The sequence below is a fragment of the Corynebacterium sp. HMSC06G04 genome, assembly GCF_001807365.1.
Classification (GTDB): Bacteria; Actinomycetota; Actinomycetes; order Mycobacteriales; family Mycobacteriaceae; genus Corynebacterium; species Corynebacterium simulans.
In genome coordinates this window covers 1-114,486 of the sequence record NZ_KV788616.1, presented here as the reverse complement: position 1 = coordinate 114,486, position 114,486 = coordinate 1, and the positions used below count along the sequence as shown (strand labels likewise).

General features: G+C 60.4%; 101 protein-coding genes, 4 tRNA genes, 3 pseudogenes and 1 riboswitch. Of the genes and pseudogenes, 38 read left to right on the top strand and 70 right to left on the bottom strand.

The features are described 5' to 3' along the window. Positions 1–404: 404 nt before the first annotated feature. The 6 genes from HMPREF3158_RS06530 to HMPREF3158_RS06505 are packed head-to-tail and all read left to right on the top strand — an operon-like array spanning position 405 to position 3,469. Entirely contained in the window at positions 405–932 is a 528-nt protein-coding gene (locus HMPREF3158_RS06530; RefSeq protein ID WP_061920488.1) for an Asp23/Gls24 family envelope stress response protein, read from the top strand. A 29-nt stretch (positions 933–961) separates the two neighbouring features. Then, positions 962–1,300, top strand: a complete 339-nt coding sequence (locus HMPREF3158_RS06525; RefSeq protein ID WP_235590995.1) for a hypothetical protein — start codon at positions 962–964, stop codon at positions 1,298–1,300. A gap of 11 nt (positions 1,301–1,311) precedes the next feature. After that, positions 1,312–1,506 (top strand): DUF2273 domain-containing protein, encoded by a 195-nt coding sequence (locus tag HMPREF3158_RS06520; RefSeq protein WP_061920486.1) that lies wholly within the window; start codon positions 1,312–1,314, stop codon positions 1,504–1,506. Beyond that, positions 1,506–2,342 carry an Asp23/Gls24 family envelope stress response protein gene (locus tag HMPREF3158_RS06515; RefSeq protein ID WP_070497788.1) on the top strand — a complete coding sequence of 279 codons (837 nt, stop codon included), beginning with the start codon at positions 1,506–1,508 and terminating at the stop codon, positions 2,340–2,342. The genes HMPREF3158_RS06520 and HMPREF3158_RS06515 overlap by 1 nt, the downstream gene beginning before the upstream one ends. Beyond that, positions 2,335–2,910 (top strand): DUF6286 domain-containing protein, encoded by a 576-nt coding sequence (locus tag HMPREF3158_RS06510; protein ID WP_070497786.1) that lies wholly within the window; start codon positions 2,335–2,337, stop codon positions 2,908–2,910. The genes HMPREF3158_RS06515 and HMPREF3158_RS06510 overlap by 8 nt, the downstream gene beginning before the upstream one ends. After that, on the top strand, positions 2,903–3,469 hold the full coding sequence (locus HMPREF3158_RS06505) for an Asp23/Gls24 family envelope stress response protein (RefSeq protein WP_070432547.1): 567 nt from the start codon (positions 2,903–2,905) through the stop codon (positions 3,467–3,469). Before HMPREF3158_RS06510 ends, HMPREF3158_RS06505 begins: the two co-directional genes overlap by 8 nt. Here the strand turns inward: HMPREF3158_RS06505 and HMPREF3158_RS06500 are convergent. The 5 genes from HMPREF3158_RS06500 to rpsL form a co-directional block, all read right to left on the bottom strand. Continuing rightward, the gene (locus HMPREF3158_RS06500) at positions 3,466–4,182 is read right to left on the bottom strand and encodes a hypothetical protein (RefSeq protein ID WP_070497784.1); all 717 of its coding nucleotides are present in this window, start codon (positions 4,180–4,182) and stop codon (positions 3,466–3,468) included. The genes HMPREF3158_RS06505 and HMPREF3158_RS06500 overlap by 4 nt on opposite strands. Positions 4,183–4,294: 112 nt before the next feature. Beyond that, entirely contained in the window at positions 4,295–5,485 is a 1,191-nt protein-coding gene (tuf, locus tag HMPREF3158_RS06495; RefSeq protein ID WP_061920476.1) for an elongation factor Tu, read from the bottom strand. Between the two features lie 418 nt (positions 5,486–5,903). Then, positions 5,904–8,033, bottom strand: coding sequence for an elongation factor G (gene fusA, locus HMPREF3158_RS06490; protein ID WP_062042304.1), 2,130 nt, complete (start codon positions 8,031–8,033; stop codon positions 5,904–5,906). Between the two features lie 348 nt (positions 8,034–8,381). After that, positions 8,382–8,849 carry a 30S ribosomal protein S7 gene (rpsG, locus tag HMPREF3158_RS06485; protein ID WP_042529270.1) on the bottom strand — a complete coding sequence of 156 codons (468 nt, stop codon included), beginning with the start codon at positions 8,847–8,849 and terminating at the stop codon, positions 8,382–8,384. A gap of 6 nt (positions 8,850–8,855) precedes the next feature. Beyond that, on the bottom strand, positions 8,856–9,227 hold the full coding sequence (rpsL, locus tag HMPREF3158_RS06480; RefSeq protein ID WP_046646811.1) for a 30S ribosomal protein S12: 372 nt from the start codon (positions 9,225–9,227) through the stop codon (positions 8,856–8,858). A gap of 672 nt (positions 9,228–9,899) precedes the next feature. On the opposite strand from rpsL, the gene HMPREF3158_RS06475 reads away from it, so the two are divergent. Together HMPREF3158_RS06475 and HMPREF3158_RS06470 are read left to right on the top strand one after the other, a co-directional pair. Further along, positions 9,900–11,693 (top strand): ribonucleoside triphosphate reductase, encoded by a 1,794-nt coding sequence (locus tag HMPREF3158_RS06475; protein WP_070497782.1) that lies wholly within the window; start codon positions 9,900–9,902, stop codon positions 11,691–11,693. Next, positions 11,650–12,390: an anaerobic ribonucleoside-triphosphate reductase activating protein gene (locus tag HMPREF3158_RS06470; protein WP_210386631.1), complete on the top strand. Its 741-nt coding sequence runs from the start codon at positions 11,650–11,652 to the stop codon at positions 12,388–12,390. The genes HMPREF3158_RS06475 and HMPREF3158_RS06470 overlap by 44 nt, the downstream gene beginning before the upstream one ends. Here HMPREF3158_RS06470 and HMPREF3158_RS06465 read toward each other — a convergent pair. From HMPREF3158_RS06465 to HMPREF3158_RS06405, 13 genes are all read right to left on the bottom strand, one after another. After that, a complete protein-coding gene (locus HMPREF3158_RS06465; protein WP_062035905.1) occupies positions 12,371–12,922 on the bottom strand; it encodes a nucleoside/nucleotide kinase family protein in 552 nt (183 codons plus the stop codon). The genes HMPREF3158_RS06470 and HMPREF3158_RS06465 overlap by 20 nt on opposite strands. 19 nt (positions 12,923–12,941) lie before the next feature. Continuing rightward, complete coding sequence (locus tag HMPREF3158_RS06460) at positions 12,942–13,712, bottom strand: energy-coupling factor transporter transmembrane component T family protein (protein WP_070456875.1); 771 nt, start codon at positions 13,710–13,712, stop codon at positions 12,942–12,944. After that, on the bottom strand, positions 13,705–15,117 hold the full coding sequence (locus HMPREF3158_RS06455; protein ID WP_070497778.1) for an ABC transporter ATP-binding protein: 1,413 nt from the start codon (positions 15,115–15,117) through the stop codon (positions 13,705–13,707). The genes HMPREF3158_RS06460 and HMPREF3158_RS06455 overlap by 8 nt, the downstream gene beginning before the upstream one ends. 15 nt (positions 15,118–15,132) lie before the next feature. Further along, positions 15,133–15,756 (bottom strand): ECF transporter S component, encoded by a 624-nt coding sequence (locus tag HMPREF3158_RS06450; RefSeq protein WP_070497776.1) that lies wholly within the window; start codon positions 15,754–15,756, stop codon positions 15,133–15,135. Further along, positions 15,745–15,840, bottom strand: a riboswitch (TPP riboswitch). (Overlaps the previous gene by 12 nt.) 190 nt (positions 15,841–16,030) lie before the next feature. Continuing rightward, positions 16,031–20,023: a DNA-directed RNA polymerase subunit beta' gene (locus HMPREF3158_RS06445; RefSeq protein WP_061920461.1), complete on the bottom strand. Its 3,993-nt coding sequence runs from the start codon at positions 20,021–20,023 to the stop codon at positions 16,031–16,033. A 136-nt stretch (positions 20,024–20,159) separates the two neighbouring features. Then, positions 20,160–23,654: a DNA-directed RNA polymerase subunit beta gene (locus HMPREF3158_RS06440; protein WP_062035917.1), complete on the bottom strand. Its 3,495-nt coding sequence runs from the start codon at positions 23,652–23,654 to the stop codon at positions 20,160–20,162. 228 nt (positions 23,655–23,882) lie between these two features. Then, positions 23,883–24,839, bottom strand: coding sequence for a cell envelope lipid trafficking protein PgfA (locus HMPREF3158_RS06435; RefSeq protein ID WP_070497774.1), 957 nt, complete (start codon positions 24,837–24,839; stop codon positions 23,883–23,885). A gap of 128 nt (positions 24,840–24,967) precedes the next feature. Continuing rightward, entirely contained in the window at positions 24,968–25,354 is a 387-nt protein-coding gene (gene rplL / locus HMPREF3158_RS06430) for a 50S ribosomal protein L7/L12 (RefSeq protein WP_062039172.1), read from the bottom strand. A 79-nt stretch (positions 25,355–25,433) separates the two neighbouring features. Next, positions 25,434–25,955, bottom strand: coding sequence for a 50S ribosomal protein L10 (gene rplJ / locus HMPREF3158_RS06425; RefSeq protein WP_062035921.1), 522 nt, complete (start codon positions 25,953–25,955; stop codon positions 25,434–25,436). A 318-nt stretch (positions 25,956–26,273) separates the two neighbouring features. Further along, positions 26,274–27,068 (bottom strand): ABC transporter ATP-binding protein, encoded by a 795-nt coding sequence (locus HMPREF3158_RS06420; RefSeq protein WP_070497773.1) that lies wholly within the window; start codon positions 27,066–27,068, stop codon positions 26,274–26,276. A gap of 6 nt (positions 27,069–27,074) precedes the next feature. Beyond that, on the bottom strand, positions 27,075–28,127 hold the full coding sequence (locus HMPREF3158_RS06415) for a FecCD family ABC transporter permease (protein ID WP_070497771.1): 1,053 nt from the start codon (positions 28,125–28,127) through the stop codon (positions 27,075–27,077). Next, positions 28,124–29,191, bottom strand: coding sequence for a FecCD family ABC transporter permease (locus HMPREF3158_RS06410; protein WP_083291050.1), 1,068 nt, complete (start codon positions 29,189–29,191; stop codon positions 28,124–28,126). Before HMPREF3158_RS06410 ends, HMPREF3158_RS06415 begins: the two co-directional genes overlap by 4 nt. Next, complete coding sequence (locus tag HMPREF3158_RS06405; protein ID WP_062035925.1) at positions 29,192–30,136, bottom strand: ABC transporter substrate-binding protein; 945 nt, start codon at positions 30,134–30,136, stop codon at positions 29,192–29,194. A gap of 123 nt (positions 30,137–30,259) precedes the next feature. On the opposite strand from HMPREF3158_RS06405, the gene HMPREF3158_RS06400 reads away from it, so the two are divergent. Together HMPREF3158_RS06400 and HMPREF3158_RS06395 are read left to right on the top strand one after the other, a co-directional pair. After that, complete coding sequence (locus HMPREF3158_RS06400) at positions 30,260–31,054, top strand: siderophore-interacting protein (protein ID WP_062035928.1); 795 nt, start codon at positions 30,260–30,262, stop codon at positions 31,052–31,054. A gap of 72 nt (positions 31,055–31,126) precedes the next feature. Then, on the top strand, positions 31,127–32,464 hold the full coding sequence (locus HMPREF3158_RS06395) for a cryptochrome/photolyase family protein (RefSeq protein ID WP_070497770.1): 1,338 nt from the start codon (positions 31,127–31,129) through the stop codon (positions 32,462–32,464). A 379-nt stretch (positions 32,465–32,843) separates the two neighbouring features. Here the strand turns inward: HMPREF3158_RS06395 and rplA are convergent, their stop codons facing one another. From rplA to HMPREF3158_RS06350, 9 genes are all read right to left on the bottom strand, one after another. Further along, complete coding sequence (rplA, locus tag HMPREF3158_RS06390; RefSeq protein WP_061920443.1) at positions 32,844–33,548, bottom strand: 50S ribosomal protein L1; 705 nt, start codon at positions 33,546–33,548, stop codon at positions 32,844–32,846. Between the two features lie 103 nt (positions 33,549–33,651). After that, complete coding sequence (gene rplK / locus HMPREF3158_RS06385) at positions 33,652–34,095, bottom strand: 50S ribosomal protein L11 (protein WP_061920442.1); 444 nt, start codon at positions 34,093–34,095, stop codon at positions 33,652–33,654. A 209-nt stretch (positions 34,096–34,304) separates the two neighbouring features. Beyond that, complete coding sequence (nusG, locus tag HMPREF3158_RS06380; protein ID WP_061920441.1) at positions 34,305–35,156, bottom strand: transcription termination/antitermination protein NusG; 852 nt, start codon at positions 35,154–35,156, stop codon at positions 34,305–34,307. A 195-nt stretch (positions 35,157–35,351) separates the two neighbouring features. Then, the gene (gene secE / locus HMPREF3158_RS06375) at positions 35,352–35,684 is read right to left on the bottom strand and encodes a preprotein translocase subunit SecE (protein WP_062035935.1); all 333 of its coding nucleotides are present in this window, start codon (positions 35,682–35,684) and stop codon (positions 35,352–35,354) included. 24 nt (positions 35,685–35,708) lie between these two features. Then, a tRNA-Trp gene (locus tag HMPREF3158_RS06370) sits at positions 35,709–35,784 on the bottom strand. Positions 35,785–35,913: 129 nt separating this feature from the next. Beyond that, positions 35,914–35,985, bottom strand: a tRNA-Met gene (locus HMPREF3158_RS06365). A gap of 30 nt (positions 35,986–36,015) precedes the next feature. After that, a tRNA-Thr gene (locus HMPREF3158_RS06360) sits at positions 36,016–36,091 on the bottom strand. A 251-nt stretch (positions 36,092–36,342) separates the two neighbouring features. After that, a tRNA-Tyr gene (locus HMPREF3158_RS06355) sits at positions 36,343–36,424 on the bottom strand. Between the two features lie 86 nt (positions 36,425–36,510). Further along, positions 36,511–37,515 carry a polyprenyl synthetase family protein gene (locus HMPREF3158_RS06350; protein ID WP_070497768.1) on the bottom strand — a complete coding sequence of 335 codons (1,005 nt, stop codon included), beginning with the start codon at positions 37,513–37,515 and terminating at the stop codon, positions 36,511–36,513. Between the two features lie 99 nt (positions 37,516–37,614). Between HMPREF3158_RS06350 and HMPREF3158_RS06345 the strand changes: the two genes are divergently transcribed. Further along, complete coding sequence (locus tag HMPREF3158_RS06345; protein WP_061920438.1) at positions 37,615–38,874, top strand: geranylgeranyl reductase family protein; 1,260 nt, start codon at positions 37,615–37,617, stop codon at positions 38,872–38,874. Between the two features lie 103 nt (positions 38,875–38,977). On the opposite strand, the gene HMPREF3158_RS06340 is transcribed toward HMPREF3158_RS06345, so the two are convergent. The 7 genes from HMPREF3158_RS06340 to HMPREF3158_RS06310 all read right to left on the bottom strand — a co-directional run bounded on the left by HMPREF3158_RS06340 (position 38,978) and on the right by HMPREF3158_RS06310 (position 47,422). Beyond that, the gene (locus HMPREF3158_RS06340) at positions 38,978–39,670 is read right to left on the bottom strand and encodes a demethylmenaquinone methyltransferase (protein WP_061920436.1); all 693 of its coding nucleotides are present in this window, start codon (positions 39,668–39,670) and stop codon (positions 38,978–38,980) included. An 11-nt stretch (positions 39,671–39,681) separates the two neighbouring features. Next, a complete protein-coding gene (locus HMPREF3158_RS06335) occupies positions 39,682–40,878 on the bottom strand; it encodes a glycosyltransferase family 4 protein (protein ID WP_061920433.1) in 1,197 nt (398 codons plus the stop codon). A 23-nt stretch (positions 40,879–40,901) separates the two neighbouring features. Then, positions 40,902–41,426, bottom strand: a complete 525-nt coding sequence (locus HMPREF3158_RS06330) for a DUF3592 domain-containing protein (RefSeq protein WP_246815643.1) — start codon at positions 41,424–41,426, stop codon at positions 40,902–40,904. A 15-nt stretch (positions 41,427–41,441) separates the two neighbouring features. Beyond that, entirely contained in the window at positions 41,442–43,067 is a 1,626-nt protein-coding gene (gene menD / locus HMPREF3158_RS06325) for a 2-succinyl-5-enolpyruvyl-6-hydroxy-3-cyclohexene-1-carboxylic-acid synthase (RefSeq protein WP_070456851.1), read from the bottom strand. Between the two features lie 33 nt (positions 43,068–43,100). Then, complete coding sequence (locus tag HMPREF3158_RS06320) at positions 43,101–43,766, bottom strand: hypothetical protein (protein ID WP_070456848.1); 666 nt, start codon at positions 43,764–43,766, stop codon at positions 43,101–43,103. Between the two features lie 60 nt (positions 43,767–43,826). Next, on the bottom strand, positions 43,827–46,247 hold the full coding sequence (locus HMPREF3158_RS06315) for an excinuclease ABC subunit UvrA (RefSeq protein WP_371326200.1): 2,421 nt from the start codon (positions 46,245–46,247) through the stop codon (positions 43,827–43,829). A 155-nt stretch (positions 46,248–46,402) separates the two neighbouring features. Further along, positions 46,403–47,422 (bottom strand): o-succinylbenzoate synthase, encoded by a 1,020-nt coding sequence (locus HMPREF3158_RS06310; protein ID WP_070497766.1) that lies wholly within the window; start codon positions 47,420–47,422, stop codon positions 46,403–46,405. Positions 47,423–47,498: 76 nt separating this feature from the next. Between HMPREF3158_RS06310 and HMPREF3158_RS06305 the strand changes: the two genes are divergently transcribed. From HMPREF3158_RS06305 to menE, 9 genes are all read left to right on the top strand, one after another. After that, the gene (locus HMPREF3158_RS06305) at positions 47,499–47,960 is read left to right on the top strand and encodes a DIP1984 family protein (protein WP_061920423.1); all 462 of its coding nucleotides are present in this window, start codon (positions 47,499–47,501) and stop codon (positions 47,958–47,960) included. A gap of 294 nt (positions 47,961–48,254) precedes the next feature. After that, complete coding sequence (locus HMPREF3158_RS06300) at positions 48,255–49,223, top strand: 1,4-dihydroxy-2-naphthoyl-CoA synthase (protein WP_070497825.1); 969 nt, start codon at positions 48,255–48,257, stop codon at positions 49,221–49,223. A gap of 15 nt (positions 49,224–49,238) precedes the next feature. Next, positions 49,239–49,388 (top strand): hypothetical protein, encoded by a 150-nt coding sequence (locus HMPREF3158_RS12945; protein ID WP_162839570.1) that lies wholly within the window; start codon positions 49,239–49,241, stop codon positions 49,386–49,388. Between the two features lie 106 nt (positions 49,389–49,494). Then, positions 49,495–49,743 (top strand): hypothetical protein, encoded by a 249-nt coding sequence (locus HMPREF3158_RS06295; protein WP_062035960.1) that lies wholly within the window; start codon positions 49,495–49,497, stop codon positions 49,741–49,743. A 169-nt stretch (positions 49,744–49,912) separates the two neighbouring features. Beyond that, positions 49,913–51,079 (top strand): metal ABC transporter substrate-binding protein, encoded by a 1,167-nt coding sequence (locus HMPREF3158_RS06290; protein WP_062035962.1) that lies wholly within the window; start codon positions 49,913–49,915, stop codon positions 51,077–51,079. A gap of 6 nt (positions 51,080–51,085) precedes the next feature. Then, positions 51,086–51,772 (top strand): metal ABC transporter ATP-binding protein, encoded by a 687-nt coding sequence (locus tag HMPREF3158_RS06285; RefSeq protein WP_070497764.1) that lies wholly within the window; start codon positions 51,086–51,088, stop codon positions 51,770–51,772. After that, positions 51,772–52,602: a metal ABC transporter permease gene (locus HMPREF3158_RS06280; RefSeq protein ID WP_062035966.1), complete on the top strand. Its 831-nt coding sequence runs from the start codon at positions 51,772–51,774 to the stop codon at positions 52,600–52,602. Before HMPREF3158_RS06285 ends, HMPREF3158_RS06280 begins: the two co-directional genes overlap by 1 nt. After that, entirely contained in the window at positions 52,602–53,429 is an 828-nt protein-coding gene (locus HMPREF3158_RS06275; protein ID WP_062035968.1) for a metal ABC transporter permease, read from the top strand. Before HMPREF3158_RS06280 ends, HMPREF3158_RS06275 begins: the two co-directional genes overlap by 1 nt. 56 nt (positions 53,430–53,485) lie before the next feature. Then, complete coding sequence (menE, locus tag HMPREF3158_RS06270) at positions 53,486–54,619, top strand: o-succinylbenzoate--CoA ligase (RefSeq protein ID WP_070497762.1); 1,134 nt, start codon at positions 53,486–53,488, stop codon at positions 54,617–54,619. Here menE and HMPREF3158_RS06265 read toward each other — a convergent pair whose 3' ends face one another. Continuing rightward, positions 54,620–55,291 carry a metal-dependent transcriptional regulator gene (locus HMPREF3158_RS06265; RefSeq protein ID WP_062039180.1) on the bottom strand — a complete coding sequence of 224 codons (672 nt, stop codon included), beginning with the start codon at positions 55,289–55,291 and terminating at the stop codon, positions 54,620–54,622. It abuts the gene before it with no gap. Between the two features lie 215 nt (positions 55,292–55,506). On the opposite strand from HMPREF3158_RS06265, the gene HMPREF3158_RS06260 reads away from it, so the two are divergent. Continuing rightward, entirely contained in the window at positions 55,507–56,415 is a 909-nt protein-coding gene (locus HMPREF3158_RS06260; protein WP_070497760.1) for a 1,4-dihydroxy-2-naphthoate polyprenyltransferase, read from the top strand. On the opposite strand, the gene HMPREF3158_RS06255 is transcribed toward HMPREF3158_RS06260, so the two are convergent. Further along, the gene (locus HMPREF3158_RS06255; RefSeq protein WP_061920409.1) at positions 56,401–56,730 is read right to left on the bottom strand and encodes a DUF4229 domain-containing protein; all 330 of its coding nucleotides are present in this window, start codon (positions 56,728–56,730) and stop codon (positions 56,401–56,403) included. The genes HMPREF3158_RS06260 and HMPREF3158_RS06255 overlap by 15 nt on opposite strands. Before the next feature lie 41 nt (positions 56,731–56,771). Here HMPREF3158_RS06255 and HMPREF3158_RS06250 point away from each other — a divergent pair, with 41 nt between their 5' ends. Continuing rightward, on the top strand, positions 56,772–57,056 hold the full coding sequence (locus HMPREF3158_RS06250) for a hypothetical protein (protein ID WP_062035976.1): 285 nt from the start codon (positions 56,772–56,774) through the stop codon (positions 57,054–57,056). Between the two features lie 164 nt (positions 57,057–57,220). On the opposite strand, the gene HMPREF3158_RS06245 is transcribed toward HMPREF3158_RS06250, so the two are convergent. The 8 genes from HMPREF3158_RS06245 to HMPREF3158_RS13155 all read right to left on the bottom strand — a co-directional run bounded on the left by HMPREF3158_RS06245 (position 57,221) and on the right by HMPREF3158_RS13155 (position 64,380). Continuing rightward, a complete protein-coding gene (locus tag HMPREF3158_RS06245; protein WP_061920405.1) occupies positions 57,221–57,478 on the bottom strand; it encodes a helix-turn-helix domain-containing protein in 258 nt (85 codons plus the stop codon). Beyond that, positions 57,478–58,509 carry a c-type cytochrome biogenesis protein CcsB gene (gene ccsB / locus HMPREF3158_RS06240; RefSeq protein ID WP_062035979.1) on the bottom strand — a complete coding sequence of 344 codons (1,032 nt, stop codon included), beginning with the start codon at positions 58,507–58,509 and terminating at the stop codon, positions 57,478–57,480. The genes HMPREF3158_RS06245 and ccsB overlap by 1 nt, the downstream gene beginning before the upstream one ends. An 82-nt stretch (positions 58,510–58,591) precedes the next feature. Beyond that, positions 58,592–60,235, bottom strand: coding sequence for a cytochrome c biogenesis protein ResB (locus HMPREF3158_RS06235; RefSeq protein ID WP_070497757.1), 1,644 nt, complete (start codon positions 60,233–60,235; stop codon positions 58,592–58,594). Positions 60,236–60,251: 16 nt separating this feature from the next. Further along, positions 60,252–61,052, bottom strand: a complete 801-nt coding sequence (locus tag HMPREF3158_RS06230; RefSeq protein WP_070497756.1) for a cytochrome c biogenesis CcdA family protein — start codon at positions 61,050–61,052, stop codon at positions 60,252–60,254. A gap of 42 nt (positions 61,053–61,094) precedes the next feature. Continuing rightward, on the bottom strand, positions 61,095–61,661 hold the full coding sequence (locus tag HMPREF3158_RS06225) for a TlpA disulfide reductase family protein (protein WP_070432564.1): 567 nt from the start codon (positions 61,659–61,661) through the stop codon (positions 61,095–61,097). Positions 61,662–61,707: 46 nt separating this feature from the next. Beyond that, a complete protein-coding gene (locus HMPREF3158_RS06220; RefSeq protein ID WP_061920396.1) occupies positions 61,708–62,316 on the bottom strand; it encodes a histidine phosphatase family protein in 609 nt (202 codons plus the stop codon). Positions 62,317–62,348: 32 nt separating this feature from the next. Further along, positions 62,349–63,671, bottom strand: coding sequence for a glutamate-1-semialdehyde 2,1-aminomutase (hemL, locus tag HMPREF3158_RS06215; RefSeq protein ID WP_061920394.1), 1,323 nt, complete (start codon positions 63,669–63,671; stop codon positions 62,349–62,351). 577 nt (positions 63,672–64,248) lie between these two features. Next, positions 64,249–64,380, bottom strand: coding sequence for a hypothetical protein (locus tag HMPREF3158_RS13155; RefSeq protein ID WP_268751111.1), 132 nt, complete (start codon positions 64,378–64,380; stop codon positions 64,249–64,251). A gap of 248 nt (positions 64,381–64,628) precedes the next feature. On the opposite strand from HMPREF3158_RS13155, the gene HMPREF3158_RS06210 reads away from it, so the two are divergent. Next, entirely contained in the window at positions 64,629–65,468 is an 840-nt protein-coding gene (locus HMPREF3158_RS06210; RefSeq protein WP_070497754.1) for an NAD(P)-dependent oxidoreductase, read from the top strand. A 6-nt stretch (positions 65,469–65,474) separates the two neighbouring features. On the opposite strand, the gene HMPREF3158_RS06205 is transcribed toward HMPREF3158_RS06210, so the two are convergent. Both HMPREF3158_RS06205 and HMPREF3158_RS06200 read right to left on the bottom strand, forming a co-directional pair. Further along, on the bottom strand, positions 65,475–66,092 hold the full coding sequence (locus HMPREF3158_RS06205; protein WP_049063784.1) for a Fic/DOC family protein: 618 nt from the start codon (positions 66,090–66,092) through the stop codon (positions 65,475–65,477). Positions 66,093–66,102: 10 nt separating this feature from the next. After that, the gene (locus tag HMPREF3158_RS06200) at positions 66,103–66,312 is read right to left on the bottom strand and encodes a hypothetical protein (protein WP_049063782.1); all 210 of its coding nucleotides are present in this window, start codon (positions 66,310–66,312) and stop codon (positions 66,103–66,105) included. Positions 66,313–66,419: 107 nt separating this feature from the next. Here HMPREF3158_RS06200 and HMPREF3158_RS06195 point away from each other — a divergent pair, with 107 nt between their 5' ends. From HMPREF3158_RS06195 to HMPREF3158_RS06175, 5 genes are all read left to right on the top strand, one after another. Next, a complete protein-coding gene (locus HMPREF3158_RS06195) occupies positions 66,420–66,995 on the top strand; it encodes an ABC transporter ATP-binding protein (protein WP_061920381.1) in 576 nt (191 codons plus the stop codon). Then, positions 66,992–68,041, top strand: a complete 1,050-nt coding sequence (locus tag HMPREF3158_RS06190) for an ABC transporter permease (RefSeq protein WP_083281226.1) — start codon at positions 66,992–66,994, stop codon at positions 68,039–68,041. Before HMPREF3158_RS06195 ends, HMPREF3158_RS06190 begins: the two co-directional genes overlap by 4 nt. 120 nt (positions 68,042–68,161) lie before the next feature. Further along, positions 68,162–69,667: an ABC-F family ATP-binding cassette domain-containing protein gene (locus tag HMPREF3158_RS06185; RefSeq protein ID WP_061920378.1), complete on the top strand. Its 1,506-nt coding sequence runs from the start codon at positions 68,162–68,164 to the stop codon at positions 69,665–69,667. A 90-nt stretch (positions 69,668–69,757) separates the two neighbouring features. Then, positions 69,758–70,126: a GntR family transcriptional regulator gene (locus tag HMPREF3158_RS06180; RefSeq protein WP_061920376.1), complete on the top strand. Its 369-nt coding sequence runs from the start codon at positions 69,758–69,760 to the stop codon at positions 70,124–70,126. Further along, positions 70,123–71,241, top strand: a complete 1,119-nt coding sequence (locus HMPREF3158_RS06175) for a DUF5808 domain-containing protein (protein ID WP_061920374.1) — start codon at positions 70,123–70,125, stop codon at positions 71,239–71,241. Before HMPREF3158_RS06180 ends, HMPREF3158_RS06175 begins: the two co-directional genes overlap by 4 nt. Positions 71,242–71,258: 17 nt before the next feature. On the opposite strand, the pseudogene HMPREF3158_RS06170 reads toward HMPREF3158_RS06175, so the two are convergent. From HMPREF3158_RS06170 to HMPREF3158_RS06125, 10 genes and pseudogenes are all read right to left on the bottom strand, one after another. Beyond that, positions 71,259–71,751 (bottom strand): annotated as a pseudogene (locus HMPREF3158_RS06170) (type 1 glutamine amidotransferase domain-containing protein). A 48-nt stretch (positions 71,752–71,799) separates the two neighbouring features. Continuing rightward, a complete protein-coding gene (locus HMPREF3158_RS06165) occupies positions 71,800–73,191 on the bottom strand; it encodes a protoporphyrinogen oxidase (RefSeq protein WP_061920370.1) in 1,392 nt (463 codons plus the stop codon). After that, positions 73,191–74,231, bottom strand: a complete 1,041-nt coding sequence (hemE, locus tag HMPREF3158_RS06160) for a uroporphyrinogen decarboxylase (RefSeq protein ID WP_070456830.1) — start codon at positions 74,229–74,231, stop codon at positions 73,191–73,193. The genes HMPREF3158_RS06165 and hemE overlap by 1 nt, the downstream gene beginning before the upstream one ends. Positions 74,232–74,297: 66 nt before the next feature. Then, on the bottom strand, positions 74,298–74,849 hold the full coding sequence (locus HMPREF3158_RS06155; RefSeq protein ID WP_070456810.1) for a tellurium resistance protein TerC: 552 nt from the start codon (positions 74,847–74,849) through the stop codon (positions 74,298–74,300). After that, complete coding sequence (locus HMPREF3158_RS06150; protein WP_246816191.1) at positions 74,846–75,661, bottom strand: MFS transporter; 816 nt, start codon at positions 75,659–75,661, stop codon at positions 74,846–74,848. Before HMPREF3158_RS06150 ends, HMPREF3158_RS06155 begins: the two co-directional genes overlap by 4 nt. Before the next feature lie 64 nt (positions 75,662–75,725). Beyond that, positions 75,726–76,703, bottom strand: a complete 978-nt coding sequence (gene hemB, locus HMPREF3158_RS06145; RefSeq protein WP_062036005.1) for a porphobilinogen synthase — start codon at positions 76,701–76,703, stop codon at positions 75,726–75,728. A gap of 99 nt (positions 76,704–76,802) precedes the next feature. Then, a complete protein-coding gene (locus HMPREF3158_RS06140) occupies positions 76,803–78,482 on the bottom strand; it encodes a bifunctional uroporphyrinogen-III C-methyltransferase/uroporphyrinogen-III synthase (RefSeq protein ID WP_070497751.1) in 1,680 nt (559 codons plus the stop codon). A gap of 215 nt (positions 78,483–78,697) precedes the next feature. Beyond that, positions 78,698–79,585 carry a hydroxymethylbilane synthase gene (hemC, locus tag HMPREF3158_RS06135; protein ID WP_070497749.1) on the bottom strand — a complete coding sequence of 296 codons (888 nt, stop codon included), beginning with the start codon at positions 79,583–79,585 and terminating at the stop codon, positions 78,698–78,700. Between the two features lie 17 nt (positions 79,586–79,602). Next, positions 79,603–80,970 carry a glutamyl-tRNA reductase gene (locus HMPREF3158_RS06130; protein WP_061920358.1) on the bottom strand — a complete coding sequence of 456 codons (1,368 nt, stop codon included), beginning with the start codon at positions 80,968–80,970 and terminating at the stop codon, positions 79,603–79,605. Positions 80,971–81,084: 114 nt separating this feature from the next. Next, a complete protein-coding gene (locus HMPREF3158_RS06125; RefSeq protein ID WP_061920356.1) occupies positions 81,085–81,336 on the bottom strand; it encodes a glutaredoxin family protein in 252 nt (83 codons plus the stop codon). Between the two features lie 138 nt (positions 81,337–81,474). On the opposite strand from HMPREF3158_RS06125, the gene HMPREF3158_RS06120 reads away from it, so the two are divergent. Further along, positions 81,475–82,491 (top strand): HAD-IB family hydrolase, encoded by a 1,017-nt coding sequence (locus HMPREF3158_RS06120; RefSeq protein ID WP_070497822.1) that lies wholly within the window; start codon positions 81,475–81,477, stop codon positions 82,489–82,491. Between the two features lie 55 nt (positions 82,492–82,546). On the opposite strand, the gene HMPREF3158_RS12520 is transcribed toward HMPREF3158_RS06120, so the two are convergent. The 5 genes from HMPREF3158_RS12520 to HMPREF3158_RS06100 form a co-directional block, all read right to left on the bottom strand. Beyond that, positions 82,547–82,648: a 30S ribosomal protein bS22 gene (locus HMPREF3158_RS12520; protein WP_003855542.1), complete on the bottom strand. Its 102-nt coding sequence runs from the start codon at positions 82,646–82,648 to the stop codon at positions 82,547–82,549. A gap of 244 nt (positions 82,649–82,892) precedes the next feature. Next, positions 82,893–83,081, bottom strand: coding sequence for a helix-turn-helix domain-containing protein (locus tag HMPREF3158_RS06115; protein WP_005527601.1), 189 nt, complete (start codon positions 83,079–83,081; stop codon positions 82,893–82,895). A 236-nt stretch (positions 83,082–83,317) separates the two neighbouring features. After that, positions 83,318–84,109, bottom strand: coding sequence for a pyrroline-5-carboxylate reductase (gene proC / locus HMPREF3158_RS06110; RefSeq protein WP_061920354.1), 792 nt, complete (start codon positions 84,107–84,109; stop codon positions 83,318–83,320). A 153-nt stretch (positions 84,110–84,262) separates the two neighbouring features. After that, complete coding sequence (locus HMPREF3158_RS06105) at positions 84,263–85,054, bottom strand: Yip1 family protein (RefSeq protein WP_061920352.1); 792 nt, start codon at positions 85,052–85,054, stop codon at positions 84,263–84,265. A 9-nt stretch (positions 85,055–85,063) separates the two neighbouring features. After that, positions 85,064–85,993, bottom strand: coding sequence for a Ppx/GppA family phosphatase (locus tag HMPREF3158_RS06100; protein ID WP_082778541.1), 930 nt, complete (start codon positions 85,991–85,993; stop codon positions 85,064–85,066). A gap of 33 nt (positions 85,994–86,026) precedes the next feature. On the opposite strand from HMPREF3158_RS06100, the gene HMPREF3158_RS06095 reads away from it, so the two are divergent. Then, positions 86,027–86,950: a DUF3109 family protein gene (locus HMPREF3158_RS06095; protein ID WP_070497747.1), complete on the top strand. Its 924-nt coding sequence runs from the start codon at positions 86,027–86,029 to the stop codon at positions 86,948–86,950. Positions 86,951–86,958: 8 nt separating this feature from the next. Here HMPREF3158_RS06095 and HMPREF3158_RS06090 read toward each other — a convergent pair whose 3' ends face one another. From HMPREF3158_RS06090 to HMPREF3158_RS06080, 3 genes are all read right to left on the bottom strand, one after another. Further along, positions 86,959–87,657: a response regulator transcription factor gene (locus HMPREF3158_RS06090; protein ID WP_061920346.1), complete on the bottom strand. Its 699-nt coding sequence runs from the start codon at positions 87,655–87,657 to the stop codon at positions 86,959–86,961. Next, on the bottom strand, positions 87,654–88,916 hold the full coding sequence (locus tag HMPREF3158_RS06085; RefSeq protein ID WP_070432520.1) for a sensor histidine kinase: 1,263 nt from the start codon (positions 88,914–88,916) through the stop codon (positions 87,654–87,656). The genes HMPREF3158_RS06090 and HMPREF3158_RS06085 overlap by 4 nt, the downstream gene beginning before the upstream one ends. 80 nt (positions 88,917–88,996) lie before the next feature. After that, positions 88,997–89,743, bottom strand: coding sequence for a phosphoglyceromutase (locus tag HMPREF3158_RS06080; RefSeq protein WP_061920385.1), 747 nt, complete (start codon positions 89,741–89,743; stop codon positions 88,997–88,999). A 146-nt stretch (positions 89,744–89,889) separates the two neighbouring features. On the opposite strand from HMPREF3158_RS06080, the gene HMPREF3158_RS06075 reads away from it, so the two are divergent. Next, positions 89,890–90,930, top strand: coding sequence for a hypothetical protein (locus tag HMPREF3158_RS06075; RefSeq protein ID WP_061920342.1), 1,041 nt, complete (start codon positions 89,890–89,892; stop codon positions 90,928–90,930). Here HMPREF3158_RS06075 and HMPREF3158_RS06070 read toward each other — a convergent pair. From HMPREF3158_RS06070 to mshA, 5 genes are all read right to left on the bottom strand, one after another. Continuing rightward, positions 90,927–92,117: an ABC-2 family transporter permease gene (locus HMPREF3158_RS06070; RefSeq protein ID WP_141741015.1), complete on the bottom strand. Its 1,191-nt coding sequence runs from the start codon at positions 92,115–92,117 to the stop codon at positions 90,927–90,929. The two genes, HMPREF3158_RS06075 and HMPREF3158_RS06070, sit on opposite strands and share 4 nt — an antisense overlap. Positions 92,118–92,403: 286 nt before the next feature. Next, positions 92,404–93,084, bottom strand: coding sequence for an ATP-binding cassette domain-containing protein (locus tag HMPREF3158_RS06065; RefSeq protein WP_061920338.1), 681 nt, complete (start codon positions 93,082–93,084; stop codon positions 92,404–92,406). Positions 93,085–93,153: 69 nt separating this feature from the next. Beyond that, a complete protein-coding gene (locus HMPREF3158_RS06060) occupies positions 93,154–93,810 on the bottom strand; it encodes a response regulator (RefSeq protein WP_061920336.1) in 657 nt (218 codons plus the stop codon). Positions 93,811–94,125: 315 nt separating this feature from the next. Further along, positions 94,126–94,944: a sensor histidine kinase gene (locus HMPREF3158_RS06055; RefSeq protein WP_246816190.1), complete on the bottom strand. Its 819-nt coding sequence runs from the start codon at positions 94,942–94,944 to the stop codon at positions 94,126–94,128. A 20-nt stretch (positions 94,945–94,964) separates the two neighbouring features. Continuing rightward, complete coding sequence (gene mshA, locus HMPREF3158_RS06050; RefSeq protein ID WP_070497820.1) at positions 94,965–96,230, bottom strand: D-inositol-3-phosphate glycosyltransferase; 1,266 nt, start codon at positions 96,228–96,230, stop codon at positions 94,965–94,967. Between the two features lie 82 nt (positions 96,231–96,312). On the opposite strand from mshA, the gene HMPREF3158_RS06045 reads away from it, so the two are divergent. From HMPREF3158_RS06045 to HMPREF3158_RS13145, 6 genes and pseudogenes are all read left to right on the top strand, one after another. Then, positions 96,313–98,031 carry a long-chain-fatty-acid--CoA ligase gene (locus tag HMPREF3158_RS06045; RefSeq protein ID WP_070497745.1) on the top strand — a complete coding sequence of 573 codons (1,719 nt, stop codon included), beginning with the start codon at positions 96,313–96,315 and terminating at the stop codon, positions 98,029–98,031. 135 nt (positions 98,032–98,166) lie between these two features. Beyond that, positions 98,167–99,897, top strand: coding sequence for a long-chain-fatty-acid--CoA ligase (locus tag HMPREF3158_RS06040; RefSeq protein WP_061920329.1), 1,731 nt, complete (start codon positions 98,167–98,169; stop codon positions 99,895–99,897). Positions 99,898–99,940: 43 nt separating this feature from the next. Further along, the gene (locus HMPREF3158_RS06035; protein ID WP_070497743.1) at positions 99,941–101,479 is read left to right on the top strand and encodes an AMP-binding protein; all 1,539 of its coding nucleotides are present in this window, start codon (positions 99,941–99,943) and stop codon (positions 101,477–101,479) included. Between the two features lie 187 nt (positions 101,480–101,666). Then, the gene (locus HMPREF3158_RS06030; protein ID WP_070497741.1) at positions 101,667–110,768 is read left to right on the top strand and encodes a type I polyketide synthase; all 9,102 of its coding nucleotides are present in this window, start codon (positions 101,667–101,669) and stop codon (positions 110,766–110,768) included. An 875-nt stretch (positions 110,769–111,643) separates the two neighbouring features. Continuing rightward, positions 111,644–111,715 (top strand): annotated as a pseudogene (locus HMPREF3158_RS13150) (fic family protein); the annotation flags it as partial. Positions 111,716–111,745: 30 nt separating this feature from the next. Next, a complete protein-coding gene (locus HMPREF3158_RS13145; protein ID WP_246816189.1) occupies positions 111,746–112,336 on the top strand; it encodes a Fic family protein in 591 nt (196 codons plus the stop codon). 136 nt (positions 112,337–112,472) lie between these two features. On the opposite strand, the gene HMPREF3158_RS06020 is transcribed toward HMPREF3158_RS13145, so the two are convergent. Then, the gene (locus HMPREF3158_RS06020) at positions 112,473–113,633 is read right to left on the bottom strand and encodes an RtcB family protein (protein WP_061920324.1); all 1,161 of its coding nucleotides are present in this window, start codon (positions 113,631–113,633) and stop codon (positions 112,473–112,475) included. A gap of 551 nt (positions 113,634–114,184) precedes the next feature. On the opposite strand from HMPREF3158_RS06020, the pseudogene HMPREF3158_RS12765 reads away from it, so the two are divergent. Then, positions 114,185–114,370: pseudogene (locus HMPREF3158_RS12765) on the top strand (hypothetical protein); the annotation flags it as partial. Positions 114,371–114,486 lie beyond the last annotated feature (116 nt).

Sequence of the window (114,486 nt, the reverse complement as noted above, 5' to 3'; positions counted from 1 at the left end):
TATACTGCCGCTGTTTATTTGCCATGCCCCTTCTCCGGTCCATTCGCTCGGGATGTCTCTACTAAACGCGGACCTAGCCCGATTGAATGACCTTCTCGGCACACACTTAAAAAGTGCCCACCTGCGAAGGTGTCATGTTCGCTTTACCAGCAACTTTGCTAAACATCGGAGCGGCAAGGCTCACGATCTTCAAACGCCGTTGTGTTAAAGCAACCCTTGTATTTAAGCATGTAATCGCGCGTTTTCCAAACTTTTTTCCAAACCGTGTGCAAAGTCACGTTTTCCAAAAGATTGCACCTCAGCACCCCACAATGTCCGCATTCAGATATAGGCTCGGAAAGGTAGCTTTCTTGTTAAGGCGAAACTTCCCGCAATCAAGTCCCTATAGATAAGGAATAAGCACAATGACCGCTAATACCCCAGCGAATACTGATCAGAACGCTGCCCAGAACACCGCACAGAACGCAGCAACTTCCACCGAGCAGGCAAACACCGCCGCTGCTGCCCCGGAGGTCAACAAGAACCTGGAAACCGAGTACGGCACCACCACTATCGACGACGCCGTGGTTTCCAAGATCGCTGGCATCGCCGCCCGCGAGGTTTCCGGCGTTGCCGCACTGGGCGGTGGCGGCGCACGCATGATGGGATCCATCCGTGAGTCCTTCGGCGCATCCGAGGATGTACGCCAGGGCGTAACGGTTCAGGTCAACAACGCTGTTGCCACCATCGAAGTTGCCATCATCGCCGAGTACGGTGTTGCTATCCACGAGCTGGCTGAGGCTATCCGCCGCAACATCATGAATGCTGTCGAGCGCATGACCGGCCTGGGCGTTGAGCGCGTTGACGTTGTGGTCCACGACGTCAAACTGCCAAAGGAAGACACTGCCAGCGAGCAGGCCTCCAACAACGCTTTGGCACAGGGCCAGGAATAGGCCTTTCAAAGACTAAGGCAGTTATTTAAATGATGGAGTCCACTCCGGAGCGCTTTGAACTAGATGCCGCTGCTGCACATCGCATCGTCGACTCAGTAGCAGGCATCCAGGGCGTCGCCAAGCTGCATCCCGGTTCTTTCGGCGAAGTTGCGTTGCTTTACCCCGGCAAGCGCATCGGCGGCATAAAGCGCCCGAGTCCGCGCGACGATAGCCATATCGAGGTACACCTTGTAATCGACGTCGCGAAGCGCATTCCGGTTGCCACAATCGCGGACGCCGCCCGCACCGCGGCGCTCGAGGCCTGCCCGGGACTGCAACGCGTTGATGTCGTCGTGGCTGATGCTTTAAGCAGCGCACTGGAAGATTAAGAAGGAAAACTATGAAGAACTACTCCACGCTGGGCATTGTTGCCGGTCTGGTTTTGGCCTTTTTCATCCACCTTGGCCTGTGGCCCACGGTGTTGGCCATCCTGCTTGCCGCCATCGGTGGTGTTGTAGGTGCGCACTTCGACGGCCGTATCGACCTCACCGCCGTGTGGTATGGAATTATCGGCAAGGATAAAGGGCAGGGATAATGCCATCTGCCACGCCACAACAGCGCACTGATGGCACCTTGCGGTTTACGCACAAGGCTCTCGAACACATTGTCACTAGCGCCATCGCTTCCGTCCCCGGGACCGAAGCCATCGACGCCAAGCTCGCCGGCTTAGCTGGGCGCGCATTTCCGCGCCTGCTTATCCAGAGCGATCCTGCTTCCGAGGTGCTAGCGGTGGATGCCTCGATCGCGGTGACCTGGCCGAGTCCTGTCACGGACGTAGCGAAGTCGACCCGCAAAGCCATCGAGGAATGGGTTGCGGCCTACACCGGCTACCGCACCACCCGCGTCAACGTCACCGTTGCCGCAGCAGTACCGGGCGAGCGCGTGTCAGGCCCTGCCGTCGACGCGCGACAAACGCCACGGGCAATCACTCCGCGGTCACTTCCGGAGCGCCAGCTTAAACCGATAACCACCAACCATACGGTGCCAATACGCAATATAGATGCGCCTGCCCCGCAACCGGTGCGCTCTATCGACGCTGACAGCGCTCCGCTTCAGGTCGCGTCCGTACGCGCCCCGGAGCCAACTAGGCTTTTGCAGGTAACGGCGCCCACGCCTAACCACGTCCGCCCTGTCACCGCTCCCAATCCCGTCGCCGTGCGCAGCGTGGCCGTTCCTCGGCCGCTGCAGCCGCGTCCGGTAAGTGCTCCCCGCCCGGTTGCGCTGCGCACAGTCCGCGTACCCGAGCCAGCACCTGTCCGCCAGGCCTCACTGCAAGGTACCGCGCCGGTTCGGCATGTTGTAGCGCCCCGTCCACAGCCACTGCGCGAAATCACAATCAACCCGATGTACAGAGGGGGCCAGGATGGATAAGAAAGATGCTCTCCCGCAGGGCTTTGGCCAAAGGCCGGCGGCATCCCCTGCAGCCCGTAAATGGGCCGTTGTCCTCGGAATGGTTTGCTTGGGCGCCGCAGCTTTTCTCGGAAGGGAAACGTGGGCTGTCAGCACTAAAGCCAATTCCTGGCTGCAGCCTTTCATCGACGTGATGTCACAGGACGCGGTCGAAACCTGGATGCTGATAGGCGGCGGCATCGCTATTGCCATTGGCCTTATCTTGCTCATTGCGGTGTTCAAACCACGCAAAAAGACACATACCAGGCTCTCCTCCGACACCGCCTCGATGTGGCTGCGCTCGGTAGACATCGCGCGCGTAGCCTCAGCCGCTGCGCGCCGCGTGCCCGGCGTCAGTGCTGCCCGTAGCCGCGCAGTAATCAGCAAGAAGAAGATCGGCGTCGATATCACCGTCAACGGCGACACTGAGGACAATCTGTTGGTCAGCCGCGTGGAAGAGGCTGTATCGCAAGCCCTTTCCTCGTTGGAGCGCGTCCCACAGCTAAAAGTAAAGGCAGAAAATCTCCCGGAGGTCGATAATCATGTCTAAGGGCTTGGCAGCATTCGACCGTTTCTTGTTATTCCTCATCGCCGTAGTCCTCATTGCGCTAGGGCTTTGGCCGATCCTCATCCATTTTGAGGTTCCCTTCGCCACTTCCCTGGCACGCTGGGTTGATCACGACGCTTGGGCAGCACTGCCTAGCGCTAATTGGTGGCCGGTAGCGCTGGGTGCAGCCACCATGCTCCTAGCGGTAGCCGGCATCTGGCTCATCGTGGCGAACTTGCGCCACCGGCGCTTCAACAACGTCGCATCCGATTCTTCGAATGATGAAGGCGCCATTTCCACCAATATGCAAGCTATTGCTGGTGCCGTGGCCAAAAGCTTTGATGCTCTCGACGGAGTCGAGAAGGTTCACCGGTTGGTGGCCTATGACCGTGCGCGGCCGACCTTGCAATACAAGATAGAAGCCAGCGCGGATATGCCACTAGATGAGCTAACCAAGGCTGTCGAAACCAGCGAGAAGGACTTCCGCTCAGCTTTTCCCGACGCCAATCTAGATACCGTGTACAAGCTGCACTTTAGCCAGGTTAAGGCACTGAAGGACTAGTCAATGTAGCCATCGGCGGCATCAGGGGCGGATTCAGCGAGGAGTACCTCGGTGACCGCCCCAAATTCATGCGTAACCCCACGTGACAGCGATACTTGCAAAGGCTTCCCGGGACTACACTGCAGAATCTGCTTCCAGGAATAGTCAGCACGTTGCAGGCAGCGCCGTGCAATTTTAAATGCATGTAAGCCGTGGTCCAAAAGGATGGTTTCCAGCTCGGTGCGGATAAGCCACGCCCGCTCCCCTACGTTGCGCCTTTTCAACCCGCTGAGCTGGCGTGAATCTTGCTTTAGGCGGGTAATTGACTCCACTACGCCAAAGCGATGTTCGATGGACTCCGAGTCCTTGATAACAAGAGGTCGACCAGGCCCCACTGGCCGAACAGCCGAGTACTGCCACGCCACCGGCTGCCGCGGACCATCATCGCTGGTACGGCGAATGACCACATTTGCCTCGTCAATAGTCACGCGCTCACGTTGGGTGACGAGTAGCCACAATCCTTCCTCCACGCGGCCGTCGCCAAGCGGCAGTGTCGGTGGATGCAACCGCGCCATTTGCTCCAACGCACGAACCATATCCGCGTCGTCAGCACCCCATCCGAGGCCTTGGTTGGCCAGCATTGCAAACAGCGTGCCCAAGGGCAGCTCCGGCTGACCTTCCCACGCAGCTTTCAGAGCCTGCAGGGTGTGGTCGATGCGTGTGGGATCAAGCATGGCTCATAGCTTAACTGGCGCGGGAGCAAGACACGCAAAAAGCCACCGCCTTCCCGGAAAGGGAAAGCGGTGGCTTTAAAGGGCGTTACTTTAAACGCTCAAGCAAATGCTCTTACTTGATGATCTTGGTAACGCGGCCAGCGCCGACGGTGCGGGAGCCCTCGCGGATAGCGAAGCGCAGGCCCTCGTCCATAGCGACCGGCTGGATCAGCTCGACGGACATCTCGACGTTGTCGCCAGGCATAACCATCTCGGTGCCCTCAGGCAGCTTGATGACGCCGGTAACGTCGGTGGTGCGGAAGTAGAACTGCGGACGGTAGTTGTCCATGAACGGGGTGTGGCGGCCGCCCTCTTCCTTCTTCAGGACGTAGACGGAACCCTCGAACTGGGTGTGAGGGGTGTAAGCGCCCGGCTTGATAACAACCTGGCCACGCTCAACCTCTTCACGCTTGGTACCACGCAGAAGCAGGCCACAGTTGTCGCCAGCCTCGGTGTAGTCCATCATCTTGCGGAACATTTCGATACCGGTAACGGTGGTGGAGATGGACTTCTCCTGGATACCGATGATCTCAACGTCCTCGTTGACGTTCAGGGAGCCACGCTCAACACGGCCGGTAACAACGGTACCGCGGCCGGTGATGGTGAAGATGTCCTCGATAGGCATCAGGAACGGCTTGTCCAGCTCGCGCTCCGGATCCGGGATGGAGTCATCGCAAGCCTGCATGAGGTCGACAACAGCCTGTACCCACTTCTCGTCGCCCTCAAGAGCCTTCAGAGCGGAGATGTGAACGATCGGAGCTTCCTCGTCGTAGTCCTGCTCAGCGAGCAGCTCGCGGATCTCCATCTCGACGAGCTCGATGATTTCCTCGTCGTCAACCATGTCGCACTTGTTCAGTGCAACGAGGATGTAAGGAACGCCAACCTGGCGAGCCAGAAGAACGTGCTCGCGGGTCTGCGGCATCGGGCCATCGGTTGCAGCAACAACCAGGATAGCGCCGTCCATCTGAGCAGCACCGGTAATCATGTTCTTGATGTAGTCGGCGTGGCCCGGAGCGTCAACGTGTGCGTAGTGGCGCTTCGGGGTGGAGTACTCAACGTGGGAGATGTTGATGGTAATACCGCGCTCCTTCTCCTCAGGAGCCTTATCGATCATGTCGAATGCGAAAGCGGTGTTCTCCTCAGGGTACTGGTCAGCCAGAACCTTGGTGATCGCTGCGGTGGTGGTGGTCTTGCCGTGGTCGACGTGTCCGATGGTGCCGATGTTAACATGCGGCTTCGTACGCTCGAACTTCTCCTTTGCCACTGTTTGTCCTCCTGGACTCTATGGCGGCTGCATAGGCAGCCACGTGGTTGGTTAATGTCATTGGCACTTGGAACGAAAACTCCGAAGCGCTAATGACGCTTTCTTTACGTGCCAGTTACACGATCCTAGATTTATGCCGCAGTTTTTTCAAACCGCCTAAATAGGAGGTAACCCCGCGCATGTTGTGCGGTCGTTGACCCTCGACAAGAATCTGATAACGGATCCTGGGAGGGTAACGGCCGGCTCAACCAACACTTTTTGCAAGTGCAAGTTCAGCCAACCGCTACCCAACCAGTTGCCTCACGCGGGAGAAAAGCTGCAAGCTCTTGCCCCGCCCCGCAACTGGAATCTACTGGCAAAGACTACCAGCCGTATGCGGGGCTGAAGCGTGAGGGGGTGGCGATTGCCTTAAGGCTAGTTAGGCCTTGTTGCCGGTGCGCTCTTCGATGATCTCGGTTGCAACGGAGGAAGGAACCTCAGCGTAGGAATCGAAGACCATGGTGAAGTTTGCGCGGCCAGCGGTGGAAGAACGCAGGTCGCCGATGTAACCGAACATCTCGGACAGCGGAACCTTTGCCTTGACAACCTTTGCGCCGGAGCGGTCTTCCATAGCGAAGACCTGGCCACGACGGGAGCTGATGTCACCGTTAACGGTGCCCATGTACTCCTCAGGGGTAACAACCTCAACGGCCATGACCGGCTCAAGAAGGACTGGCTTTGCCTTAGCAACAGCTTCCTTCAGAACCTGGGAGCCAGCGAGCTTGAAGGCCATCTCGGAGGAGTCGACGTCGTGGTAAGCGCCGTCCTCGAGGGTTGCCTTGATGTTAACCAGCGGGAAGCCAGCGAGGTAGCCGTACTGCATTGCGTCCTGGATACCAGCGTCGACGGAAGGGATGTACTCCTTCGGAACGCGGCCACCGGTGACGGCGTTCTCGAACTTGTAGGTTGCGGACTCGCCCTCCTCCAGCGTCTCTGGGTCCGGGTTGTAAGGCTCGATGGTGACGATGACCTTTGCGAACTGACCAGAACCACCGGTCTGCTTCTTGTGGGTGTAGTCCAGGGACTGAACCGTCTTGCGGATGGTCTCGCGGTAAGCAACCTGTGGGTTACCGATGTTTGCCTCGACCTTGAACTCGCGCTTCATACGGTCAACCAGAACGTCGAGGTGGAGCTCGCCCATGCCGCCGATAACGGTCTGGCCGGTCTCTTCGTCGAGCTCGACGGTGAAGGTTGGGTCCTCAGCAGCGAGCTTCTGGATAGCGGTACCCAGCTTCTCCTGGTCAGCCTTGGTCTTTGGCTCGATGGAAACCTTGATAACCGGCTCCGGGAAGTCCATGGACTCGAGGATGATTGGGTTGTCCTTGTCGCACAGGGTGTCGCCCGTGGTGGTTTCCTTCAGGCCGATAACTGCGTAGATGTTACCTGCGTCAGCCTGCTCAACAGGGTTTTCCTTGTTGGCGTGCATCTGGAACAGCTTACCGATGCGCTCCTTCTTACCCTTGGTGGAGTTGAGCACCTCGGTACCTGGGAAGACCTGGCCGGAGTAAACGCGAACGAAGTTCAGCTGGCCGAAGAACGGGTGTGCAGCAATCTTGAAGGACAGTGCGGAGAACGGGGAGGAAACAGCCGGCTTGCGGGTAACCTGCTCGTCCTCGTTACCAACAGCGTGGCCAATGACCTCACCGACGTCCAGCGGGCTCGGAAGGAAGTCAACGACTGCGTCGAGCAGCGGCTGAACGCCCTTGTTGCGGTAAGCGGTACCACACAGAACCGGGTAGATCTCGGAGTTGATGGTCATCTTGCGGATTGCTGCCTTGATCTCGTCAAGGGTCAGCTCCTCGCCGCCGAAGTACTTCTCCATGAGCTCTTCGTCAGACTCAGCAACAGCCTCGAGCAGCTTCTCGCGGTACTCTTCAGCCTTCTCCTGCAGGTCAGCAGGGATCTCCTCGATGGTCGGTTCAGCACCGGTCTCGACCTTGCCGCGCCAAGTGATGGCACGCATGTTCAGCAGGTCAACAACACCGTCGAAGTCGTCCTCAGCGCCGATTGGCAGCTGCAGAACCAGTGGCTTAGCGCCGAGGCGATCGATAATGGTCTGAACGGTGAAGTAGAAGTCAGCGCCCAGCTTGTCCATCTTGTTGACAAAGCAGATACGCGGAACGTCGTACTTAGCAGCCTGACGCCACACCTGTTCGGACTGCGGCTCAACGCCTTCCTTGCCGTCGAAGACAGCAACAGCGCCATCCAGGACACGCAGGGAACGCTCGACCTCAACGGTGAAGTCAACGTGACCCGGGGTGTCGATGATGTTGATCTGGTTGTTGTCCCAGAAACAGGTAACAGCAGCGGAGGTAATGGTGATACCGCGCTCCTTCTCCTGCTCCATCCAGTCAGTGGTGGATGCGCCATCGTGCGTCTCGCCGACCTTACGGTTAATACCGGTGTAGAAGAGAATACGCTCGGTGGTGGTGGTCTTACCAGCATCGATGTGAGCCATGATGCCGATGTTGCGGACCTTGTGAAGGTCCTTAAGCACTTCTTGTGCCACGGTTTTACCCCAACTTATTTATCGTGGACGCTTCGCGCCGGTTCCCCGCTTTCAAAGCGAGGTTCCAGCACCAATCCGTCCGCATGGATAGGTCTTTATTAATTTTGCCACGTCTCGGCCGTCTTAGCAGCCGCAGGGCTACTAAAACTTCCAGCGGTGCACCTTAATACACCTTTACGTAGCCCGCCTCCCCAAGCTAGCCGTCTGCCCACAAGGAGAAGACACCAGCTTAGAAAAATGGCCCGAGCAACGATATGAAGTTATGTTTGCAGTTTCAACCGCAGAAAGCGGGTGGAACTGTTCAGCAAAACTATTACGTTGCTCGGACCATAGGCATACGCTGGAAAATTACCAGCGGTAGTGTGCGAAGGCGCGGTTTGCCTCAGCCATCTTGTGGGTATCTTCACGACGCTTCACGGAAGCACCAAGACCGTTGGACGCATCCAGGATCTCGTTAGCGAGACGCTCGATCATGGTGTTCTCACGACGCTGGCGGGTGAAAGTCACCAACCAACGCAGAGCGAGGGTGTTAGCGCGAGCCGGCTTAACCTCAACTGGCACCTGGTAGGTAGCGCCACCGACACGGCGGGAGCGAACCTCGAGGTCCGGGCGGATGTTGCCCAGAGCCTTCTCCAGGGTGCCGACTGGGTCGGTACCGGTCTTCTCACGGCAAGCCTCGAGTGCACCGTAGACGATGCGCTCTGCGGTGGACTTCTTGCCATCGAGGAGGATCTTGTTCACGAGCATGGTGACCTGCTCGGAGTTGTATACCGGGTCCTTAACTACAGGACGCTTCGGAGCAGCATTCTTACGCATTGTTGATTACTGTCCCTTCTTTGCACCGTAGCGGGAACGAGCCTGCTTGCGGTCCTTAACGCCCTGGGTATCCAGTGCGCCACGGATAATCTTGTAACGAACACCCGGGAGGTCCTTAACACGACCGCCGCGGACGAGCACCATGGAGTGCTCCTGCAGGTTGTGGCCCTCGCCTGGGATGTACGCGGAAACCTCGATACCGGAGGTCAGGCGAACACGAGCGACCTTACGCAGTGCAGAGTTCGGCTTCTTCGGGGTGGTGGTGTAAACGCGGGTGCAAACGCCACGACGCTGAGGGGAGCCCTTCAGCGCTGCGGTTGCGACCTTGGAGCGCTTATCATGGCGGCCCTTACGGACCAGCTGCTGAATAGTTGGCATAAATCTAGTCTTTCTGTATGACTTCGGCTGAACTGACCGATGCTGCCCAAACACGCAAAAATAGGGGCTCTTTTCCGGGGCCCTTCCGCATGTCCAGAACATCAATCAGCCATTCAAGCCGATTAATCGATCAGACTTTTCGCCCCACATGAAGGCGAAACCTCTTCGAACAATAGCAGCGACACGCAAAACATCCAAATTCCACCTACCTGGCGATTTATCCAATCGTCGCAGGCAGGAATAACGCAAGGCTTTACGACGCCACACCCCACCCGAGCCCGCCTGTGACAAATTCCCCGGAACTTTGATCCCCACCCAAAATCGGGCATTAGGCGAGGCCTATAGGGACAACAATCACATCCACTAAATAGGCACACGCCCCGTCGGCGTTTCAACATTCGAACCACTATATATAGAAACGATAAACCCATTAGTGCGAATATCTTGTGTTTTAGTTGCTCGCCCCGGCAGAAATTACAGCTATGTTATTTCGTGTCGCCCGGCGCTGCGTGGTGGCTTTTTGGCATCCCGGCTTGCCGCAAGTCCTCCCACATGACTGCAGTTGCCACCTAATTCCCCCACATGCACGCCTGGGCGTGCCATCAGAGCTGGAAAGGCAGCGAGCTTTTCGCTGTACCAGCGCTCCATTTCCATAACGAAGGGAAGAACTACATGGGTTCACGGACCATTAACGTCGCAGATTCCATCGAAGAGTACTTGGGCCGGCGCGATTGGCGCATCAACGCCAATGCCAATCAGGATTTCTCGCTAGGAGGGTTGATTCTTAACAACGCTGGCAAAGTAACCGCTAATTACTGGCTAGATGAGGTCTTTACGCCAGCCGCGGGAAGTGCACACCGAGCCGGTGATATTCACATCCATGATCTAGACATGCTCAGCGGCTATTGCGCTGGCTGGTCACTGCGCCGAGTTCTAGAAGAGGGATTCGGTGGCGTTCCAGGCACTATCTCTTCAGCACCACCGAAGCACTTTTCCTCCGCGTGCGGACAGATCGTCAACTTCCTGGGCACTCTGCAAAACGAGTGGGCAGGCGCGCAGGCCTTCTCCAGCTTCGATACCTACATGGCGCCTTTCGTGCGGCTGGATAACCTCAGCTACGGCCAGGTGCTCCAGCACATGCAGGAGTTCATCTTCAACTTGAACGTGCCTTCCCGCTGGGGCACGCAGACGCCATTTACAAACCTCACTTTCGATTGGCACTGCCCTGCCGACTTACGCGACCAGGTACCGCTCATCGGTGGCGAGCCCGTCGACTTCTGTTACGGCGACTTGGAGGCGGAGATGGTCATCATCAACCGTGCCTTCATCGAGGTGATGTCCGCCGGCGACGCGGACGGTAGGCCTTTCACCTTTCCTATCCCCACCTACAACATCACCCCGGACTTCGATTGGGGCAGCGAGAACGCCGAGGCGTTGTTTAGTATGACCGCGAAGTACGGGCTGCCCTACTTCCAGAACTTCCTCAACTCTGATCTAGACCCAGGCATGATTCGTTCCATGTGCTGCCGGCTGCAGCTGGACCTGCGCGAGCTATTAAAGCGCGGCAATGGCTTGTTCGGCTCGGCCGAGTTGACCGGCTCCATCGGCGTGGTCACGCTCAACTGCGCACGCCTGGGCTACCTCTACCGCGGCGACGAGGAGGCGCTATTGGCGCGCGTCGCAGAGCTGGTAGATCTCGGCGTCGACACGCTCGAGCGCCGCCGCGCCTTTGTTAACGAGTGCTTGGACAAAGGTCTTTTCCCCTATACCAAGCGTTGGCTACCCAGCTTGGATAACCACTTCTCCACCATCGGGGTCAACGGCTGCAACGAGATGATCCGCAACTTCACTTCCAATGCCTACGATCTCACCGATACGCGCGGCCACGCACAGGTTCTGCGTCTGCTCGAGCGGGTTCGCGCACTGCTTGTCGACGCCCAGGAGAAGACCGGGCACCTTTATAACCTCGAGGCTTCACCCGCCGAGGGCGCTACGTACCGCTTCGCCCGCGAAGATCTGAAGCGTTATCCAGACATACTGCATGCCGGCACCGCAGAAGAACCGTATTACACCAATTCCTCGCAACTGCCCGTCGCGCACACTCCCGATCCTTTCACCGCACTTGCAGCCCAAGAGGACCTGCAGACCCAATACACCGGCGGAACGGTGCTGCATCTCTACATGGGTTCGGCGATGTCGACCGGCAAGGCTTGTGCGACCCTGGTGCGCCGCTCGCTGGAAAAATTCCGCCTGCCCTATGTCACCATAACGCCGACTTTCTCCATTTGTAGCTCCCACGGATACATATCCGGCGAGCATCCGCACTGCCCCGACTGCGGCTCCACCACCGAAATGTGGACGCGCGTGATGGGCTATTTCCGGCCAGTCTCTAGCTTCAACACGGGCAAGAAGGGAGAGTTCCATGAGCGCCAGTACTTCGACGAGAGGCTTGCGGCCAGCGTCTAAGACTGCACCTTCGTTGCAAGAGCCGAAGCTAAGTTCCAGAACGCAGCTGCCGATTGGCGGGCTTATCCCCTTCTCGGCTTCGGATTGGCCGGACCACCTGACCATGACGTTATTCCTCAACGGCTGCCCGCTGCGCTGCAGCTACTGCCATAACCCGCAGCTGCAGGCCTTTGGGCCGGGAAACTATAGCTGGCAGGACGCGTTTTCCTTGCTATCCAAGCGCCGTGGGCTTCTCGACGGCGTAGTCTTTTCCGGCGGCGAGCCACTTTCCGCGCCCGGGCTGCCGCAAGCGATAGCCGAAGCCCACGCGGCTGGCTTTAAGGTTGGTCTCCACACGAGCGGATACCTGCCGAGCAGGTTGGAAAAGCTCGTGGATAACCCCCTGACGCGGCCAGAATGGATAGGCATCGATGTCAAGGCCTTGCCAGATGATCTGCCACAGGTCACCGGCTGCAGCCGCGCCCAAGCGCAGCGGATGTGGGAGTCCTTTTATCTTTTGGCAGAAAGCGCCCGGGCAGGGCGGCTAAAACTACAGGCCCGCACCACTTTGTGGCCCGGCTCCTGTATAGAGGCACGGCTTCCCGAGCTGGAAGAACGCGTTGCGCAACAGGGACTTAAGCTGGTGCTCCAGTGGGCGCACGACGTCGACAAGCACGGCGTCTACTGCGGGGCGGAAGCTACTGCCATTCCCACGTAAATTCGGCGTCGGTGGCGCGCTCGGAGAAGTAAACCTTCTCTTGTGCCTCCCAGGTCTCGAACCACTCTGCGTAGTCCGGATCTCGCTCGATGGCTCGCTCATAGCGCTTTTCGCGCGGGCCGTCGAGGCGCACCGTAATTACGGTGCCACGCTCCTTAGCGGCGGCGATATTTTCTGGGGTAACCGCACCGACTCCCTCCACGATGAGGTCATCGCGCGCGTCCAAACTCGCCCATTCACCGGGCGCATTGGCTTCCCAATCCCAGCGCCAGTAGCCAGGATTGGCCCCGCGCAGCACCTGTTCGGCAACCATCTGGGAGCCCTGCTCAAGGCCGTGCCAACCGGGATAGAACTCGTCCAGGTGCACCACACGCCAGCCTGCTCTATCGGCGAGGGCGGCGCAGGCCCACGTCTTGCCAGCACCCGATGGCCCATCGATGAGCACCGTCACCGGCTTGAAGGGTTTCTTGCGCGTCGCGGCAGCCTTGATGACATCCTCGATGAGGCGGTCGAGCTGACTGTCGAAGTCCATGCTTCGTGGCCCTTTCGTCTTATAGACCGAAGAATCTCCAGGAATCTGTAACTACCGACGCTACCACCGGCACCGCTGCCAAAAGTGAACCGGCTAACATAATCAGCCAATCTATCCTGCTCACACGCGACTCGCGCGCCCACGTGCGCGCCGGCGAATACAACGGCGTGCGCCCGAAACCACGGGCCTCCATCGCCGTGGCGAGCTTGCCTCCGCGGCGCAGCGCCACTACCAAAAGGCCGAAGGACATCGTAAGCAAATGCTTAACCTTGCCGCGATCCCCCAATCCCCTAGCCCTCCGGGCACGAGCCATGGAATCCCAGTCGTCTCGAAACAGCGTCGCCATGCGCACACCGGCGACCGCGCCAATAACAAAACGCGAAGGCAGGCGAAGGTTTTGCGCCAGGGCGTCGCCTAAGCGTGTGGAATCAATGTCGCGCGCGAGGACAATCATTGGCAGCGCTACCGCGAGCACACGCAGCATCATCGCCACCGAAAGGCGCACCGAGTTCTCCGAAACCACGATGAGCCAAAGCCGGAAGTAAACCTCCCCGCCCTCGGCGCCATACAGCAACATCGAAACGCCAGACAGTGCGGCGAGGATAAACAGGAACCATCCGCTCCTTATGAGCTTTCCCCAACTAACCCCACACAGCGGCGCAAATACGAAGGTGATGACCAAAGAAACCGCGGCGGAGACCCAATCCACCGAGAGAAACAACGGCAAGGTCAGCGCCAGCATAAGGTAAACCCGCGTCAATGGGTTTACGCCGGACAAGATATTAGGCACGCGGCACCTCCACGCGGTGGTCACCGAGAGCCGCAATGAAGAGGGGATCGTGGGTTACCGAGGCAATGGTCACTCCCTCATCGCTTAACTCGCGCAGCATCCACACCAGTTCCGCGAAGGTCTGCGGATCCTGGCCGAACGTCGGCTCATCAAGCAACAGAACCGCCGGCGCGCTCACCAATGCTGTCGCCACCGAAAGGCGCCGTTTCTCTCCGCCCGAAAGGGTGAAGGGGTTGGCGCCAAGCAGCTGCCCCAAACGCAGGCGCTCCACTAATTCCGAGATGCGCTTTTCTGGGACCTCCTCGCCCATCACTCGGGGTCCCACGCGCAGCTCATCGGCAACGCTGCGCGCGACGAATTGATGTTCTGGGTTCTGAAACACGTACCCAATGCGATGCGCGAGCTCGCGCGACTTCCACATTGCCGGGTCTCCTTTGAGGCCGCGACGCACGTGCTCGGCGACGCCCACCTCACCCGACGTATACGGCAACAGCCCGGCCATGGTTTCCAGCCAGGTGGTCTTTCCCGCCCCGTTGGGACCTGTCACAACGGTCGAAGCTGTCGAGGGAAGCTCAAAGGTACGCGGCGGGCCAAAGCGGGTAGCCAAATCCTTCGACCACATCGCTGGCTCAAGGCTGGATACGTCTTGTGGAACGCGAGCCTGCGGCAGCGTGGGCATCGCTTGGGCGCGTGCTTCCAGCACCTCGCCCACGGAAGCGTCAAGCGCAACCTGCCCATCCTCGATGAGTAGTCCGCGTTGCAGCAAGTGACGCCATCTATCTGGCTGGTGCTCAACCACGATGAGCGTGGCGCCGGTGCGCTCCACTAGCTGGGTCACCGCACGAACCACCGAATCGGCGCCCTCTGGGTCGAGGTTCGCCGTGGGCTCATCCAACAAGATGAGCCCGGCGCCCATCGCCATGACGCCAGCCAAAGCGAGTCGTTGCTTCTGGCCGCCGGAAAGCCGAGCGGTGGGATAGTCACGTGGAAGGTCAAGCCCCACCAGCTCCAAGGCTTGGTTGACGCGGCGCCAAATCTCAGAGCGTTCGAGGCCAAGGTTCTCGCAGCCGAAAGCAACGTCGTCGCCCACTCGCGAGGAAATTACCTGGGAATCAGGATCCTGCAGGACCAGCCCCACTGGCATGCCTTCGCCAGGCCACTCACCATCGCTCGCGGTACCAGCTCCGAAGAGCTGGATCTCTCCTACCTGCTCGCCTTCCTCGTCGCCACCGAGCACGCCGGCAAGGGCCGCTAAGAGCGTGGACTTGCCAGAACCGGAGTCGCCGCACAGCAGAATTCGTTCGCCCGGCTCGACGTGGAAAGTAACATCGCGCAGCGCCGGCTCCGCGCGCCCGGCATGAGTCCAGCCAAAACCTTCTACGCGAATGCCCGTTCCAGAAACCATTCTTGAAAGTACTTCTTAAGCCTCGCGGCCTGCAGCAAAGCGGTCGAGCGCGCCAGTGGCCGCTAGCGCCTTTACCGTGAAGTAGCCCAGAACGCCGGCCAGAATCGCACCGGAGAGGCCGGTGCAGACCAAGTAGATGATGTTGTATTCAACGGAACGGGCTAGGTGGCCGGCTGTGAAGAGCTCCAAAGTCCATGCACCGACGCCGGCGGCAAGGCCAGCGATGGTTGCAACAAGCAGGTTAAAAGAACGGTAGGCAAAGATGGCGAAGACAATCTCCACGCCGATGCCCTGGGCGAAGCCAGAGAGCAAGGTTGCCGCGCCCCACTGGGAGCCAAGAGCGGCGGAGACGCAGGCAGCGAGCAGCTCCACGAAGAGCGCCGCTCCCGGCTTGCGGATGATGAGCCCACCGAGCACGCCTCCCAGCAACCAGATGCCAGAGGCCAAACCGCCCAGGCCAGGGGTAAAGGCATCGAGAGCCTCGTAGCCGGCATAACCCGCGGTGTTCCAGAACAAGAAAATCAGGCCACACGCCACGGACAAGACCGCAGCCACGACGATGTCGACGACCCGCCAGCGGCGGTTGGGCTTTCCAGCCGTGTGTGCAGTGCGTGCCGAAGATGCAGGTGAAGTAGACATTTTCCTCCCTCGCGCCGGTATTACCCGGATCAGGTGCAACGGTTCCCATATGTGGGGTCTCAGCCTTCTCCCGCGCAAACTGCTGCGATGGTTGTTCCTGAGTTTCGGTCTAAGGAGGGAGAAAGCACCCGTGTTCGCTGTGTAATTAGATGACTTCGTCAACTTGGACCCACTAATGCTAGCAAAAGTAAAAAGGCCCCATGCCTAAAAGCATGGAGCCTCTCAAAGCCGCAGCGTTATACCCAGAAAGCTGGGGCATCGCGCGGGGGTGGACTTAGAACGTGAAGTCCTCATCCAGCGGGACGGATGCGCCGGTGAACTCACCGAATCCATCGTCGCCGTAGATGGAATCGCCGTAAGTCGGGATCGAGTACGCAGCGTTGCGTGCGGCCTCGGTCGGCTTAACGGAGATGTTGCGGTAACGCGAGATACCGGTACCAGCCGGGATGAGCTTACCGATGATGACGTTCTCCTTCAGTCCAATGAGCTGATCGGAGCGCTTGTTAATAGCGGCGTCGGTAAGCACGCGCGTGGTCTCCTGGAAGGAGGCCGCGGACAGCCAGGACTCGGTAGCCAGCGATGCCTTGGTGATACCCATGATCTCGGAGCGCAGCTGAGCTGGCTCGCCGCCCTCGGCAACCTGTGCGGCGTTGACCTGCTTGGCCTCAGAGAGGTCAACCAGAACGCCCGGCAGGTAGTCGGTGGAGCCGGAGTCAATGACGGTACCGCGACGCAGCATCTGGCGGATGATGATCTCGATGTGCTTGTCGTGGATGGCAACACCCTGGGTACGGTAAACGGCCTGCACCTCGTCGATGAGGTGCTTCTCGACGCCGCGGCGACCGAGGACCTCGAGGACGTCGTGCGGATCAGCCGCACCACGCATCAGGCGCTCGCCGGTGGTGACGTGGTCACCGTCGCGCAGGGAACGCTCGATCATTGCGTCCGGGTTGGACTCCATCGGGCGGCGGACCTGTGCCAGGCCCTGGCGCTTCGACAGCTTCTCGTAGACGACGTTGTCGGAACCGTCATCCGGAGTGATGGTCAGGGTCCAGAAGTTGCCCTCATCGGACAGGGACACGGTGCCGTCAACGGATGCGATCGGCGCGCGGTTCTTCGGGTTACGAGCCTCGAACAGCTCCTGAACACGTGGCAGACCGCCGGTAATGTCGCCACCGACACCACCCTGGTGGAACGTACGCATGGTCAGCTGGGTACCCGGCTCACCAATGGACTGTGCAGCCACGATGCCGACCGCCTCGCCGATGTCGACGAGCTGGCCGGAGGCCATGGACTTGCCGTAGCACTTCGCACAAACGCCGGCTGGCGTCTGGCAGGTAAGGACGGAGCGAACCTTGATGTCGGCGATGCCGGCAGCCAAGATCTTCTCGGTCAGTTCCTCGGTCAGGTCAGAACCTGCTTCAGCAACGACAGTGCCATCTTCAGCCTTCACATCGGACGCGACGACGCGGCCGGATGCGGAAGTCTCCCACAGCTCGTGTGGAACCAGCTTGTCGCCAGCCCACTCGCCCAGCGGAACGCGGACGCCCTGGCGGGTGCCACAGTCTTCTTCGCGGACGATGACGTCCTGTGCCACGTCGACGAGACGACGGGTGAGGTAGCCGGAGTCCGCGGTACGCAGTGCGGTATCGGCCAGGCCCTTACGGGAACCGTGCGAGTTGTTGAAGTACTCCAAGACCGACAGACCCTCACGGAAGGAGGTCTTGATCGGACGGGTGATGTAGTCACCCTTGGAGTTCACGACCATGCCCTTCATGCCGGCCAGGGTCCAGATCTGACGCATGTTACCCGCTGCACCAGACTTAACGATCATCGGAATCGGGTTGTCATCCGGGTAGAGATCCTCGACTGCCTTACCAACGGTGTCGGTAGCGTCCTTCCAGAGCTCAACCAGGCGGTCGTAACGCTCACGCTCGGTCAGCGCACCCTGCTCCCAGTACTTGCGCTCAATGCGCTGTGCTTCCTTCTCGTAAGACTCGAGAACCTCGGTCTTGTTCGGAAGGACCAGAACGTCGTCCATGGTGATGGTCACGCCAGAACGGGTTGCCCAGTAGAAACCGGCATCCTTCATCTTGTCCAGAACCTGGGCAACGGTGATCATCGGGTACTTAGCAGCGAGGTCATTAATGACGTCACCGAGCAGTACGGAGTTCTTGGCGCCGCCCTTACGGACCATGACGCCCTCGAGGTACGGGTAGTTCCACGGCAGCAAGTCGTTGAACATGATGCGGCCAAGGGTGGTCTGCGCCATCCAAGCCTGGCCCTTCTGCCAACCATCAGGGAACTGCTCAGCCTCGATCTCAGCCGGCGGACGCAGGTGGGAGATGCGGACCTTGATTGGTGCCTGCAGGCCCAGAACGCCGCGGTCGCGAGCCATGATGGCCTCAGCGTAGGAGGAGTAAACGCCAGTTGCAGGGCCGTTTTCGGTCGCCTCGGTGTAGCGGCCCTCGCCGCCGATCTCGCCCTCCGCCTTGTCCATGGTCAGGTAGTAAAGACCGGTGACCATATCCAGACGCGGCATAGCCAGTGGCTTACCGGATGCCGGGGAGAGAATGTTGTTGGAAGCAAGCATGAGGACACGAGCCTCAGCCTGTGCCTCTGCGGACAGCGGCAGGTGAACTGCCATCTGGTCACCGTCGAAGTCAGCGTTGAACGCCTCACAAGCCAGCGGGTGCAGCTGAATTGCCTTACCCTCGACCAGCTTCGGCTCGAAGGCCTGGATACCCAGACGGTGCAGCGTAGGTGCACGGTTGAGCATAACCGGGTGCTCGGAAATAGCCTCTTCCAGAACGTCCCAAACCTCTGGACGCTGGCGCTCAACCATGCGCTTTGCAGACTTGATGTTCTGTGCATAGTCGTTTTCGACCAAGCGCTTCATGACGAATGGCTTGAACAGCTCGAGAGCCATCAGCTTCGGCAGACCACACTCATGCAGCTTGAGCTGCGGGCCGACGATAATAACGGAACGGCCGGAGTAGTCAACACGCTTACCCAGCAGGTTCTGACGGAAACGGCCCTGCTTGCCCTTGAGCAAGTCAGACAGAGACTTCAGCGGACGGTTGCCAGGTCCGGTGACCGGGCGGCCGCGACGGCCGTTGTCGAAGAGCGCGTCAACAGATTCCTGCAGCATGCGCTTCTCGTTGTTAACGATGATCTCAGGAGCGCCGAGATCGATCATGCGCTTCAGGCGGTTGTTGCGGTTGATAACGCGGCGGTACAGGTCGTTCAGGTCGGAGGTGGCAAAACGGCCACCGTCGAGCTGAACCATCGGGCGCAGCTCCGGCGGGATAACCGGGATCGCATCCAGGACCATGCCTGCCGGGTCGTTGCCGGAGCGCAGGAAGGCTGCTACGACCTTCAGACGCTTCAGCGCGCGCATCTTCTTCTGGCCCTTGCCATTGTTGATGACTTCGCGCAGCTCTTCGGCCTCAGCCTCGAGGTCGAAGTTGCGGATAAGGGTCTGGATAGCCTCAGCACCCATGCCGCCGGTGAAGTAATCCTCGTAGCGGTCAACGAGCTCTTCGTAGATGGTCTCATCGATGATCATCTGCTTCGGAGCCAGCTTCAGGAAGGTGTTCCAGATTTCATCCAGGCGTGCGACCTCGCGCTCGCCACGCTCACGGATGTGCTGCATCTCCTTGTCAGCAGCGTTCTGGACCTTGCGGCGTGCGTCAGCCTTCGCACCAGCAGCCTCCAGCTCGGCCAGATCCTGCTCGAGTTTGGCAGCGCGCTCTGCGATCTCAGACTCGGTGTCTTCCTCGACGTCCTTCTTCTCCAGAAGCATCTCTGCTTCCAGGGTGGACTGGTCGTTGTGGCGAGCCTCTTCATCAACAGAGGTGATGATGTTGGCTGCGAAGTAGATGATGCGCTCCAGGTCCTTCGGAGCAAGGTCCAGAAGGTAACCCAGGCGGGAAGGAACGCCCTTGAAGTACCAGATGTGTGTTACCGGAGCAGCCAGCTCGATGTGGCCCATGCGCTCACGGCGAACCTTGGACTTGGTGACCTCGACGCCGCAGCGCTCACAGATGATGCCCTTGTAGCGAACGCGCTTGTACTTACCGCAAGCGCACTCCCAGTCACGGGTTGGGCCGAAGATGCGCTCGCAGAACAGGCCGTCCTTTTCCGGCTTCAGGGTGCGGTAGTTGATGGTCTCAGGCTTTTTAACCTCGCCCTTGGACCAACGGCGAATGTCATCGGCAGTGGCCAGACCGATGCGGAGCTCGTCGAAGAGATTTACGTCAAACACGTAATGTCTCCCTTTCATCCCCACGCGAGTGTGGGGAACGTTGATGGCTTTAAAAAATTCTCAAATAGTGTGCCCTGCTGGTAGCTCGGGAGCTACCAGCTAGGACCGTAAGCTCTCACGCTTGAGCTCAAGCGTGCTATGCGATGTCGGCGTCAGCGCGCTCGTCGCGCGAAAGGTTAATACCCAGCGACGGGCTATCCATGTCGTCATCGTCAGAGCCAGACAGCTCCATCGGCGTGCCGTCGGTGGAGAGAACCTCCACGTTCAGACACAGCGACTGCAGCTCCTTGAGGAGGACCTTGAAGGACTCCGGGATACCTGGATCCGGGATGTTGTCGCCCTTCACGATTGCCTCGTAGACCTTCACACGGCCGACGACGTCGTCAGACTTGATGGTCAGCAGCTCCTGCAGGGTGTAGGCAGCGCCATAAGCCTGCATTGCCCACACCTCCATCTCGCCGAAGCGCTGGCCACCGAACTGCGCCTTACCACCCAGCGGCTGCTGGGTAATCATGGAGTAAGGGCCGGTGGAACGAGCGTGAATCTTTTCGTCGACCAGGTGGTGCAGCTTGAGCATGTACATGTAGCCGACGGAAACCGGGTACTTGTACGGCTCGCCAGAGCGGCCGTCGAAAAGCTGTGCCTTACCGTGCTCGTCAACCATGACGTCACCGTCGCGGTTCGGGCGGGAGGAAGCCAGCAGGCGGCCGATCTCCTCGTTGGAAGCACCGTCGAAGACCGGGGTTGCGGTCAGGGAACCAGCCGGGACGTCGTAAAGCTCTTCCGGCAGGGTCTTGAGCAGCTCAGCGTTAGCTGGGTCATCAACGTCGACCTTCCAGCCGGCGTGGGCCAGCCAGCCGAGGTGGACCTCGAGGACCTGGCCGATGTTCATACGACGCGGAACACCGTGGGTGTTCAAGATGACGTCGACAGGCGTGCCGTCAGCCATGAATGGCATGTCCTCTGGCGGCAGGATCTTGCCCACGACACCCTTGTTGCCGTGACGGCCAGCGAGCTTATCGCCGTCCTGGATCTTGCGCTTCTGAGCGACGTAAACGCGGATCATCTCGTTGACGCCCGGTGCCAGATCGTCGTCGTCCTCACGGGAGAAGCGCGCAACGCCGATAACCTTGCCGTTCTCACCGTGTGGAACCTTCATGGAGGTATCGCGAACCTCACGTGCCTTCTCACCGAAGATGGCGCGCAGCAAGCGCTCCTCCGGGGTCAGCTCGGTCTCGCCCTTCGGGGTGACCTTACCGACGAGGATGTCACCTGCGCGGACGTCCGCACCGATGCGGATGATGCCGCGCTCGTCGAGGTCGCGCAGAACATCGTCGGAGACGTTCGGGATCTCGCGGGTGATTTCCTCGGCACCCAGCTTGGTATCGCGAGCATCGATCTCGTGCTCCTCGATGTGGATGGAGGTCAGAACATCGTCCTCGACGATGCGCTGGTTCAGGATGATTGCATCCTCGTAGTTGTGGCCTTCCCAAGGCATGAAGGCAACCAACAGGTTGCGGCCCAGGGACATCTCGCCGTTGTGGGTACCCGGGCCGTCAGCCAGAACCTGGCCGGCCTCTACGCGCTGGCCCAGCTCGACGAGCGGGGTCTGGTTGTAGTTGGTGCCCTGGTTGGTGCGCTCGAACTTGCGCAGCATGTAGGTGTCACGCTGACCCTCGTCATCCATGATGGTGATGAGATCGGCGGTGACGTTTTCTACAATGCCAGCCTTCGGGGTGATGATGAGGTCGCCGGCGTCGTATGCAGCGCGCTGCTCCATACCGGTACCAACGAAAGGTGCCTCGGAGCGCACCAGCGGCACTGCCTGGCGCTGCATGTTAGCGCCCATCAGCGCACGGTTAGCGTCGTCGTGCTCCAAGAACGGAATCATGGCGGTTGCCACGGAAACCATCTGGCGCGGGGAAACGTCAACGTAGTCGACGCCGGAAGCGTCAGTAACTCCGATGTCGCCGTCCTTCAGGCGGACCTCGATACGGGTGCCGACGATGGTGCCGTCAGCTTCCTTCTCGATTTCCGCCTGCGCAATTGCGTACTTATCTTCCTCATCAGCGGTGAGGTACTCGACCTCGTCAGTGACCTTGCCGTCAACAACCTTGCGGTATGGGGTCTCAATGAAGCCGAAAGCATTGACGCGAGCGTAGGAGGCCAGGGAGCCAATCAGACCAATGTTCGGGCCCTCCGGAGTCTCAATCGGGCACATACGGCCGTAGTGAGAAGCGTGCACGTCTCGAACCTCAATGCCGGCGCGCTCGCGGGACAGACCGCCTGGGCCCAGCGCAGACAGACGGCGCTTGTGGGTCAGACCAGACAGGGAGTTGTTGTGGTCCATGAACTGGGACAGCTGCGAGGTACCGAAGAACTCGCGGATAGCAGCAGAAACCGGACGCACGTTGATAAGGGAGGTCGGAGTGATGGACTCCGCATCCTGAGTAGTCATGCGCTCGCGAACGACGCGCTCCATACGGGACAGGCCAACGCGGACCTGGTTCTGGATGAGCTCGCCGACGGTACGCAGACGACGGTTACCAAAGTGGTCGATGTCGTCAGTGTGGATGGCGATGGTCTCGCCGTTCGGAGCGGTCATCTCACGCTCACCTACGTGCAGGCGTACCAGATACTCGAGGGTGACAGCGATGTCTTCCTCGGTCAGGGTCATCAGACCATCGTGGTCACCGCCCAGACCCAGCTTGCGGTTGACCTTGTAACGGCCCACCTTTGCGAGGTCGTAGCGCTTTGCACGGAAGAAGGAGTTATCCAGCAGGGACTGCGCGAGCTCGCGGGTCGGCTGCTCGCCCGGACGCTGCTTGCGGTAGATCTCCAGCAAAGCCTCGTCAGTGTTTGCCACACCATCGGACTCGAGGGTGGACATCATCAACTCGGAGAAGCCGAAGCGCTCACGGATCTGTTCCTCGGACCAACCAAGGGCCTTGAGCAGTACGGTTACCGGCTGGCGACGCTTACGGTCGATGCGGACGCCGACGGTATCGCGCTTGTCGACGTCGAATTCCAGCCATGCACCGCGGGAAGGAATCACCTTCACGGAGTGCAGCGGACGCTCGGTGGACTTATCGATGGTCTGATCGAAGTAGACGCCCGGGGAGCGAACGAGCTGGGAAACGACGACACGCTCGGTACCGTTAACGATGAACGTACCCTTGTCCGTCATCATCGGGAAGTCGCCGATGAAGACGGTCTGAGACTTGATCTCCTGGGTGTCGTTGTTGATGAACTCTGCGGTCACGTACAGCGGCGCGGAGTAGTTGATGTCCTTTTCCTTGCACTCGTCGACGGTGTTTTTCACCGGCTCGAAGCGAGGCTCCGACAGGGACAAGGACATGTTGCCCGAGTAGTCCTGAATCGGAGACAGTTCCTCAAGGATGTCCTCGAGGCCGCTGGTGACGCGAGCCTCGGGACCGCGCTCAGCCTGCTCGCGCTCGCGCCACTCTGGCGAGCCGATCAGCCATGCGAAGGAATCGAGTTGTAGATCGAGGAGGCCCGGGACGGCGATAGGCTCGTTGATTTTCGCGAACGAGTATCGCTTCGGGGCTCCAGGGATATTGGCCACTGACTTGGTCTGGCGGGAGACTGCCAAGATGGGTCCTTCCAGCACCTCACGCGGATTGCCTCCCCGCCCTGGCCGACGAGGTGCAAAACCGCTGGTAAATTTAGCATTCGGTCTGCTGTGGATTGTCTGGGTTCAGAATGCACAAAATCACCTTGTCAAGTCGGTTTTGCCATCACCTACTTGAAAGGCTAAATGTGCACCGAAGATCCAGATTCCAGCGCAACGAAATAGCTTATAGGAAAATTTCCACCGTGTAAAGGCGAAATCAGCATGCTACTTGCGGCGGCGTTTCTGGAAAGCGCCCAATGCCCCAGCCAAACCGATGAGAGTCAGCACCGCGCCTAGGCCCAAGACGGCCCAGCGAACCATGGTGGCAAAGGCAGGCTTGGGGAATTCCGCGGCTTGTGCGAGGAAGGCGGCGCGATCCTCGTCAGAGGTCTTGCCCTCGAACATGAATTGGGTTTCGCGGCCGACACCACTGCGGTCGCCCCAATAGTCATCAATGGCCACGTCCATTCCTACCACCATGCCGGTTACCTGATCGACGTAGAAATCGCGTGTCGCCTTGTGGAATAGGTAACCCTGCTCGGTCGATTCATCTTCATTGTGCAAGGTGGTAGTGGTCTGTCCTGGGTACAAGGTCGCGAGGTTAGTCGGCTCAACTTCTTGATGGAAGCGATAGACGGTGCGCCCCTCGATTTCCATCTCCTCTTCGAAGACTGCATCGGCAGCCTTGCGCAGATAGGGATCAAATACTGGATACGTAGTCTGCTCGGTTGCTGCTGGGAACTTTAGCCACACACCATCGACGGTGACCTGCGCGGTAGGGCTGCCCAGGGTGTGGGTAAGGGAGGCGTCGCCAAGCGCGTCACCGCTCAGGCGGTCCATGGAGTAGCTCCACACGCGCGCCATGGAAAGATCCTCAACCTTGCCGCTATCTCCGCGCATGGCCGACTCACCGATGCGGAGCGTGGCCTGCTCTTTATCTGAAGGATCTTGAATGTCCATGTTGAGCTGATAAGTCATTGGCCCCTCGTAAGGACTCGTGCCCTCCCCTGTCACTACCTGCGACTTGGCGGAATCGTCGTGCAGCGTCCACGTGGTGTGCTGCAAATCCAAAGGAATGCGCGGTTCGAAGCTCAAGAACTTCGGCGCCGCGATACCTGCGGCCATTAGCGCAACGCCGAGGCCTAGAAGCAGCACAGAAAAGATTCGGGATTTGGGCAGCATGGTGGATTATTCTACAGGTCGCGGACGCGGAGGCTGGAATCTGCACGCGGGGCGGGGAAGGACAAACACCTCCAAAACGGGAACAACCCCGTCTCCCAGCGGGAAACGGGGTTGTAAGCCAAGTAAAATTACTTGAGCTCGACAGAAGCGCCAGCCTCTTCCAGCTTAGCCTTAGCAGCCTCAGCGTCGTCCTTGGAAGCACCCTCGAGGATAGCCTTCGGTGCGCCCTCGACGAGCTCCTTAGCTTCCTTCAGGCCCAGGCCGGAGACGATCTCGCGGACAACCTTGATGACGCCGATCTTCTTTGCGCCAGCGTCGGTCAGAACGACGTCGAACTCGTCCTTCTCTTCCTCAGCAGCGCCACCAGCAGCCGGTGCGCCTGCAGCTGCAACTGCAACCGGAGCAGCAGCCTCAACGTCGAAGACCTCTTCGAATTCCTTAACGAACTCGGAGAGCTCGATGAGGGTCATTTCCTTGAAAGCTTCAATGAGCTCGTCCTTGGTGAGCTTAGCCATGATGGCCATCCTTTCTTTTGGGCTGCGATGCAACCCAGATTGTGTTTGTGTTGATTTTTATGCGCCTTGATTGGCGACTTTAAGCCTCGGCAGACTTCTTGTCCTGCAGGGCCGCAGCGGTGCGGACCATCTTGGTAGCAGGAGCGTTGAATGCAGCCGCAGCCTTTGCCATAGAACCCTTCATAGCGCCGGCAAGCTTTGCGAGAGTGGTCTCGCGGTTGTCCAGCTCGGCGATGGCAGCAACCTGCTCTGCGGACAGAGCGTTGCCATCCATGTAGCCGCCCTTGACGACGAATGCCTTGTTGTCATCAGCGAACTTCTTGATGACCTTAGCGGCATCCACTGCCTCGCCCTTGATGAACGCAATTGCGGTCGGGCCAGTCAGCTTATCGTCAAGACCTTCGATGCCAGCCTCGTTAGCGGCGATCTTGAAGAGGGTGTTCTTGGCGACGGAGTACTCAACGTCAAAGCCGAGGTTGTTACGCAGCTCCTGGAGCTGAGAAACAGTCAGGCCGCGGTACTCGGTCAGCACGATGGACTCAGCGCCAGCGAGCTTCTCCTTGAGCTCCGCGAGATCTGCGGTGTTCTTCGGGTTTGCCATGTTCTACTTCGCCTCCTTTCGAAACATCTCTGTGATTTTCCGTCGAGACATCTTCAATAAAAAATGCCCCGTGCAAGAGCACAGGGCGCGCAGCATAAGAGAATGCCGCGATTAATCGCAAAGTGTCTCCTGCGTGGGCCGTCCCCTAGGATGAGGAACCTTCGATCCGGACTCCCGGATGACCGACGGTCTTCGGTGAACTTTGACTCGACCTTTCAGGCCGTTCAAACTTCGCTAGGAACTATACAAGCCACGCTAGCCAACTCCAAATCGCGGCTCTCGGGGCTTCCTTCTCCCTGTTTCACCCAACGAGAATTCTTAGTCCCTGAGCACCCCGCGCGGAACGATGACGGGGGCGTCGCTTCGCGGGTCATCCCAGATCTCGACGTCGATGCCATAGGCGGCTGCCAGCACTTCTTTCGTCAACGCCTGCTGGGGAGTTCCCTGCGCGATGACCTCGCCGTTGTTCATGACCACCATGGTGTCGGAGTACTGGCCGGCCAGCATGAGATCGTGCAGCACAACGACCACCGTTTTCCCGGCGTCGGCCTGTTTGCGCACGAGCTCCAAAACGCTCATGGCGTGGGCTGGGTCGAGGAAGGTTGTGGGTTCGTCGAGAAGCAGCACTGGCGTGTCCTGCGCCAGAGCAAGCGCCAGCCACACCCGTTGGCGTTGGCCACCCGAGAGCGCCGCGATATCACGGTCGATGAAGTCCGTAATGCCCGTCTCCACGCAGGCCTGCGCGATGATGTTGCGGTCCTTCGCAGACAGTCCCCGACCGCGGCCCAGGTGCGGGTAGCGCCCGCGCGCTACAAGCTCGCCCACCCGCAGCCCGTCCGGCGCCGTCGGCTGCTGTGGAAGAAGCGCCACGTGGGTAGCTGCTTCTTTCGGGCTCATGCCATGTACGTCTAGCTCGCCGATATGCACGCTCCCCTGCCGCGGGCGAAGAATTTTAGACAAGGTCTTCAGCAACGTGGACTTGCCGCAGCCATTAGGTCCAATGAGCGTGGTGATTTCACCCGGGTGGGCCACCAAGTCAACGCCGGACAGGATGTCGTCCCCGTCCTTATAGCCGGCATGGATACCGGTGGCCGTAATTTCTCTGTCTTTCACTAGCTTTTATCCTCTCCGCCGTGCGGCATTCCACACCAAGATGACCAGGGCACATCCTCCGATGATGGAGGAGACTGCACCCACTGGAGCGTCCATTGGCAACGCTCCAGCAATCACAGCGCACGCACTCAACAAGGCGGCGCCAGCAGCGCAAGAAACCAACGGCACAGGCGTGGGCGTCCGGGCAACAATGCGCCCCACATGCGGGGCGAGAAGCGCGATGAAACCAATGGGGCCGGCCACGGATACAGTCACCGCGCAGATTCCCGTAGCAGCGACCAGCAGGAACGCGCGTGTTCGCGTGATGTTAACTCCGAGGGAAAGGGCCGAGAGATCATCATGCGCAAGAAGTGGCAGCTCCCTGGCACACCACAGACCAAGCACCACGAAAGGAGTCAACCCCACGAGAAGAGGAGCAATGACCTCCATCCGCACGAAGCCCGTGGTTCCCGCCAGCCACAGCTGCGATTGCGCCGCGCGAAGGAGCTCGGCGGCGCGCAAAAGATACGCCACCAGCGCTTGAAACAGCAGCGAGAGCGCGATTCCGACGATAACGATGCGGTTGCTCGTGCCGATTCCCCCAAGCGCTACCAGCAGGATGGCTGCTAGCACGGCACCCAGCAACGCGAGCCCGACCCGCCACCAGAACATGGAGAGCCCTTCGGCAAGCACAGGCCGGGAGAGCACCGTTCCGAGGACCACCATGACGGACGCACCACCAGTCACGCCAAGGATATCGGGAGAGGCCAGCGGATTGCGCGACATCGACTGCGTCCACGACCCCGCCAGTCCGAGCGCGGCACCCACGATGAGCGTCGCTAGCGCTACCGGCATGCGCAGGTCCCACACAACGCGAATTTCGCTGCGGCTTCCCCCGCCGTTGAGAATCTCCAGGACCTGCCCCGGGCTCAAGGCCACAGGGCCCTGCCCTAGCATGAGGACATAGGAGCTTGCGGCGACCACAACAAAGAAGCAGGTCGCTGCCCATATCCATGTCCGGCGCTGCCGCTCTTGGGAACGCAGATGCTTGACGACGTCCCCCTTCTGCAACCCCCTCATAGCTCGTGCTCCCCACGGTGTACGGCCCAGATAAGAAATGGTGCGCCCACAAAGGCCAAGACGATGGACATCTCCAGCTCGGAGGGACCCACGATGAGGCGGCCCAGAATATCCGCAACGAGTACGGAGCAGCCACCGAGTAAGGCGGCTGGCGCAACCATCGCGGTAACTTCTGGCCCCGTGAACCGGCGCAGCAGATGGGGGATGGCAAAACCAACGAAGGCAATGGGCCCCGTCGCCGCGGTAGCGCATCCTGCTAGCACAACGATGCTCAAGGCAGCACCGCGCCGCGTCAGCGTGGGCGAGCCGCCTAGTGCCACCGAGGATTCCTCCCCCATGGCTAAAAGGTCGAGCGGGCGCGCCACTCGTGCGGCGATGATAAGCCCGATTAGCAACCCAACACCTGCAATGGCGACATCCTCTGGGCCGCGCCCAAACGTGGAGCCGATGGTCCACCGGCGCATGCTGTCGAGAACATCCGTGGAGTACAGGCCGATCAACATGGCGCTAGAGCTCAAGGCAGCAGCAACGCCTGTGCCGACCAAGACCAGCGTCAAAGGATCCTGAAACCTGCGGGACACACCCAGCACTAATGCCGTGGCCAAGCCGGCACCGAGGAGGGCGAGCGCTGTCCGCATCCCGGTTGAGGTGGCGATCCCTAGTGTTGTCCCGAGGGCAACAAGGAACGAGGCTCCCGCAGTAATACCAATGAAGCCCGGATCGGCCAAGGGGTTCCTAGTCCAAGACTGAGCGATAACACCCGATACCGCGATGGCAGCTCCCGCGAAGTAGGCCACGAACGTGCGGGGGATGCGTAAATCCCACACGATATTCTCGATATCTGCCTCGCCCCCGTGGAGGAGGGCAGCGAACAGATCCGGAAACGGGATAGTCCTTGACCCCACTACCAGCGAGCACAGCAAAAGGAGGAGGGTCGACACAACTAGGGCCGTGGTGAGCAGTGCGCGGCTTCTTCCCCGCGAATCCAATGCGGCTGCTTCACCGCCGTGGCGCGCACCCGCAGCACCGTGGATAGCATCAGCCTTCCTCGGTAGTGCGAGCATTTAGAGCTTCTCTTCGAACTTGTCGACGGCCCACGGGATCGTCAGCGGGTTCGGAATGCTCATCGCATTGCCGGTGTCCGTGTCCAGGTAGCGAACGCGGCCATCCTTGACCACGTCGAGGCCTTGGAACGTGGAATCCTTCTTGATTTCATCGACCGCGCCGTTGTAGTCCAAGACGAACAGGTAGTCCACGTTGTTGAGCTGGGAGTAGTTTTCCGGGGCATAGTCCACGAAGAAGCTGGAACCATCACCCTGCAATTCCTGCGGAATCTCAAAACCGAGGTTCTCAATGAACTGGCCGCGGCCGTCCTCTGCTGTGTAGAGGCCCAGCTTCCCCTCATAGGGCATGACGATGGCTGCTCGCTTGCCCTGCAGCTCCGGGTGGGAGTCCTTGAACTGCTCGAAGGCGTCCTCCGCCTGGTCAATAAGCTTCTCCCCCTCCTCTTCCTTGTCCACGGCAGAGGCGATGGTCTTGACTTGTTCCTCCCAGGGAATCTGCCAGTCTTCGAAACCTTCGGGCTTCACGGTCAGCGGGGCGATATCCTCGAGGGATTTCTTCGCTTCCTGGTCCACAGCTTGGTTCACGGCGATGATCTGTGTGGGATCCGAGGCAGTGACCTGCTCAAGTACCTCTGCCGTGAAACCGGAAGCGGTGTTATAGATCACCTCGGGCTGGGCATCTCCCAGAAGCTCCTTCGCCCATGGGCCAACGCCGGAGCCATCACCGTCGCCTTGCGCACCCCATGGTGCTACGGCAACCGGAGTGATTCCGAGTGCCAGCACGGTATCGGCATCACCCAGCCCTAGGCTGGCAACGCGCACCTCCTCAGCACTGTCCGCACCCGTGCTGTCCTCGCCACTTCCGCGCGAGCACCCTGTCAGAGCAATCGCTGCCGCTGAGACAATCGCGAGCACGCCTTTTGCGCGCCGGCTGATAGCAACCATGGAAAAACCTTTCTTTCAACGGGAACGAGCACGCAAGCATTCGCACCCCTAGCCTATTTGAGGCTAGCCTACCCTTCGCTTTATGATGGCTTCGAATTTCTCTTTTACCTAGGAACAATTCCCTTGACGAATCACCGCTTATTGCCCGTTACCCTCACCGGGAACACCCGCCTCAAGCCGCGGCTGCACCGTTTAACTTTTCACTCGCCGGCTTTTAGTGACTACCCCCTAGCCGGGCCTGACGAGTATTTTGGGCTCCTCATGCCCCAAGACGGGCAGAAGTTCTCCCCTTTCCCAGTCGAAGATGCCAATGTTCGTGCTGCCGTCAACGGATTGCCCGACAGCATACGCCCAGCATTACGCTGGTACACAATTCGCAAGCTCAACCAAGAAGCGTGCACCATCGATGTCGACGTTGTGGCCCATGGCGATAATGGCCCGGGCTCACGCTGGATCCTCAATGCCCACCCCGGGGATACCGCCGGAATATATACCGGGCAAGTGCGGTGGCAAGCGCCTAAGAAGTCACAACTATTGCTCGCAGATGCCTCTGCCCTTCCGGCGCTGTGGCACATCCTCGAGCACTACGAAGCCTTGTCACCGGAAACCTTGGGTGCAGTCGACGTCGTTGCCATGATCGCAGACGACGCTGAAGTTGAAGACGGCTTTGAGGAAACGTGGCGCGACAAGGTTCGCTCACTCGCCATGATCACCGCCCCGCACGAGGAACACAGCACGCGCGCTAGCCAGCTTCTTGGATCCCGATTCTCCGCGGATACAGCGCCGGATTCGGTGTGGGTGTCAGGCGAAGGAGACCTGGCCAAAGCAGTGCGCTCGATAGCCGTGCATGACTGGGGTGTACCGCGCGAAGACGTTATCTGGTCCGTGTACTGGATGAAAGGCAAGCCGCGGCCTTAATTCCTTCGCACGCATCTACGCTACATGGCAATCTCTCTGCCCGCTCACCGTGCATCCGTATGCTGGGATACCATGACCACCCTTGTTTGGTTTCGCGATGACCTGCGCCTTTGCGATAACCCCACACTCACCTGGGCTGCTTCCCGGGGCGAGGTTGTTGCCTGCGTCCTCGACGAGCCTGCCTATCCAGGCTCGCGCCCGCTCGGAAGTGCGGCGGCGTGGTGGCGCGAGCGCTCCCTGGCACAATTGCGCACCCGTCTCGCCGAGCATGACATTCCACTGTTGCGCCTAGACGCTGATGCCCGCACGGCCATTCCCCGCCTTGCCCACCAGATTGGCCCAGATGCGGTGCTCTGGAACCGCCACTATCACGTGCGGGATGTCGACGCAGCAGTAAAAGAGTCCCTCACCTCGTCCGGCATCGCTACTCACTCCTTTGCCGGCCACCTCCTCGTTGAGCCCACCGCCATCAGGCCTTATAAAGGCTACACTCCCTTCGCCCGCGCAGCACGCCAGCACCTTGATGACCATCCTCTCGGCGATCCCGTGCCCACCCCTGCGCTTAGTGGCCCAGGCGCGCAGGCCTTTGCCGAGCTTTCCGAGCCCTTCCCCGATGAAGCCCCGCTCCCTTGGCAACAGCGTCTCGCGGACTACTGGGACCCCGGCGAACTCGCCGCCCGGGAAACGGTGGCCGGCCTCGAGCTTGACCACTATGACCGCGACCGTGACTTCTTCGCCCGGCCGGCTACCTCCCGGCTCTCACCGCACCTGCGCTTCGGCGAAATCTCGGTCCGCGAAGTCTGGCAGGCCGCCAGCGAGCTGCCCTGTGATGCCTCCAGCTTCGGCTCCGAGCTGCTCTGGCGCGACTTCGCCTGGCATCGCCTGTACCACGTGCCAGACCTCGCAACAGAGCCTGTGCGAGACAAGTTCCGCGACTTCGATTGGTATTGGGACGGCGGCGGAATCGACACCTCCGGAAAGGACCCGCGCCCGCATCCCCTGCCGGAACTAGAAGCCTGGCGCACGGGCGAGACCGGCATTCCGCTTGTCGACGCCGGAATGCGCGAGCTCTGGCACACCGGCTACATGCATAACCGCGTGCGCATGGTGGTGGGCTCCTTTTTGACGAAGAACCTCGGCATCCACTGGCGCCACGGCGAAGAGTGGTTCTGGGACACGCTTGTCGACGCCGATCCTGCTTCCAATCCCTTCAATTGGCAATGGGTCGCTGGCTGCGGCGATGACGCCTCGCCGTTCTTCCGCATCTTCAACCCGCAGCTGCAAGCCAGCAAATTCGATCCCGACGGCACCTACGTGCGCCAGTGGGCACCACCGCTTAGCCCACCGCCCATCGTGGACCTCAAGCAGTCGCGGCAAGCCGCCTTGGACGCATACCAGGAAATCCGTTAGGCCCGCAGCGTGTTCTAACACGGTCATGCAAGACAGACCGGCGAGACAACAGGAAAACATCGAGGGCCCCGACCTTACGGCCGGGGCCCTCGATGTCTCTCTATGCGCTTTGGATATCGCTGCGGGGTCTCAAGCCGCTGCGCCCTGCAAAGCTCAGGGTGTTCTCTCTATCTCTCATGCGCCTCTCTCAAACGCACAACATAAGTATGGGGCATAGAACTTGCGAGACAATGAATTCAACCTGCAAGTCCCCTGTGCGTTCCTGCCAATTTCCTGAAATTTAGAAAAGGGCAAGAAGGCAAAAAGAATGCCCCAACCGCGACGCGGTCGGGGCGAACCATCAGCGGCGCTTAAAGCGAACCACTAACAGAAGCAGAAATTACTCTGCGTAGTTCTTCTGAACAGAAGCGTCAACCGGGATGCCAGGACCGGAGGTCGTGGAGATGGTTACCTTCTTGACGTACTGGCCCTTAGCAGAGGACGGCTTCAGACGCAGGATCTCATCGTAGAGAGCGCCGTAGTTCTCAGCCAGCTTCTCAGCGTCGAAGGAAGCCTTGCCCAGGATTGCGTGCAGGTTGGAAGCCTTGTCAACACGGAAGGAGATCTTACCGCCCTTGACGTCGGAGATAGCCTTCGCAACGTCAGCGGTGACGGTGCCGGTCTTCGGGTTCGGCATCAGACCACGTGGGCCGAGGACACGTGCAACGCGGCCGACCTTAGCCATCTGGTCCGGGGTAGCGATTGCAACGTCGAAGTCGATGTTGCCCTCGTTGATAGCGGAGATCAGCTCGTCGGTGCCGACGATGTCAGCGCCTGCAGCCTTAGCTGCCTCAGCCTTCTCGCCCTCTGCGAAGACGGCTACGCGAACGTCCTTACCGGTGCCGTTAGGCAGGGAAACGGTGCCGCGAACCAGCTGGTCAGCCTTGCGTGGGTCAACGCCCAGGCGGAAAACGACGTCGACAGTAGCGTCGAAGTTCTTGGAGGAGGTCTCCTTGGCGAGCTTTGCAGCCTCCAGCGGAGAGTACTGACGGGACTTGTCGACGAGCTCAGCAGCCGCCTTGTAAGCCTTAGAGTTGGTGCTCATTTAAGCAATTCCTTTTCTTGGATTGGTGTGGTCTTGGCGGGCCGTAGCTGGCCCTACCACGAGCGACCACACGAGATGGCCGCTCATTTTTTGATGAAGTTGTTTACTTGGCTGGGATGCCGTCGACGGTGATGCCCATGGAACGAGCAGTGCCGGCGATGATGCGAGCACCGTTCTCGATGTCGCGAGCGTTCAGATCCTCGAACTTGGTCTGTGCAATCTCCTTGCACTGATCCCAGGTCACGGAACCGACCTTGTCGGTGTGAGGAACGCCGGAGCCCTTCTTGATGCCAGCGGCCTTCAACAGCAGCTTCGCTGCCGGCGGGGTCTTCAGCTTGAAATCGAAGGAGCGATCCTCGTAAACGGTGATCTCAACAGGCACAACGTTGCCGCGCTGGGACTCAGTCGCAGCGTTGTAAGCCTTGCAGAACTCCATGATGTTGACGCCGTGGGCACCCAGTGCCGGACCAACCGGCGGAGCCGGGTTAGCAGCGCCAGCCTCGATCTGCAGCTTGATGAAGCCAGAAACCTTCTTCTTCGGAGCCATCGAATTACCTCTTTCCTGTGTTACCGGTGCGCTGCCACGATGAATAACAGCGCCCCGTCCGGATGCTCACCTCAAGTGGGCCACCGGGGGAGAAACGTTTAGTTGTCTGTGCACGCAAAAAGGCGCACGGCGTCTCATCTTAGAACACCGTGCGCCCTGCTACCAAATCGCATAGCCTGCCATTTTCCCAGGCTACGCGCCAAGTGGTTTTAGGAGACGCGCTCGATTTCGGTCGGGGAAAGCTCGACTGGAGTCTCGCGGCCGAAGATGGAAACCAAGCCCTGCATCTTACCGGTCTCTGGGTCAATCTCGGAGATGGTTGCAGAAACGGATGCCAGTGGGCCGGAGAGGATTGTAACTGCCTCGCCGACCTCGAAGTCGTGCGCGTAAGCCTTCGCAGCAGCCTTCTCCGGCATTGCGACGACCTGCTCGCCGTCTTGGTCGCCAGCGTTTTGCTTGGACTCCGATGCAGCCTCGTTCGGCATGAGGAACTTGGCGACGTCGCGGATCTTAACCGGGGTCGCATTGCCCTCGTTGCCCACGAAGGAGGTCACGCCAGGGGTTTCGCGAACGACGGACCAGGCGGCGTCGTTAAGCTCCATGCGGACCAGGACGTAGCCCGGCAGCAGCTTGCGCTTGACGATCTTCTTCTTGCCGTCCTTGTTTTCCAGAATCTGCTCGACTGGAACAACAACCTCGAAGATGGAATCCTCAACCTCAAGGGTCTGAGCGCGCATGTCGAGGTTGGTCTTCACCTTGTTCTCGTAGCCGGAATAGCACTGGATGATGTACCACTGGCCCGGCTGCTTCTTCAGCTCGCGGGTGAACTGACGCAGGCGACGGCGGTAGTCATCGTCCTCGGATCCCTCAGCTTCAGCGGCGCTTGCAGCCTCTGCGTCTGCAGCGTTAGATGTGCCTTCAGCGGCTTCTGCACCTTCTGCGGCAGGTGCGTCTGCGGACTCGGAATCAGCCACAGCTTCGGCTGCCTGGTCCTGTACGTTGCCGATGAGGGCCGCTTCGAGGGAGGTTTCTGGCGTTTCGACGTTGTTCTCGTCGCTCATGGTCTTTTACTCCATCCGTTCGCGCGCGAGCTTTAAAGAAGCAGGCGCTTCAAGAATTTTCTGCGCCCTAGCCTACCTGCGTTGCGGCCCCTAAACGAACGCCGCCCCGCCAAGCCACTAGGGCAAAAAGTATCCCGCCGTTTCCCTCGCCTCGCGAGTGAAATCAGCGGGATAAAAGCTTGTATTAAAAGACTACTAAGGAGTCAGAATCTTCTCAACTCCCAGACCGGACAGGGTGTCAACTCCCCAGACAAGGGCAGTCAGGACGATGAGGAAGGCGAAGGTAATAACGGTGTACTGAACCATTTCCTTTGCGGTTGGCCAGACGACCTTCTTCATTTCGGAAGCAACCTCGCTTGGGAAAGCGGCTACACCGCCGCCGACGGTTGCGTCATCTTTTTTGTCCTCTACGCGTACAACTCGCTTGTCGGTGTACGCCTGAGATGAGGTGGTAGCTGCACCGGAGAGCTGGCGCTTACCGGTGGGGCGTGAAGCGCCTGACTTAATCGGCTGCTGTTCATCGCTCACAGCTGGATCCTCCTTGGAAAGTTTTGGCAGGGGCGACAGGACTCGAACCTGCAACCTACGGTTTTGGAGACCGTTGCGCTACCAATTGCGCCACGCCCCTATGCATGTAACTGTCAAAGACAGCATGCACAACCCTACCAGAACTGCGATTTACTTCTAAACCGCCAGCCCTTGGGCCGGAGTCGGTAGTAAAAAAGCGCCCGCGTTGTGGGGCACTTTCCTTTCCCGGTAGCGATGGCGAGAATTGAACTCGCGACACAGCGATTATGAGTCGCTTGCTCTACCACTGAGCTACACCGCCATAATCATGTGCACTAGATGCAGACATGATTGGAGCCCCCTGACAGAATCGAACTGTCGACCTTTTCCTTACCATGGAAACGCTCTGCCGACTGAGCTAAGGGGGCACAGCCTCGTTGAGTAACGAACTTTTTGTTCGCTGTGCTCTCGTTGAAGCCTTGAAAAGATTAACCCGATTTAGTCTAATTACACAAATCGCCAGTTCACTCTGCGTTTTTGAGCTCTTTCAAACGCACGTTTTCGCACACCTTTAGCCCAAGGGGCAGAGTGAGGCGAGCTTGAAGAACACGACCGCTAGATTTCACCCACGACGCGAAAACGAAGAAACCCCGTGGTCGAAACCACGGGGTTTAGATTGTGCCAGGTAGAAGATTCGAACTTCTGAAGGCAATGCCGGCGGATTTACAGTCCGCTCCCTTTGGCCGCTCGGGCAACCTGGCTTGCACTCGAGGTGCGATTAGGTACTTTACTACGAAGTGCCCACCGGCATGCAAATCGGCAGGACACAAGTCCTTTTAGTGCCTGCTTAGCCAACCCGGCGAACCGTGTAATCCGCCAACTGGCGCAGCGCCTCGCTAGCTGCACACTCCGGAAGCACCGAAAGCTGCTCCTCCACAACACGCAGGTAGCCGTGCACATCGTTCATAGCCTTCTCGCGGCCGCCCGAGCGACGCAGAAGGTCGATGGCGTGGTCAACAGACGCGTCGTCGGCAAGCGGGCCTGTCAAAAGCGCACGCAGTTCGTCGCCCACTGGGCCTTCCTCCTCCAGGGCGTAGAGGACCGGCAGGGTAAATACACCCTCGCGGAGATCGGTGCCCGGGGTCTTACCGGATTCTTTCGGGTCGGAGAAAATGTCAATGATGTCGTCGACAATCTGGAAAATCATGCCGATTGCGCCGCCAATCTGACGCAACGCAGCGGCCTGTTCAGGGGTAGCGCTGGAATGATAAGCGCCCAGGTAACCAGCAGACGCGATGAGCACGGCCGTCTTCTCACGGATAACTGCCATGTAGTGATCCACCGCATTAGCCTCGCCCGCGCCGATGGTCTCACGCATCTGGCCGGTGACCAGCTCCTCGAAAGTCTCCGCGAAGTGGCCAACCGTGTGGGTATCAAGCTGGGACATCAGGCGGGAAGCATGCGCCAAGAGGGCGTCGCCAGCCAAAATTGCCACGGAGTTGGTCCAGCGGAAATTGGCGGACTCGACGCCGCGGCGACGCTCAGCCTCATCCATCACATCATCGTGATAGAGCGTTGCGACGTGCACCATTTCAACCACCGTGGCGGCTTTAATGACCTCAGCAGAAGCTGGGCGCTGGCCAAACTCGGAGGCGAGCAAAGCCATCATTGGACGAAAACGCTTTCCGCCTGCACTCGAAAGGTGGCTGACCTTCTCTTTTACGAAGTCCTGCCCACGATCAATTTCATGGTGCAGCAATTCCTCAACGGCAGCCATTCCAGCGCCAATGCGCTCGCTTAGCTGCGGGTCACCCAAGTCCACATGAGTGGCATGAGTCTGGCCGTGAGACATTAACAGCGTTCCTTTAACTCAAAAATGGCAGTGATAATCAGCTACTTACCGTAGTCCATACCACGGCCCTAAACACACTCAAGGTGGCCAACGCGTGCAATGATAGTGCCCATGTCGCAGCAGATCGATAACCCAGAACTTGTAGACGTAGCCATCATCGGCGCAGGGCCGGCAGGTTCCGCCGCCGCTATTCACGCAGTTAAGGCGGGCTACGAAACGCTGCTTATCGACGCCGCGTCTTTCCCCCGTGACAAAACCTGCGGCGACGGGCTCACCCCGCGCGCGATGCATCAGCTGAATCTATTGGGGCTGGACATTAATGCGCAGTATCGCAATAAGGGCTTGAAGCTACACGGTTATGGCGGCTCAGTAACCGCGCCGTGGCCCTCCAGCTACCCGACTTCGGTGGGTACGGCTTTGCCGCGCCACGAGTTCGACAATCTCGTCTTTGCGGCCGCACAGGCTGCAGGTGCAAAGACGTGGACCGGTACGCCTGCGACCGCCCCAGTGGTGGAAAACGGGTCTCTCACCAGTTTCCGCGTTGGTGAGCGCGAAGTGCGTTCCAAGTGGGTGATCGTGGCCGACGGCGTGCGCTCGACCTTTGGCAAGCAGCTAGGACGCGCTTGGCACCAAGACGAGGTCTATGGCATCGCTGCGCGCAGTTATGCGACTTCCACGCACGCAGCGGAGCCGTGGATGCACTCGCATGTGGAGCTGAAGTCGGAGACCGGCGAGGTGCAACCGGGCTATGGCTGGATTTTTCCGCTGGGTGCGGAAATCGGTGAGGTCAACATCGGACTTGGCGCGCTTTCAACGGCGCAGCGTCCGGCCCGTATCAACACCAAGAAGCTGCTTTCTCACTACGCGCAGCAGCAGCGCGCGGACTGGGGCTTAGGCGAAATCACCCGCGTAGCCTCAGCTCTGCTGCCTATGGGCGGTGCGGTCTCAAACGTGGCCGGTGCCAACTGGATGCTCATTGGTGACGCCGCGGCTTGCGTGAACCCGCTCAATGGCGAGGGCATCGACTATGGTTTGGAGACCGCAAAGCTTGCAGTCGAGTTGTTGGGCACCAAGGACTTCACACTGGCCTGGCCAGATCTGTTGCAGACGCAGTACGGCGAGGCTTTCGTCTTGGCGCGCACGGCCGCGCGCTTACTGACTTACCCACAGTTCCTGCCTTTCGCGGGCCCAGTTGCGCTGCGCGGGCCGGTCGGCCGGATGCTGATGCCGGCGGCAGCCCGGCTCATGGGCAACTTGGTCACAGAAGAAGACCGCGACCTCATCGCTCGCGCGTGGCGCCTGGCTGGCCGCGGCGTAGCGGCGGCGCGGCGCAATACGCCGCTGTGGAACTCGCTCTAAGCCCGCGTGCCTTTCCAGATGGTCCCTTTTGCGGGGAGCCTGGCCAAAGCTCGGCAGAGGGCTCGGTGAGTGCTCAGCAGGGCCGGAGCCAGCGTTGCTGGGCCTAGCGCAACGGCTTCGTCGCCGAGTGCAGCGCCACGATGCCGAGCGTCATGTTCTTCCAGCCCGCGCCTTCCCACCCATTGCGGTTGATGGCTGCGGCAAGTTCCTCTTGGTCGGGCCAGGCGCGAATCGAGTCAGCGAGATAGACATAAGCCTCCGGGTTCGACGAAACTAGCTTCGCAATCGGCGGCAGCAGGCGGGTTAAGTATTCCTTGTAGACCGTGCCGAAGACCGGGATGATGGGCTTGGAAAACTCCGCCACTGCAATACGGCCGCCCGGCTTAGTTACGCGAGCCATCTCACGCAGCCCCAGCTCGAAATCGTGGATATTGCGCAGGCCATAAGAGATTGTTACGGCGTCGAAGGTCTCGTCTGCGAAGGGCAACTGCATGCCGTCGCCGGCAACCTTCGGCACATCGCGCTGTGCACCGGCGGCCAGCATGCCGCGGGAGAAGTCGCAGGCCACGCACCACGCGCCGGACTTGGCGAGCTCCTCAGTCGACACAGCCGTGCCCGCCGCCAAGTCGAGGACTTTCTCCCCCGGCCGCAAGTCCAAGCGTTCACGGGTGCGCTTACGCCAGGTCTTATCCTGGCCAAAGGACAGCACCGTGTTAGTGATGTCATACTTGGCACCGACGGCGTCGAACATGCGCGCAACGTCGAAGGGCTTCTTATCGAGATCTGCCTTTGACATAAGTAGCTAGTTTAGGCCACGCGTGCACCGAGGGCACGCGCCGCCCACCGCGGCAGCTCAGGGCGCTGACCCAGGATGGTCAGCGGCACGCGGCGAGTATCTTCCAAGACCTCCTCGTAGTAGCCCAGAAGCTGCTCACACAGCGCCTTCCACGTCTTGGAAGAAATCGACTCGCGGGCATTCGCACGCAACTCCTCGTGGATTTCTGGGTTCAGCAGCGCATCGACGGCGTTGGGGAGATCCTCGACGAAGGTCGCGACTTCGAGAAGCAGCCCGTTGTAGCCCTCCTGAATGAGATCCACTGGGCCTCCGGCGCGCGGCCCAATCGTGGGGACGCCGGAAGCCTGCGCCTCCTGAATGGCCTGGCAGAAGGTTTCGAATTCGCCCGCGTGAACGAAGACGTCGAGAGAGGCATAAGCTTGGGCCAATTCGTCGCCGCCGAGCGCGCCCGTGAAGTAAGCGTTGGGCAGCTGTGCCTCCAGCAGTGGACGCTCTGGGCCATCGCCAACGATGACCAGCTGAATATCGGAGCGATCATTCAGCGCAGCCAGACGGTGCACGCCCTTTTCTGCAGCAAGACGGCCAACGAAACCCACGACCTTCTTGCCGTCTGCGCCCCACTGCTTGCGCAACTGCGCGGAGCGCTTAGACGGGTGGAAACGCTCCGCATCCACACCGCGGCCCCAGTGGCGCACATTTTTGATGTTGTGATCTTCCAAATCGCGGATGGTCAACGAGGAAGGCGCGAGCGTCATCTGGCAGGCGTTGTGGATGGTGCGCAGCCACTCCCAGGTGGCATAAGCCAGCGCGGAAGCGTGGTACTTGGTAGCGAAACCGGCGACGTCAGTTTGGTAGAGCGCCACCGACGGAATGCGTTGCTGACGGGCGGAGAAGGCCCCGGCAGCACCCAGAACAAAGGGGCTGGCCAGGTGGATGATGTCGGGCTTGAACTGCCGCAGTGCCTCGTCCACGGCGGTGGTTGGTACGCCGACAGGCAGCGAATCAATCAACGGGATGCGCACGGTGGGAACCCGCACGATGGGAAAGCCTAAGTAATCCGCGATTTCCTCCTGGCCCTCGCGCGCACCGGGGGCAATGACCAGGGCCTCGTGCCCGGTTTCTGCCAGGTGCTCAAGCACACGCAGCACGGAGTTGGTCACTCCATTGACGTTGGGAAGGAAGGACTCTGCCACAATCGCAACACGCATGGGTTCAATAATCCCCTATTTGCCTAGGATTCCGGTGAAGCCTGCGGAAAATTTTGGTTAACACTTTCATTTGCTTGGCGACGCCGCTCCGCCGCCCGCGTGCTCAATCCCACCGTCCACCATGCTGCCGCGGCAATCAGGCTGGCCACGACCATCGAGGAAAGCGCCGGGAGGATAGACAGCGTCCATTCGCGGCCCTCGACCTTTACTAGGTCAGGGTCACTTTGCGAGTAGAGCACCCAAACCTGTTGGCCCTCCCCCAGCCCGGTGGGATAAAGCAGGCCGGATTGCGGGGATTGGTAGATGCCTTCGGAGTCCTGGAAATCGACGTAGGTTCTTGTGATTCCTACGTCCGTGACCGTCGCCAGCGCGCGGCCCGGATTGGACTCGATGGAGCGATCGTTTAGGAAAGCCCCCACCATCATCCCCAGCATCGCGACAATCGACGCCGCGTACAACGCAATGATGAGCTGATGCAGGCGCCGGCGATACACGACAGGCGTGTAGCGCGGGGCCACTGCCGTCTTCGGCGCCTTGGGCGGCCGCACCGGAAATGCGCCCACCTACTGGCCGACCTTTGCAGTCAGCTCCGCCTGCAGCTGGCGGCGGGTCTCACGGGTGGTGTGTGCTTCGACGATGGTAACTCCGGTGGAGTATTCCTTCAGCTCGGCGAGCGTATCGAGAAGCTCCTGTGGTGTATTCGCCGCGCGGTACTCGGCACCGAAGGCTTCCGCCACCTGTTCCAGTTTCATTCCGTGCGGGGTGCCGAAGGCCTTTTCGAAGGAGGGGCGGAACGGCTCTGCGCCCTGTTCCAGGAGCTCGAAGATGCCGCAGCCGTCATCATTGGCCACCACGATAGTGAGATTTTCCGGGCGGGCCTCGCCTTCTGGAACAAGAAGTGAGGTGGCGTCGTGGAGGAAGGTGACATCGCCAAGCAATGCGATAACGCGCGGGGCGCGCCATGCATCAGCTTCGCGGGATTGGGTGGCCAGCGCGATGCCCATGGCCTGTGCGATGGTGCCGTCGATGCCGGCGGCGCCGCGGGGTGAGAAGGTATCCACGCCGTCGAAAGGCAGGCCTACCAGCGAGGCATCGCGGACCGGGTTCGAGGCGCCTAGGACCAAGGTGTCTTCGACGGAGAGGGTATCCCCCACCGCGGCGGCGACGTGCAGGCCGGTGAAACCAAGCTCCTCGTCCTCAAGGACCTCGCGCACCCCGGAGGAAGCCATCTCAGCGGCGCCCTCGCAGATCTTCAGCCACTCGCGGCTCGGCTCGCCGGTGGTCTTGACCGTGGTACCCAAGGTGGCTTGCTCGCCACGCGGATTGGTGAAATCGGCGCTGCGGGAAAGAACGAAGAGCTCGATATCTGGGTCGTTGATGAGCGCCATGACGCCGCGGTGCAGCGTAGGATGGCCCACCACGATGACCTGCTCGACCTTGGTGTTAACCACGTAATCGTTAGCCGAGACCTGCGCGCGGCGGAAGATATGAGCCGCCGCTGGGTGCACCGGGTGGAATGGTGCCGGCGCAGTGGGCTCGGCGATGGTCGGAACGTCCTCGAGGCCTTGGACCTCCCAAGCTTCGTCGCCGGCGATAACGAGCGTGTTCTTGCTCAAGTCAACCTCGACCTCGCCGTGGTTGACAGGCCGCGGCGTAGGCGCCTTGCGGGAGGTGTGATCAGACGGCTTTTCCGGCAGTGACTCGTGGAGAAGTGGAACGTCAAAGGCAACGTTGATGTGCACCTGCAGGTCACGAGTAAAACGCTGCGCAACCTGCGGAATGTCTGCTTCCTCAGCCACCTGGGTGGTCGCAGCGTAGACGCCGAAAATGCCCTGCTGCTGAATGGTCTGAGAAGCGCCCGTGCCCACCAAGCGTGCGGGACGATCGGCGCTGATGACAGCCAGCGGGGTATGCGAGTGGGCTGCCTCCACCATCGCTGGCAATGCGTTAGCCACGGCAGTGCCAGACGTCATCACAACGCCAACGTGGCGGCGCTGCACGCGCGCCATGCCCAGGGCAGTAAAGGCCGCGGAGCGCTCATCCAAACGAGTGTGAACGCGGATATCCTCGCGAGCCAACAGCGCCAAAGAAAGCGGCGCGTTGCGGGAGCCTGGGCAGATAATGACGTCAGACAGGTGGCGCGCCAATTGCGCAGCCACCGCCTCCGCCAGCTTCATGGAGTCAGTCATGGTGCTCCATAGTACTAGCTGGCGTTTAGGGGCTTAAGCTCCCTGGGAGTTGCCGTTACCGTTGCCATTCCCATTGCCGTTTCCGCCGCCCAGTAGGTCGTTCAGTAGACTCTCTAGGTCCTCGCCACCCTGATCCAGTTGATCCTGTACGTCTGGCGGAAGATCGGTTGGCAGCTGGTCGATCGGGTTTTCACTCTGTGGTGCTTCCTCGGTGACCGTTTCAGTAACGGTGGTGGGCTTTTCCTCAGTAACCGTTGCGGTGGAAGTTACCGTCTCCGGCTGGGAATCCGCCTCGGAGCTGGCGTTGCGCCACATGAAAAACAGTGCGCCGGCCGCGATAACTGCCAGGGCCGCAATAGCAGCGAAGACGCTGGTCAACCCAGAACCGCCGCTCTTACGCTTGCGTTCCGGCTCCACCTCATAGCTGGAGGGCACCGGCTCGTAGCCGGATTCATAGCCAGAGCCATAGCCGCTAGGCTGACCATATCCGCCGGGGCTTGCTTGAGGCGCCGGAGACTGTTGCGCGCCCTGCCCAGGAAATACCTGACGCGGCCGCTCCTCTGACGCGCCGAATTGACGGGTAGCGTCGTTGCTGCCGAAGCCCGAGTTGGAGCCCGGCCCATACCCAGTCACGCGACCAATCTGCCGGGTTTCATCGTCAGAGTAGCCGCCGGAATTATTTCCAAAGTTATTAGCCATGCTCCTAGAAATACCCTATTTTCCTGTAGAAACACAGGCAGAAACCCGCAAGCCGCCTTATTAACTTGCAGCTGCAGCCAGCGCGCCGCCAGTTGGACTGTCCTGCTTGGCAACCTCGCCTGGCGTGCCGGTAGCCACAATCTTTCCGCCCGCTGCACCGGCACCAGGGCCCAGCTCGATGACTGTATCTGCCTCCGCGATGACCGAGAGATTGTGCTCGACCACGACGACGGTCTGCCCGGCGTCGACAAGCTTGTGCAGCTCCGCATTCAGCAAGGCGATGTCCGCTGGGTGCAGACCAGTGGTTGGCTCATCGAGGAGGTAAACCGTGTGCCCGCGGTGGGAATTGCGCGAGCGCTGCAGCTCGGTGGCCAACTTGATGCGCTGGGCCTCACCGCCGGAAAGCTCGGGCGCGCCCTGGCCTAAGCGCAGGTAGCCCAGCCCCACGGCCTGGAGGGTCTCCAGCGCGCGCATGATTGCAGTGACCTGCGCGGAGCCTTCAGCGGCGGCGAATACCTCGTGGGCGTCGTCAACGCTTAACTCTAGGATCTGCGCAATCGTGCGCCCGCCCCACGTCACTTCGAGTGTTTCAGGGTTGTAGCGTTTGCCCTGGCAATCCGGGCATAGCGTGTAAGAACCGGGAAGGAAGACCAACTCAACCTCGATCTGCCCCGCACCGCCGCAGGTAGGGCACTGCCCTTGCTTGACGTTGTAGGAAAAGCGCGAGACCGTCCACTTGCGCTGCTTGGCTTCTAGTGTGTTGGCAAAAAGCTTGCGGACGTGGTCAAAGAGGCCGGTATAGGTCGCGAGCGTCGAGCGCGGCGTGCGGCCAATGGGCTTCTGAGTGATTTGCACCAGGCGGGTGACTTCACCGAGATTTTCTGTGTTTTCGACGCTCCACTGCCGAACCGCGCCGTCGGGTTGTTCCTCGGCGTCGGTCACGGCGGTCGCCTGCTCGCGCAACAGACCTGCAAGAACCGTCGAGACCAACGTGGACTTTCCCGAACCGGAGACACCCGTGACTGCAGTGAAGGCGCCTAATGCAAAGTCCACGTCGAGCCCGCGCAGGTTGCGCGCCTTAATGCCGCGTAAGTGCAGTTGTTTCTCGCTCTTTCGTGGGGTCTCATTCAATGCCAAACGACGCCGCGCCAGCGCCTTACTGGTCGGGGTATCGGCATCATAGTCGGCGACTGGGCCGGAGTACAGTACCTGGCCGCCGCCTTCGCCGGCGTGAGGGCCGACGTCGACAAGCCAGTCAGCTTGTGCGACCAAATCCATGTCGTGCTCAACCAGCAGGACGGTGTTGCCGGCGGCGACGAAGCGGCGGCAGATGTCCATAACGGCTGTGCGCTCCTCTGGGTGCAGGCCAGCGGAGGGCTCGTCCAACACGTAGGTGACGCCGAAGAGCCCCGAGCGCAGCTGCGCGGCGAGGCGGATTCTTTGTAATTCGCCAGCCGAAAGCGTCTCCGTGGGGCGGCCTAGGCTCAGGTGCGCCAGGCCGAGTTCCAGGGCGGAGGTCAAGGCAGGAATAACCTGTTTGAGTAAGAGATCCTCGGCGCTGTTTTCTTCCGGTTTCTGCTTGGCAAGCAACTCGTGGAGCGCATCCAAGGGCAGGTCGTTGAGGGTGTCGATTGGCAGGCCCGCGTAAGTGACCTGCAGCGCGCGCGGATTCAGCCGGCGGCCCTGGCAGGTAGGGCAGGTGTGTGACTCCATGTACTGGAGCGTGCGCTTGCGCAAGCTCTCAGACTGCGTTTCCGCGAGAGTCTTGTTGAGGTAGCTGGCCACCGAGCGCCACGTGCCTTCGTAGTTGCGCTGAATCTGGTCAGCGCCGCGCAGTGGCTTGACGGTGACCACGGGGCGTTCCTCGGTGAAGAGGATCCAGTCTCGGTCTGCGCGCGGGAGCTCGCGCCACGGGGAATCCATGTCATAGCCCAAAGTCATGAGGATGTCATGGAAGTTCTTGCCTGCCCATGCACCGGGCCAGGCGGCGATGGCGCCCTCCTCGATGCTCAAGGACTGGTCCGGAACCATCGACTCCTCGGTCGCCACATGCACCACGCCCGTGCCCTGACACTCCGGACACATCCCCTCGGGCGTATTCGGCGAAAAGGAATCGGAGTACAGGCCTTCTGGGTTATCCCCGGCGCGCGAATAGAGCAGACGCACGGAATTGGAGATGGCGGAAATCGTGCCGGCGGTCGAGCGCGCGCCGCCCGCTGAGGTGGACTGCTCGAGGGCCACTGTGGGTGGAAGGCCTTCAATCTGGCTGACCTGCGGATCCACGGCGGAGCCGATGAGGCGGCGTGCAAAAGGTGCGACGGATTCGAGGTAGCGGCGCTGGCCTTCTCCGTGGATGGTGCCGAAAGCAAGGGAAGACTTACCGGAGCCTGAAACGCCAGTCACGGCGACGACTTTGCCGCGCGGAATATCGACGTCGACGTTGCGCAGGTTATGAAGGTGGGCGTCACGGACGCTAATCATGCCAGTCATGGCCGCCAGCCTACCGCGCGCAAACTCAGACCAACGGTGTACATTTTGCCAATTAGTGGCGGAGATCCTGGCGTTTTCCGGGCGCTAATTGGCAAATTGTGCGGTTTTCCACGCCGCACAAACGCCGTTGCAGATAGAGATAAACCCTAAAGGAACTGCCAACACTCACGCACGCGCGCAAACCACCAATCCCGGCGCTCGGGCGCGGCCGCCAGGCCGGACAAGCGCGCCGGATCCGGTGGGAGCGGGGTGGCGGCAAGGGGCCCATCAATCAGTTGGCGCGGCTCCGTGACGTCTTCGAGGAACAGCGAGCCCGTGGCCAACCCGGCGGCGGCAGGAGTGACGTCGACGTCTTCGTCATCAAGAATCTTCGGCAGCGCCGCGACGGTGGCCAGCCCCATGCCGATTCCCACCGAGGTATCCAAGGCCGAAGCCACCGTAATATCCATGTGGCGGGAACGCAGATGCTTGGCGACGTCGAGCACCCTGCGTACTCCGCCCAAAGGCGCCGGCTTTACCACCGCGACGTCGGCTGCCTGCAGATCAGCCACGCGGTACGGGTCCTCGACCTTGCGGATAGACTCATCTGCCGCAACGCGCACGAAAAGCCCGTTGCGCATCAGCTGGCGACGCACCTCCGCGAGTTCTTCTGCGCTCGCGCAAGGCTGTTCCATATAGTCCAACGGCATCAAAGCCTTGGCTGCCTCGACTGCCTGCTCAACGCTCCAGCCGCCGTTGGCGTCGACGCGAAGGACGGGGACGCGTCCGCGCTCGGTGATGTAGTTGCGTACGGCGGTGACGCGCGCGATGTCGTCGGCAAGCGTCTGGCCCTTCTCTGCAACCTTGATCTTGAAGGTGCGGCAGCCTGGGTAGCACTCCATCACGGCAGGAACCTCGCTGGCAGGCACGGCGGGGATGGTGCCGTTGACCTCGATGAGATCGCGGACTGGTTCCGGGAAGCCTTCATAAGCCGCCTCCAAGCCGGCTGCCAACCAATGTGCCGACTCGGCTGGGCCGTATTCCAGGAAAGGTGAGAACTCGCCCCAGCCTGCAGGACCCTCGATAAGCAATGCTTCGCGGGTTGTTATCCCACGAAACTTCACGGCAAGCGGCAATGAGACAACATGGGCGCGGGATAGGACGTCATCGATATGCATGGCTTTCATGGTAGCGCCCTCAGACCATTGACCCCCTCCCCGCTCTGCGCTATTTTTGGGAACCTATACCAATAAAGGAGGAATTATGCTGCTAGCTGAGGCATTGGCGGAGCGCGCCCAGGCGCAAGAGCGTCTCAATAGCCTGCACGAGCGGCTACTCGCCGTGGTTCGCGTGCAGGAGGGCGATACCCCGGAGGAGGATCCGCAGGAGCTGCTGCGCGAGCTCGACGGCGTGACCGGGCGCATCGATGAGCTGGTGCAGGCCATTAATGCGACAAATATCGCCACCGCCTTCGATGAGAAGATGAACTTAATGGAGGCCCTCGCTCTGCGGGACGGCCTTGTGCGCAAGCGCCGCATCTACCACGACTTGGCGCAGCGGGCGGGCACACGCTCGGATCGTTATTCCCGCAACGAGATTAAGTTTGTCTCCACCATCCCGGTGGCGGATATGCGCAAGCATGTCGACGATCTATCTAAGCAGTACCGCGAATTAGATACCCGCATCCAGCAGCTGAACTGGAATACCGAACTGAAAAACGGATAGTCATGTCGCGCGCCGCATAAAGCGCGCGATGGTAGCCCACACGCCTGCAGCGAGCAGGCCCCCACCCTGGAGGGGAAAGTCGAGGGACACCAGGCCCCCTTTAGCGCTTTAAGGGGCGGGGAGTTCGAGTCTCCCCATGGCATGGAGTACCGCGCTGGTATGGCGTACACGGGTATTGTGCGGGGCAACAACCTCGCAGTATCACGTATTGATTATTACCAGCCTGCTGGGCAGCGTGTGTGGGTGAGGGTTGGGAATGGGGACTATTCTTCTTTTGCCACTAAGCTGGCCGTTATGAGCGAGCAGAAAAAATACAGCACCGATAATCCCTTTCGGCCGGAATTGTGGCATTCCGTAGAGGGTTTTGAAGACCTCACGGATATCACCTATCACCGGCTCAACGGCGAGGGCCGCAAGAACGGCATCGTGCGCATTGCCTTCGACCGCCCTGAGGTGCGCAATGCCTTTCGCCCGCATACCGTAGACGAGCTCTACCGCGCCCTTGACCACGCACGCCGCACCCCAGACGTAGGCACCGTGCTCCTCACCGGCAATGGGCCGAGTGAAAAGGACGGCGGCTGGGCGTTCTGCTCTGGCGGCGACCAGCGCATTCGCGGCCGCTCCGGGTACCGCTACGCCACCGAGCACGCCCACGATGATGCCACCGCTGATGAATCCACCGTGGACACCGCCCGCGAGAAGGTCGAAGGCGGCCGCCTGCACATCTTGGAGGTCCAGCGCCTTATCCGCACCATGCCCAAGGTGGTCATCGCCGTAGTCAATGGCTGGGCTGCCGGCGGCGGGCATTCCCTGCACGTGGTCTGCGACATGACCATCGCTTCCCGTCAAGAGGCCCGTTTCAAGCAGACCGACGCCGACGTCGGATCCTTCGACGCCGGTTATGGCTCGGCCTACTTGGCAAAGATGGTGGGCCAGAAGTACGCCCGCGAAATCTTCTTCTTGGGCCGCACTTACGACGCGCAGCGCATGTACGAGATGGGCGCCGTCAACGAGGTCGTCGATCACGCCGACTTGGAAGATGCCGCCATCCAGATGGGCCGCGAAATCAACGGCAAGTCCCCGACAGCCCAGCGCATGCTGAAGTTCGCCTTCAACCTGACCGATGACGGTCTCATGGGCCAGCAGGTCTTCGCCGGCGAGGCGACCCGCCTGGCATACATGACTGACGAGGCCGTCGAGGGCAAAGAGGCATTCCTCGAAAAGCGTGATCCACAGTGGGAGCAGTTCCCGTACTACTACTAGTCAGGAGTTGGCACGATGTGGATTTTCGCCATCGGCTTGGCCACACTTGCGCTGGCGGGCGTCATCGGCTCGCGCGTATGGATGCTTCGCCACATCAAAGACGCCGAAAGGCGTGGGGAGCGTCCCTTCGATCAGGAGGACACCCCGCGCAATCCGTACATGTAGGAAGGCATAGACGCTGCGGGGAATGTCGTGAGGCATCTCTGGGACCAAGGTGAGACATCATAAACTTTTGTGGATATGTCCATAGTTCATACGTAAAGTGTCGAGCATGAAACTCAGCAACTCATTCGCCATGCTCGCAGCACGCGTCGTCCTGGGCGTAATCCTCGTCGCCCTGCAGATGGTGGGCGCTGGCATCTTTGCCAACCACTTCTCCTCCGGCATCTTCGTTTCCGATGGCGGCTGGGAACTGGTTGGACTCATCGCCGTCGCCGGCCTCATGCTCGTTGCCGCCGGCCCGGGCATGCACTCCTTGGACCAGCTCCTCTTCAGCAAAAAGGCAAAAGTAGCCAACTAAGGCCACCACTTCCTAACCTCTCACTTCATCCATTGAAGTGAGAGGATTTTTTAAGTTTTAGCTGCTCAAGAAGGAGATAGGACTGCCTAAGTTCATAATATTGAACAATCTAGTTCAAGGGTGCTAGTGTTTGTTGAGTTCACTTCTCCCAATGCAAAGGAAGTTCATGATGAGCTCAAATCACAGCACCCCACGCCGGCCCCTACAGCGCATTCTCGCAGGCACCTGCGCCCTAGCACTCGGCGCCAGCCTCGCCGCTTGCAGCGCCTCGAAAGAATCCACCGACGCCGCAAAACCGAAGGACGGCGACACCGTCAAGGCCGTGGCCACGACTACCCAGATCTGCGACTACCTCACCCAGATAGCCGCCGGCGGCGTCAAGCTCCACAAGGTCGACTCCCAAGGTGCAGAGACCACCTCCGGCGAGGGCCCAGTGACCCTCGACCTCACCTGTTTGCTCGCCCCCAACGCCAGCGCCCACGAGCACGAGATGACCCCACAGCAGATGCAGGCGCTCTCCCAGGCCGACTACATGTTCGTCAACGGAGTCGACCTCGAGCACTTCCTCGACCAAGCCGTGGACTCCTCCGGCTTCCACGGCGTCATGGCCGTGACCTCGGGCGTCAAGAGCGAAGGCATGAGCGATGGCAACGGCAAGTACACCATCGACGAGGGCATCGAACACGTGAGCCCGCGCCCGTGGCCTTTCCCGGGGGAGGACGGCGAGGCCCCAGAATTCAAGTACGACCCGCACGTGTGGACCTCCCCGAAGCAGGCCAAGATTCAGGTCGACAACATCGTCAACACGTTGTCCCAGGCCTCCCCGCAAGCCAAGGACGCCTTCACCGCCGCCGGCAAGAAGTACACCGACCAGCTGGAGGACCTCGACAAGTGGGCCAGCGATTCCATGTCCGCAGTTCCTGAGCAAGACCGCGTGCTCTTCTCTTCCCACGACGCCTTCGGCTACTTCTCTAACGAGTATGGCGTGAAATTCATCGGCTCCGCACTGTCTGACTTCAACCACCAGCAGGACGCCACCTCGAGCCACATCGATGAGCAGGTAAAGAAGGTCCGCGAGTCCGGCGCCAAGGCCATCTTTGCGGAGAATTCCAACAACTCGAAGTCCATCGAGGCCATCGCCCGCGCCGCAGGCGTCAAGGCGGTTACATCCGACGACGCTTTGTACGGCGACTCGCTAGGTGTGCCAGGCAGTGAGGGCGAGACCTACATCGGATCCATCGTCCACAACATCAACACCCTGGTCAGCGCCTGGGACTCCAAGCAGCAACCGTTGCCAGAATCGCTGCAGGAATTCGACTTCGCCAAGCGCAAGTAGCTCTTTATGTCTTCCCCATTAGTCACTCTGCACAATGCCACCTGCGGCTATGGCGCCCGGGATATCCTCACCGACGTTGATCTTGAGATCCGCGCGGGCGAGGCCGTGGCGCTCCTAGGTTCCAACGGCGCGGGCAAATCTACCCTGCTCAAGGCAATCACTGGCCTGGCTGCCTTGCGCGGCATGGCCACCATCGACGCCTCGCTCGGCTACGTCCCGCAGTATCAAGACTCCGACCTGAGTTTTCCCGTCACGGCTTACAAGGTCGTGGAAATGGGCCTTTTGCCCTCAGTGAGCTGGTGGCACAGGTGCACGAGCATGCGTAGCTACCGCGGCCACGTACTCAATGCCCTGCGACAAGTGGGGATGGAGCACCTCGCCGAGACGCGGTTTGGCCAGCTCTCGGGTGGGCAGCGCCAGCGCGTGCTCATCGCGCGCGCGTTGGTTTCGGCCCCGGAGCTGGTGCTTCTCGACGAACCCTTCAACGGGCTTGATCAAGAAAGTCGCCGAATCCTGATTCAGATCATTGCGGATCTCAAGGAAGCAGGTATCGCCCTGCTCGTTTCCACTCACGACCCCATCTTGGCGCAGCACACCTGCGACTGGGCGGCGTTTGTGCTCGACGGCAAGGTCCGCACCATGGGAACCGAGGAAGCAGTGGAAACCTATATGGAGCAAGGCGCGCGACTGTGATGGAGCAGATTCTCTTCGCCCCGTACCTGCGCAATGCTTTCCTCTTCCTGCTGTGCCTATCGATTGCGGGAGCTGCCATTAGCGTCCTCGTTAATCTCCGCCGCATGGAATTTACGGTGGAAGCCCTCGTGCACTCGGTTTTTCCGGGCATCGTGGTAGGGCTCATCGTGGGCGGCATCCCGGGCATCGTGCCGGGTGCGGCCGCGGTGGCCACGGTGACGGTGCTGGTGCTGGCTTCTCTGGGTTCTGGGCGGCGCCAGTCAGCGCGGAAGCTGGATATGGAAGCCGGAACGGCCGTGGTACTGACCTTTATGTACGGCATCGGCGTGGTCATCAGTTTGGCCTATGGCGACAAGTCCGGGCAGCTGGAGGCACTCATGTTTGGCCGGCTTCTCGACGTCACGCAGTCCAGGCTGGCAACCTCCGTCACGCTCTGCGTGATTGCGGCACTGCTCATCCTGACAACCTGGCGCATGCAGATTCTCGTCGCTTTCGATACAGCAGCGGCCCGCGCCATGGGCGTCAACGTGGCGGCTTATGAGCTCATTGCGAATATCGCGGTTGGCCTAATCGTGGTGGCAGCTAGCTCGGCAGTGGGTGTGTTGCTGGTTATCGGTTTTATTGTCATTCCAGGCCTCTCAGCGCGCTTGATCGCAGGATCCCCGCGCAGCATGTGCTTTTGGGCTGCGGGTTTGTCCACGCTGGCAGTGGTGGTGGGATTTGCCATCATGTTGTCCCAAACCACGCATCAGATTTCGCCGCAGGCAATTGTCAGCTTGATGCTGGTTGCCACCGTGCCGCTAGCAGGCTTGAAGGGGGTATTTAGCTGATGGGACTGTCTCATCTTGATCCAGAGATCCTGCGGTTGCCCCTCCTTGAGGCCATCGCTGTGGGATGTTTATCTGGCTTAGTTGGAACCTTGATGGTCATGGGCAAGCGCGTCTTTTTCGCCGAGAGCCTGTCGCACGGAATCTTCCCCGGCGCGGTGCTCGGTGTAGTAGTGGCCAACCTTCTGAGCTTGAATCTCTCCACGGGTTTGATGGTGGGCGCGGCACTGTTTTGCCTGCCTTTGGCCTGGCTTATGCGGTGGTTGAGTACCGTCGAAGGCATTTCTTCGACCGCTGCCGCCGGCGTGACGCTCACCTTGGGATTTTCCCTGGGCATCTTGTTGCTGCGCTGGTTCCAACCGCTACCTATCCACGTGGATAGCTTTCTCGTGGGCTCGCTGACCACTGTCAATGCGCAGGATGTCTGGTTTGTCGGCGCCCTGGTGGTGGTCAGCCTTGGCGTGCTGGTGGCATTTCGCCGGACGTTGGTCTCCTTCTACTTCGACCAGACATCCTTCCGTGCACAAGGCGGAAAGCCCGGCCGCTATGACTTGCTTACCCTCACGCTTATCAGCGTGACCATGGTGGTGGTGATTCCCGCGGTGGGCACTATCTTGTCCCTGGCGCTGCTGGTAGCCCCGGCGGCGGCGTTACAGCCGTGGATCAAGCACCCGACCCAGCTCATGCTCGGTGCCGGTATCGCGGGCATTGCGCTGGCATGCGGCGGGCTCTGGCTGGCGGCCGCACTCAGTTTGTCGGCGGGCGGCTGCATCGCGGTGCTGGCGGGTGTGTTCTATTTGCTCAGCATGGGGCTGCGCGCCTTGCTCTAAACGCCCGGCGCGCCGCCTCCCGGGACGAGCGATATGCCCGGGTAACCTGATTATTCGTGACTCATATCCTCGCCCCACTCCCAGTCGATCCCCGCAATCCCGCAGCTATTTTGGATGAGCTCGAAAAAGCCATCGCTGGGCAGACCACACTCTTGCCCCTTCCCGCAGCGGACCGCACGCGGGCGGAATTGCTGCGCAACCACATGCGCGCGGGCGAATCGATTGCTGAGGACATTGCTTTGGTGGTGGCTACCTCGGGTTCCACGGGCACACCGAAGGGTGCGCAGCTAAGCCCGCTTAACCTGGTGGCGAGTGCGGATGCCACCCATTCTTTCCTGGGTGGACCCGGCCAATGGCTACTGGCCATGCCCGCCCACCACATCGCGGGCATCCAGGTGCTCGTGCGCTCGTTGGTGGCGGGGGTGGAGCCACTGTGCCTCGACCTGTCTCAAGGCTTTAACATCACCGAGTTCGCCCGCGCAGCAGAAGAGCTCGCTCACACCGAGGACCGCATGTACACCGCGCTCACGCCAATGCAGCTGCACAAGGCACTCGATTCGCTGGACGGCATCCAGGCACTGCGCCGTTTCAACTCCATCCTGGTGGGTGGAGCAGCGCCGCATCCCCAGCTGTTGGAATCTGCGCGCAAGCTCGACATCACCGTGGTAACCACCTATGGCTCCTCGGAGACTGCGGGCGGTTGCGTCTACAACGGCACTCCCCTGCCCGGCACCGAGGTGCGCATCGGGGACGATAACCGCATTTTCCTGGGCGGGCCGACCATTGCGCAGGGCTACCGCAATGTGGAATCGCGCGACTTCGTCGATGGCTGGTTCGCCACTTCCGACGCCGGAGAGCTCGACGCCCACGGTCAGCTCACCGTCACTGGACGTCTGGACAACATCATCAATTCGGGCGGCCTGAAGTTGCACCCAGAACAGCTGGAACAGCTCTTGTTGCAGGTTCCGGGCGTCGACAGTGCATGCGTGGTGGGCATCCCTGATCCGCGTCTTGGTCAGATGATCGCCGCAGCTTACACCGGCTGGGCTTCGCGCACCGACATCCTCGAAGCGCTCGATGACCTGCCTCGGTGGCAGATTCCGCGCGAGATTATCCGCATTGCTGAGATGCCGCTGACCGGCCCCGGCAAGGTGGACCGTCGTGGTGTCGCAGGGCTCTTTAAGAACTGATTAGGTTTCGTTAGCGCGCACTGTCACGTCGGCGGCCGCGACTTCCGCAAGGGAGAACTCCTTGTCCCCTGCGTGCAGGTTGAGCAGGCCCGCAACGCGGGAATCAACTACGACCTCGACGCCCAAGCCGACGCCGTGGCTGTCGAGGTAGCGCAACAGCTCGGTGTCCCCGTCGCATACCCGCTCGATGGTGACAGGGGTGTGAAGGGGGACGTCGTCAAGCGTGAGCGTGCCAAGGTCCTCGATGCTGCCCTGCGCATCGGGGATGGGATCGCCGTGGGGATCGCGCTGAGGATGGCCCAGGTGCTGATCGAGGCGATCGATGAAGCGATCGGAGCATGCATGCTCGAGGAGATCGGCGTCCTCGTGAACCTCGTCCCAGGTGTACCCCAGTTCTTTAACCAGGAAGGTCTCGAGGAGACGATGGCGGCGGACCATGCCCATGGACAGTGCCTGCCCCTCTGGGGTCAGCGAAACGCCAGCGTAGCGCTCGTGTTCCACCAGCCCTTGGGCAACGAGACGCTTTACGGCTTCGGACGCCGTGGGCACCTTTTGGTTCAATCGCCCCGCCAGTTCTTTGAGCGCGATGGGCGCGCCGCCAGAGTGCTCGGAGAGGTCCCACAGGGCTTTGAGGTAGTCCTGGGTACGTTCAGGGAGATCGCTTAAGTGCATGACATTCATCGTAGTAAAGGCCTTGCCCCGCGAGCGATTCACATGATAACTTTTAGGAAAGTTCAACGCGTTGAACTTTTGTCACGGGTGTGGCCCACAGCCGTCCTTTCTTGGGTATGTACGACGCGCTTTTGCCATACCCGTGGCTTTTATATGTCCGCCGTGTGCGTCCCTTGTGCACAGCATGTCCGCGGTGGCGTGGCACAATAACTGACATGTCACTTTCTGCCTATCCCGCAACTGCCAAAGACTGGTTCCAAGGCGCTCGCCCGCATACATGGGCAAATGCTTTCGCCCCAGTCATCGCTGGTACTGGCGCCGCCGCGGCTGCCGACGGCGCGCACTGGGGCCGCGCCTTTCTCGCACTCATTGTGGCGTGGGCGCTCATCATCGGCGTCAATTACGCCAATGACTACTCCGACGGCATCCGCGGCACCGACGACGACCGCACCGGCCCGCAGCGTCTAACCGGCGGTGGGCTGGCGAAGCCGCAGCACGTGAAGTACGCGGCCTTTGCTTCGTTCGCAGTTGCTGCCATGGCTGGCATTGCGTTGTCTTTGGTAGCGAACGCCGCGTGGTTCATCTTGGTAGGCGCGCTTTGTATTGCTGGCGCATGGTTTTATACCGGCGGCAAGAATCCGTACGGTTACCGTGGCCTCGGTGAGGTCGCTATCTTCATCTTCTTCGGATTGGTGGCGGTACTGGGTACCCAGTTCACACAGGCAGGCCACATCACGCTGACGGGTCTTGCGCTCGCAGTGGGTATTGGTGGAATGAGCTCTGCGGTGAACTTGGCGAACAATATTCGTGACATTCCTTCGGATAGTGAGTCCGGAAAAATCACGCTGGCAGTGCGCCTGGGTGACAAGAAATCACGCAACCTGTTCATGTGGCTGCTGCTCATCCCGGTTTTGCTGACCATTGTCATCGCATTCGATTCCTGGCTGGCGCTCGCGGCGTTGGTCTACTTCCCGTTCGCACTACAGGCGGTGCGCACCGTCAACCGCGGCGCCCGCGGCCCCCAGCTCATCCCGGTGCTCGGCATCACTGGCCGCGCAATGCTGGTGTGGGCGCTGGTCAGCGCGATTGCGCTTTTCTTGTTTAAGGGATTAACGGCCGGCTAGCTCAGCCTGGACCCAGGCCTTATGAGCCTTGCGCTGAGCGGAATACTCAGCCAAGGTCTCGGTGGCTTCTACGCGCCATTTCTTAAACACGAGCATCGACAGCGGCAGCGCCACGAATAGGGCAAGCAGCGCTGCGAGCAGTACTGGAATGGGGAAACCTGCCAGGATGGCGATGAGCTCAATGACCACCGTGAGCAGGATAAAAAGCACCAGGCGGGCCAAGCCGTACTTCCAAAGCGCGGCGCGGGAGCGGCGGCGCAGCTCGGGATCGGGTGCCGGCGGCTCCGGATTATGTGCAGAAGAAGTATCAGTCATGGGGCTAAAGTCTACGCTTTCGATTCCGTAGGATATAACGCATGGGTCGTTTGATTTTGCTTGTCTTAGTTGTTCTTGCCGCCGTACTGGTCTGGAAGGCTTTTGGCCCTTCCAGCTGGAAGAAGCCGCAAACAACGCAGCAGCGCCCAGCCATCAAGGGCCCAGACGACGATGAAGAGTTCCTGTGGAACCTCGAGAAGGAGCGCTTCAAGGAGCGCCGCGCCCGCGAGTTGCAGGCCGAGCGGGAAGCCGAGGAGCGCCGCCGTCAACAGCGCCGCGAGAGCCACCGCGACGAGCCCCCGCGCGACGAAACGGACGAGAAGTAGGGTGCATTCTCCGCGCCGGCACGGAATGGTCTCCCTCTAAAGGTCCCTCTCTACGGGTAGCTTTACGAGTATCAGCAACCCTGAAAACGCGCTTCATGGTCCCATTGCCCCACAAAGGGACCCAAGCAATGGGACCATGAAGAAAGTGATGGAAAGCTACGCCGCTAAGCGCGCGGCTGGAAGCTCATCTCAAGGCCAAGGGCCTCCGCGACCGCGGTGACCTTCTCCCAGCGCACACCGCTACCGCCATGCTCGATGGTGTGCAAAGTGGAGCGAGATACGCCCGCGGCATCAGCCAGTTGCTGCTGCAGGATACCGAGCTCGCGGCGGCGAGCTGCGAACTCCGCGCCGATAGCCAGCAGCTGCGGGTTATCGCCTGCTGGCTTTCCCTGCTTATTTCTTGGCTTATGCGTATCAGGCACTAGTTCAACCCCGCGTAAGAGTGCAAACCGGAAACAACCATGTTGATGAAGAACAGGTTGAAGACCATCAAGGAGGTCGCGGCAATGTTGATCCACGGCGAGAACTTGCGCCAGGACGGCGTCGCACGAGCGTGGAGGTAAGCCGCATAAAGAATCCAGGTAGCGAAGGAGACGGTCTCCTTCGGGTCCCAACCCCAGAAGCGTCCCCAGGCAGACTCCGCCCAGATGGCGCCGAGCACGATGCCTAGGCCCAGGGTCGGCAGTGCGATGATGCCGAGGCGGTAAGCAAGCTGATCCAGCTTCTTCGCCGAAGGCAGCGGCTTGCCCACGACACCAGCGAAACCACGCTCAGCACCCTTCGGCTGCCAGACACGCAACATAGTCAGCAAAGACGCGATACCGGAAACCACGCTGATGGAAGCACCCAGGGAAACCACAGTGACGTGGATTGGCAGCCAGTGCGACTGCAGCGCCGGGACAACCGGAGCGGATTCCGCATACAGCTTGGTGGAACCGTAGAACATCAGCGCCAAAATCGGAGTGAGGATCCACGGCCACATCGTGCGCCATTCCTTGCGCTGCATCGCGATGTTGGACACGATGAGCACGCCAGCGGTCACCATCAGCACGTACTCATACAGGTTGCCAAACGGGAAGCGGTGTGTGGCTAGGCCACGCAGCACAATTGCCACAACGTGGAGCACAATGCCCAGCCACAGCAGCATCTGCGTCATGCCGCCGAGCTTTTCAGCCTTTTCCTCGAGGACGCTGGGGTCTTTGACTGGGGTGGTGTCGGCGACGGCAGCGTCGGCAAGCGCAGCGTCATCAGCGGCTGGTGCGTAGGGGCTGCCGCCTGCCGCTACCTTCTGCTTGGACTGCGCGCGATCTGCTGCAGCTGCGCGGCGGGCATCGATGACCGACTGCATGCGGCCGTAGTACGCCAGCGAGAGAAACAGCGCGATGGCGTAGATAACGAAGGCCGTTTGGACGGCGATGTCGGAAAAATTCGACAGATTCTGATCAATCAGCATTGAAAACCTTGCGCTTTGCTCCAAATAGTACCTGCATACGATACTCCCGCATGCAGGCGACATCAAACTTTAGTCGGATGGATTAATCATCCACCCAGATCTCATCCTCTTCTACTTCGTCCGGGTCAGGCAGATCCAAAAGCTCGCGATAGAGCGCGTAGAACTCCTCGGACCAACCGGCGCGGTCGGTGCGGGCAAGACCCGCCATCTGGATGTCGGTTCCTCCATCCGCGGCCGGGCTGATGCGCACCCACACGCGGCGGCGCTTGATAACTAGCGAACCGACCAGGGAAACCAGCATCAGAAGTGCCGAGACCAAGACCCACTTTTGGAATGGGTCATAAGAAATCTGGTAATTCGCATACTGGGAGGCACCGTTGAAGGTGACCTTCGTGCCATCGTCCAGCGTCACGGATTCGTTCTGCGAGAGATTCACGCGGTCAATCTTCTGCAGCTGGCCCGAGTGCACCAGGGAGGAATCCAGATCGAAGATGGACTGCGCAGTGCCGGTATCGAGGCCGGCATCGCCGCGGTAGATATCGATTGCCAAGGCAGGATCCGTAAGCCCTGGGTACGCGGAGGTCAGCAGCTGACCGTTCTCCCCGGACCACTGTGCGGTCGGCGCGAAAAGGCCCTGGATGGCGAGCTGATTCTGGCGACGCTCAAAGAGATCCGGGTACATGCCAGCCGGCGGGTCGAAACGCATGACGCCGGAAGAAAGGAAGCGAACCATGTCATCGGGACGGAACTGGATGGTCTGGGTACGCTTCTCGCCGTTTGGCCACTCCACCGTCACGGTCGGCGCGTAGCCGTGCCCCTGCAGGTAGACGCGGTTATGGGAAAGGCGCAGCGGGTGATTCACGCTGAGCTCATAGTCCTTCCAGGAGGAATGATCCGTGTAGATGTCATCGCCCTCCGCGTAGGACACGTTGGAGGTAAACATCTCCGCCTGGCCGTTATCAAGATAATCCGCGGTGAAGTCGTGAGCTACGAAGCAGAACGGGTGCAGGCCTGTGCCGTCGAAAAGCGAGCCAGCGCGGAAGGAGTCATAGTTCGAGGTCGAGGTATTGCAGAACTCGGTGGACTGATCCAGTTTGGTCTCCCCGTCCTGGGAGCCAGACTCGGTGACCACGATGACTTGGCCCTCGTAGTTAGACAGGCGGCCGGCGGCAACGGTGACCAAGATGGCCACCAAGGCAATATGGAAAATCAGGTTGCACAGCTCGCGGGCATAGCCGCGCTCAGCGGAGAAAGACTGCAGCCCCTGACGGTCTTCTTCCGGGCCTGATTCAGCAACGCGCCACCTCTTCAGTAGCTTGGTTACTCGAGCTTTGATTTCCTCCGGCGAATGCTCCGAATGGCCTTCGGCGTGAAGCGGCATCTTTTCCAGGTACTTCGGAGCACGAGTAGGCGGGGTTTTCCAGGCTTTGTAGTGCTCCCAAGAACGCGGGATGATGCAGCCCACGAGGGAGACCATCAGCAGCATGAAGATGGCCTGGAACCAGATGGAAGAAAAGACGTCGAAAAGCTGCAGTTTGTCGTAGATTTCCGCAACCTTGCCGTGGGAGCTAATGAAGTCCTTGACGTTAGCCTCGTTGAGATCGCGCTGCGGCAGCAGCGAGCCCGGGATGGCCGCCAGAGCGAGCAGGAACAGCAATGCCAGTGCCGTGCGCATGCTGGTCAGCCAATGCCATGCCTTGCGCAGATAGCGAACGATAAGTTTCATATGCCTTCTTATCCTCTTAAATTAGGGTCGCGCCGTATTCAAACGTCCACTGGCGGATGAAGCTGATGAAGTTGCCCCACAAGCCGGTAGCCAGTGCGAGGCCCACCAGAATCATGGCGATACCACCGATGATCTGGATGGTGCGAGAGTGTTGCCGCATCCAAGAGATAGTGCGCATGGCACGGGCTGAGCCCAGCGCAACGAGCAGGAAAGGCAGCCCCAGCCCCAAGCAATAGCCGATGATAAGGAACGTTCCGCGCACTGCGGTCATGCCTTCGGTACCAACGGAGACAGAGATAATCGCCGCGAGCGTCGGGCCTAGGCACGGCGTCCAACCAAGCGCAAAGACGCCGCCGAGCAGCGGCGCACCCAACCACGTGGTCCAGCGCCGCGGCGCCATGCGGGTATCTTTCTGCAGCACCGGCACCACGCCCATGAACACAACGCCCATGAGGATGGTGATAATGCCGCCTATCCGCATGAGCACATCAGCGTTGAGCGTCAGCGCGGAAATCGCACCGAAAACAGAGACCGTCGCCAGCACGAATACCACGGTAAAGCCCAGCACAAACAGCGCCGCGGCAAGTACTACAGCCCATTGCTTGCGCTTGCCGACGCCGATGCCATACTCCGCGTCATAACTAACCTCACCGCCAACCACACTGGCCAGGTAAGAGATATAGCCGGGGACGAGCGGGACCACGCACGGGCTAGCAAAGCTGACCAAGCCAGCGGCCATGGCGAGGAGAAAACCTAGGGCGAAAGGACCACTAGTGATGACCGATTCGACGTTGAGCGCCGCATCCGTAAAGTCCATGAAACCTCGCGCAATTCTAAATAAGTTGTCTAGCAGTGGAAACTACTCTTTTTCCAGCGAATCTACGACTTCGAGAACATCCTTGTCGGTGATCTCGCGCAGAAATACGGCGGCTGGTCGATGCTGCTTATCGAGCACGATGGTGGTTGGCACGACAGAGGTCGGTACGCCGCCAAGAGCCGCAGCCGTCTTGAAAGGCGGATCGTAGATGGACGGATACTCCAGCCCGTTATCTCCCAAAAAATCACGGGAAATTTCCGGGTTGAAGTCGCGGACATTAATTCCCAGAACTGTACCCGTACCGCGTTTGGTCAGCTCGGCATGGATGTTTTGTAAGTCATCCGATTCGGAGCGACAAGGAGCACACCATTGTCCCCAAGAGTTCAGTACGACGATCTGGTCAGAGAAATCATCCAGAGAAATGGTCTGGCCGTCGTGGCGCAGATTCTCTCCTGTGAAGGACTTCAACGGTTTGCGCTCTTCGGGCGCATATTTGATTACTTTTTCTCCGCCTGGAGCAAAGAATTCAAAGGTGCCGCCACTCGCCACTGCATTTTGTGCTTTATCTGCGTCTTGACTGCACGCAGTGGTAGCCGAAGCGACAACCATCAACGAGGCGACTACAGGCAAAAGTTTGTGTTTCACGGGCTCTGCCTTAAATATCCTGCGCCGGGGAGGAGTAGAAGATGTCGATGAGCTGGTCATCTTGGAAGACGAGCGAGGTCACCGAGGCAAGGTCGCACTCGCGGTCCCATGGTGCGTGGGCAAGGCGCTTGCCTAGTGCGGTGCGCTGGACCATGACGATGGGCAGCTGGTGGGAGACGATGATGGCCTCGTGGCCTTCTGCCTTATCGCGTGCGCGCTCGACTGCATTGACCATGCGGGCAGCGATCTCCTCAAAAGGCTCGCCCCAGGAAGGCTGCATCGGGTTGCGCAGCAGCGGCCAACGCTGTGGGTTCCATAGCTGGGAATTCCAGCCCTTGGTGCGCAGGCCCTCAAAACGGTTACCGGATTCGATGACGGACTTGTCGATCTCAACGTCAAGGCCGGTGACCTTGGAGATAGGCTGCGCAGTTTCCTGTGTGCGCTGCAGCGGCGAAGCCACCAGGTAGGTCACGTCGTGGCCGCGGAAGGACTCCGCAGTGCGCGCCGCCATGGAGTGGCCGCGGGAGGAAAGGTGGTAGCCCGGGATGCGTCCGTAGAGGATCTTTTCCGGGTTGTACACCTCACCGTGGCGGACCAGGTGGACGATAGTCGTCGACATAGAAGTTCCTTTCGCTCTTCTTTAAATGAGCTTTAAGCGCGCTGGGTTGCTGCGGCAGCCTTTGCTGCGGGCGCGAGCGCCTTTTCGATTACCTCAAAATCATTGTCGGTCAGCGCATCGGAGACAAACCAGGTCTCAAAAGCTGATGGCGGAACGTAGACGCCGCCTTCCAGAAGAGCGTGGAAGAACGGAGCAAAGCGCCAGGTATCAGCAGCCTTCATGTCGTCGAAGTTGCGGCCGCGTCCCTCAGCGAAGCGGATGGAGAACATCGAGGAAGCGCGCTGAATGTTGTGCGCCACGCCTTCCTTATCCAATGCTGCAGAGATAAGACCGGTTAGGCGGTCAGCGTTTGCGCCAAGGCGCGGGTACAGCTCTTCGTCGGCAAGCTCCAGGGACTTCAGACCAGAAGCCATCGCAACTGGGTTACCGGACAAAGTACCTGCCTGGTAGACCGGACCAGCCGGTGCCAGGTAAGCCATGACGTCGGCGCGGCCACCAAAAGCGGCGGCAGGCAGACCACCGGAGACAACCTTGCCGAAGGTGACCAAGTCACCAGCGACGCCGTCGACGCCGAACCAGCCCTTGTGTGAGGTACGGAAGCCAGTCATGACCTCATCCAGGATGAGCAGCGCGCCGTCGGCATGCGCGATTTCCTTCAGCGCCGCATTGAACCCCTCATCGGGAGCCACTGTGCCCATGTTGCCCGCGGCTGCCTCAGCAATGATGCAGGCGATCTCACCTGGGTGTGCGGCGAAAGCCTCACGGACAGCATCCAGATCGTTATAAGGCACAACGATGGTATCGGCAGCGGTTGCGCCGGTAACGCCCGGGGAATCCGGAAGGGCGAAGGTAGCAACGCCGGAGCCTGCCGACGCCAACAGCGCGTCGACGTGGCCGTGGTAGCAGCCATCAAACTTCAACACCTTTGCGCGACCGGTGAAGCCACGGGCCAAGCGCACGGCGGACATGGTTGCCTCAGTGCCGGAGTTGACCAGACGCACCTGCTCTACTGCGGTGCGCTCCACAATTCGCTCTGCCAGCAGGGTTTCCGCCTCGGTCGGCGCGCCAAAGGAAAGGCCATCGACCGCTGCCTTCTGCACAGCCTCCACGATTGCCGGGTGGGCGTTGCCGTGGATCATCGGACCATAGGAGCTAACAAGGTCAACGTACTCGTTGCCGTCGACGTCCCACAGGCGGGAAGCTTCGCCGCGCGCGATAACGCGGGCTTGGCCGCCGACCGAACCGAAGGCACGGACCGGGGAGTTCACGCCACCTGGGGTGACCTTGGATGCGCGCTCGAACCACTGGGTGGACTGGGAAACTGGCTGCTGACTCGTATTAGGCATAGCCAACATTGTAACTGCTTTGTCCCTATACAAAAGTTGGAGTGGCCAAACGCGCCACCGCGCCCAGAGCACTTCGCCGAATTGTATCCACTCCATCTACTCCACGCGCTACTTACCCTGCACCGGTTTCTAATTGCCGTTAAGCTACTGCCATCGCCACGATCGCAGCGCCGGGGGAACAACAAAGCGCGCTGCACACCGGCTGCTCATGCAGCTTGCAACCAACACTCATGGCGGTGATTTTAAAAGGGGGAAATTTTCATCATGCGCTCACGCATTTTCTTCTGCGCTATCGGCCTTAGCGCTGTATTTTGTGCATCCTGTGCAAGCAAAGAAGTCACCATGGTTCCAGCTCAAGATATGAAACCGCTGGAAACGCAAACCTCAGAAAGCACCACGCCTTGGGCCCAGGGCTCCGCGCCACAACCGGCCACACGCTTAGCGCTAGATTCCGCGCAAGCGTCATCCAGCAAACACGAACCAAAGCCGAAAGAAACACCGAAGGCGCCCGCACCTGAGCAAGCTCCGCAAGAAAGCCAACTGGCCCCGCCACCAGAAGCACCGCCGCATTCACCCGATACGGTAACTATCCACGCACCTGCGCCGGCTCCGCCACCACGGCGTCCAGCACCCGCACCAGTTCCAGGCCTGCCAAAGCTGCCGGAATTTCATATGCCACCGCCACCGCCGCCACCAGCGCCGCCGCGGATTCCCACAAAGGTTCCGATTCCGCCGGAGGTACAACAGGGAATCGATCAAATCCCGAAGCCGCCACCACTTCCACGCCCGGAGGAAATCTACATCCCGCTGCCCTAGGCCACCGTTTTCAGGCCTACGATGCCGCCGATGATCATCGCCAGCCCACACGGTGTGGGCGGTACCGACGGGATACGAACCACGGCGCTCTTCCGGTGGCACACCGAAGTTGACTGCGCGCCCGCAAACAAAAATGGCACACTGGTTTCCATGAAAATCGCATTCCTTGGAACCGGCCGAATGGGCAGCGAGCTTGCCCGCCACCTGCTCAAATCTCACGAGGTTACGGTGTGGAACCGCACCGCTGAGCGCGCGCAGCCTCTCGTCGAAGAAGGCGCCAGCTTGGCAGATACCCCTGAAGAGGCGGTGAAAAACGCCGAGGTCATCATCACTTCCTTGTTTGGTCCTGATGACATTCGCGAGCGCATCATCGAGCCCGCGCTGATCCCCGCCGGCGTTACCTGGATTGACACCACCACCGTTTCCCCGGAGGCCGCACGCGAATTTGCCGCCGCGGTGGATTCCTATGTCCACGCACCAGTCGTGGGTTCCCTGGGCCCAGCCCGAAACGGCGAGTTGGGCGTCTATGTGGGCACGCCTGACGACGACCGTCGCGAGCTCGCCATGGACATCGTCGAGCCATGGGCCGGTGAGAACAAGCTGATCGGCGTCGAGTCCGCAGCTACCGCCGCCCTGGGCAAGCTGCTAGCCAACCTCGCATTGGCAGTAACCGCCGAGGGACTGCTGGAGGCACTGCAGCTTGGCGAATCCGAGGGCCTTGATTCCGAGGTCATCCTCGAAATGCTCGATATCACCGGCCTCGCGTTCATGAAGAACATGAAGGGCCCGTTCATCACGGGTGAGCGCAACACCACTCCGGGCGACTTCACTGTCGACGCCCTGTGCAAGGACGCCAAGCTCATAGAGGCTACTTCTTCTAAGCCGCTGCCAGCAGTGCACGCCGCCATCGAACGCTTTGAGGAACAGCAGTCCATGGGCCACGGCGACCAGGACTTCTCTTCTATCTTTGTATTCCGCAACAAGGGCTAGCACGAGCTAGCGGTTGCCGACGATTTCGCGCAGCACCCGCGCCAGCTGCGCGTTATCGCCTGTGTCCTGGCTATGAAAACGTGCAGCGATGAACCGCTCACGCAGTTCACTATCAACGGCTAGGCGCTCCACGTCCAAGGCAAACCCAGCATTATCCACAAGGAACGCGAAAAAGACGGTCTGCGTGCGGGTGTTTCCCTCGCGGAAGCTGTGCACAACGTTGAGTTCACCCCACACTTCCGCCAGCTTCGGGACGAACTCCTCAAGAGTCATATCGCACAACAGGTTATCGCGGGCAAGACCAGCAAAAATCTTGTTCGCGGCCTTGGTCAGCTCTGGACCCGCTGGGTAATAAGCATGACCGGCCTTCACCATGAACTGGTCAGTAGGAGCCGTACGCTCCTGCCCCGCCCATTCATAAACATCCTGGAAAAGGTGGCGATGGATGGCTTTGAAATGCTGATAATCAAAATTCCCCTCTAGGGGCTCATGCTGTAATTCCGAGATTCGCAGGAATACCAGTTTTTCCTCGAGTAATCGGAGCTCCTCAGCATCAGTTGCCCCCAATAGATTCTTCAGAACCGTTGTTCCTGGAATGAAGTAATCTTTCCAACCCCCGCTCATTTTCCCCTGCTTACTTAAATGCCGTCCGGCGAACTTGGGCTATTGCGTCCTCAGCAGACACCGTGCCAGCGGCTACGCGGCGGGCCAAGTCACGAACTTTCGGGTCACTAACGTCATGGCCGGCCAAACGCATTGCTGCGTCTCCCAAGGCCAACTTGTTATCCCTCGGTTTATCAATTTCGGTGTCTATGAACTCATTAGCGGGCTGTGGAGTAACCATTCTTTTTCTCCCCCAAAATAGCTGTTTGACGCTAAATTTTAGCAGCTCAAGGTACCAAAACCAAGGTCTTGAAAGCCTGCAAGCAGCAGAATTGATAGCCTTGCCGCATGCTGAACATCGATGCCACTTACGGACATACCACAGCCCTCGGCCATCTTGCCCGCGAGTTTGCCCCGGGCCGCATGTACGGCCTCAAGGGAGCTAACGGCTCAGGCAAGTCGACGCTGCTCGCCACTCTCGGTGGCGAGCTCGCGGCTCTCGAGGGCACCGTCCGTGTTGATGGGAAGGAGGTGGGAACGAGGGCGTCGGCAAGCGCGGTGCTCACCGTGGCCGACCCAATCTTCCTACCGGACCTCACCGTGGGCGAGCACATCGATCTCATCGCCCGGACCACTGGCGTTGACTTCGCTGAAATCATCGAATTGTGGGCGCTTGAGGAGCTCCTACCTCACCCCGCCACGCGTTTGTCCGCGGGCCAGCGCCAGCGCGTTTTCCTGGCCATCCAGCTCTACCAGCCCGCGCAAGTGCTGCTTATCGACGAACCCGAGCGCCACCTCGACGCCGAGTGGACGCAATTCCTCAGCAGCGAACTGCGCCACCTGGCGAAAGAAGGTCGCTGCATCATCGTGGCGTCCCACTCGCCTACCGTCACCGATGCGTGCGATGAGTTGGTGGAGCTATGATGCCTGACACCAACTCTCGTACTGGCATGACACGGGCCCTGTCGAAGTTCGGTGACGTCGTTGGAGCGATCACCATGTTTGGATGTCTCCTAGGCGTACTTTTTGGCGTATGGCAATACGCCGCCGACTATTTGCCTTTCGTCGTAATTCGCACCGACGTTGCTCCTCTACAGACAACGGGCGGCATCCTGGGATTGCTGGCGCTGATTGCGCTTCTGGAGGCGCTGTTCCCGCTGCGTGGGATGTCAGGCCCTCGGTGGGTTTACCACCTCCGCCCACAAGGACGCCTGCGGGGCATGGATTCAATTTCAGTTCTGCAGCTGCTCGGGGCCACTGCACTCGCGTTGCTGCTTTGCGTGTCCCTCGGCGCATCTCCTCTATTCGCACTGGCAGCGCCAGCATTACGCATGGCCGTGGGCTGGCGTTCCTTCACCGTTGCGTCACTGCTCGCTGCTGGCCGTTCCCGCCAGGTGAGCAGTTCAGGTGTGAACCTGCTCGACTCTGAGGTCAGCTCCGACGCCCTAGCCAGCCAAAGCATGTGGTTGAAACCGCAGATCGGTTCGTCCGCTTCTTTAGCTGGTCTTTTCGCGCGCCGTCTAGGCAGGCGTTGGTACATCGGCGTCGGCGCACTGGCAGTTGCTGGTTTGAGCCTCGGGTTCGCACCGCACCTGGGTTCGCTGGGCATTCTTGCATTTGCCACCGCTTGGTCCATGGTGGGTGCGGCCGTAAGCCGCGCAGGTTCCTTTGGGCGAATCGTGGAAGGGCCTTGGGCAGAGTGGGGTCTTCCTATGAGCGCTGCGATAGGCACAGCGATTATAGGAACGGTCTTTGTTGCCATCGTGTGGCAGCTTTCACTTGCTGCACTTGCAGTCATCGCGGTAGGCCTGGCGTGGGCCGGCTACACCAGGTCCCGCCCTGCCCGCGTGACGCAAATGAGCATGGTCGATACGGGCGGTTTCGGTGCTTCCTTTTCCCCTGAAGTGGTGGGCTACTTAAGCCGCGGTTGGAAAGGCCTCGCAGTAGTGGCAGTGGCACTTTTCTTGTAATTCCATTTCCTCACAAACTATGGACACCACGCACGCACGCTGCTAACCTTCCTTGCCATGAAGATCCGCTCTTAATTCGAAGCTCACATCAACACCTCTGACTCGAAGGCGGATCGATCCATGCCTATTTCTTTCGCTGACCTCACCATGGTGTGGCCTGACGGTAAACCCTGTTTCGCGAATCTCAATGGGACTTTTAGCGCTCAGTTCACCGGACTCGTTGGCACCAACGGCTCGGGCAAATCAACGCTGGCCAAGGTGCTGGCCGGGATACTCGAACCAACCTCAGGTACCGTCAGTGCCCCTAGCGTCGGGTACCTCGACCAAGACTTAGGCCTGAAAGTCTCCGATACTGTTGCCGACGTATTCCACGCCCGTGAAGTATTGGAGGCCATCGAGCAAATCGAAGCGGGACACTACACCGACGAGCTCGTCGAGGTCGTGGGCGAGCGTTGGGACCTCAAGGAAAAAATCAGTGCTGCGCTCGCGGCGTCGGAATTGCCCATTTCCTTGGATCGCACAATCGGTAGCCTATCGGGCGGCGAGGCCGTTACTGTCGCGCTTACTGCGCTCTTTTTCTCCGAACCTGACGTGATCATTTTGGATGAGCCTACAAACAACCTTGATGCGCAGTCCAAGGAACTTCTCCTTAGTTTGATCGCTGACTCGCCGGCCCAGGTTTTGGTCATTTCACACGACCGCGATCTACTTAATCACGCAGATTGCATCGCCGAGCTCTACCACGGCTCATTACGCATGTTTACTGGGAACTACGCCTCCTATGAGGAGGCTATTGACCACGAACAGGACACCGCGCTTGCCGACGTCCACCAGGCCAAGGCCGCCTTACGCAAAGAAGTCCGCCAGCGGTCAGCAATGCAAACGCGGCTAGCCCGGGATGAGCGTCGCGGAAAGAAGTACGCGGCTTCCAAACGCAAGCCTCCTATCGCATTGGGCCTGGACAAGAATCGCTCTCAAAACACAGCTGCCAAGCGCTCGCACGAAGCAGCCCAATCAGTGGCAAGCGCACAGCAGGAGTACAACAAAGCTCAGCTGCGGCTACGCGACGATTCTGCCGTCCATATCGAGCTTCCGAACACTCAACTGCCTAACGCAACCCAAGTTCTCCGCAGTGAGCTACTCAGCATCGTAGGCCCTGAGCGCGTCCGACTCGCAGGTCCCAACGGTTCCGGAAAGACAACGTTCCTCAACCGCGTGGCAAACGGCGACGTCGACTACGCACTAGCCTGTGGCTACTTGCGTCAGCGCATCACGCTTCCAGAACACTTGAGTATGTGGGAATTGGTAACCGCAGCCAATCCAAACGAAGATCCGCAGTTCCTCCGCAATCAGCTAGCTAAGTTGTTGTTCCAAAACGATAGCGTTCATGCCCCGCTCGGGCAGCTTTCAGGAGGCGAGCGCTTTCGTGCCGAATGTGCGAGAGTCTTGCTTTCTTCTCCAGCACCTAAATTCCTCCTTCTAGACGAACCTACGAATAACCTCGACATCCCCACTGTTGACTGGCTGGTAGATGTGCTCTCTGCCTATCGAGGTGCATTCATCTTAGTGAGCCACGACGAAGATTTTTGTTCGCGTCTTTCGATTAACCGCACTGTAGAACTCTAATCGCTTTGTATCGCTACAAGTAACACAATCTGTGCTATAGTCACTAATACAACGTTGTATTAGTTGAACCAACACAGAAAGGGGGTCGGCATGTTCCTCACCCTCAATCCAGAATCAGGTGTCCCGCTTTTTACGCAGCTTCACGACGCCATCGTTTCTGCCATCGCACATGGCGAACTACGAGACGGCGACAAGCTCGATCCAGTACGACGCGTCGCCGCAGACTTCGGCATTAATCCCGCCACCGTCAAGAAGGCTTATGACAAGCTCGTCGCCGAAGGCCTAGCCGAAACCGCTGGGCGCTCCGGCACGGTGGTTCGCCCTGGAGCCCGCACCGACGCACAAAACCAACAACTCGTTGAGGGCCTTCAGCGCGCAGCCTTGCTAGCCCGCGCACAGGGCTTCAACGATTCCGAAATCCGTTCCCACCTCGACGCAATTTTGAAGGATTTGCCATGATTTTCGCCCTCCTCATGGCGGCCATGACCCTCGCCGTCACTTGGACCATCGCCACCATCCCCGCCATCGCTTCCCTGCCGCTTGGTGTGAGCGTGCCGCAGGACAAGCGCCAAGACCCACAAGTTCAAGCCGCACTGCGTTCCTACCGCACCAAGGTCTGGATCTGCGGCATCCTCACTACTCTGCTCACCCTTGCCGCATGGAAGTGGCCTATCGTCGCCGCTTTCTCCTCGCTCATCGTGGTAGTCGGCGCCATGTTTAGCTACGTCACGGCACGTCGCCGCATCATCGATGCAAAGGCCGCTGGCAAGTGGTACGACGAGGTAGAAACAGCGATTTCCGCACGCATCACTCGCACCAGCTTTACGGAATCGCAACTCGCAGGTCTCAAGACCACTGTGCGCTTTCCATGGATTAGCGTGCTCGGCTCCTTACTCGTCACCGCTGTCGGCGCAATCGTTGTTGCGATGCGCTGGGACAACATCCCAGAAACCATCCCAACGCACTGGGGTGCCGGCTTGCAGCCCGACGCCTGGAGCGACAAGTCCGTCCCGAGCGTCTTTATAGGAACTTTTGTATCCCTCGGATTAATCGCACTCTTTGCCGTAATTTTCTGGGCAATGGCCGCCTTCCCGTCGCACTCCCGCAACGACCGCTCCATCAAAGGTCAGCTGCGCAACGATGCAATCCTGGCAGCTTCTAACGAAGGCATCGGCCTGCTGTTGCTGGCTATGTGCGTCCCCCTCACTATTGACCAAATCGCCGGTCCGCTCCCCGAATTCAGTGACTGGCTGCCCGTAGGATTCTACGGCCTGCTCCTCTGCAGCATCCTCGGAGTCATCGCGCTCTTGGTCCTCATCGCTCTCCGGGCGAGCCAGCTTGACGACGCCCTGCGTGGTGTCAGCTTCCCTGACGAGGGCAAGGAATCGCCAGATAACGACGAGCACTACAAGTGGGGAATGTTCTACTACAACCCCGACGACCCAGCAGTCCTCGTGGACAAGCGCTTCGGCGTGGGCGTTACCTTCAACTTCGCCACTTGGCAGGCGAAGGCATTCATGGCCTTCATCCTGCTAGTGACAGTTGTCCTCTGCGCCCTACCGGCACTGGCCTAATTCGCGGGAACGATGGCCTAATCCGCGAGCGCGTCGACCAAGGTCTTCGCAAGCTTCTTGGAAGATTGCGGGTTCTGACCGGTGTAGAGATTGCCATCTACCACGACGTGCGAGGGAAATGGCAGCAGGCCCTTGTCGTAGTCCAAGCCTCGCGCCACCAGCTCATCCTCCATCGGGCCATGGCCGCCGGGATAGAACACGAGGTCATAATCTTCCTCGTTCTGGTCATGGAGGTCAGCCGGGTTCTCCAGGACATCGGAGAGCTCCGCAAGGCGAGACTTCAGCTTCTTGGCCGAAAGCGGATCGGTTCCGCCGGAGATGCTCAAAGAGATTTCATCAACTACTGGCTTGACCCCGCGCGGGGTCGCCACGGTGATGTCATATCCGGCCTCAGTAAAGATGTCATAAGGAGCGATGAACTCCTCTGCCCAGAAGCCGGTGGGGGTGCTCCGTGCCGTCTTTAAGAGTCCAGACACGGGCACCACTTAGAACCATAAGTACGTGAGTCATGCCGCCGCATCGTACCGATTGTGTGCGTGTGAGAGCTTGGCTGCTCTACTACGCGAGCAGCCGCTCAACGGCACCGCGTGCATCTGCCACAACGGCTGGCACGCCCACACCGCCGGACCAGGCGCCGGTGGCCTCGATGCCGGGGACGTCGGCAAGCGCGGCGTGCGCTGCAGCGACTGTGTCCAGGTGGGTCTCGTCGTAGCGCGGGATGCCGCCGAACCAGCGTTGGGTGAAGATCTCGGAAACGCCGGCGGCGCGGCCATCGAAGCCGGTGATGTGCTGAAGATCGTCCAAGGCGTAATCAACCAGATCGTCTTCCTCCGCGCGGACGAGGGCGTCGTCGCCGAAACGGCCGAAGGAAGCACGCACCAGCGCGCCGCCGCGTTCAGCCAGGTGCGGCCACTTGCGCGAAGACAGCGTAAACGCTTTAGCGTGTACGTCCTCTTGATCCGTGCCCACCAAAATGCCGGTGTTATCCGGCAGGCGGTTGCCGTTCGGATCGGTATCGGAATCGAACTTGAAGCCGACGACCACAGAACCGGCCAGTTTGACCTTCTTCAGCGCGGCAGAAGCCGCAGGAGAAAGAGCCGGCAGAAGACGCGCGGTAGTGGGCGCCGGGGTGGCAAAAAGCACGCGGTCATAAAGGCCGGCCTCGTTCGGTGCGCCCTTGACGCGGAAGCCCTCGGACTCACGGGTCACTCCGGAGATAAAGGAATCGAGGTGAATATCGGCGCCGGACTTTTCCGCGAGCGCCTCGTAAACCTCAGCGTAGCCGCCGCGGAAAGTCTGGAAAGGCGCCCCCTTGCCCGGGGTGCGTGGGCGTGCCTGCTCCATTGCGCGGACGGCGTCGGAAAGCTTGACCGGGCCATCAGCTGCGAGCTTATCCAAGCTAGCGGCCAGCGCCGGGATCGTGGCGCGCAGGCCCAAGTCATCCGCAGTGCAGGAATAGACGCCACCCAGAAGGGCGGAGACCACGTGGTCCACCACGTCGTCACCAAACTGCTGACGGACCAGCTTGCCCACCGAAACATCGCCACCGATTTTCCACTCGAAAGGCTCTTCGTTGTCGATACGGCGCGCGGTCTCCGCAGAGACCAGCGGAGCGATGGACTCAGACGAGGACGGGATGCCCATCATGCCGCCGGAAGGCAGGGACTGCAGCTTGGAATCGACGTAGACCAGCGGGGATAGACCCGAAGGAGAAACAAAGGAATCCGCCAAGCCCAGCTTGGTGAAAAACTCCACTACCTCTTCGTTGCGGGCTAAGAAAGCCTCAGCGCCCATGTCTGTTGGGCCGTCATTAAACGGAACCGTGTAAAGCTTGCCGCCGATGCGGCCCTCAGCCTCATACACGTCCACCTTGTGCCCAGAGTCATGGGAAGCAATCTCCCACGCTGCTGTAAGGCCTGCCAAGCCAGCACCAATAATCGCGATCTTCATTAGCCCTCCTCGTGAATGATAGAGACGGCGCGGGTAACAGCCTCCGCCTCTGTGGTTGGCAAAACTCCGTGGCCAAGATTCCAGATATGCGTATCGATGTCGCCGGCTGCTTGGGCTGCCGCGACCTCGCCCTTGATGGTGCGCACCGCGCTGCGAATGGCGTCATCGCCAGCAAAAAGCAGCGCCGGATCTAGGTTGCCCTGCAAAGTGCGCGCGCTCACGCGCTTGGCTGCGGCATCCATGGAGACGCGATAGTCCACACCCATGACTTCAGAGCCGGCCTCCGACATCGCGCCGAGCAGCTCGCCGGTTCCCACGCCAAAGTGGATACGCGGGATGCGGCCTTCCGCGGCCTTCAAAATCTCCGTGGAATAAGGAAGCACGAACTCACGGTAGTCGCGCTCGTTGAGGTAGCCCGCCCAGGAATCAAAAAGCTGCATCGCATCGATGCCCGCTTCCATCTGCAGTTGCAGGAAGTTGATGATGGTCGGCGTCAGGCGCTCCATCAGTGCGTGCCAGGTCTGCGGCTCCGCATGCATAAGGGCCTTGGTCTTCTCGTGGTTCTTGGAAGGACCACCCTCCACCAGGTAGCTGGCCAAGGTAAATGGGGCGCCGACGAAACCGATAAGCGCCTGGGTCTCGGTCAGCTCATCCAAGATGATGGCGATGCCATCGCGAACCTGCGGAACATCAGTGTCCAGGATGGGCAGCTTGGCGACGTCCTCTTTGGTGCGCACTGGCTGTTCCATCACTGGCCCGCGGCCAGGCACGATGTCCACGCCGACGCCAGCGGCCTTGAGCGGCACGACGATATCGCTGAACAAAATCGCGGCATCAACGTCGTGGCGGCGCACCGGCTGCAGGGTGATCTCAGCGAGCAGCTCCGGCATGAAGCACGAGTCGAGCATGTCGATGCCCTCCCGAACCTTGCGGTATTCCGGCAGGGAACGCCCTGCTTGACGCATGAACCACACGGGCGGACGGGACGGCGTGCGGCCAGCGGCGGCATCGATGAGAGGGGCGTTTTTAGTTCGTGACATGGTCTTCATTATGAATCAAAAGTTGGATTTAAATCTAGTTAGCTCTGCCTTGGACAGGCCCGCGAGCTAGAAGCGCGGATTACGCTCGCGCATAAACTGGTTCGAATCCGGGCGATAGAGCAACAACAACGCCACGGCCAGCACAACCGGGATGGCCACTAGGCCGAGCCCGCCCACGCCCAAGGCCATGGCGGCAATGTTGACAAACAAGCTAAAGGCAATCGCGATGGTGATGATCCGACGCGACCACTTGGAGCCATGCGGCAGTTGCGGCGCGCACAGCGCCATCACGAGCGCACACACGATGTTAGAAATAGCCACGAAGTTGCGGTTGCGGGACAAATAATCAGCAACCTGCTTTGAGGCAGCGACTTCTTCCGCGCCAGAGTCACCGAACATGCCAATCATGCCGGAAACCAGCATGATGATCGCCGCAATCACGAGCACCCAGTAGGCAAAGCGCAGCGACTTCGGCGCGCCGCCGGCACCCGCGGTGTCTACTTCGGACTGCTTGTTTCCAGCCTGCTTGCGGCCAGCGCGGTTGTAGTCCACCGGACCTGGGCGCGATGGGTCGCCCTTAGGCTGGCCACTTCCCTGGCCAGGGAACATGCTTGTCATCGGCGCGGCTCCTGCTCATCCTTGCCAGCCTTCGCATCCTGCTTTTGCTGTTGCTGCTTTTCCATCAGCTCTTTGCGCTCCTGTTCGCGGCGCTCGCGCTCCTTCTCGCGGCGTTCCTGCGCCAGCTCTTGCTCCAGCTTGCGCATCTGTTCCAGCTCGCCGGTGTAATCCAGTGTCTCTTCCTTAAGCGAGAAGATAAGGCCCATGACTGCTCCGACACCAACCAGGATTTGGATGATGCCATCGCCGGCAATCAGCCAGTCCGGCGCCTCATTGCCCGCGGGCGTGGCGAGGAAGACTAGGAGCGTGCGGAAGGCAAAGAAGAGGGAGAACGCGAACCACAGGCGGCGTCCGGTTGCCGCGGCTTTGCCGCCCTTGTTGAGTAAGTGCAGCATCACTGCGAGAACGACGATGATAACCAGCGAGAGCACGGAGGAAAATGCCACCGAGCCATATCCGATTACCTCAATCAAGGAATCAGAGACCTTCTGACCAGAGTCCTGCGCGGCTTCCTCCGCCGTCTGGCGTGCCTGGGCAAAAAGCACCGAGCGATTCAGCAACGTCATCACCAGGTTCAAAATCTGGTGAATGACCTCCAAAGCCAACGCGCCCGCCCACAGCTTCAGCATGAGGCTTACGGCCTCCGTACGCTCCTTCGGAGCCTGCGGTGGCTTGGCATTACCTGTCTGCAGCGCCCCACGGTGCTGCGGCGCATGCTGCGGGTTTTGAGTCTCCGTTCGCTCCTTCGGAGCCTGCTGCGGCTGTGAAGGCTGCTGATTCTGAGGGGGCTGAGGGGAAGCCGGAAGTGTCACAAAATTCCTTATGTACTGTATATTCGCGAAAAATTGGCCAGTGGCCGCGGAAAGAAAGAAGCGGCTACTTCAGCAAACGAGCGGCGTCGGTGGCGAAGTAAGTAAGGATCTGATCCGCACCGGCGCGCTTGAATGCGGTCAAGGACTCCAGCATAACGGCCTCTCCATCAATCCAGCCATTTTGCGCAGCGGCCTTAATCATCGCGTACTCACCAGAAACCTGGTAAACCGCAACCGGCACGCTAGAGCGCTCAGCCGCAGCGGCCAGCACGTCGAGGTATGGCAGGCCCGGCTTGACCATGACGAAGTCAGCGCCTTCCTCAATGTCCAAGTCGATCTCCAAAAGGGACTCACGGAAGTTGCGCGGATCCTGCTGGTAAGTGCGGCGATCTCCTTCCAGGGAGGAGCCCACGGCATCGCGGAACGGGCCAAAGAAGGCAGACGCGTATTTTGCGGAATAAGCCATGATAGCGACGTCTTCATGGCCGGCTTCGTCAAGCGCCTCACGGATGGCGGCAATCTGGCCGTCCATCATGCCGGAAGGGCTAACCATGTGAGCACCCGCGCGGGCCTGCGAGCGAGCCATGTCTTGGTACAGGCTGACGGTCTCATCGTTGAGCACGCGTCCGGATTCATCGAGCATGCCGCAGTGGCCGTGCGAGGTGAACTCATCCAGGCAGGTATCTGCCATGACGATGAGGTCATCGCCGAACTCCTGGCGTAGCTCCGCAATGCCGCGGTTCAAGATGCCCTCCGGATCCCAGGCAACAGAGCCGGTGGCATCCTTGTCTTCCTCCCGCGGAACGCCAAAGAGGTCAACGCACTTAACGCCCGCATCGAGCGCTTCATGGGCAGCGCGCTTGAGGGAATCGAGCGTGTGCTGATAGACGCCCGGCATGGAAGTAATTTCCTGCGGCTTATCGATGCCGTCCATGATGAACATCGGCAGAATCAGATCCGCAGGCTGCAGGGTAGTTTCCGCGACCAATTCGCGGAAAGCAGCAGACTGGCGCAGGCGGCGGGGACGGCGAACAAGGCTCATGAGTATTTCTCCCTAGAGGTCTTTTTCTTTGCCTCGCCAGTCTACTCATACTTTAGTTGCAGACTAACCTTGCCCCGCTGCCAGACGGATGCGGCAGACTTAAGCAGACTTGGTCGCCTTCTTACGCGAGCGGCGCTTCTTCCGCGGTGCCGGCAGGTTGCCCGCAGCGCGCAGGGCGGCAACGTGTTCAGCCAGGGCGTCGATAAGCGCTGGCACCTCAGCAACCTCCGGGACCACGTCGACGCGCAGGCCCAGCTCTTCGGCGGCGGCCTTCGTGGAAGGGCCGATGCAGGCGATGATGGTGCGCGCGTGCGGCTTGCCGGCGATGCCGACTAGGTTGCGCACGGTAGAGCCCGAGGTAAAGGCCACGGCGTCGAAGCCGCCGGACTTGATCATGTCGCGGATCTCCGCCGAAGGAGGGGCGGCGCGCACGGTGCGATAAGCCACGACGTCATCAACGTCCCAGCCCAGCTCCTCCAGGCCGGTAACCAGGGCATCGCCCGCAATGTCCGCCCGCGGCAAAAGCACACGACCCACAGCGTCGATGTCTTCGACATAGTTCGGGAAGACCTCGACCAAGCCCTCAGCGTTTTGCTTGCGCTTATCCGGCAGCAGCTCCGGGACCATGCCCTTGGCGCGGATGGCATCGGCGGTCTTGGTGCCAACGGCGGCCAAGTGAACGCCGGCGAAGTCGCGGGCATCCAGGCCCAGCTCCGCAATCTTGTTCCACACTGCAGAAACCGCATTCACGGAGGTAAACACGATCCATTTGTAGCGGCCTTCCACGATGCCCTTGATAGCGCGATCCATCTGCGCCGGGTTGCGAGGCGGCTCCACCGAGATAGTCGGCACAGACTGCGGGATGGCGCCATAGCCGGCCAAGCGCGCGGACATGGCAGCTGCCTGCTCCTTGGTGCGTGGCACCAGCACGCGCCAGCCATAGAGCGGACGATTCTCCCACCAGGAGTACTTGGAACGATCGTCAAAGCTGCGCCCCAAGGTCACCACGAGGTCGCCGGGCAACTCGGCGTCGAGCTTGCCCAAAGTTCCCAAGGTGGTCTCATGCGTGCGCTGCAGACGGGTGGTGCCGTGAACAGTCACGTAAGCCTCAATGTCCGCAGACATGCCGCGCTCGATGAGCTCCCGGGAAATCACCGAAAGGTCGGCGGCGGTTGCCTGCAGTACCAGCGGCTGGGTAGCGCTTGCCAGCGCATCCCAATCAGCGCCTTCAGTAATATCCGCCTCGGTATAAGTAGCGCCCAAAGCCAGACCAGCGAAGGAAGGAACGGTAGAAGGCAGGGACATGCCGGGTACTACCTGGAACTCCAGGCCTTCGGCGGCCACGGCCGAGATTTCTTCCTTGATGGACTCGCGATTGAGCGGATTACCGCTAACCAAGCGGATGACGTCAAGTCCATCGGCTACTACCAAGCCTTCGCGCAGTTGCGCCACGATGTCTTCAGATTGCGGCGCATAAAATACCGCTGCCGTTGGCGGAGCAGGACGCGGCGGCTTGCGGCGCGCGCCAGCCTCCTTGGCCTCCGCACAGATGCGCGCGTACTCTTCTTCCGCGGCGTCGAGAAGCTCCTGCGGTACGGGAACTGCGCGCGCGACGACGTCGCGGATTCCGGAGGAAACCTCTTCATCGACGATTGCGATTGCGTTCGCCTCGAGAACCTCGCGGGCGCGGACGGTCAACAGGTCAGGATTGCCTGGGCCGGCGCCTACAAAAACGACTTTTCCCAGTTCAGACTGAGTGTCCGGCACAGCGTTGCTCATAAGGTTCTTTTCTACGTTTGGGCCTCAGGCACCACGCACGGACATGATCGTGCGCGGCGAAAACCCTGCGACCAGCGGGCGGTGTTCTTCACAGCGTATTAACGGCCAAAATCCCAGGCCAGAAGTCCTGGGATCAAATTAAGGGGGGCCGAATCATTGGAGGCCAATGATTGTGTGCTAGATACACCTTAAATTATCAAGGCCTAAACAAAAAATTAGTTACCCAGCAGCTCGGCTGCGCCACGGGAGAAAAGCTCCTCAGATACAGCGCTGCCCAGTGCCGCAGCATCGTTCAGGGAACCGGAAGCGGTGGCCAGAAGTTGGCGAGAGCCGTCAAGCGCGAATACGCCGCCACGAACGGTGAGCTTATCGCCGTCCACCTCGGAGGTAGCTGCTACCGGAGCGGTGCAGCCGGCCTCTAAGCGGGAGAGCACGGTGCGCTCGCCCAGTGCGGCCGCAGTTGCTTCCTCATCAATGAGGGTTTCGATGGCACGGGCAGCCGCAGAATCCTTGACAGCCTCGATGGCCAGCGCGCCCTGCGCCGGGGCCGGCATGAAGTCTGCAGGCGAGAAAACCTCGGTGGCACGGTCCTGATAATCGGCGCGCACCAACCCGGCATAGGCCAGCACCACGGCATCAAGCTCGCCGGAGGTTACCTTGCCCATGCGGGTGTCGATGTTGCCGCGCAACGGCTGGATGTCCAGGTCCGGGCGCACCGCCTTGAGCTGGCTGATGCGCCGCGGCGCCGAGGTACCCACGCGCGCGCCCTCCGGCAGCTGCGCCAAGGTAAGTCCATCGCGCGCCACGAGCGCCTCGCGCACGTCTTGCCGTTCCGGGACGACGAGGAGGAAGCGTTCGTCCGCTGCCGTGGGCAGATCCTTGAAGGAGTGCACCGCGATATCGCATTCGCCGGCATACAGCGCCTCGCGCAGCGCCTGGGTAAATACGCCCACACCGATGCGCTCGACCGGCGCCATGTTGACGTCACCGTGAGTGGTGACGATGTGGAGCTCAGACGCAAAGCCCTTGGCCGCCAGCCAATCGCGCACGTGGCCGGACTGCGTCGTAGCGAGCTTGGAACCGCGGGTACCGATCTTGAACATATTTTTAAAAGTTTCCTCTAATTAGTGCTTTGTTCTTGGCTCTTTTTGACTTCGCTCAAGGCTGGCAGATCCTCGACGTCTACGGAGACGCCGCTGCCTTCTAACTGCAGACCGAACAGCTCCTGCAGCGCCCTTTCATGGCTGACCGATCCGGAGTTAGCAGCCAACTGCTTAGCTCGCACCGTCGGCTCGTGCAGTAGCTTGTCCACCACGCGTTTGAGGGCACGGGAGACATCATCCATCTGCTTTTCATCCAGTTCCGGGTGCTTTTGGTTCAGGCGGGCGACTTCGCATTCGACGAGGTCGGCAGCGCGGCGTCGCAAAGCGGATACTGCGGGAACGACGTCGCGCACGCGCTGTGCGGAAGCATAGGATTCAAGCTCCTCGTTGACGATGCGGCGAGCCTGCGCGTGCGGGCTCGTTCCTGCAGCGATGTCGGTGTCAGCGGCGTTGAGCGAGCGGCTCAGGCGCTCGATGTTAACCAGATCAACGTTATCGATGTCCGCCGCGGCATCATCGATGTCACGCGGCAGGGAAAGGTCGACGAGCATCAGGGCCTTGCCTTGTGCGCCGTGCTTGGCGACGTCGCTTTCAGTAATGGTGAAGTTCTGCGCGCCGGTGGCAGAAATCGCCATGTCTACCTGTCCTAAAGCCTGGGCACGCTCGCCAAAGTCAATGACCTCAGCGCGCACGCCCGCCTCATGCGCATGGGAGGCAAGGCGCTCGGCGCGCTCGCGGGTGCGGTTAGCGATGACCAGCTGGGCGCCTAATCGTCCCGCGTGGGTGGCGGCCAAAGAAGCCATGGCGCCCGCGCCCAGGATAAGCACGCGCTGGCCCTGCAGGTTCTCCTGCCCCATGCGCTGTAGCGCCTGGTCAAAGGCAAAGGAAACCATCGAGGAACCGGCCTCGTCGATGTTGGTCTCAGTGTGCACGCGCTTACCGGTGTGCAGTGCGGACTGCGCCAAAGCGTGCAGTCGTGCGCCGACCGTGCCCTGGTCCGAGGCCGATTGATAAGCCGCACGCACCTGGCCGATGATTTGTTGCTCGCCCATGACCATGGAATCAAGACCGGAGGTCACCGTCATCAGGTGCTCGGCCGCGGCATCGGCGTAGCGCACGTACAGGTAGCGGCGCAGGTCCTCCTCCGGAACCCCGGAAACCTCAGCCAGCACGTGCACCACGTCCTGGACACCGGTGTGGAAGGAATTGGTGACCGTGTAGACCTCCATTCGGTTACACGTGGAGATGATCATGGCCTCGGAAAGAGATTGTGCAGAAACCAGCTCCCCGCAAGCGGTGTTTTGCACCGCGTCATCCATGCTTAGTTTCTCCAGCAGCGCTACTGGTGCCGACTGGTGGGACATGCCCACGACGAGCACACTCATGCACAATCCTCCACTTTCAGATCAACCCTTTGATTGACATAAATCAACCAAAAGCCTAATAGTTTATCCGGCTTTTGCCGAACTAAGGCTGTGCTAATTAGGGGCTAATTAGGACTAATTAGGGCTAGCCGCAAGCTCGGCTGCGAGCTCTTCGTTGTCTACTTCCCAGCAGGAGAACTCTTCTCCGTCAATGACTACAACGGGCACACGGTCGCCGTATTCCATTGCCAATTCTTGGTCTTCATCAACGTTGCGGATATAAAAATCCGCTCCGGCGGCTTCTACTACTGGGGCAATTTGCTCCCGTACCCTAGCGCAAGAACCGCAGGTAGTACGAACCATCAACTCTACGACACGGCGCGACATATCCCTATTTGCTCCTGACTTTGGCGCTTTATAAAAAGACGCCATTGGTCGAAAGGTTTACTATGGACACGATAGTCCGCCTCCCCGTCGAAAGCTGCATGCGTACCCGTGTCCTCTGCGTCCCCCACCCCACCCGGAATGCCCGATTCTCCCCGCGACTTCCTCGCGAATTGGACCGCCAGCCGGGGAAATCTACGCAATTTTCTTGAGAACCAAGCATTAGCGCCGCTTGACGACGACGCACAAAAGACCGCTGGTGAGGCTGCTGCACGCGCTGCGGTGGATAGCATTTTCGGCCTCGACCTAGAGTCCTATCACTCGGGCGTGGATTCCGTGCAGGGTTCTTTTGAGTCCGCCGGCGCGAAGAAGATCACCCAGCCGGATCCGGATGTCCCACAAGACGCCGGGGCCGCGGCCTTCTTCGACGTGGACAACACGCTGATTCAGGGCTCTTCCCTGGTTGCTTTCGCCTTTGGGCTCTACCGCAAGCGCTACTTCAAGCTCCGGGAAATCCTGCCCATTGCGTGGAAGCAGTTGAAGTACCGCGTCTCGGGCAGTGAAAATGCCGACGATGTCGCCGCTGGCCGCGTGCAGGCCTTGGACTTTGTCAAAGGCCGCTCGGTAGAAGACATGGTGGCACTGTGCGAGGAAATCGTCGATGCTTCCCTGACCCGCCGTGCATATCCGGGAACCAATCAGCTGGCGCAGCTGCACGTGGCCGCGGGCCAGCAGGTCTGGCTAGTAACCGCGACCCCGGTACAGCTGGCCCAGGTGCTGGCAAAGCGTTTTGGCTTCACTGGTGCGCTCGGCACCGTGCCTGAGGTAAAAGACGGCAAGTTCACCGGCCGCCTGCTGGGTGATATCCTGCACGGCCCTGGCAAGACCCATGCCGTCGCGGCACTGGCCACCATTGAAGGCCTCGACCTAGAGCGCTGCACCGCCTACTCGGACTCCGTCAACGACGTACCAATGTTGTCGATGGTTGGCACCGCCGTAGCGATTAACCCCGACTCCAAGCTACGCGACGTCGCCGAAGACAACGGCTGGCTCATCCGCGACTACCGGTCTGTGCGCAAAGCCGTGCGCGCCTACGGCCTTCCTGCCCTGGCCACCGCAGCCTTCTCTTATGGCGGCTGGCGCTGGATAAGAAAGTAGCGCCTTTGCGACAAAAAGGCCCCGGCTCCCTTTCGGGAAACCGAGGCCTAAATGTTTACTTGCCAAGCTTACGACGCTGAACGCGGGTGCGGCGCAGCATCTTGCGGTGCTTCTTCTTGGACATGCGCTTACGGCGCTTCTTGATGACAGAACCCATAGTAGGTTTCCTCACTTTCGAGATCAGTACGTACTAAACCTGCCAGCCACAGCCTGGAAATGGCCGCTAAGGTGCACTTCTCAGCAACCCCACGCTTTGCGAACAAGGCGTGGAAGACGCAGGACCGCTGGCACGAATGGTGACTATCTTACCCAGTCGGGGCCTACGTACCAAAAAAGACAGTGCCCACCACCGCAGACCAAGCTGGTCAGCAGAGGTGGACACTGTCGAAGGCGCGAGTATTTTAAGCTCCGTAAACGGAAGCCTCGAGGTACTCGTTAACCGCAGACTCGTGAACGCGGAAAGAGCGTCCAACGCGAACTGCCGGCATTTCGCCTGCGTGAACCAAACGGTAGACAGTCATCTTGGAGACTCGCATGATTTCTGCGACCTCGGCGATGGTCAAAAAGGTTCCCTTATCTTCATTAGCCATAGTTTATCTAACCCTTCAGCCCGTGACGCGCTGTAGGCTTCCCCTCCCACAGGACATTCACGCACGTGCTCGTACCAGCCTATCGTGAAACCTGTGACTAATGCGACCCAAGAGCCAAATTTTTTCCCAGGTGTCCCCCAGCTCTCGCCAAACTCCCCGCGCAACTGGTGTCACACGAGGATCGGCCGCTCTGATTTTTGGTCCACATTGGGGACACCCGTGCTGCTAGGAAGCCTTTAGCCAAGCTCCTTGGCACGCTGTGCGCATGCTTCTGCCGCGCGGTAGAACGCGCCACGCAAGCCGGACTCCTCCAACTCGCGCACTGCTGCCGCAGTCGTGCCGCCTGGGGAGGTAACGCCAGCACGCAACGCGAGCGGCTCACGGCCGGACTCGACGAGCATGGCACCGGCACCAGAAGCCGTCTGGGTGGCCAGCTTCGTCGCAACGTCACGGGTAAGACCCAGCTGCACGCCGGCGTCGACAAGCGCCTCAACAACAAGGAAGAAATAAGCCGGCGCGGAACCCGCCAACGCTGCGGCTGCATCGATGTCCTTTTCAGCAACGACTGCTACTTCACCGACGGCACCCAGAAGCTCCACAACGCCGTCGAATTGCTCCTCACTGACGTGGGTGCCCGCGGTAGCCGTGCTCATGCCCTTGCCCACCAACATCGGCGTATTCGGCATAACGCGCACAACCGGCACTCCGTCACCGGCAGCGGCCTCCAGCTTTTCTAACTGGATGCCAGCAGCCAGGGACACTGCGACAGCGCTTGTAGGAATCTCTGCTTCTGCGAAGACCTCTTCAATGGCATAAGGCTTCACGCAGCCAAAGACGAAGTCTGCATCCTTCACAGCCGCCCTGTTATCGCTCAAGGTCTTAACGCCGTAGGTCTTTTCCATATGCGCGCGACGATCCTCGCTGCGGTTAGTCACGACGATGTCCGCACCGTCATAGCCAGCGTTCACGAGGCCCGAAACGAGGGCCTCACCGATTTGTCCTCCACCAAGTACTGCAATTTTTGCCATGCCAACCACAGTGCCAGAAAGCCTGCGGCCAGGCCACCTTGTTACCCGCTCCTTTACACCTTGGGCTTAGTCTCCTCGCTGTCGATATACAAAAGCGCACCGCCTGCTTTAAGAGCTAAGCGGTGCGCTTTATAAGGTGCGATGAATTTTCGCCTACATAACGATGAGCAGCGGGCCGAAGGTCAGTACGAGACCAACGAAGGCAGCCAGCGCCATCGAGGCGCCATCACGATTGGTACGCAGCACGTGCACCAGAGCAACCATGAGAGCGGTTACAGCAACGGCCAAGATGGCAACGATGGAGCGGGAGAAGCTATCCCAGAGAATCTCGAAGCCCTTGAAGACGATTGCGCCGAGCACGATTCCTACGAGAGCAAGCAGCAAAACAGAGAACGGATTGAGCTTCTCATCATCTTCCTCGTAATCCGCATCAGACTCAGTCTCAAGCAAGTCCTTCTCCTGCGCCTTTACCGGAACGCTGTTGCCCATTTCCGCGCCAGCGCCCGCCGCAGTGGTACCAGCAGCCGCAGTGGTTGCCGCAGCAGCCTTAGGAGCCTTGCTGTCGTCCTTGGAATCAGCCTGCGCAGGCTTAGCATCTTCAGCGTCCTGCTTTGCCTCAGGCTTGTCCGTTACGCGCTTGATAACGCGGGTGTCATCGGTAGAAGGCTGGGAAGCCTTGTCCGCGGCCTGCTTTTCATCCTGCTCCTGCTTTGGGGCAGGGATGACTGGAGCGGTTTCGTCGATGGAGACATTCGAGTGCTTCGACTCGGCCGGAGTTGCCTTTACTTTTTCCAGGTTGCCGGTGAGCTCGGCAACCGAGACGCCACCGTCTTCCAAACTACGGCGGCGGCGACGGCGTGAACCGCCCTCAGAATCAGCACCAGCGCGCTCCTTCGAGTTACGGGCGAGGAGCTCCGCTACTGTCAACTGTTTTTCGTCAGCCACGTTTATTTCCTATTCCAGTCCCTTATCGGTTCGTCGCAGAATTACGCCTTCGCGGAGTGCCCAAGGGCAGATCTCCAGCTTCTCAATACCCAAGGCACGCATGCTTGCCTCAGCCACCAATGCGCCAGCGACGATTTGATGCGATCGGTTAGAACTTACCCCTTCGAGGTCTGCTCTGTCTGCTGCGGTCATGCGGGAGATGAATGAGATGAGCTGACGAAGGCCCGGTGCGGTCAGCGTACGCTTTACATAAGGGCCCGCAGAAGACGGTGCGGCACCGGTAAGTCGCGCCAGCGTACGGAAGGTTTTTGAGGTACCCACAGCAAGCCCCGCGGTACCCATTGCACGCATCTGATCGGTCACTGGTACCAATTCCGCATCAATGTAGTCGCGGAGCATATTGACCTTGGCCTTCTCAGGCGGATCGGTGTCGAACCAATTGTGGGTCAAGCGGCCCGCGCCCAGGTCCAGAGAAAATGCCAAGTCGGGATGCTCATCAGTACCGGTGGAAAGCTCCAACGAGCCACCGCCGATGTCCAAGTTGGTGATGCGACCTGCAGACCAGCCGTACCAGCGGCGCACGGCCAGGAACGTCAGACGTGCTTCTTCCTCGCCAGAGAGGATCTCCAGACGTACACCCGTCTGCTTTTCCACCTGATCAAGCACGTACTCAGAGTTCGGGGCAGAACGCACTGCCGAGGTAGCAAAAGCAATGAACTCATGACAGCCCAACTTTTGCCCCAGCTCGTTTGCTTCAGCAACCGCCGAAATCAGCTTCTTCAAGCCTTTTTCGTGGATGTTGCCGTCCTTATCCAACTGCTCCACAAGACGCAGCGGAGTCTTCCAATCGCTCATCGGAGTCGGGCGTCCACCCGTAGCGGCGTCAACCGCAACGAGGTGAACAGTGTTGCTTCCGACGTCTAATACACCTAATCGCACACTCCTAGAGTAGTAGGTCTACCGTGGTTAGGTGTGAATCGCCCGAAATCTAGCTCAAAAAGTAACCCAGATTCTCACACGGTTTATCTCGGTTTTCCCAGCTCTTCCCCCGCTGCCTCCTCGATCCTTGCAGGCCGCGAGGAGGCACCCGATTTCCCACGGGAATGGTTCGAATTCACCAATCCGGCGGACCCCCACCATGTCTTTTCAATCGATCTCACGTGGGTCGAATCGCACTACACGTGTCAGTTCGGCACCGCGGCTTGCCACGGCATCGATGCCAGCCAACCCGACGTCGGATGTTGCGTCCATGGCGCGTACATGGCTGATGAAACGGATCGGGAGCAGCTTTACGACGCCGTCGAGCGCATGCCAGACAAGTACTGGCAGCTACGCCCAGCTGGGGTAGATAAATACCTTTCCGCCGAAGACCCCACCGAGCTAGAACCCTGGCTCGTATGGGACGAGCTCGACGGGGACGACGGGGAACCAGAGCCAGCACTTAAAACGCCTATCGTCGATGGCGCCTGCATCTTTGCCAACCGCGCGGGTTGGGCCACCGGCGCGGGCTGCGCACTGCATCAGTGGGCAATGGCAGAAGGCGAAGAGCTGACCGTGGTCAAGCCGGAAGTGTGCTGGCAGCTGCCGCTGCGCCGCCATGAGGAATATGAAGAGCGCCCAGACGGCCAGGAAATTCTGCGCACCACCATCGGCGAATACGATCGCCGCGGTTGGGGCGACGGCGGAGAAGACTTCGATTGGTATTGCTCCGCTGATGCGTCCTGCCATACCTCGCCGGACCCCATGTGGCTCTCTCAGAAAACCGAGCTCATTGCCCTTATGGGCGAGGAATGCTACGAAATCCTGGCTGCTCACTGCTCCGCACGAGCCGAAGCAGCCAAGGCTGGCGTTAACCTCACGCGGCACCCGGCCAGCGTGAAGGCCAACGCTTACTAAGGCGCCTATTAAAGATCGAACTTGTAGCCCAGACCGCGCACCGTCACCAGGTGCTGCGGGCGGGAAGGCTCCGCCTCGATCTTCGAGCGCAGGCGCTTGACGTGCACGTCTAGTGTCTTGGTATCGCCCACATAGTCAGCGCCCCAAATACGATCAATCAGCTGGCCGCGGGTAAGAACGCGTCCTGCATTACGCAGCAGGTACTCCAGCAGGTCGAATTCCTTCAGCGGCATCGAGACTGCCTCGCCGTCGACAGTGACGGTGTGACGCTCAACGTCCATGCGTACGCGACCGCCCTCAAGAATCTGCTCGTCGAACTCCTCCTGCGGAGCCTCAGAAGCAGAGTCTTGGCCGCGGCGCAGAACCGCGCGAATACGCGCAATCAGCTCACGGGAAGAATAAGGCTTGGTCACATAATCGTCCGCACCCAGCTCGAGGCCGACGACCTTATCAATCTCCGAGTCACGCGCCGTGACCATGATGACTGGAACCGAGGACGTCGAACGCAGCTGCTTGCACACATCGGTGCCGGACATTCCCGGCAGCATGAGATCCAGAAGAACGATGTCGACGGAGTTCTTCGCAAACTCCTCGAGGGCGGTCGGACCATCCGGTGCGAGGATGACGTCAAAGCCCTCCTTGCGCAGAAGGAACGCTAGTGGATCGGCCAGCGACTCTTCATCTTCAACGATGAGGATGTTGGTCATTGTGCTTTGTCCTTTCGACGTGCGGCTACGCGAGCGACGGCACGAGGAAGCCCAGGCGCAGCTGAGCTGACGGCACCATCTACTTCATTATCCTGATTCTCTACGTTATCCGCTGCAGTTTCGTCTTTGTAAATAGGTAGCTCGATCGTGAAGGTCGAGCCCGTGCCCGGCCGCGACCACAGCTTGATGTTGCCACCGTGGTTGGCCACAACGTGCTTAACGATAGCCAGTCCCAGACCCGTGCCACCGGTCTGGCGCGAGCGAGCTTTATCCACGCGGAAGAAGCGCTCGAAGACTCGCTTTTGGTCCTCCGGGGCGATACCGATTCCGCGGTCAGTCACGCGCACGAGCACGATATCGGTACCGACGATCTTGAGGGTCACCGACACCGGCATCTCATCCGGCGAGTAATGGATTGCATTGGAGATGAGGTTGGAAATAGCGGTGATAAGCAGCGCCTTATCGCCCTTGACCTGCACTCCCACCGGCTTGCCGCGGGTAAGTTCATTCTGATGTGAATCGGCTGCCAGCTGATTGCGGGAGATTGCTTCATCCACCAATTCATCAAGATTTAGCGGCTCCATCTCCGGCAGCGCCTCCGCACCTTGAAGCTTGGAAAGCGCGATCAGCTCGTTGACCATATCCGCCATGCGGTTGGCTTCTTTTTGTAGTTTGCCACCGAAGTATTCCACGGTTTCAACGTCAGCCGGGTCATTGAGCAGAGCCTCCGCCAGCAATGCGATGCCGCCGACAGGGGTCTTAAGCTCGTGGGAGACATTCGCCACAAAGTCGCGGCGAGCGGCTTCCATGCGCACAGACTCCGATTCGTCGGTGCCGTAGACGATGACGAAGCGGTCGTCGTTAAGCGTCAGCGGCTTAACCACCGCCAGCACCTGAGTCACTCGGTTACCGGTACGGCGCTTCGGAATGGAAAGGTCAAGCGAGCGCGTTTCCTTGTCCGCGAAGACCTCCTCCGCGACCTTCCAGATATCCGGATTAACAGTGCGATCATGGACCAAAGACATCTCATGGGCTGAAGGATTAGAAAGGATGACCTCCTTCGAGCGCGAGAGAACCGTGATGCCTGTCGGCGCGCCTTGGATAGCCAAGTGCAAAACCTGGCTCACGGTAGTGACTCTGTTGGAATCAGCATCATTAGATTTGCGGAAACGCTCGATGCGCCCGCGCACCCAAGAGATCACCGGTAGAGCGAAGGCGCAAACCACCACGCCGGCTAGAAAAGCTAAAAGTAATTCCACGTATCTATTACCAGTTAAAACAAAACAATCCCCAGGGAGTATAGACCCCCGGGGAATTGTACGCAGTACTTCAAAAGCTCTTACTTGCCGCCCTGCGCCGCAACCGCTGCGGCGCCGGCAGCAGCAGCTTCCGGATCCAGGTAGGTGCCGCCTGGGTTCTGGACGCTGCCGTCTTCCGCAATCTCGTAGACCAGCGGAATGCCCGTAGGAATATTCAGGCCAGCGATGTCTTCGTCAGAGATGTTGTCCAGGTGCTTGACCAGCGCACGCAGGGAGTTGCCGTGTGCGGCGATGAGAACGACCTCGCCCTTCTTGGCGCGTGGGAGGATCTCCTCCTCGAAGTACGGAACGAGGCGCTCGACGACGTCCTTCAGGCATTCGGTGCGCGGGACCTGCTCCAGGTCCCCGTAGCGCGGGTCGGCGCTCTGGGAGTACTCGGAGGAATCTTCCAGCTCTGGCGGCGGGGTGCCGTAGGAACGGCGCCATGCCATGAACTGCTCTTCGCCGTACTTGTCCTTAGTCTCTGCCTTGTTCAGGCCCTGCAGAGCGCCGTAGTGGCGCTCGTTGAGGCGCCAATCGCGCACGACCGGGATCCAGTGACGGTCTGCCGCGTTAAGCGCAATGTTTGCGGTGCGGATAGCACGGCGCAGCAGTGAGGTGTAGAGAACCTCCGGCAGCAGGCCCTTTTCCTTCAGCAGCTCGCCGCCGCGCTTTGCTTCTGCCTCGCCCTTTGCGGTGAGGTCCACGTCGACCCAACCGGTGAACTGGTTGGATTCGTTCCACTGGGATTGTCCGTGTCGAAGAAGAATAAGCTTTCCTTGAGTCATGCCTTCAAGCATGCCAGTTTTTAATAGTCCGCGCTGCAACTTTTAGCCCTCAGAGGTAACCGAAAATTTCCTACAATGGGCTTTTACTGCTCAAGAAATCTAAATCACAATTAAATGGAAAACACTCGCCGAAAGCAGAAGCTGCCATGCACGTCATTCAGATAGCCCCACCCCACTTGGAAACCAACGATTCCCCTTCCCTAGCGCTGCGCGTATGCCACGAGGCGGACAGCGCATTGCTTAAATACCTCGCAGGCAACGATGATTTCTGCGAGTCCATGGACAGCTTGCTCAATAGTTTGCGTCCAAGTTCCCAGCGCCTTTCCTTCCTGCTCGCCGCCTGCGAGCAGGAAGGCCAGCTGCGCGCCCAGGAGGATGAGACCGACCTCGGTGCGCGCGGGTTCCTGCGAGTAAACATGCCGCTGACGGGTGAGACCACGCTGGCCTATTTGGCCCCCATCTTCGTCGATGACTACAGCGAAGAAGTTCTCGATGCGCTCTTGGATGCGGCCGCGGAGCTCATGGCACAGCACGGCCGCACCACCATTACATTGGATGTTGACTTTGCTATAGGCGGGCTTGACGACGACCCCCGCGCCGCCGCTTTCACAGGCCACGGCTTTGTACTCGGCATCGTGGAGCAGGCTTGCCAGCTTGAACTCGCCAAAGCCGAGCCAGCGCAGCTGCCTGCAGGCCTGCGCGCCGAGTACTTCGAGGGCCACCTCCTGCCCGAGCACCTCTCGGACCACACCGACTCTTTCCTTGAGATCCTCTCAATTGCTGACCTCGACGTCCCCACCGCCGAAGGCCCCATCGAGCGCGAGTGGACCGAAGAAATGCTGCAGGAAGCCGCAAAGCACCATGCTCGCTCCAAGACGGTCACGGCCAATGCGGTTCTCATCGATGAAGAAGGCATCGCCGCCCTCTCCGTGCTGCTCCTCGATCCCTCACACCCCGAAGTAGCCAAGCAAGAGCTGACCATCACCCACCGCCGCGCCCGTGGCCGTGGCTGGGGCATGCTGGTCAAGCAGGCGCTCTGGGGCGAAGCCGCTGCCCGCTACCCACGCTTAAAGCGTGTCACCACCTACAACGCGCTGAGCAACGAGCGCATGCTCGCCATCAACGCGAAGCTGGGCATTGAGCCGAAGTTCTGGTGGACTTCCTGGACGAAGTCACTCGCGAGTTAAGAATCCGAGCTCCCGACCATGGGAGCCTTCTTCTGCCAGCAGAAACAAAGGGATGCGAGCGCTACCACAATCACGGGTATCGCTACTGTCATTCGGCCGATATTCGTGACCGTCTCCGGCCAAGCGCTAAAGGCTACAGTCCACAATGGAGTATTCGCTAGGACATCTCCGCCCAACGTAAGCGAAATGATCGCAAACACGATGCTCAGAGCAAGCGTGAACGTGCTCCCGAATCGGGCATTTAATAGCAAGCTTGCCAAAGCGATAATGGTGCCCACTGCGATGCTGAGCACGAGGCGGCGAAGCTCATCGCCAAGCGCACCGCCAGCAATGAGCCCAGCAAGCAAGCTGCATGCTGACATTACAGCGACCACGCTGATTAACCAGTAGATCAAGGTGCTTCGGCACCCTCGATATTCGAGCAACATCAACGGCCAACTATCGCGCAGTGCAGCCCATCCCAGCACGGGTGCAAGCCCCGATCCGATGGGCAAAATGCCGAACACGAACAGGCCATGGACATAAGAGGCCGGGTACAGCAAAGCGGTAAATACCAGCAGCGTTGCGCTAAGGACCATGCAGGCCACTAGCGCTGGTGCCGTAGCCGCAAAGCAAAGCGCTAAAAATGGCCGTGGCCGTTGTGCACAATCCCTTGTAACCACAGCGGGCTTCCACCCCACCCCAGGTTCGTTTGCTGTCGCTTTCGAGCGTCGGACTAGCCGTGGGTGCCAGCTATCTGGTGCCCAGAGCGCTGCTGCAATTCCCACCAGAGCAAGAAGAACGCACAAAGCTAATGCGTTCCATGGTTTCTCAGCTGCCAAAGACGCACCCGGCTCAAGTGGAACGGAGTTTCGGTGAATGCCCATAATCGGCAATACAGCTCGCACCGGCCATGCTGGCGGGCACATCCACCAATTGTCGGCTTCCACGACGGGATTTAGAGCAAAGAATAGTTGCCAGATAACAAACACTACGAGTGTCACTACCAAGTTGGTCAGGCGTGCTACTGCTGCTGCCAATCCAGCAATACCAATCGAGCCGACAAAGCACAGCACACCGACAGCGAGAATGCGTGAGCTATTCTCGCGCGAATAGACGGCCAACCAACTTCCGCCGAAATTAATTACATGAAATACAGCGATGCTGAGGAGGACAACGAGGAGGCGGGCCAACCTTTCGGCATTCAAGAATCGCGTCCTTTGCACCTTCGGAAGCCCCGCCAAACGCATATGCGTCCCGCCAAACCGAGCACGCTTCTCCCGTGCCTCCGCAGCTGCAGCAAACATTGCAACAAGTGGAGCCGCCATCCCGGTGACATACATTGATTGCCACATGAGTACGCCCGTCGCATCGGTGGCAGGAGATGCAAGGCGAGAAAGGTTATATGTCAGAAGGACCAAAGGCACGGCTATCAAAGGCAACCACACCAACGAAGTACCGCGAGCGCGCAACAGCTCGGTATGAAGCTGACGCCTAAACATTGCGTCCCCCTGCGGTGAGGCGGAAGAACTCTTCTTCCAAGTTTCCTTCCGGAGCCAAATCACGCAGAGGCCCCGAATAAACGATTTCACCTTGTGCAAGCACAGAAATGTCATCTGCGAGATGAAGTACTTCCCCAAGTTGGTGAGAACTAACTAGAACCGTGCCGCCTCGCGCAGCCCAGTCACGCAGCAGCTCACGCAGCTCACTAATTCCTTGCGGGTCAAGGCCATTTTGCGGCTCATCAAGTACGAGCACTTCGGGGTCGCCGAGAATCGCTTGTCCTAGGGCCAACCTAGCTTTCATTCCGGTGGAAAAACTCTTGGCTTTCTTGCCACCGACGTCCACCAGCCCAACCACAGCAAGAGCCCGATCGGCCTCCTCCGCGGGCAGACCAAGCAATCTTGTGTGCACAAGGAGGTTATTCCGTGCGCTGAGGTGGCCGTAGAAAGCTGGCCCATTCAAGGACGCACCGACCGTGGGCAGCTTACCGATTGTTCCCGAATCTGCAGATGAAAGTCCCAACAAAATCGACATCAGGGTGGACTTTCCCGCGCCGTTTCGCCCAAGCAAAGCATGTACTCGTCCAGGAGTTACTGAAAGCGAGACGTCGTTGAGGACTCGCTGGTTCCCGAACGACTTGGTGACACGTGACAAGCTAAGTGATGAGGACATGAAAGAAGTATGTCGCCGTAGCTTCTTTCCTGTATCCCCCAGCAGAACCAACCTTGGCCGGAAGCTCTCCTACTGCAGTAGGACTTTTTGGCCTAGCAACACCAAAGCCACACGGTCCCTAGCTTGCAGCTTCGACATGAGCGAGGAAACGTGCGTCTTTACGGTGGTCTCAGCGAGGACGAGTTCTTGGGCAATTTCCCGGTTAGTCGCGCCACTAGTGATCAGCCGCAGCACTTCCAACTCGCGTCGAGTCACCAATGCAAGCCCTTGCCTTTGCGCTGCTGATAGTTCGGCTCGTCCAGCAATCGCTGCGCGATAGCCCTCCAAAACCGTTCCGGTCACTCCGCTTGCTAGGACGGCTTCTCCTGCATGAACCGCACGAACAGCGCCTAAAAGCACCTCCGGGTCTGAATCTTTGAGAAGAAAACCATGGACTCCCGCGAGCAACGCAGAACGAACCAGCTCCTCTTCATTAAACGTCGTTAGCATGATCACCCTAAGTGACGGGTTCCTTGCCAAGAGGGCACTTGCAGCAGCTATTCCATCCATCCCTGGCATCCGAATATCAAGAATCGCAATATCGAGCGAATGCGCAGCTGCAGCCTCGACGGCTGCTTGCCCATCACCGACCGCGGCAACGACCTTAATGTCCCCTGCGGCATTAAGAATGGTTTCCAACGCACTGCGCAGCAGCGGCTGGTCATCAGCAAGAAGTACTCGAATCATTATGTTGTCCTCTGCGGAAATTGTGCTTCCACTAGGAAGTGCCGAGCGTCTCCGGAGGTACGCACCCAGCCACCCAATGCTGTAGCCCTTTCGGCGATTCCCACCAAACCTACACCGGCTCCTGATGTCTCTCCTTGTGGTCTACCCCATGACTCAACACTCAGCGCAGCAGAATCAGAAAGTTTCAGGCGAACTGTCGCCCCTGTCCCTTGGTGGCGAAGCACATTAGTCAGTGCCTCCGTGATAATCCGGACCAAAGCCAATTGGGTTAGCGCAGGAAGAGTCACCGGGGTATTCGGTAAATCTGCGCTGATATCAAGGCCTGCAGCGCGAAAACCCTTCCACGACCTTGGGAATATCGGATAGTTGGCGAGATGGCTCGCGCGTTGTCGGCGCCCGTAGCGAGGACACAATTGAACGCACCTCCGCGAGCGCTCCGTCCGCTTCAGTTCGGATAGTTCGCAATGCTTCCTCCGATGTCCCCGAAGCAACAAGACCAGCATTTGCTTGAACTTTGATGAGGGTCAACGAATGAGCTAGTACGTCATGTAGTTCACGCGCGATAAGAAGCCGCTCTTCTTCCTGAGCTTCACGCTGTCGCGCCTGCCGTTCCACCTCCTTGTCACGCAAACGCACCGCAACTACATAAACGAGTAACAAAAGTAGCCAGTGGAAAAGGAAAGTAAATAGAAAATCCGTTCCGCTTCGGTATCGCTCGGTCAGGTCTGGTTGCAGCTTCCACATGAACGGCGAAGCGAAAGTGCCAGCGAACGTTGCGCCGAGAATAGCCTTTGGAATCCACCGTTCTTCACATAAACGCGCAGAAGAATAAACAGCTAAAGGAGCAGCAACCAACCACGGAGAGAATCCAGAATTCGTCGGGAGCGCCAGCATCCAGGTAATTGCCCATGCCCCTAGACAGAAAATCATCCCTACCGGAGCAATGACAGGCCGCGACCGCCAAATGAGAAAGAACGGGACAAAGGCCCACGAAACCACAGCTTGCACGATGTGGATCTCCATAGGCAGCGGCCCCGGTACCAGGGTGTACAAGAGCGCCAGTAACACGGCCAAGCCCGCAAGCAGCACATCGCCTAAGCGGAGAGTGCGCAGAAAAGTCATGCCTTTAGACATCAAGTCTTTTCTCCCGCTACTTAGTAACCAATTGCCCGGCGCGCATGGCAATCCGGGACCTCGATGTGCAGGGCTTCCTCGTAGATCCGGGCAAGAACGTTGGCGGATTCAGCCCAGCTGAACTTCGCGGCGTGGCTGACGGCGGCTTCGCCCATGCTGATGCGCAGCGGGTCGTCGTCAAGCAAGTGCTCCAAGGCATCCGCCCAAGCCTCGGGGAAGTGGCCGTCGACGAGCTCGCCGGTCTTTCCATCTGCCACAGCGATGGACAGGCCACCCACGCGCGCAGCGATGACGGGGGTACCGGAGGCCTGTGCCTCCAAAGCCACCAACCCGAAGGACTCGTTGTAGCTGGGCACCGCCACCAGATCGGCCGCGCGGTAAATGGAGACCAGTTCCTCCGGCGGACGCGGGCTTAGAAAGCGCACGTGCTTGGAAAGCCCCAGCTTGTGCACCAGGTTCTGGTAGTATTCCGGCGTCGAGTTCACCCCCGATGGGCCACCGCAGAACAGCACGCGGATATTGCGATAAGGATCGCGCTCAATGAGCTCAGCGGTTGCACGAATGAGAACCTCCGGGCCCTTGAACTTCTGCAGGCGGCCCACGAAGGCCACGACCTTGGTGTGAATCGGAATGCCCAGCTCGCGGCGCGAACGCTCTGTGTTGCGGTTGGTGCCCGGAGTAAACAGCTCAACGTCAGCGCCGGGCGAGACCACCTTGATGTGGGAAGGGTCGGCGTCGTAATGCTCGACCAAATCCTGCGCCTCCTGCTTCGTGTTCACAACGAGCAGGTCAGCGTTATCGACCAACTGCTGCTCGCAGATGCGGCGCGCTTCCGATTCACGCGTATCGTCCGCGGTGCGGTGGGCATTCTTTACCGCCGCCAAAGTGTGAGCAGTGTGCACCAGCGGCACGCCCCACAGATCGCGCAGCAGCCAGCCCACCTGGCCGGAGAGCCAGTAGTGCGTATGAATAAGGTCATATTCCAGCCCAAAGCATTTCACGAACTGCACCAGGCCACCGGCAAAGGCGATCATCTGCGTGGGAAGGTCTTCCTTATCAAGGCCCTCATACGGGCCGGCCACGATATTGATAACCCGGAGGCGCTCTTCAACCTCGACGACTTCCCCCTGGCTAGGCCGGGTAGCACGGGTAAAGACATCGACCTCTACTCCCTGCTTAGCCAGCTGCCGCGCGATATTAAGAACGTAGACATTCATGCCGCCGGCATCGCCGGAACCGGGCTGCTCGATAGGGGAAGTATGCAGAGAAATCATCGCGATGCGCATATCCACACAGTCTAGCGTTCCCTATTCATGGCTATACTGGCCCGTGCTAAAACTTACGTAACCGAAAGGTGCTGAATTCCCCATGTCGGCAATCGACAACAAGGAGTGGCTCCAGTTCTACCCAGAGTGGACACCACACCACCTTGACTACGGAGACACCACTCTCCTCGACATTTACGACAACAATCTGGCAATCAACCCGGATAAGCCCGCGACGTACTTCTTTGGCAAGACCCAGACTTTTGCTGAGCTCGACCGCCAAGTTCGCCGCGCGGCCGCTGGCCTCCGGGCATTTGGAGTGCGCCCAGGTGACAAAGTAGCCATCGTCGCCCCGAACTGCCCGCAGTACGTTGCGGCCTTCTACGCCATCCTGAAGCTCGGCGCCATCGCCGTGCTGCACAACCCGCTCTACACTGCGCACGAGCTAGAGGGTTTGTTCAAAGATCACGGCGCCCGCATCGCAATTGCCTGGGACAAGACGGCTTCTACCCTGGAGAAGCTGCGTGGCACCACGAACCTTGAGACGGTCATCTCCATCAACATGATCGATGCGATGCCAACGACACAGAAGCTGGCACTGAAGTACCTGCCATTTCTAAAGTCCAAGCGCGAGCAGCTTTCTGCCCACGCAAAGAACACCGTGACCTGGGATAGCCTCATCGGCAACGCGATTGGCGGCGACGGCCGCGACGTCACGACGCCGGAGGACGTCACCAAGGACACCGTGGCGGTCATCATGTACACCTCCGGCACCACGGGGCAGCCAAAGGGCGCGCAGCTTTCCCACGGCAACTTCTTTGCCGTGATTCTGCAGGGCAAGCACTGGGTCCCTGGCCTGGGCGATAAGCCAGAGCGCATGCTGTGTGCGCTGCCTTTCTTCCACGCTTATGGCCTGGTCATGAACGTCATCCTGCAGCCGCTCATCGGTGGCGAGCTGGTCATCATCCCGAAGCCGGACATCTCCCTCATCATGGACTTGATGAAGAAGCACACCCCGACGTGGATTCCGGGCGTGCCGACCCTCTACGAGCGCATCGTGAAGGCAGCTGAGGAAGACAACATTGACATCAAGGGCGTGCGCGCGGCTTTCTCCGGCGCTTCCACCCTGCCTGTCGATACCGTGGAAAAGTGGGAAGAATACACCGGCGGCCTGCTGGTTGAAGGCTATGGCCTAACCGAGTGCTCCCCCATCATCGTGGGCAACCCGATGAGCACCGATCGCCGCCCAGGTTACGTGGGCATCCCGTTCCCGGATACCGAGATCCGCATCGCAAACCCGGACAACCTCGACGAAACCCAGCCCGACGGCGTCGAGGGCGAGGTCCTCGCCCGCGGCCACCAGGTATTCAAGGGCTACCTCAACAACCCTGAGGCCACCGAAGCTGCCTTCCACGACGGCTGGTTCCGCACCGGCGACATGGGCATCATGGAAGAAGACGGCTTCATCCGCCTGGTTTCGCGCATCAAGGAAATCATCATCACCGGCGGCTTCAACGTCTATCCAGGTGAGGTCGAAGAGGTACTGCGTACACACCCGGCGATTGACGACGTCGCGGTTGTCGGCCGCCCGCGCTCCGACGGCTCTGAGGACGTCGTGGCCTGCATCGACTTGGCCAACGGCGTGGCGCTCGACCCTGAAGGTTTGAAGGAATTCTGCCGCGAGCGGCTCACCCGCTACAAGGTGCCGCGCACCTTCTACCACTTCGAGGAACTGGCCAAGGACCAGATGGGCAAGATTCGCCGCCGCGAGGTCCAGGCCGATCTGCTCAAGCGCCTGGAAAAGGAAAAGGCTGGGCAGTAGCCGCTGTTTCCGGCTCCGCTTCCCGGCCCCACCGGAAGAGCATGACGGAAAAGTTTGGCAGACAGAAGTGTTTAGTTCACAAAATGGTTATACTGTCCGAAACAAAACTGTTTGCCACCCCTAAGGAGTGACGTCATGTCGGATACCCAGCCATCTGCATACGAGTCCAAAGCCTGGCTTGCCAGCTACGCCGAGTGGACCAACCACCACCTCGACTACGGCGAACAGACCCTGCTTGATATCTACAACGAGAACCTTGCCAAGCACGGAACTTGGCCGGCTACCTGGTTCTTTGGACGCCAACAAAGCTACCACGAGCTAGATATCCAGGTTCGCGCCGCAGCGGCCGGGCTTAAGGCCTTTGGCATCCGCCCCGGCGATCGCGTGGCCATGGCGCTTCCTAACTGCCCACAGCACATCGCGGCCTTTTATGCGGTGCTCAAGTTGGGCGCAATCGTCGTCGAGCACAATCCGCTCTACACCGCCCACGAGCTCGAGGGCCTTTTCCAGGATCACGCCGCCCGCGTGGCCATTGTCTGGGACAAGATGACCGCCACCTTCGAGCAGCTGCGCGAAACCACCCCGCTTGAGACGATCATCTCCGTCAACATGACCGAGGCCATGCCGCGCAGCAAGCAGCTGCTCCTGCGCATTCCTATCCCACCCATCACGGAGCAGCGCGAGCAGCTCACCGCCCCAGCGCCCAACACCGTGCCGTGGAGCACCCTGACCGGCACCGCAATCGGCGGCGATGGCACCAAGCTTGCCGACGCCGAAATTCACCCCGAAGACACCGCCATCATCCTGTACACCTCCGGCACCACGGGTACACCGAAGGGCGCGGAAATCACCCACGCGAATATCTGCGCCAACGTGAAACAAGGTGTGGCCTGGGTGCCCGAGTTTGGCAATAAACCCGAGCGCATGCTGGCCGCTCTGCCAATGTTCCACATCTACGGCCTCACACTCCTCGCAGCACTCGGCGTCTACGTCGGCGGCGAGCTCGTACTCACCCCGGCACCAAAGATCCCGCTCATCATGGACATCATGAAAAAGCACCGGCCTACCTGGCTGCCTGGCGTGCCCACCTTGTATTCCAAGATCATCGAAGCTGCAGAAGCCAACAACGTCGACATCACCGGCGTACACAACTCGCTATCGGGCGCCGCCGCGCTGCCGCCGGAGACCGTTGAGAAGTGGGAGTCTTTGAGCGGCGGCCTATTGGTTGAAGGCTACGGCCTCACCGAGACTTCCCCGGTCCTTACCGGCAATCCGATGAACAATTCACGACGCCCCGGCTACATCGGCATCCCCTTCCCCGATACCGAAATCCGTATCGCTAACCCGGACAACCTTGACGAGACCATGCCAGACGGCGAGCCCGGCGAGCTGCTCGCGCGCGGCCCGCAGGTGTTCAAGGGCTACTTCAAGAACCCAGAAGCCACTGAAAAGGCCTTCCACGATGGCTGGTTCTGCACCGGCGATATGGCGGTCATGGAGTCCGATGGCTTCATCAAGATCGTCTCCCGCATCAAGGAGATGATCATCACCGGCGGCTTCAACGTCTACCCTGGTGAAGTCGAAAAGGTCATCGGCATGCACCCCGACGTCGTCGATGTCGCCGTGGTGGGCCGCCCGCGTGCAGACGGCTCCGAGGACGTCGTCGCCTGTGTCATCCTGCGTGACGGCGCCGCCCTCGACCCAGAAGGCATGAAGGACTTCGCGCGCCAAAACCTGACCCGTTACAAGGTGCCGCGCACCTTCTACCACTTCGAGCACCTTGCCGCAGACCAGCTAGGCAAGATTCGCCGCCGCGAAGTGCAGGCGGATCTGCTGCAGCGCCTAAAGTCCGGAAACCACAGCTAGCGGTTTAGGCCCGCCATAGCAGCCAGGGCTAAGCTTAAAAGCGATGCAGTTTTCTTCTTCTCAGCCCTGGCACCGCTTCTACGGCGAATGGACGCCCACCTCGTTGGACTACGGCAACGCCACGCTCCTTAGCCAACTGGCTGAGACCATCGCCGCGCACCCCGAGCGGGTGGCGCTGCGTTATATGGGCGAAGAACTTTCTTATGCGCAGCTCGACGCCGAGATCAACCGGGCCGCCAGCGCACTGAGCGCCCGCGGCGTGCAGCGCGGCGACTTCGTGGCCTTGGCGCTTGCTAACCGCCCCGCCCACGTCATTGCCTTTTATGCGGCACTGCGCTTGGGCGCTGCCGTGGTGGAGCACAATCCCCAGTTCACCACGCATGAACTGACCCCGATGGTGGCCCACCATGGCGCCCGCGTAGCCATCGCACAGGGGCCGGCGGTAGGCATCTTCCGCGAGTTGCCGCAGCTTGAGCACGTCATCGACGCCGACGCAGACTGGGAAGATTTCCTCGCCGAGGGTAAGAAGCAAACGCCACGGGCCGAAGTAAACAAAGACGATCTCGCACTCATCCTCTACACCTCCGGCACCACGGGCACCCCCAAGGGCGCCATGCTCTCTCATGGCAACCTCGCCGCCAACGCACTGCAAATGGCCCACTGGTGCCTACCGGAGGAGCACCCACAAGCGATGGCGGTTTTGCCGCTGTTCCACTCCTATGGCCTGACCATGTCGCTGACGGTAGGTGTGGTCACGGGGGCGTCGATTAGCCTCGTGCCTGCCCCGCGCCTAGAGCTTATCCTTGCGGCAATTGCGGCAGCCCCTCCCACCTGGCTGCCCGCGGTCCCTACGGTTTATCAGCGCATTGTGGACGCCGCACCGGAGCTTCCGAAGATCGCCCAAGCCATCTCCGGCGCCGCGACGCTGCCCTCTGCAACCATCGGCCAGTGGGAGACTCAAGCCCACGGCTTCCTCGTGGAAGGCTATGGGCTTACCGAGGCCGCGCCCGTTGTGACCTGCAATCCTTTGAACGAACACCGCCGCGCCGGCTGCATTGGCATCCCCATGCCGGATACGCAGGTACGCATCGACCCCGACACCGGGGAGCTACTCGTGCGCGGGCCACAGGTCTTTTCCGGCTACCTCCACAATCCGGAGGCCACCCGCACCGCTTTCCAGGACGGATGGCTGCGCACGGGCGACCTCGCCACTCAGGACGCCGATGGCTTTATCACCCTGCGCGCCCGCCTCAAAGAGACCATCATCACCGGCGGTTTCAACGTCTACCCCGGCGAGGTCGAAGAGGTGCTGCTTTCTCACCCTACGCTTGCCGACGCCGCCGTTATCGGCCGCCCTCGCCCCGACGGCTCCGAAGACGTCGTAGCCTGCATCGTGCTCGCCAGCGCCCAACCCGGCGCGCCCGCGGATGCCGCGCAGCCCACGCAGGAAGAACTCCGCGAGTGGTGCCGTGGCCAGCTCGCCCGCTATAAGGTCCCGCGCGAGTTCATCGTGGTTCCAGACCTAGGCCGCGATGGCCTGGGCAAACTCCGCCGCCGCGCTGTGGCCGAGCGTTTTCTGTAATTCTTCCAGCCACCCCCAAAGTTGAGTAAAACCTCACATTTTGAGCGAATAAGGCTGCAAACTTACGCCTGCGTAAGATACCGTGTCGTCATCGCGTTTATTTTGTTATAGCTAACTATTCTTTAACGCGGTTTTACTTCCTCTCCTCTTTTTTCTTCCAACCAAAAAACTCCGAGGTAATAACCCGATGCATTTGTCATCCCTGACACCACTTCACCGCCTAACTGGCGCCACCATCCTCTTCGCCGGCCAGGGTTCTGCCTGGCAGAAGGCACTCGCACAGGCCGCCGCGCAGCCACAGGTTCGCACCCGCCTGGTCGAGCTCCTCGAATCCGCCCGCACCACCACCGCCCCAGTCGCGCGCCAAATCGCGTCAACCTGCCCCGGCGTCTTCGGCCGCCTGCAGGAACTTATAGACGGCGAGGACAACGTCCAGGACGCAGACGTCTTCCCCGCCTATTCCATCCCGGGAATCGTGCTCGGGCAGATCGCCGCAGTGGAGCATCTCGCGCAGCTGGGCCTGCGTCCGGAAAGAGCACTCGGCCACTCCCAAGGCTCCCTCGGAGTGCTGGCGCTGCACGACCCGCAGGAGGCGCTGAGCTTGGCACTAGTGATGGGAACGGCGGCGTCGGCAAGCCACGGCAGCGTCGACGCCCGCTCGCACATGCTGGCGCTGCGCGGACTCACGCGCGAGTTCGTGGAGGAACGCCTCCAAGGCGATGCCGTCATAGCCGTGGTCAACGGCCGCCGGGCCTTCGCGTTATCCGGTTCCCCGGACTACCTCGCAGCCACGCGCACCGCCTTGGAAGGCGCAGTGGATGAATACAACGCCACTCTCACAGAGCGGACCGTAGGCGGCGACGAGCTCGAGCTCCACGCCACCGAGCTTCCAGTGGCCCTTCCCTTCCACCATCCCAGCCTTCACGCCGCCGCCGAGCTCACCGAAGAATGGGCAGCTGCCTGCGGAATCACAGACCACGGCCTGGCGCGCGAAATTCTCGTCGAAGAACACGATTGGCCGAGCCTTATCCAGGCAAACATCGCTGAAAAGCAAGCACAAGGCTCGGAGTTTTTGCTCAGCCTCGACGCTTCCCTAACGCGCCTGAGTGAGCCGCTGGTCACCGGCAGCGGCAGCGTCATCGTAGAGATTGCTACGCCCGAGCAACGCGACGCCCTTGCCACACCGGGCACGGAGCTGCCCGAGCCGCTTGATTACCGCGACTTCGCGCCCCGCCTGGTGGAGCTTCCCGATGGCCGTTTCTATACCCAAACCCGATTCTCCGATCTCACGGGTCTCTCGCCCATCATGCTGGGCGGCATGACGCCAACGACCGCCGACGGCGAGATCGTGGCCGCCGCCGCAAACGCCGGCCACTGGACCGAGATGGCCGGCGGCGGAATGTACTCCGACGAGGTCTTCCGCACCCATCTTAAAGTGATGGAAGAACACTTGAACCCAGGCCGCACGGCACAGTTCAACACCATGTTCTTCGACCGTTACCTGTGGAACCTGCAATTCGGTCAAACCCGCATCGTGCCCAAGGCGCGTGCGGCTGGCGCCTCATTCAACGGCGTGTGCATTTCTGCCGGCATCCCAGAAGTCGAGGAAGCAGGCTCGCTACTGAACCAGCTCCACAGCGATGGCTTCCCCTATATCTCCTTCAAGCCCGGCACCGCCCAGCAGACTCGCGACGTCCTCAAGATCGCTGCCGCCTACCCGGATGACCAGATCATCATGCAGGTCGAGGACGGCCACGCCGGCGGCCACCACTCCTGGGTCAACCTCGATGACATGCTGCTCGAGACCTACGCCGCAATCCGTGAGCACAACAACGTAGTGCTCGCAGTGGGCGGTGGCATCTCTACTCCACAGCGCGCCGCCGACTATCTCACTGGCAAGTGGGCACTGCGCTACGGTCAGCTGCGCCTGCCTGTCGACGCCGTCTTCATCGGCACCGTCGCCATGGCCACCAAAGAGGCCAAGGCCACCGATTCGGTCAAGGAGCTGCTGGTAGACACCACCGGCATTTCGCCAGAAGACAACGGCGGCTGGGTCGGCCGCGGCACCGGCACCAATGGCGTGGCCTCCTCCCAATCCCACCTGTTGGCCGATATCCACGACCTCGACAACTCCTTCGCCGCGGCCTCGCGCCTTATCACTTCCCTGTCCACCGAGGACTACGCGGCCCACCGCGCAGAAATCATCGCCGCCCTTAACAAAACCTCGAAGCCTTACTTCGGCGACGTCGAGAAGATGACCTACGCCCAGTGGCTGGAGCGCTTCGTCGAGCTGGCCCACCCCTTCGTCGATCCCACCTGGGATGACCGCTTTTTCGACCTTCTCCACCGCGTGGAGGCGCGCCTCAACCCGGCGGATCACGGCGAGATCGACACCCTTTTCCCAAGCATCGATGACGTCCACGATGCCCCTGCCGCTTTAAAGCTTTTGCTGGAAACCTACCCGGAGGCGGCGTCGACAAGCGTGTCCCCACGGGACGCCGCCTGGTGGATCTCGCTGCACTACAAACATGTAAAACCCATGCCGTGGGTGCCTGCCATCGACGGCGATCTCAAGACGTGGTTTGGCAAAGACACGCTGTGGCAGGCGCAGGACCCGCGCTACACCGCCGACCAAGTGCGCATCATCCCGGGCCCCGTGTCGGTTGCCGGAATCACGCGCAAGGATGAGCCCGTGGCGGAGCTGCTCGCGCGCTTCGAGGCCGCCACCACCCAACAGTTGTGCGATACAGGCGAAGAGCCACAACGCCTCTTCTCCCGCTTGCACGCGGTTGCTGACGCCGCGGAATTCATCAAGGCTTCCCCCACCCTGGTCTGGCATGGCCACTTGATGGATAACCCGGCCTTCCACATGGATGCCTCCGCTTTTGAGCTACGCCAGGATGAGACCGGCCAATGGGAAATTGTTATTCACGCCGACTCCTACTGGGATAACCTGCCGGATAACCAGCGCCCCTTCTACGTCCGTGAGGTCACCGTGCCTGTGGACTTGCCGGCCGATGTGTCCACGGGCGGCTCGCCGGTGGTCTCCCACGAGCGCCTGCCCGATGCCGTCTACGCGCTCCTGCGCGGCCTCGCCGGCGTGGGCTCGGTGGCCGAGCAAGGCGACGTCATCGACGAGATGCCACGCATCGAAGAAGACAGCATCGACGCGGAGGCGCCTTTCGGCCGCGCGCACTACTCCTTCCACCTGCCTGCCTCTCTTTTGGAGGCGCACACCGCTGTCACCGGCGCGGGCCTGCCCGTGGCTGAGACGGCCCTGCCGGTGGGCACTCCCGATGTGCTGGTCGGCCCCTGCTGGCCGGCCATCTACACCGCGCTAGGCTCTGGCCTGCTGCCCGATGGCTACCCAGTCATCGAGGGTCTGCTCAACGCCGTGCACCTAGATCACCTCGTGGACCTGCGTGTTCCGCTCGCCCAGCTGGCCGACGGCCGCCGCATCGACGTCACCTCTCAGTGCACCTCCATCGAGGAATCCGCCTCTGGGCGAATCGTGACCGTGGAGCTCGAACTACGCAACGGCCCCGACGTCCCGGAAAAAGCGGGCGAAATCGTCGCTATGCAAGTACAGCGCTTTGCCATCCGTGGGCGCGCGAGCGGCACCGCGGCACCTACGCCGGCTCCGGAGTGGGGCGGCGGCAAATCCTCGACAAAGGTCACCTCCACCCCGCGCTCCTTTATCGACCGCGCGGTAGTCACTGCCCCGCAGGATATGACCCCATTCGCGCTGGTCTCGGGCGATTACAACCCCATCCACACTTCTTATAACGCCGCCCAGCTCGTGGCTCTCGAGGCTCCGCTGGTCCATGGCATGTGGCTTTCTGCCACCGCGCAGCACCTCGAGGCCCGCCACGGCCAGGTGGTGGGCTGGACCTATTCCATGTACGGAATGGTGCAGTTGAACGATGTGATTGACATTGTCGTCGAGCGCGTCGGCCGCAAGGGCATCCACGCCGCGCTCGAAGTCACCTGCCGCATCGACGGCGAAGTAGTCTCCCGCGGGCAGGCACTGCTTGCGCAGCCGCGCACCGCCTACATCTACCCGGGTCAGGGCATCCAGACCGAGGGCATGGGCAAGGGCGACCGCGACGCTTCCCCAGCCGCACGCGAGGTCTGGCGCCGCGCCGACCAGCACACCCGCGAAGCACTGAGCTTTAGCATCCGTCACATCATCGACGAGAGTCCCACGTCCCTGCGCGTCGGCGAGCAGACCTTCGTGCACCCACAGGGTGTTTTGCACCTGACCCAATTCACCCAGGTCGCCCTGGCAGTCGTGGCGTACGCACAGACCGAGCGCTTGCGTGAGAACAACGCCATCGGCTCCAACTCGATGTACGCTGGCCACTCGCTGGGCGAGTACACAGCGCTGGCCTCGCTGGCTAACATCTTTGACCTCGAAGCGGTCATCGACATCGTCTACTCCCGCGGCTCCGCGATGGGCAGCCTCGTTCCACGCGACGCGGAGGGGAATTCCGAGTACGCCATGGCCGCGCTGCGTCCGAACATGATCGGCGTGAGCGGCGATGAGGTGGACGCCTACGTCGCCTCCATTGCGGAAGAAACCGGCGAGTTCCTAGAAATCGTCAACTACAACATCCGCGGTCAGCAGTACTCCGTGGCTGGCACCAAGGCCGGCCTGCGCGAGCTGGTCCGCCGCGCCAACGCTGTCAAGGAACGCGCAGCCGTGATGGTTCCGGGCATCGACGTCCCGTTCCACTCCCGCGTGCTGCGCGATGGCGTGGCCGCGTTTGCGGAGAAGCTCGACGAGCTCCTTCCGGCTGAGCTCGACCTCGACGCGCTGGTCGGCCGCTACGTGCCAAACCTCGTAGCAGTACCGTTCGAGCTGACCCAAGAATTCGTCGACACCGTGGCCCCGATGGCTCCTTCTGGCAAGCTCGACGGCCTCGACGCCTCCTCGCTTGAGCCGCAGGCACTCGCCCGCCTGCTCCTCATCGAGCTGCTGTCCTGGCAGTTCGCCTCCCCGGTGCGCTGGATTGAGACCCAGGAACTGCTCTTCGACGAGGTCGATCAATTAATCGAGGTCGGCCTTGCCGCCTCCCCAACCCTGACCAACTTGGCCAAGCGCTCCCTGGCCGTGGCAGGCCGCGACCTGCCCGTATTCAACGTCGAGCGCGACCAAGACCAGGTCATACTCCAGGACGTCCAGGCAGCACCAGAGCCCGAGACCGCCCCAGAGACAGAGGAACCGACTGTCGAGGCCGCATCGGCCCCAGCCGCCCCAGCCACCCCAGCCACTGAATCCGCGCCAGCCCCGGCCGAGTTCGCTCCCGCAGGTCCTGCCCCGGCTGCGCCTTCCGCAGGTGCCGCCCCCGAGCTCACCTTCCGCGCGGCCGAGGCCATCATGGTGCTCTTTGCGTTCCAGAACAAGATCCGCATAGACCAGATCAACGACTCCGACACCATCGAGGAGCTCACCAACGGCGTTTCCTCGCGCCGCAACCAGCTCCTGATGGACATGTCCGCTGAGATCGGCGTGCCTGCAATCGACGGCGCGGCAGACGCGGACGTCGCCTCGCTGCGCGAAAAGGTCAACGCCGCCGCCCCTGGCTACGCGCCTTTCGGCAGCGTCCTTGGCGAAGCCGTCACCGCACGCCTGCGCCAGCTGCTCGGCGCTGCGGGCCTCAAGCCCGCCGCGGTGGCCGAGTATGTCACCGGCACTTGGGGCCTGCCTGAGTCTTGGGTCGCCCACGTCGAGGCCGAAATCCTGCTCGGCTCCCGCGACGAGGATTCCGTCCGCGGCGGCAGCCTGAACACGGTTGCGTCCAGCGCCACCAGCAAGTCCGCGGCGCACGAGCTTATCGACGCCGCCGTCCAGGGCGTCGCCAATGCGCACGGCGCCAGTGTCTCCAAGGGCGCTGCCGCAGGTGGAGCCTCCGGCGGGGTCGTGGATTCCGCCGCTCTCGAGGCCTACGCCGAGACCGTGACCGGTGAGAACGGCGTGCTCGCCACCGTGGCCCGCCAGGTCCTCACCCAGCTCGGCCACGTCGCCGAGCCTGCCGAGGCCACCGCCCCAGACACCGAGGTCATCGAGGCCGTCGAGGCCGAGCTCGGTTCCGGCTGGCTCAAGTCCGTCACCCCTTCTTTCGACGCGGCACACGCCGTGCTTTTCGACGACGCCTGGGCCACCGCCCGCGAGCGCCTCGCCCGCGTAGCACTCGGTGAGATCGTAGCCGACGACGAGCTCGCGCAGCCTGCCGTCTTCCAGGGCGCCGGCGCCACCGTGGCTGAACAGGCCCGTTGGTGGGCACGCTCGGGGAACACCGCTGTCGACTCTGCCCACTTCGAGCAGATAGCCGCAGCCGCCGAGTCCACCGAACGCGGCGCTTACGCCGACGACGTCGCCCTCGTCACCGGCGCCGCACCGGGCTCCATTGCCACCGCCGTGGTCGAGCGCCTCCTCGCAGGCGGCGCAACCGTCATCATGACGGCATCGCGAGTGACCCAATCCCGTAAGGAATTCGCCCGCCGCCTCTACGCCGAGCACGGCCGCCAGGGATCTGCCCTGTGGTTGGTTCCGGCCAACCTCACCAGCTTCCGCGACGTGGACTCCCTGGTGGAGTGGATCGGTTCCGAGCAGCGCGAATCCGTGGGCAACGAGGTGAAGATTCTCAAGCCAGCGCTCACCCCAACCTTGGCATTCCCATTCGCGGCACCGTCTGTTTCCGGCTCGCTTGCAGACGCCGGCTCCTCCACGGAGTCCCAGGCTCGCCTGCTGCTGTGGTCGGTCGAGCGCCTCATCGGCGGCCTCTCTGACCTCGCGGTCAAGGCCCCGAGCCCCACCCGGTGCCACGTAGTCCTGCCGGGCTCGCCCAACCGCGGCACCTTCGGCGGCGACGGCGCTTATGGCGAAGTCAAGGCCGCGCTCGACGCCATCCTGGCCAAGTGGAACGTCGAGGCTGGTTGGCCTGCCAGCGTCACCCTTGCGCAAGCCAAGATCGGCTGGGTTGCAGGCACTCACCTCATGGGCGGCAACGACGTCCTCGTTCCAGCCGCGCAGAAGGCCGGCATCCACGTCTGGTCGCCGGAGGAAATCTCCTCTGAGCTGCTAGACCTAGCTTCCGCCGAGTCCCGCGCCCGCGCCACCGAACGCCCGATCGAGGCAGACCTCACCGGCGGTCTCGAAGGCTTCTCGCTGACCTCCCTAGAGGTCGAGAAGCCTGCTGCGCAGTCCGCTGCAGAGAGTGCCGTCAAGAACACCACCGCCCGCATCAAGGCACTGCCTTCCCCGGCACGCCCGGTGCAGCCGCAGCTGGCTGAGGAACTTGGCGACATCACCACCGACCTCGACGACATGGTGGTCATCGCCGGTATCGGCGAGGTGAGCTCCTGGGGTTCCGGCCGCACCCGCTTCGAGGCCGAGTATGGCCTGCAGCGCGACGGCTCCTGCGAGCTGACCGCCGCCGGTGTCATCGAACTCGCGTGGATGACCGGCCTCATCGCATGGCACGAGGAGCCCACGCCGGGCTGGTTCGTCGGCGAGACTGACGAACAGATTGCAGAAGAGGACATCTACGAGCGCTTCCGCGACGAGGTCGTGGCCCGCGCCGGCGTCCGCGAGCTCACCGATAAGTACCACCTGGTTGACCGCGGCTCCATCGACCTGACCACGGTGTTCTTGGACCGCGACATCACCTTCAGCGTCAGCTCGGAAGCACTCGCCCGCGACATCGCCGAAGCCGACCCAGAGTTCACCAGCATCCGCGAGGCTGACGGCGAGTGGGAGGTCACCCGCCACAAGGGCGCCACCGCAAAGGTGCCGCGCAAGGCCACGCTGACCCGCACCGTGGCCGCGCAGATGCCGGACAACTTCGACGCCGCCCGCTGGGGCATCCCGGACCACATGCTGGACTCCCTCGACCGCATGGCCGTGTGGAACCTGGTCACCGCCGTCGATGCTTTTACCCAGGCAGGCTTTAGCCCCGCCGAGCTCCTGCAGGCCGTCCACCCAGGCCAGGTCGCCACCACGCAGGGAACCGGCATCGGCGGCATGGAGTCCCTGCACAAGGTCTTCGTCTCCCGCTTCTTGGGCGAGGACCGCCCCTCCGACATCCTGCAGGAAGCCCTACCCAACGTCATTGCAGCGCACACCATGCAGTCCTTGGTCGGCGGATACGGCTCGATGATCCACCCCATCGGCGCCTGCGCCACGGCCGCGGTGTCCATCGAGGAGGGCGTCGACAAGATTACGCTGGGTAAAGCTGACGTCGTGGTCGCCGGCGGCATCGATGACGTTCAGGTCGAGTCACTGCAGGGCTTTGGCGATATGAACGCCACGGCGCAGACCTCCGCCATGACCGCGCAGGGCATCGACGAGCGCTTCATCTCCCGCGCCAACGACCGCCGCCGCGGCGGCTTTCTCGAAGGCGAAGGCGGCGGCACGGTTCTGCTCGTGCGCGGTTCGCTGGCGGCCGAGCTCGGCCTGCCGGTGCTCGCCGTGGTCGCCCACGCCGCTTCCTACGGCGACGGCGCCCACACCTCCATTCCGGCTCCGGGCCTCGGCGCTCTGGGCGCCGGTCGTGGTCGAGAGAACTCTCGTCTCGCACGCTCGCTGCGCGGGCTGGGCCTTAGCCCGAACGACGTCACGGTGCTGTCCAAGCACGACACCTCCACCAACGCCAACGACCCGAACGAGTCCGAGCTGCACTCCATCTTGTGGCCAGCTATCGGGCGCGACGCGGATCAGCCGATGTTCGTCATCTCGCAAAAGACGCTCACCGGCCACTCCAAAGCCGGCGCCGCGCTCTTCCAGACCGGCGGGCTCATCGATGTCTTCCGTACCGGGCGCATCCCCGCCAACGTCTCGCTGGACTGTGTCGATCCCCTCATCGCACCGAAGGCGAAGAACCTGGTGTGGCTGCGTTCGCCGCTGGATCTGGCAGCCGCGGGCCGCAGCGTGAAGGCCGCGGCGCTGACCTCGCTGGGCTTCGGACACGTCGGCGCGCTCATCGTGTACGCGCACCCGGGCGTGTTTGAGAAGGCCGTCGCCAAGCAGCGCGGCACTGACGCTGCAGCTGCTTGGCGCGAGCGTGCCGAGCAGCGCCTAGCCGCCGGTCACGCCCGCTTCGAGGCCGGCATGTTGGGCCGCGCGCCGCTCTTCGAGGTCATCGACGGCCGCCGCCTGCCGCACGCCGACGCCAAGGTGATGATTGACGGCTACGGCCTCGTCGACGCCGACAAGGCCGCGGAAATCTCCATGCTCCTCGACGCCGATGCGCGCCTGGGCAGCAACGGTGAATTCCCGAGTGTGTAGTCGTTAGCTAACTGGCTGGCCAGACCAGCCAGTAGTAGATAGAGCTCAGGCCCGCTTCCGGAAAAGGGAAGCGGCGCGACGAACCACTCATGTGGATTGTAGGTGCGCCCGTCGATCCCAACCTGAGACACCTTCAACCGCACGTCTGCAAAGCAGTGGCTCACGATAAGAGTTATCTGGCGCATTGCGCTCGCAGTCCACCGGGATAACAGCTATCCCGGTAAACTAGGATATCGATCTACCGGGATAAGTCTTATCTCCAATGCCCCAAGCGCATGACAGGAGTCAGCTGTGGCAAAGACAGGCGAATTGGAATGAATCCCCGCTGATGGCAGTGGTCTTTCTCGACGCGCCAAACAAGGAGGTAAGTATCACGCTTTCGTTCCCGATCCCCTCGCAAGCATGTCGTTGAAGCTTCCGTCCGAGCTCTCGCGACGTATCGTTCGCATCGAGCGGGAGATTCACAATCTTGGGATGAGAGACAATACCCACTCCCTTGAAGGAGTTGTGCGACTCCTGCTCCGTTCTGAGGCCGTCGCTTCCTCCCGGATCGAGGGAATCGCTCCCAACTCCGACAAAGTGGCCATGGCGATCCTCGCGCGTGAATCAGATTCCGAAATTCGGGGTTTCAAAGAATCCGCAACAGCTGTCGCCCGCAATGTCGCCATCCTCGACACCATCAATGCAGACTTAGCTTACAAAGACGAGCTGGTCCTGGATGACATTGTTGCAATGCAGACAGCGCTCGTTGCAGAAAAGCCTTTGCAAGGAGTACGAACTACTCAAAACTGGATTGGCGGGTCTGACTATCACCCCATCGATGCGGCTTTTGTCCCCCGCCTCCTGTACAAGTCCCAGGACTCCTCGACGATCTCATTGAATACTTCAACGGGGCAGACCACGCCGCGCTCGTTCAGGCAGCGCTGGTTCATGCACAGTTCGAGACCATCCACCCATTCCCGGATGGGAATGGACGCGTGGGGCGAGCCAAGATTCACGCGCTTTTGCAGCGCAGAGGGCTCACCGATGCTACGGTTCTCCCCGTCAGTATGGTTCTGGCAACGCTCGGTGACCGTTACGTCGACGGACTCACGAAATTCCGCGAGGGTGACGTGCTGGCATGGATCTCTTTCTTCGTCAAGGCTGCACAAGTCGCCACCACCAAAGCAGCTGAACTTGCGGATAGCGTCGCCGCCCTAGAAGCAGAATGGATGGACAAGGTCAATCACCACCGCACTGCGCAAGGAAGCAAGCGCGCATTGAAATCGAATTCGACGGAGTTCCAACTGCTCAAGAAGCTACCTGCCATGCCTTTGGTCACGGTGCCCATCGTGAAGTCCGAGCTGGGGATTTCATCGACAAGCACGGCCCGAGATGCTCTCGATTCACTCACCGACGCTGGCATTCTGCGTAAGAAAGTCATCGGTGTGGGCGGGCTTCTCGGTTACTTCGCTGACGATGTTTTCATGTTGGTCAACGATGCTGAACGCCAACTCGCCTCGACGCAGTTTAATACTCGGCTTTCACCTCCGACCGGCCGAGCGGTTCCAGCCCTTCGCGATAAATAAGCAGTAATCATTAGTAGTCACGCGCTTCGTTTCCTTACATAAGGCAAAGCGTCGTGCTGGTGCGACGCTGCAGGAAAGGCATCGGAAAGCGCAAAAGGGACAGTCACTCAAAGTGACGGTCCCTTAATGGCGCAGATTAGGTGCCCTTAACGTTGAGGATCTGGCGCAGGGTGTGCTTGACCTCAACGAGCTGGGTGGCATCGGCCATCACGCGGTCGATGTCCTTGTAGGCGTCCGGAATCTCATCGACGAACTCGGCGCCGGGACGATAGACGATGCCTTCCATGCGTGCGGCAAGGTCCTCCTCGGTGAAGCGGGCCTTGGCCTGGGTGCGCGACATGACGCGGCCGGCGCCGTGCGGCGCAGACTTAAGGCCCGGCGCGTAGCCCTTGCCTTCCACGACGTAGCTGGCGGTGCCCATCGAGCCGGGGATGAGACCGCGGTCGCCCTCATCCGCCTTGATGGCGCCCTTGCGCGTGAGCCACACGTTCTTACCGTAGTGGTTCTCGCGCTGGGTGTAGTTGTGGTGGCAGTTGATGCGCTCGAGCTCGAGGTTCTCGCGATCCGCGCCGGACCAGGTGGCGACGCAGTCGAGGAAGCGGTCCATCATCTCATCGCGATTGAGCAGCGCAAAGTGCTGTGCCCAGTGGAGATCCGCAATGTAGGAGTCGAACTCTTCCGTGCCCTCGACGAGGTAGGCCAGGTCCTTGTCCGCGAGCTGGATCCAGTGCTTCTCGCAGTGGCGCTGCGCAGCTTTGATGTGCTTCTGTGCAATCTTGTTACCCACGCCGCGCGAGCCGGAGTGCAGGAACAGCCAGACGCGATCTTCTTCGTCGAGACACAGCTCGATGAAGTGGTTGCCGCCGCCCAAACTGCCTAGCTGCTGGCGCCAGTGCTTCGAATGACTAAGGTCCACGCCGGTGTCCTGGGCCAGCTGCGCGAGCTCGCGCGTGCGGGCCTCGGTGCGCGGGTCCATGATCCAACCGTTGTAGTTTCCGGGCGAGAGTGGAATGGAGTCTTCGACCGCGGTGCGCAGGTCCTCGAGAGCGAAGTCCTGGATATCCGCGTGCGTAAGGTGGGTCCGCACGGCAATCATGCCGCAGCCGATGTCCACGCCGACGGCCGCCGGGATGACGGCACGCAGCGTGCCGAAAACGGTGCCGACCGAGGAGCCCTTGCCGAAGTGGGCATCAGGCATGAGCGCCACGTGTGGGTAGACGAAGGGCAGGTCAGCGACGAGTTGTGCCTGCGCCACCGTCTTGTCTTCAACAATGGAGGCGAAGTTGTGCAGGCGCATAAAAGAGCCTTTCTCTGCGTTTGCGTAACGCAGTTCGTGAGAAAGGGCCTGCTTGGGCGGCTGACTTATAAGTTTGCGCGCGGGTCGCGCGGCTGGCACCAACGTCCGGGATAAGCAGGGCCGCTTTCCCGGGAAATGGTCAAGTCAGCCTGTTAGAAGAGTTGCTTAAAGAAGCGTCCTAGCGGCTGATTGTTATAGGTCATCATCGCGGTTCGCCTCCTTTATGCTTTCTCGTTCTTCTTTCGGGCTGTTAGTGCTGCGTGTGAGCCTACACGATGTACGCGATTTCTGCATGCGATTGATGATGCGAAGAAATTCACCCAGCCACGAAAAACTTGACACCGTCCATTCAACCGCATTCGCTGCCTGCTCATTTGTTCGTCCGTCTGGCGGGGTGTCGTGCGCCGTGATGAGCTTCGTTTAATCGTTCAGCCCACCTCGACCTAGTCGAGAGTGGGCTGGATCTTTATCTGGGTTATGCAGCAAGATTGCTCTGGGTAAAGCCGACGTCGTGGTCGCCGGCCGCATCGACGACGTGCAGGGCGAGTCCCTCCAAGGCGGGTGCCGCGCTCTTCCAGACCGGCGGTATCATCGACGTCTTCCGCACCGGCCGCATCCCGGCCAACGTGTCGCTGGACTGCGTTGATCCGCTCATCGCACCGAAGGCGAAGAACCTGGTGTGGCTGCGTTCGCCGCTCGACCTGGGGGCCGCTGGCCGTCCGGTCAAGGCCGCCGCCTGCCGCACGCCGACACCAAAGTGATGATTGACGGCTACGTTTCAGCTAACGCTCGACCAACTTTTGCTTCTCAGGGTCATAAATGCTGAGAGCGGCTTGTTGGTAGGGGTGTTGCG

Bases quoted from the DNA above. Each gene is read 5' to 3' on its own strand.
- HMPREF3158_RS06285 (WP_070497764.1), top strand. From the start codon at position 51,086: ATGTCTTCCCCATTAGTCACTCTGCACAATGCCACCTGCGGCTATGGC.
- HMPREF3158_RS06505 (WP_070432547.1), top strand. From the start codon at position 2,903: ATGTCTAAGGGCTTGGCAGCATTCGACCGTTTCTTGTTATTCCTCATC.
- HMPREF3158_RS06455 (WP_070497778.1), bottom strand. From the start codon at position 15,117: ATGGTTTCTGGAACGGGCATTCGCGTAGAAGGTTTTGGCTGGACTCAT.
- HMPREF3158_RS06465 (WP_062035905.1), bottom strand. From the start codon at position 12,922: ATGGACTTCGACAGTCAGCTCGACCGCCTCATCGAGGATGTCATCAAG.
- HMPREF3158_RS06115 (WP_005527601.1), bottom strand. From the start codon at position 83,081: ATGGCTAATGAAGATAAGGGAACCTTTTTGACCATCGCCGAGGTCGCA.
- HMPREF3158_RS06060 (WP_061920336.1), bottom strand. From the start codon at position 93,810: ATGATTCGAGTACTTCTTGCTGATGACCAGCCGCTGCTGCGCAGTGCG.
- HMPREF3158_RS06040 (WP_061920329.1), top strand. From the start codon at position 98,167: ATGTCGGATACCCAGCCATCTGCATACGAGTCCAAAGCCTGGCTTGCC.
- mshA (WP_070497820.1), bottom strand. From the start codon at position 96,230: ATGCGCATCGCGATGATTTCTCTGCATACTTCCCCTATCGAGCAGCCC.
- HMPREF3158_RS06350 (WP_070497768.1), bottom strand. From the start codon at position 37,515: ATGTCTCACGGCCAGACTCATGCCACTCATGTGGACTTGGGTGACCCG.
- HMPREF3158_RS06415 (WP_070497771.1), bottom strand. From the start codon at position 28,127: ATGAGGGGGTTGCAGAAGGGGGACGTCGTCAAGCATCTGCGTTCCCAA.
- HMPREF3158_RS06470 (WP_210386631.1), top strand. From the start codon at position 11,650: ATGAGCGCCAGTACTTCGACGAGAGGCTTGCGGCCAGCGTCTAAGACT.
- HMPREF3158_RS06175 (WP_061920374.1), top strand. From the start codon at position 70,123: ATGATTTTCGCCCTCCTCATGGCGGCCATGACCCTCGCCGTCACTTGG.
- HMPREF3158_RS06410 (WP_083291050.1), bottom strand. From the start codon at position 29,191: ATGCTCGCACTACCGAGGAAGGCTGATGCTATCCACGGTGCTGCGGGT.
- HMPREF3158_RS06290 (WP_062035962.1), top strand. From the start codon at position 49,913: ATGAGCTCAAATCACAGCACCCCACGCCGGCCCCTACAGCGCATTCTC.
- HMPREF3158_RS06275 (WP_062035968.1), top strand. From the start codon at position 52,602: ATGGGACTGTCTCATCTTGATCCAGAGATCCTGCGGTTGCCCCTCCTT.
- HMPREF3158_RS06510 (WP_070497786.1), top strand. From the start codon at position 2,335: ATGGATAAGAAAGATGCTCTCCCGCAGGGCTTTGGCCAAAGGCCGGCG.
- HMPREF3158_RS06320 (WP_070456848.1), bottom strand. From the start codon at position 43,766: ATGGCTAATAACTTTGGAAATAATTCCGGCGGCTACTCTGACGATGAA.
- HMPREF3158_RS06475 (WP_070497782.1), top strand. From the start codon at position 9,900: ATGGGTTCACGGACCATTAACGTCGCAGATTCCATCGAAGAGTACTTG.
- HMPREF3158_RS06125 (WP_061920356.1), bottom strand. From the start codon at position 81,336: ATGTCGCGCCGTGTCGTAGAGTTGATGGTTCGTACTACCTGCGGTTCT.
- HMPREF3158_RS06155 (WP_070456810.1), bottom strand. From the start codon at position 74,849: ATGACAAGCATGTTCCCTGGCCAGGGAAGTGGCCAGCCTAAGGGCGAC.
- nusG (WP_061920441.1), bottom strand. From the start codon at position 35,156: ATGAGCGACGAGAACAACGTCGAAACGCCAGAAACCTCCCTCGAAGCG.
- HMPREF3158_RS06255 (WP_061920409.1), bottom strand. From the start codon at position 56,730: ATGACTGATACTTCTTCTGCACATAATCCGGAGCCGCCGGCACCCGAT.
- HMPREF3158_RS12520 (WP_003855542.1), bottom strand. From the start codon at position 82,648: ATGGGTTCTGTCATCAAGAAGCGCCGTAAGCGCATGTCCAAGAAGAAG.
- hemB (WP_062036005.1), bottom strand. From the start codon at position 76,703: ATGAGCCTTGTTCGCCGTCCCCGCCGCCTGCGCCAGTCTGCTGCTTTC.
- HMPREF3158_RS06450 (WP_070497776.1), bottom strand. From the start codon at position 15,756: ATGTCTACTTCACCTGCATCTTCGGCACGCACTGCACACACGGCTGGA.
- HMPREF3158_RS06090 (WP_061920346.1), bottom strand. From the start codon at position 87,657: ATGACCAACATCCTCATCGTTGAAGATGAAGAGTCGCTGGCCGATCCA.
- HMPREF3158_RS06250 (WP_062035976.1), top strand. From the start codon at position 56,772: ATGGGTCGTTTGATTTTGCTTGTCTTAGTTGTTCTTGCCGCCGTACTG.
- HMPREF3158_RS12945 (WP_162839570.1), top strand. From the start codon at position 49,239: ATGTGGATTTTCGCCATCGGCTTGGCCACACTTGCGCTGGCGGGCGTC.
- rplL (WP_062039172.1), bottom strand. From the start codon at position 25,354: ATGGCTAAGCTCACCAAGGACGAGCTCATTGAAGCTTTCAAGGAAATG.
- HMPREF3158_RS06345 (WP_061920438.1), top strand. From the start codon at position 37,615: ATGATAGTGCCCATGTCGCAGCAGATCGATAACCCAGAACTTGTAGAC.
- HMPREF3158_RS06335 (WP_061920433.1), bottom strand. From the start codon at position 40,878: ATGCGTGTTGCGATTGTGGCAGAGTCCTTCCTTCCCAACGTCAATGGA.
- HMPREF3158_RS06225 (WP_070432564.1), bottom strand. From the start codon at position 61,661: ATGGTTGTCGCTTCGGCTACCACTGCGTGCAGTCAAGACGCAGATAAA.
- rplJ (WP_062035921.1), bottom strand. From the start codon at position 25,955: ATGGCAAACCCGAAGAACACCGCAGATCTCGCGGAGCTCAAGGAGAAG.
- HMPREF3158_RS06230 (WP_070497756.1), bottom strand. From the start codon at position 61,052: ATGGACTTTACGGATGCGGCGCTCAACGTCGAATCGGTCATCACTAGT.
- HMPREF3158_RS06220 (WP_061920396.1), bottom strand. From the start codon at position 62,316: ATGTCGACGACTATCGTCCACCTGGTCCGCCACGGTGAGGTGTACAAC.
- HMPREF3158_RS06300 (WP_070497825.1), top strand. From the start codon at position 48,255: ATGAGCGAGCAGAAAAAATACAGCACCGATAATCCCTTTCGGCCGGAA.
- HMPREF3158_RS06530 (WP_061920488.1), top strand. From the start codon at position 405: ATGACCGCTAATACCCCAGCGAATACTGATCAGAACGCTGCCCAGAAC.
- HMPREF3158_RS06035 (WP_070497743.1), top strand. From the start codon at position 99,941: ATGCAGTTTTCTTCTTCTCAGCCCTGGCACCGCTTCTACGGCGAATGG.
- HMPREF3158_RS06200 (WP_049063782.1), bottom strand. From the start codon at position 66,312: ATGGTTACTCCACAGCCCGCTAATGAGTTCATAGACACCGAAATTGAT.
- rpsL (WP_046646811.1), bottom strand. From the start codon at position 9,227: ATGCCAACTATTCAGCAGCTGGTCCGTAAGGGCCGCCATGATAAGCGC.
- HMPREF3158_RS06525 (WP_235590995.1), top strand. From the start codon at position 962: ATGATGGAGTCCACTCCGGAGCGCTTTGAACTAGATGCCGCTGCTGCA.
- proC (WP_061920354.1), bottom strand. From the start codon at position 84,109: ATGGCAAAAATTGCAGTACTTGGTGGAGGACAAATCGGTGAGGCCCTC.
- HMPREF3158_RS06165 (WP_061920370.1), bottom strand. From the start codon at position 73,191: ATGAAGATCGCGATTATTGGTGCTGGCTTGGCAGGCCTTACAGCAGCG.
- hemE (WP_070456830.1), bottom strand. From the start codon at position 74,231: ATGTCACGAACTAAAAACGCCCCTCTCATCGATGCCGCCGCTGGCCGC.
- HMPREF3158_RS06305 (WP_061920423.1), top strand. From the start codon at position 47,499: ATGCTGCTAGCTGAGGCATTGGCGGAGCGCGCCCAGGCGCAAGAGCGT.
- HMPREF3158_RS06205 (WP_049063784.1), bottom strand. From the start codon at position 66,092: ATGAGCGGGGGTTGGAAAGATTACTTCATTCCAGGAACAACGGTTCTG.
- HMPREF3158_RS06500 (WP_070497784.1), bottom strand. From the start codon at position 4,182: ATGCTTGATCCCACACGCATCGACCACACCCTGCAGGCTCTGAAAGCT.
- ccsB (WP_062035979.1), bottom strand. From the start codon at position 58,509: ATGCTGATTGATCAGAATCTGTCGAATTTTTCCGACATCGCCGTCCAA.
- HMPREF3158_RS06185 (WP_061920378.1), top strand. From the start codon at position 68,162: ATGCCTATTTCTTTCGCTGACCTCACCATGGTGTGGCCTGACGGTAAA.
- HMPREF3158_RS06210 (WP_070497754.1), top strand. From the start codon at position 64,629: ATGAAAATCGCATTCCTTGGAACCGGCCGAATGGGCAGCGAGCTTGCC.
- HMPREF3158_RS06180 (WP_061920376.1), top strand. From the start codon at position 69,758: ATGTTCCTCACCCTCAATCCAGAATCAGGTGTCCCGCTTTTTACGCAG.
- HMPREF3158_RS06315 (WP_371326200.1), bottom strand. From the start codon at position 46,247: ATGATTAGCGTCCGTGACGCCCACCTTCATAACCTGCGCAACGTCGAC.
- HMPREF3158_RS06295 (WP_062035960.1), top strand. From the start codon at position 49,495: ATGAAACTCAGCAACTCATTCGCCATGCTCGCAGCACGCGTCGTCCTG.
- hemL (WP_061920394.1), bottom strand. From the start codon at position 63,671: ATGTTGGCTATGCCTAATACGAGTCAGCAGCCAGTTTCCCAGTCCACC.
- HMPREF3158_RS06020 (WP_061920324.1), bottom strand. From the start codon at position 113,633: ATGCGCCTGCACAACTTCGCCTCCATTGTTGAAGACAAGACGGTGGCG.
- HMPREF3158_RS06195 (WP_061920381.1), top strand. From the start codon at position 66,420: ATGCTGAACATCGATGCCACTTACGGACATACCACAGCCCTCGGCCAT.
- HMPREF3158_RS06140 (WP_070497751.1), bottom strand. From the start codon at position 78,482: ATGAGCAACGCTGTGCCGGACACTCAGTCTGAACTGGGAAAAGTCGTT.
- HMPREF3158_RS06075 (WP_061920342.1), top strand. From the start codon at position 89,890: ATGCACGTCATTCAGATAGCCCCACCCCACTTGGAAACCAACGATTCC.
- HMPREF3158_RS06520 (WP_061920486.1), top strand. From the start codon at position 1,312: ATGAAGAACTACTCCACGCTGGGCATTGTTGCCGGTCTGGTTTTGGCC.
- HMPREF3158_RS06515 (WP_070497788.1), top strand. From the start codon at position 1,506: ATGCCATCTGCCACGCCACAACAGCGCACTGATGGCACCTTGCGGTTT.
- HMPREF3158_RS06435 (WP_070497774.1), bottom strand. From the start codon at position 24,839: ATGCTGCCCAAATCCCGAATCTTTTCTGTGCTGCTTCTAGGCCTCGGC.
- rplA (WP_061920443.1), bottom strand. From the start codon at position 33,548: ATGAGCACCAACTCTAAGGCTTACAAGGCGGCTGCTGAGCTCGTCGAC.
- HMPREF3158_RS06265 (WP_062039180.1), bottom strand. From the start codon at position 55,291: ATGCACTTAAGCGATCTCCCTGAACGTACCCAGGACTACCTCAAAGCC.
- hemC (WP_070497749.1), bottom strand. From the start codon at position 79,585: ATGTTCAAGATCGGTACCCGCGGTTCCAAGCTCGCTACGACGCAGTCC.
- HMPREF3158_RS06340 (WP_061920436.1), bottom strand. From the start codon at position 39,670: ATGTCAAAGGCAGATCTCGATAAGAAGCCCTTCGACGTTGCGCGCATG.
- menD (WP_070456851.1), bottom strand. From the start codon at position 43,067: ATGACTGACTCCATGAAGCTGGCGGAGGCGGTGGCTGCGCAATTGGCG.
- HMPREF3158_RS06045 (WP_070497745.1), top strand. From the start codon at position 96,313: ATGTCGGCAATCGACAACAAGGAGTGGCTCCAGTTCTACCCAGAGTGG.
- HMPREF3158_RS06080 (WP_061920385.1), bottom strand. From the start codon at position 89,743: ATGACTCAAGGAAAGCTTATTCTTCTTCGACACGGACAATCCCAGTGG.
- HMPREF3158_RS06405 (WP_062035925.1), bottom strand. From the start codon at position 30,136: ATGGTTGCTATCAGCCGGCGCGCAAAAGGCGTGCTCGCGATTGTCTCA.
- HMPREF3158_RS06055 (WP_246816190.1), bottom strand. From the start codon at position 94,944: ATGTCTAAAGGCATGACTTTTCTGCGCACTCTCCGCTTAGGCGATGTG.
- HMPREF3158_RS06310 (WP_070497766.1), bottom strand. From the start codon at position 47,422: ATGAAAGCCATGCATATCGATGACGTCCTATCCCGCGCCCATGTTGTC.
- HMPREF3158_RS06190 (WP_083281226.1), top strand. From the start codon at position 66,992: ATGATGCCTGACACCAACTCTCGTACTGGCATGACACGGGCCCTGTCG.
- HMPREF3158_RS06120 (WP_070497822.1), top strand. From the start codon at position 81,475: ATGCCCGATTCTCCCCGCGACTTCCTCGCGAATTGGACCGCCAGCCGG.
- HMPREF3158_RS06260 (WP_070497760.1), top strand. From the start codon at position 55,507: ATGTCACTTTCTGCCTATCCCGCAACTGCCAAAGACTGGTTCCAAGGC.
- HMPREF3158_RS06280 (WP_062035966.1), top strand. From the start codon at position 51,772: ATGGAGCAGATTCTCTTCGCCCCGTACCTGCGCAATGCTTTCCTCTTC.
- HMPREF3158_RS06065 (WP_061920338.1), bottom strand. From the start codon at position 93,084: ATGTCCTCATCACTTAGCTTGTCACGTGTCACCAAGTCGTTCGGGAAC.
- HMPREF3158_RS06395 (WP_070497770.1), top strand. From the start codon at position 31,127: ATGACCACCCTTGTTTGGTTTCGCGATGACCTGCGCCTTTGCGATAAC.
- HMPREF3158_RS06130 (WP_061920358.1), bottom strand. From the start codon at position 80,970: ATGAGTGTGCTCGTCGTGGGCATGTCCCACCAGTCGGCACCAGTAGCG.
- rplK (WP_061920442.1), bottom strand. From the start codon at position 34,095: ATGGCTCCGAAGAAGAAGGTTTCTGGCTTCATCAAGCTGCAGATCGAG.
- HMPREF3158_RS06235 (WP_070497757.1), bottom strand. From the start codon at position 60,235: ATGAAACTTATCGTTCGCTATCTGCGCAAGGCATGGCATTGGCTGACC.
- rpsG (WP_042529270.1), bottom strand. From the start codon at position 8,849: ATGCGTAAGAATGCTGCTCCGAAGCGTCCTGTAGTTAAGGACCCGGTA.
- HMPREF3158_RS06030 (WP_070497741.1), top strand. From the start codon at position 101,667: ATGCATTTGTCATCCCTGACACCACTTCACCGCCTAACTGGCGCCACC.